Source organism: Psychroflexus tropicus DSM 15496 (genome assembly GCF_000378765.1).
Lineage (GTDB): Bacteria > Bacteroidota > Bacteroidia > Flavobacteriales > Flavobacteriaceae > Psychroflexus > Psychroflexus tropicus.
The window spans coordinates 864656-979998 of the sequence record NZ_KB905342.1 but is presented as its reverse complement, the minus strand read 5'-3'; the positions used below and the strand labels follow the sequence as shown (position 1 = coordinate 979998).

Genomic DNA, 115343 nt, shown 5'->3' with positions numbered 1-115343 from the left:
AAGCTTTTAGACATCTTTATGGAATTGATTACTCATACTTCTGGAGATTTTGATGAAGCCATAGACTGGCTCAAAGAGCTCGATAAAGCTTATGATCTCACAACAGAAGATTATACGATAGATGATTTCATTGAGGATTTAAAGAAGAAAGGTTACATCCGAGAAGAAATCAAACCTGATGGCAACTCAGGCGTAAAAATTACAAATAAAACAGAGCAGGCGATAAGAAAGCATGCTTTAGAACAAATCTTCGGAAAATTAAAGCGTGGAGGTTCCGGAAAACATAAGACCAAACATACAGGTGTAGGAGAGGAAAAAACGGGAGATTTAAGAGAGTTTCAGTTTGGAGATGGGTTTGATCAGGTTTCTATGACCGAAAGTTTTAAAAATGCTCAAATCAATCATGGTATCGATGAATTCATGATGTCAGAAAATGATCTGGTTGTTAATGACACTCATCATCAAACACAGATGAGTACTGTACTGATGATCGATATTAGCCATAGCATGATTTTGTATGGAGAAGACCGAATTACTCCAGCAAAAAAAGTTGCAATGGCATTGGCTGAGATGATTACAACCAAGTATGCTAAAGATACCTTAGATATCATTGTGTTTGGTAATGATTCATGGCCAGTGAAAATTGGTGATTTACCTTATTTACAGGTTGGCCCTTATCATACCAACACTGTAGCAGGCTTACAGTTGGCAATGAAGATTTTGAGCAGAAAACGAAATGCCAATAAACAAATATTTATGATTACTGACGGTAAACCCAGTTGCCTAAAACTATCCGATGGTAGTTATTATAAAAACAGTGCTGGACTGGATGAAATCATTACAAATAAATGCTATAACATGGCCGCTCAGGCAAGGAAATTAAAAATCCCTATCACCACTTTTATGATTGCTTCTGATCCCTATTTACAAAAATTTGTAAGAGAATTTACTAAATCTAATCAGGGTCACGCTTACTTTTCTGGTCTTAAAGGTCTTGGTGAGATGATTTTTGAAGATTACGAAAACAATAAAAGAAAAAATCTTTAATATGCAGTTAACAGCACTCAAGACACTTGGGGAATTAAAACATAATGAATACGAGAGTAAATCCATAAAGGATGAACTAAGAGATAATCTCATTTTTAATCTAAAACAAAATAAAGATTCTTTTGAAGGGATTTATGGCTATGAACATACTGTTATTCCTCAGTTAGAACAGGCTATATTATCCAGGCATAATATTAATCTATTAGGTTTAAGAGGCCAAGCAAAAACCAGAATAGCAAGGCAATTACTTAATCTGTTGGATGAATTTATTCCTGTAATTGAAGGATCTGAAATTAATGACGATCCTTTTCATCCTATATCACTTTACGCAAAAAATCTAATCGAAGAAAAAGGAGATGAAACTCCAATAACCTGGTTACACAGGAGTGATCGATTTGCAGAAAAACTAGCCACGCCTGATGTGACCGTTGCTGATCTTATTGGAGATATAGACCCCATAAAAGCAGCTAATTTAAAACTTAGCTACTCAGATCAGCGAGTGATTCATTACGGAATGATACCACGTGCTAATCGCTGTATTTTTGTAATTAACGAGTTACCAGATTTACAGGCCAGAATACAGGTCGCACTTTTTAATATTTTGCAAGAAGGTGATGTGCAAATAAGAGGCTTTAATTTAAGATTGGCTCTAGATTTGCAATTTGTCTTCACCGCAAATCCTGAAGATTATACCAATAGGGGAAGTATTGTAACCCCCCTGAAAGATAGAATTGGCTCTCAGATCTTAACTCATTATCCTAAAGATATTGAGATTGCAAAACAAATCACAGAGCAAGAAGCTAATTTATCTCAATTCAAAAAAGACCATATTGTAGTACCAGATCTGGCTAAGACTCTACTAGAGCAAATTTCTATCGAAGCAAGAAAAAGCCATTACGTGGATGCCAAAAGTGGGGTAAGTGCTAGGCTAAGTATCACTGCTTTCGAAAATTTGATGAGTACAGCAGAGCGAAGAGCTTTAGTTAACGGAGATGAAACTACCTGTATTAGATTAAGCGACTTCAATGGAATTGTCCCAGCCATCACAGGAAAAGTTGAATTGGTGTATGAAGGTGAAGAAGAAGGTGCTGAATTTGTTGCGCAGCAACTCATTGAGTCTGCAGTACTTAATCTTTATCCTAAATATTTTCCAGAAATTAAAAAACTAGAAAAGCAAGATGAAGTACAATCCTATGATGAAATTTTAAAATGGTTCCTAGATCATAGTGATATTCAATTTTTTGAAGATGATTCTAATGCTGAGTACGAATCCGCTCTGTCAAAAATTAAACCGCTCGAAGCCATGCTTGAAAAGCACGTACCAGACTATGATTCATCTGAAAAATACTTTTGGATGGAATTTATTCTATGGGGACTTTCAGCACATAAAAAACTAGACAGAAGCCAGGTGGATACGCAGTTAAATTTTGGAGACTCACTCGGAAATTTCATCAAAGGCTTATAAATTCAAATAAATAAATTAGAAATGCAAAAAACAGTAACCAGCCCAACGAGTAGTGAAAGCGAATCCTACAGACCATTTGAACTTTCTGAATTTTTTCAGGAAAATTGGCTGTATATCGCTCTGCTAATCATTGCAATTATTTTAGTAGTGAGATTTTCTAAAAGATCGAAGAGAAAAGAAAAAGAAGAATAATGATATTAGAGAATCCGAAGGCTATATAATATGGTGTTGACTATAATCAATAAATTTAATTACTTATTTACAATAGGGTTTCAGCAAAGTGAATTGCCTAAACCAGAAGGCAGTAGCTCTGAAACTTATAAACCTGATGAGTTCACTGAGTTTTTCCAAGATAATTGGGTATATCTAGCTATTCTGCTCGTTATAGTATATATAGTGATAATGTATTCTAAAATCTTAAAGGAAAGGAAAAGAAAAAATAATTAAATTGAATTACAAAAGCCTCTATTGATTAGAGGCTTTTGTTCTTTCATTAAATGATGGATAATTAATTATCGTTTCTCAGCTTAGTGAAACCAAAATAGGTTCCAACTGCCAGGCCTATGGCGATAAGACCATTGATAGGTGCTACCGGCTCATCCCCTACATCATCATCAAAGACAGGTAATTGTGCCGATGCTTCGGTGGATATGAATAGTAGGATGAGTATAATCCCTATACTTATGTAATGCGATTGCTTTAATTTCATAATCTTATTCTTTTATCAGTTTGAAGGTTTTCTCTCCTCGATTGGTAGTAAGTTTAACTAAGTAAAGACCAGCATTAGCATTGAAATCTGTCACCTCAACATTGGCTTTACCCTGCAAGGTTCTTTTATACACCTGCTGACCCAGCATATTATAGATCTCCAGCTCTGCACCCTGCTCCAATATTCTACCGCCTACACTAAACTTACCCTGTGTAGGATTAGGGTATAGACTCAAAGTAGACAGACTCTCTTCTACTGTGGATAAGCTCTCAGGTTCAAAAACCAAACTAAAGCGATCTGTCGCTACAGATTCAGGAATAGAATTGTCTACGCTAAAGGCATAGGTATTTGCTGAACTAGTCATCTCAGTCAACTCATTTAAATAAGCATCTTTAAGGTAGACTTGAGTATTGAGGTTATCTGTTAAATCAAACTTCATCACATATGCCTCTCTTCTGTACTGATTGATGAACAATGCCAACTCTTCTTCAACCTCCGGGAATGGTCGTCTTTCGATAGCCGAATACACATTATCTTCAACTCTGGCCAAGTTCTCATCTAGATTACCAAGTTTTGGCGAATCATCTGTTGTAGAAAGACTATAGGCTTTATCGAACATGATTCGTAAGCCATCTGATGGGGTATTGTCTTCTGCAAAAGACTCTGAAGTAAAGAGCTGAATATTGATGTATTCGAGGGCAATAGACGATTTGCCAGTAGTCTGGACTTCTACTACAGCCTTCATGTTTTCTTCAAAATCAATTAAAGGTGGAGTTCCCATAGAACCTGTGGCAACAAAAATAGCCTGCATAGGTTGTAAATATTGATTTGCTGTCGACCCGTTAGGATTGGTACCAGTAGCCAAATCAACAGTCACATAAGCACCTCTACCTCCTGATGAACCAACTGTTGGGGGTCCTCCTAAAGTAGGGTCCCACACGTAGTATTCTGATGCAGATACATTTGTAGCACTTGCAAGCAAAGTATTTATATCTACCTGGGCTTGATAAGGGTTTCCTATAAAATTAAAGGCTCCTGCTGTAGAGGATAAATTACTAAATGATCGATTACCTACATCAAGGGCGCCTTCACTACTTAATACAGTGTTACTTATAGGTGAACCATTATCTGTAATATCAACACTTCTGTTTCCCCGAATCATCAAGCGGTAAGCAGCTCCTGCAACTAAAGGGTCATTTGTATTACCAATCTCGTTCCAGATTGTATTTATATTATCAAAGGTAAACATTGACACGTTACCTGATGGACTATAGTCAAATCCATTATCACCATCCTGAGCAAGAGTGGCATTGGCAGCACCTGGTTCTACTCCAGTAATATGTGTTCCATAACCTGGACGCGGATCATCTAAGTAATCTACAGGATCCTCCTGCCAGTTTTCTCGAATGGATGTGGTTGTGGTTACCGAAGGACTTATAAATCTAAAGGCTCGTCTAGCCGGGTAGCACTGCTCTACAGTAACATCTCCATTAATATTGGAACCAAGTGGAATTGGTCCAACCTGAGCGGTTTTAGCAGTAGTGAAATCGCAACGTAGTGTTAAATTACCATTAGAGTTAAAATCTCCTTGATCAATATACAATACACCAAATAAATCTGTAGGATCAGTGACGCCAACCGAAGTTGGATTATCTAGTCTTAGATTTTCGAAAGCACCACCGCCTGAAATCGTCTGTGCTGATGTTCCGTCTAATATAACTTCACCATCCCCAATAAAATCACCAAAACTGTTGATATCTCCACTAACCGACAAATTAATACCAGTATCAATATCAACCTGTACTCCTGCAAAAACTTCAATATTGTTTACAGATTGAGGGTTTAATACTTGAGGGTTTGCAGCTATGGTGACATCAGCTCCAGAAGGAGGCAGAGTGTTATTTGACCAGTTTGTATTTACGTTCCAAGGACCATCGTTAACAAAGAAAAAGTCTGTAACGTCCGATAGTCTATATCTAATAAGGATGATACCTGAACCACCACTTGCTCCGGGATGAACAGAGCTTCCTCCACCTCCACCTCCACCGGTGTTAGGCATTCCTGATTCTGGCGCGATTAAATCTCTAGCACTGGAACCATCTCCACCGCCACCTACTCCACCAAGTCCCTGTGCACCAGCAGCATCTCCGCCGCCACCACCTCCGCCGGCAAAAAATCCAGCTTCACCATAAGCACTTCCAAAGAAGCCACTATAATTACGACCATCTCCACCATTACCACCGTCAGGTCCTGTGATATCAGAAGGGGCTGTTCCTGCACCGCCTCCGCCACCACCGCCATCATCATTGCTATTTCTGGCACCATCATTACCAAATCCACCATCAGCACTTCCAGGTTGCAAACCTAGTCCAGCTGGGTTTTGTCTTCCTCCACCTCCAGATCCACCACTAGCCGCTGCAGGGCCAGGTCCATTAGGGGTGATATTTCCGCCACCGCCGCCAAGAGCGGTTAAGCCATCAAAAACAGAGTTTTCCCCATTATCTGCGGGAGTATTTGTTCCGTCTCTTCCATTACCCCCATCACCAACAGTTAAGGAAAATGGGGATCCAGATGTTACAGTATAATTTGTTTCATAAATCAAGCCTCCTGCTCCACCAGCTCCTCCACCAGCACTGTTATATGGAGTATGTCCTGCACCACCACCACCTCCAGCGACAATAAGCACATCTACACTGGTAATACCTGATGGCGGAGTAAAAGTACTAGTACCAGTAGTTGTGAAAGCATGAATGACGTAATCAGTACCACCTAAATTTTCAACAAAAATATTATCACCATTGGATTGAGAAAAAATTGGTCCACTAGCAAAAACAAAAAGTATGAATAATAGAGTAATTTTCTTCATTACAGATAGATTTTACACAAAAATATTCTACAATAGTTAAAAAATTTGTAGAATAAGTTCGAAATTTAACATCTGTCCATTATGAAAAAAAGTTTAAGGCTTAACTACTTTACCATGCTTCATCACAAAGGTGACATTTTCTAAAGTTGAAATCGTTTCCAGAGGATGGGTTTTAACAGCGATTAAGTCTGCCATTTTACCTTCTTCAATAGAACCATAATCCGCATCAACTTTCAAGAGTTTAGCAGGTACTATAGTTGCTGATTGAATGGCTTCCATTGCCGGCATACCCACTTCTACCATATATCCGAATTCTTTAGCGTTTAATCCATGTTTAAACACTCCAGCATCAGTACCGAATAAAATATTGACTCCCTTTTTATATGCCTTTTCAAAGGTTCCTTGGATTTGAGGACCAATCGCCTTTGCTTTGGGCACAACCAATTCCGGGTAATAGCCTTCAATTTCGGCCATTTCAGCAACACTTTTTCCCGCAGTTATCGTTGGGACGAGGTAAGCATCGTGTTCTTTCATCAGTTCCATAGTTTCTTCAGACATCAAGGTGCCATGCTCAATGGTTTTAATTCCTGCCTTAACCGCTCTTTGCATACCCTCATCCCCATGGGCGTGTGCAGCGGTAATCATACCATAATCATTGGCGGTTTCTACAATTGCTCTCAATTCATCTTCAAAAAACTGAGGATTTTGGCTACTTTTAGCAACACTTAACACTCCCCCGGTCGCTGTAATTTTAATCACATCTGCCCCATTTTTGTAACGCTGCCTTACCGCTTCACGAGCTTCTGCCGTCCCATTGATTACGCCTTGGTCTGGTCCTGGATGACCCATCAGATCTGCTTTATAGCCATTGGTAGGATCGGCATGTCCGCCAGTTGTCGCTATAGACTTACCGGCAGAATAAATGGTTGGTCCCATCACCAAACCTTTTTTTATAGCATCTCTTAAACTAGTATTGACCCCGCTTCCTCCAAGATCTCTTACAGATGTAAAGCCAGCCATTAAGGTGGTTTTAGCGTGTTTTTGTGCTTCATAGGCGACATCGGCCTCGTTGTAGGTGAAAGGTTTTATATAATTATCTGGTGAGGTCTCAGACTCCAAATGCACATGCATATCGAAAAATCCTGGAAGAACAAAAGAATTCTTAAGGTCTATGACTCTTGCTTGCTTAGGCGCTTCAACAAATCCATTCTCAATTTTATGAATACGGTCATTTTTCACAATGATAGTTTTCTTTTTCAAAAGCTTACCTGACTCTACATCAATTAAACTTCCACAATAAATGTATTGGTCTTGAGCAGACAAGCTCAAAGACATTACTGAAATTAAAAGAATCGTAATCAAGTACTTCATAATTAAATTTTTTTATAAATCTATGAATTTATTTCTTATCCAACTTGATTAGTTTTTAGAGGATATGAAAACACATTCTCTATAGATTTATTGGATTGATAGAAACCAGTCCTAGATGAATACTGCTATAGCTAGTTAGTCTTGATATCATAATTTGAAAAAAGTTCGAGCAAAGCCTGCTCGCTAGAAGTAAAGTGGGGTTGATCTTTAAATGATTTTGACTTTTTGATTACTGCAGCCATTGAATCCTGGTGATAGGTTTGGAAAAGCAAAGGATGAATATAATATTCTCTACAAACTGCTCTTGTATTTCCCAAAGAATTAGCAGCCTTGTCAATGGCTTTTAAGTTGTATTGCTCTTTTTCTTTATCTGTTTTTGGGGGAGGTAATTCGGATAAGACTTCAAAATAGATTTTACTCGCAGCCCAGGTTCTAAAGTCTTTAGCCGAAAATTCGTTTCCACTTAATATATGAATATAATCATTCACCATACCACTGTCCACGTTGTGTTTTCCATTATCATCGTAGTATTTAAAGAGTTCCCAGCCAGGAATTTCTTCACATTGATTAATCAAGTTGATTAATTTTTCATTTTCAACAGTAATTGAATGTTCCTTTCCGCTTTTCCCGGTAAAATGAAATTCTATTTTATGATCGTAGATGTCTACGTGTTTTGACCTTAAGGTTGATAATCCATAAGTTTGATTTCGTTTGGCATAATTTTCATTTCCAACTCTTATATGAGTTTCCTCCATGAGTCGGATTACAAGAGCCAGTACTTTGGTTTTAGGCATGCCTTGCTGAGATAGGTCAGTCTCAACCTGTGCTCTAATTTTTGGTAAGGATTGTCCAAAAGAGACCATCTTAAGGAACTTGGTTTGATTTCTTAATTTTACCCACAAAGGATGGTATCTATAGACTTTTCTATGCTTATCATCGCGCCCCACTGCTTGTAAATGTCCGTTCTCCGCTTCAGATATTTTCACATTATCCCAGCTAGGAGGAATAACTAAAGACTTAATGCGCTTTAAAATAGCTTCAGAACGAATACGTTCATCGTTTAACAAATAAGTAAAACCTCGACCATAAGGCTTTCTGATGATTTTAAAGTTTTTATCATTTACGTATATCAAATCAGCTATTTCTGCGGTTTTTTCTGGTTGTTTGAGGGCTGTGATGATTTCTCTAGACTCCATTGTGGTCTATGTGTTTAAAAATTAAATTTGACTTGGCTTATGACATAAAAAAACCCACCAACTCAATGGTAGGTTCATCTTTAATAAAGAGTAAAATTTAAATAAGCTCTTCAAAAGTTTTAACTGATTTCAGTGCTGCTTTCACACTATCCCTTTGCTTTTTAAGCATGTTTTCAGTTGAAGGCGCTAAGGTCATTTCTTCTAAAATCTCGTTATATTCAGCAAGAGCTTTTTCTTCACCACGAACAGCTTCTTCTAGCAAGGCTTCATCGCTATTCTCTGAAAATTTAGATTTTAAATCCATCCAAACTCTATGCACATCACCTTTTAAGCTTGTACCCTTGTCTGGTGTTTCTGAAAATAAACGAATTTCTTCTTTAAGCTCATGACCAAAGTCATAGCGATCTTTAGACCTTTCATTAAAAAAGTCTTTTAAATTAGAATTTTTGATATGATTTTTTGCTGCCTTGTAGCCAGCTTCTGCGTCATAATTTTTTTCAAGTAAGTCGTTTAACCTATCGGAAATTTCTTTTGTATACTTCATAATATAAATTTTTAATAATTTACGACTACAAAAACCCGGCATCATAACGCTTAACATTGTTTAACCTCTGGTTTAACAGAACTTAAGAAGTCAAACCAATGTAAAACAAAAAAGCCCGATACTTTCGTATCAGGCTTTCTTTGCTCCTCCTCAAGGACTCGAACCTTGGACCCTCTGATTAACAGTCAGATGCTCTAACCAACTGAGCTAAGGAGGAATTTATATTTGAAATAATTTATTCCGTTTAGCGGTTGCAAATATAAACCAATATTTAGTTTCACAAAATATTTTCTTTAAAAATATATCAGAATTTTAGCCTCCCGTAATCCAGCGGTAGACGTCGTTTCCATTAGCAAATAGCACTAAAGCTATAAGTATAAAGAAGCCAATCATTTGCGCATATTCCATCACCTTTTCATTGGGCTTGCGTCCGGAAATCATTTCATACAATAAAAACATAACATGCCCACCATCTAAGGCTGGAATGGGTAAGATATTCATAAATGCTAGGATAATGGAAATAAAAGCTGTGGTTGTCCAAAAAGCCCTCCAGTCCCAGGCTTCTGGAAACAAACTTCCAATAGCACCAAAGCCACCTACCTGTGTTGCTCCTTTTTTGGTAAAGACATATTTAAATTGAGCTACGTAATCATGAAGCGTCCAGTAAGCAAAATCAAATCCAGTGACTATGCTTTCTCCAAAACTGTACTCTTTGGTTAGAATATCCTCACTGGTAAAGGCAGAAGTAAATACGCCGATATTACCTTTCTCGTTGGTCGTTACCGTAGCTTTGCCAAGACCTTCCGCATTGAGCTCTTTACTTAAGCCTTCGTTGGTTTCAATCCCTTCTGAAGTAAAAGTTAGCTCAACAGGCTGTCCTTTAGTTTCTAAAATTTTTTGTCTAAACTGATGCCAGTAATCAAGCTGCTCACCGTTAACTGATGTAATCATATCTCCCTTTTTCAAGCCTGCTTTATCTGCTGGAGAATCGGGGATGACACTATCAATTAGAGGACGCTTTACTGGTGAAAATGGCTGCATACTCCCCGACTGAAATAACTTCTGGCCAATATCCTCAGGTATAGAGAACGTTTCTCTTGTGCCACCTGCCCGTTCTACTTCAACAGAGCTTACATCTCTTAACAAAAGGTATTTGTTAATATCGATCTGACTTTCTAGCGTCTTCCCGTTGACATTCAATATTTTATCTCCATCTTCAAAACCATAATCTTTCATCACCTCAGCCACTTCCATCCCGTCTTCAAAAACATCTGGGTTTAAATAGTCTTCTCCCCAAACAAAAAGGACCATCATATAGATTACAAATCCGAGTATAATATTCACAGTAACTCCACCAAGCATGATGATGAGACGTTGCCAGGTTGGCTTACTACGGAACTCCCAGGGCTCTGGCGGCTTGGCCATCTGCTCCTTATCCATGCTCTCATCTATCATTCCGGAGATCTTCACGTATCCCCCCAAAGGCAACCAGCCTATTCCGTAAACGGTCTCTCCAATTTTCTTTTTGAAAAGCGAAAACTTCACATCAAAAAAGAGGTAAAACTTTTCGACTCTGGTTTTAAATAATTTGGCCGGTATAAAGTGTCCTAATTCGTGTAAAACAATGAGTATCGATAAACTCAGGATGAGTTGTATAGCTTTTATTAAAAATGGATCCATTAGACTTAAATTTTCAGTCGCAAAAGTAATCTTTTATCGGTGCATAAAAAATTTTTGAAGCTCTACTCCTTCTAGTTAACAAATAATTGTAACCTATGAGACTTTATAGCATTTAGTTTCGAGTTATTTTTGTAATAGATATATTATTTATGCTCAAGTTTTTTGCGAAATATAAATTCTTTGCGGTAGTCATGCTAATCGTTTCAGCGGTTATAATTACTCTGATTTACAATCAATTAAATCCAACTCCCAAGTTGCCAATCTATCAGCCAGATATGGTCACGGCAGACTTGGTAGATACTACTGTACAATACATCCGTAAGTATCATAAAATTGATGATTTTAAGCTGGTGAATCAAAATGGAGACACGATTACTCAGAAGGATTATCAAGATAAAATTTATGTAGCCGATTTCTTTTTCACCACCTGTCAGAGCATCTGTATAGATATGGCCAAAAGCATGCAAACTTTGCAAAAGGAATTTAAAAACGACGACGATATCAAACTGCTCTCTCATACTGTCACACCAGAAATTGATGACGTTGCACAACTTAAGAAATACGCACAAGAAAAAGGTGTTATAGATGGAAAATGGAATCTGGTCACGGGTGATAAAAAACAGATTTACAACCTTGCCAGGAAAGAATATTTAGCCTCCAAAAGCCAAGGAGATGGCGGACCTTATGATCTGGTACATACCGAAAATTTTGTTTTGGTAGACAAAGAAAAACGTATCCGAGGTTTCTACGATGGCACCAATCCTGAAGAAATACAGCAACTTATTGAAGACATCGATATCCTAAGGCTTGAATATCTACCAGAAGATTAATCTTTCTTCGGAACCTGCCTTCCAAGAAACGCAGGCAGGTTTGCTACTACCAGCTTAAATGCTCTACGACATCAAGCTTTCTAGATGCAGTACCAATTAAAACCTTCGCCTCTAGTCGATTTCAAATTCATAGGTATCTTTACTAATCAATAAACCCGTTCCCCTGAAGTCGGGTAATTTTCAGTTTAAGTGAAGTTAATTAAAACCTCACAGGTTTTGGAAACCTGTGAGGTCTTAAGATGTCCCAGTTTCTCATAAAATATTTCTTTTTATATAATGCTAGAGTGAAGTCTGGCCTTTGCTTTCAAGCTAGATATCACTAAGCTTCAACCCTGAAGAAACAAATTAACATTATTCTCACCAAGTTCTTTCAACTCATAAGGTTAACACAAACCTTTCTTAATCCATTTTACATCAGTTCATTAGACCATTAACTTAGTCATTTAAAACTATTAATATCAAAACCTACACCATTATGAGTAAAGAAGAAACGATGAAGGATATTGAAACTATCAACCCTGTTACAGGTAAAATAATAAAATCCTATAATTACCTTTCTGATAAAGCTATGAATGCTGCTATTTCACAATGTGAAAATGCCTTTGAAAATTGGAAAAACGTACCGGCGGAAGATCGTGTTAAGGTTATTAAAACCATAGGAGAGGAGTTGAATAATGCTAAAGAAGAATTAGCTCAACTGATGACTGATGAAATGGGTAAAACGCTAGAACAGAGCAAACAGGAAGTGGACCTATGCGTGGCCATCTGTGAATACACCGCCAAGAATGGACCTGATGCTTTAACAACTGAAAAACGAGAAATGATAAACGGTGAGCGTGGTGAAGTAGCCTACTCACCAATTGGTATTGTTTACGGCATACAGCCTTGGAATTACCCTTGCTATCAAGTGGTGCGTTACTCAATTGCAAGCTTAATGGCAGGAAATGCCGTATTGCTTAAACACGCTACAAATGTGACAGGAACAGGAATGCTTTTAGAAAAGATTTACCATAAAGCAAACATTCCAAAAGGTTTATTCACCAATTTAGTAATCGATCACGATCAATCTGATCAGGTCATCAAACATAAATCTGTAAGAGGTGTTACGCTTACCGGAAGTGCAGCAGCTGGACGATATGTGGGTCAAAAGGCTGCAGCAGAACTAAAGAAAACTGTCTTAGAACTTGGTGCCAATGATGCCTATTTGGTTTTTGACGATGCCGATATAGATCATGCCGTTAAAGAATGCGTGAATGGACGTATCTACAATAATGGAGAAACCTGTATTGCTGCCAAACGGTTTATTGTAGCCGAAAAAGTGTATGATGAGTTTCGTGAAAAATTTGTTCAATCTATGAGTAATGTAAAGATGGGCGACCCTAATGATGAGCAAACTCAGTTAGGCCCTATAGCTCGCCAAGACCTAAGAGAGGATTTACACAATCAAGTCAAAGAAAGTATCGAAAATGGTGCAAAAGTAGCCTGTGGAGGTGAAATTCCAGAAGGTGACGGGTTCTATTACCCAGCTACTGTTCTAGAAAATGTAAAGCCTGGACAACCAGCTTATGAAGATGAACTTTTTGGACCAGTAGCTTCATTGATAAAAGCAAAAGATAATGAAGATGCTATGCGAATTGCAAACGATAGTCGATTTGGACTTGGTGGTGGAATATTTTCTCAAGATGAGGATGTTGCCTTCGAGATTGCGAAAAAACATTTCGATACTGGTATGGTCTTTATCAATTCATTTGGATTAGCAGATCCAGCCATACCATTTGGTGGAGTAAAAGACTCTGGCTATGGCCGTGAACACGGTGGATTTGGTTTAAAAGAGTTTGTTAACATCAAAGGAATTATGAGAAGGTGAATCTAATTGATCTCAACTAAAAATGAAAGCCCAATCCAATCGATTGGGCTTTCGTTTTTAGGAATATTGTAAGCTATAAATTGATTGGGAAACAATTCAAAACAATCTCTTGAGAACCGCTTCAAAATCAATCAAAACAATACTAAACACCCCAAGAACGATGACAAACTTTAATAGATTATGAAGCAATAGGTAATGAATTTTTTGTTCAGATCGCCATAGTTGCAACAGAAATATAATGAGGACTACAACGCAGAGCAAAAAATAATAATCCATATAACCTGAATCAAAGTAAATGACTAAAATCAAGGCTGGAATAATTGTTGAAATGACCAAAACCGATATGAGTCGTTTGGTATAGTTTACACTGTATTTGACAGGGATAGTAGAATAATCCAGTGTAAAATCACCTTTCAAGTTTTCCAAATCTTTCACTAGCTCCCTTATCAAAATAATAAAAAACAGGAATACAGCGTGAACGATAATGACTGCTTCATAATTTTTGTAATACACAAAAATGACAAAAAATGGGAGTATAGCTAATATCCCGGCAGTGAAAGTTCCTAAGAATGGATAACGCTTGAGTTTATGTGAATACAGCCATATTAAAAATATATACCCAGAAAAAAATAGTACGGCTTTAAAACTGATGTAACTGGCAATAATAACACACAGAAAGTTGAGTAAAAAATAGACGCCTAGCTTAGTTTTTTGACTGACGTAATTATCTAGTAAAGTTTTTTTGGGCCGATTTATTAAATCCTTTTCAGAGTCGTAGAAGTTATTGATAAGATAGCCGGAAGCAATAGCTAGAGATGTGGAAATCACTATTAAAAACAAATCAAGATTAAGCAAAACTTGCTTTAAAGGTAAGTGCCTGGCCATAATAAAAATAGAAGCCAGGTATTGCGCAATAACAATTATCAGGATGTTATAACCTCGAACCACCGAGAACAAACTCAAAAACTTGAGCCATAAGTGCCTGTTCTCTCGTGACATTTTTTACGATAGATTTAAAAGGTATAGACCACCTCTAGTTTATGATCTTTGAGGGCCGCTTTAGCCTTTTTAAAATCTTCAGTAAACCCTAAAATGTAACCACCACCACCTGAGCCACAAAGCTTCAAATAGTAATCATTTGTTTCGATACCTCGTTTCCAAAGCTCATGAAATTGCTTTGGTATCATAGGTTTAAAATTATCTAACACCACATTAGATAGATGTTTGATGTTTCCAAAAAGCGATTTAAAATCTCCAGCTAGAAAGTTATCAACACAAGCATCGGTATGCTTTACAAACTTTTCCTTAATGATATTTCTAAAGCCTTCCTGCTTCATGTTGTCCATAAAGATTTGAACCATAGGAGCAGTTTCACCTACAATACCACTATCCAGTAGAAACACTGCACCATTTCCATTTTGAGTCTGAGACGGTATTCCTGCTGGCTCAATGCTATCCTTAGAATTAATTAATATAGGCAGGCTTAAATAACTGTTGAGTGGATCTAGTCCTGAGGACTTCCCGTGAAAGAAAGATTCCATTTTTGAAAAAACAGTTTTTAACTTGAGGAGTTTGTCTTTAGAAAGATTTTCAAGAACCGTAATTTTATCAAAGGCGTATTTATCATATAAAGCGGCAACTAAAGCACCACTACTCCCCACACCATACCCTTGCGGGATACTGCTGTCAAAATACATTCCTTTGTCAAGATCTGCATTTAGAGCTTCCACATCAAACCGAACGGGAGTAGATTTCTCCTGATTCAGCTCTTCTAAAAAAATAGAGAATCTCTTTAATTCAGCGTTGGATTTTATGGCTTTATCATTAGGATTTTCATCCACTTTTAAGGCCCCGTTGTAAAAATTGTAAGGAATGGATAAACCTTTCGAATCTTTGATGATACCATACTCACCAAATAACAAAATTTTTGAGTAAAATAGAGGTCCTTTCATGGTCTTTGCTTTAGGATAAAATCAAACAGTTATGCAAATATTAGTGATTCTTGAACGATAATGTCAATCATTTAAAATTTATTTTCACTAAATCACTAAACACATACAAAATTAAGCTATTTTGTTCAACTTAAATTCAAAATCAGTAAACAAAGTTAAAATTTAATATCATCGTGAATTACTTTTTCACCTTGGCAAAATTGAAGCAAGTCTTCCTCGATTAGGGTTTTAACCTCAGCATCAGATTGTTCTGGATAAAGCAGGTGAACATTGGCTCCTGCGTCTAAGGTAAAGCCTACTGCTACTCCTTTAGATTTTCTAAACTCCCAAACTTTATCGATTACTTCCAGAGTATTGGGTTTCATCAAGATAAAATAAGGCATACTTGTCATCATCATGGCGTGAAGCGATAATGCTTCCGATTCTACCAAAGCAAAAAAATCATCAAACTTGCCTGTAGTTAAGATGGACCTTAATTTAGTTATATTTTCATTAGCCTGATGGAATCGCTGTTCGGCAAAAGGGTGGTTGTGCATTAGATTATGACCTACACTACTACTCACTTGTTTCTCGCCTTCATCTATCAACAAAATAGAATCTCTAAAATTTCTAAAGTTGTTATGCACTTCATAAGGATAATCTATGCCGTAAAATCCAGAACTACCTGTAATATTATCATGGCTTCCCCACACTACAAGTTTGCCTCCTGTGCTTCGACACGCACTTCCTGAGCCAAGTCTTGCCAAAAAAGAGGTCTTTTGATCCTTAAGCGCTTTAGTGAATCCTGAGGATACCGATGACTCCATAGCCACAAAGCATTTAGCCAGGGCTGCCATACCACTAGCAGAAGAAGCAATACCGCTGCTGTGAGGAAATGTATTTCGGGTATGGATCTCAAATTGAAATGATTTCAAAAAAGGTATATAAACTTCTATGCGTTTCAAAAACGTTTCAATTTTAGACTTAAAAGAAGGCTTTTCTTTACCATCCAAATACACATTAAAATGAAAGTGATCGTCCGCCTCTATGCGCTTAACTAAATTCACTTTTGTTTCCGTCTTACATTTATTCAAAGTATAACTGATCGACGTATTTTTAGGCAATTGCTCCCCATATTTACCCCAGTATTTTACCAGTGCAATATTACTTGGTGCTTCTGCTTTATAACTTCCAAGATCTGGAAGAAGTTGAGGAGTTTGATATATAAAATCGTTAATGTTCATCTTAATTCTAAGTTTTAAAACAAATATAAGTAAAGCAAGAAGTTATGGCAGGTATTGTGAATGATGAAAAATATTAATATTTTGCTTATTAGATTATAATTCATGAAAACTTCTACCGTCGTTAAAATTTTTATTGGGGTATTAATTTGCCTGGGCATCGGCTTTATAGGGTCTATTGCTACACAGTCCAGTGTTGATACCTGGTTCGCTACACTCAACAAACCCAGCTTTAATCCTCCAGCCTGGTTGTTTGCGCCAGTATGGACCTTACTTTACATAATGATGGGAGTTGCAGCTGGAATTGTTTGGAGTCGTGGATTTCATCACATTTGGGTAAAAACTGCCTTATATCACTTTGGGTTTCAGTTGGTACTCAATGCCTCCTGGTCTATTGTATTTTTTGGGTACCAATCTCCATTATTTGCCTTATTTATTATTATTGGACTTATTGTATTGGTTTTAATTACCTTCAAATGGTTTAAAGTAGTCAATAACACTTCTGCTTATTTACTAATCCCCTATATTCTGTGGCTTGTTTTTGCAGCGGCTCTAAACTTTGAAATCTGGAGACTTAATTAAATAGTTCCTAAGGCGTAGAGTTGTTCCAAATTGGGAGACTTACTTCCCCCCTCCGGTTCTAATGTAATACCAAAACCTTCAGATGGAGGTATATTTTGTAGTCTAAACAACTTATTACCTTCCGAACTCGCTTCTGCCAACACACCGATACTATTTGGAGTTAAAGGTTCAAAAGTCAATGACCAGGCTTGATAAACCATACCTTCTGGTGCCTCTGGCAGCCTGCTAATGTCAAGTATTAATTCGTTGGTTTCTTCATCATAAAAGGCTGCAACTGCTGTATTTGGTGCATTTTTAGCATTTCCAGGCAATGTAATTTTCTGAGTACCTGGTTGAGACATTTTAACTAGGATTTCTTCAAGAGTTTCTACTTTCTGTGAAGTTTCGGTTACTTGAACTTCTTTAGTTTCCAATGTATCGGAAGCCACTTTCAAATCCTGTTTTAAATCTTGATTTAATTTTAAAAGCCATAATATACCCCCTAGCAATAAGATAGCTGCTGCCCATCCAAAATAGGAATAATTGGAAGTGATGATTTTCACTTTTGGCTTAACTGAGGAATTATTGATTTTTTTAATTAGTTTCTTCTTTACTGATGGTTTGAGACCAACAGAAGTAGCTCTGGAAAGCTCGAGCAAAGTCGTTTCTATAGACTCAACTTCAGCCTGTAGCTCTAGATCTTTTGCAACATCAGCGGCTACCTGAGCCTGCTCCTCCTCTGAAAGCGCTCCATACACGTAAAGCTCGAGTATTCCTGACTCTATATATTCTTTAGTCGTCATATTTATTCTATTGTTTCTCTAAGTGAATTTAAGCAAGATCTGTTCCTAGATTTAACAGTTCCCAGTGGAATCTCTAGACTTTCTGATGCTTCTTTTTGCGTATATCCCTTAAAAAAAAGTAAATCGATTAATTTAATGCACATTGGTTTAAGTTTATCTACAAACTTTCTTATACCATAACCATCACTGATACTATCCAGATCCATATCATCTTTTAGAAAAAAAGAAAAGTTTTCAAAATCTGAGTTTTTTTGTTTGTTTTTGTAAGCTTTAGATCTCACTTTATCGATAGCTGCATTTCTAGAGATATTGAGGAGCCAAGTAAAGAAGCGCCCTTTTTCACTAGAATAAGACTCTGATTTATCCCATACTTTTATAAAAACATCCTGTAAGACTTCCTCTGCTATCTCTGCATCTTTCACTATTGTATTAATGATTCCAAAAATATTTTCAGAATACATATCATAAATTTGAGAAAAAGCTACTTCATTTTTTTGCTTTAACTGTAGTATCAGTTTATCCGGCTGCATCAGTAAATTTTTTTTAAATCTACTTATTTTAATTCACTTGGCAAATCTTACTCATAAAAAGGAAATTGTGGCCATCTGCCACAATTTCCAATCTATCAACAAAAAACAACCAAAACTCAAGTCATCAAAACTCATCTGTAGACATTTACGTAAATAAATTGAGTAAGGTTTGAATCGATTAGAAATGTAATTTAAAACTAATTCCTTAATTCTTTAAAAATGTATTTTTGCAGCCTATGTCATATATAAGAGTAATTATTCCTGCTTACAATGAAGAAGGCTCTATAGCTAAGGTCATTAAAGATATACCAGATCATATCGCAGAAATAATTGTTGTAGACAATTGTTCTACAGACCAAACGACGAAGGAAATTTTAAAAGCTGGTGCGACCGCACTTTATGAGAACAGGATGGGATATGGCTATGCCTGTCTAAAAGGCTTGAATTACATAAAATCATTAAACTCAAAAACAGATATTGTCGTATTTCTGGATGGAGATTATAGTGATTATCCAGAACAGATGAATGATCTCATCAAGCCCATCTTAAAGGAGGATATTGATTTTGTAATTGGTGCGAGAGTTAAATCCAAAAGAGAGGAAGGTGCCATGACGTTTCCACAAATATTTGGAAATTGGCTTGCCACTTCCCTTATGCGACTTTTCTTCAACTCAAAATTTACAGATTTAGGTCCTTTTAGAGCGATTAAATATGAAAAGCTTCTTCAATTAAGAATGGAGGATAAAACTTATGGCTGGACTGTTGAAATGCAGCTTAAAGCTCTTAAACAAAAACTTACCTATACAGAGGTAGAAATAGACTATAGGAACCGAATAGGAGAATCCAAAGTTTCGGGAACAGTAAAAGGAGCCGTTATGGCTGGGGTGAAAATATTAGGTTGGATTTTTAAATATGCATTTAAATGATTTTAAGTTATATCATAATTGGTCTTTACGCAATATCTCTTTTCGTGATATTGATTTACAGTTTGCTTCAATTGCAACTGGTTATCAATTATAAGAAAGACAAAAAAATTAAAAAAGAAGCTCCGAATGATCCAAAGTTCTGGCCAAAGGTTACTATACAGTTACCTCTATTTAATGAACAATATGTGGTGAAACGACTTTTAACTGCCGTGGCTAATCTAGACTACCCAGAAGATCAACTTGAAATTCAAATTCTGGATGATTCTACAGATGTTTCGAAAGAATATACAGAAAATTTAGCTCTAGAGCTAAAAGAAAAGGGCTTAGAGGCTAACTACATCCATAGAACAGATCGTAAAAATTTTAAAGCCGGTGCACTTAAGGAGGGCTTAGTAGATGCTAAAGGCGAGTTTATTGCCATTTTTGATGCTGATTTTCTCCCACCTAGAAATTGGCTTAAGAAAACGATTCCACATTTCAATACACCCAAAATTGGTGTGGTCCAGACCCGTTGGGGACACGTGAACAGGAACTACAGTATATTGACCAAGATCCAGGCGTTTGCTCTAGATTTTCATTTTCTTATAGAACAGGTTGGAAGATCGTTTGGGAACCACTTTATCAATTTTAATGGTACAGCTGGGGTTTGGAGAAAAACCTGTATTGAAGACGCAGGAAACTGGCAGGGAGACACCCTCACAGAAGATTTAGACTTGAGCTATCGAGCTCAGCTAAAGGGCTGGGAGTTTACTTATTTAAAAGATGTAGTTACTCCAGCTGAGTTACCAGTTGTTCTAAGTGCTGCACGCTCTCAACAATTTAGATGGAATAAGGGGGCGGCAGAGAATTTTAGAAAAAACTTTTTATCGGTTGCCAGAAATAAACATCTTAATTTGAATTCAAAACTTCATGGGTTCTTCCACCTTCTGAATTCAAGTATGTTTCTATTAATACTGCTGGTGGCTATATTAAGTATTCCTGTTTTATACATCAAATTCCAACAGCAATCCTGGGATAGTATTTTCTATATCCTCACAGCTATGGGCTTAAGTACAGTCATTTTTATTTATGGCTATTGGACTAGTTATAAAGAAATCAAAGGAAGTGGTCCTTTATCTTTTATAAAGTTTCTGGGTCTTTTTATTACCTTTTTCTCAATTGCCATGGGGCTTTCAGCTCACAATACCCTGGCTATTCTGGAGGGGCACTTTAATAAAAGATCTGCCTTTATTCGTACCCCTAAGTTCAATATTGAATCTGATAAAGATACCTGGAAAGGTAAGGTATATATCAACAAAAGACTTTCAGTCATCAATTGTGTTGAAATCCTTTTGTTTATTTATTTTGTATATGGACTTTATAGCGCTTACTACACACAGGATTTTGGATTAGTATTATTTCACCTGATGCTTACCTTTGGTTTTGGCTTTATTTCCTTTAAAACTTTATTTTCTAAAGCCTGATGAACAGTAAAGCTTTGACCCTATGTTTGAATTCCTTAGGCATATTTTTGCTTGGCTTGATTTATTACTGGATAGGATATGAGGTTGAACGATCACAATTTGAGCTGTTATTCCCCTTATACTTCTTTGCATTTTTACTTTCATTTTATCTTTACAAAAGCGGTATAGCTTTAAACTATCTTATCGGGCTGAGTTTTTTATTTAAGTTCATTTTTTTGTTTTCAGTCCCTGAACTATCTCAGGATTTTTATAGATTCATTTGGGACGGCATGCTCAATACGAAGGGCTTAAATCCTTATTTACACCTACCCAATAATCTTATAGAAACAGAGCTTATACAAAAAGAAACCCTAAGTCCTGTTTTGTTTGAAAAAATGGGAACGCTTAACGCCTCAAATTTTTCCACTTACCCCCCCATTGCTCAGTTGATCTATACCATTAGTTATGCGATAGGAGGATCTAACATGCTTTTTAGTATTATCTTGCTTAGACTTTTCAATATTCTTGCGGAAGCAGGAATAGTTTGGTTTGGCCTTAAAATACTATCTCATCTCAAGCTCCCTAAGACGAATATTTTATTATTTGTTTTAAATCCTTTAGTGATTTTAGAATCTTCATTCAGTCTACACTTTGAGGTTGTCATGATTTTCTTCTTAACTCTGAGTTTTTATTGCTTATTCACTTCAAGGATAAATTTTTCAGCTTTAGGAATGGCTGGAGCTATAGCGTCTAAATTGCTCCCGTTAATGTTTTTACCATTATTCTTAGGCTATTTTAATCAAGGTAAAGCTTATTTTAACCGGAATCAGCTAAGAAGATACGTGAAATTTTTAACGGTATTAGGCCTTGGTATTATAGCTTTCTACCTTTATTTTTTCAATCTTGAACTCTTCAACAAAAGCGCACAAACCTTAGGCCTTTATTTCACTTCTTTTGAATTCAATGCAAGTATATATTACGTGTTAAGACAAGTAGGGTTTTGGATAAGTGGTTATAATCAGATTGAATTTATTGGAAGCGCCCTAAGTATTATGACACTCATCATTATCCTATATTTGAGTTTTAAGCGACGACAGGTAAATAATAGAACCCTAATCAGGTATATGTTATTATCATCGACAACCTACTATTTATTATCCACAACAGTTCATCCCTGGTACCTGATGCTGCCACTATTCTTAAGCATATTTACCAATCATAGATATATGTTGATATGGTCTTTTCTAGTCTTTTTAAGCTACTCGGCTTATAAAGTCACTGGAGTTGAAGAAAATGAAACCTTGTTAAGTATCGAATATATTCTAGTCGCTGGAACTATTCTATATGAAATGATCAATAAAAGAAAAAAGAGTTTAGACCTTAGACCTAAGGCTTTGTAACTTTACAAAAAGCACCCCCAGTACAACAGCCAAAATTACTAGAATCCACAAATGATTATCAATAGGGACATCAGTAACTGTACCTGGACCTCCTCCTCCATCAGGTGGTGGTGGTCCACCTTGAGCAACTGCAGAAAAAGTACTCAGGAGAGAAAATGAGATAAGTAGGATTCGTTTATTCATTGTCATAAATGGACTCCATTTGAGCTCAATTAATTAGCAAATTTAATGCATAGAAAATTACTAAATGTATTTTTTTGAGAAAAGTATTTAATTTTATCAAATGAAACAGCTGTAATCAACACTATTATACCTATTTACGATTAAAAACAAGACTTGGTTGTATGAGTTTTTGGTTATTTTTGCTTCAAATACGTATTATGAAATCAATATTTCTTCTCCTTACAATTTTCTTATGCTCCGCAGCTTTGAAAGCACAAGATAATAATAAGATCGAAACCATAGCTATAATTGAAATTCTGAATGATACACTAACAGTCATTGATCAGGACACTGTACCCTTGAGTTCTGTCTACAAAAAAGTCAATCAAGTCCTTGAAGCTAATGATTTATCTAATAATATTTTTCCTAGTATCACTTTGATCACCAATCCGTCTGTAACAGAAAATAGCATAGAGAATATAAAATATCAAATTCGCTCTACCCCTATACAATTAATTAATTTACAGCGTAAAATCATTACCAATTATGATGGAGTAGAGATAAATCAAAATGTACTAGATCAGTACAATGCTCTCATCAATTATTGGAATAGTCTAACTCCAGACAACCGATTTTATAGAGAAACAGATTTAAAATTTGTACAATCGGTAGCTTTAAATATGAGTTTAAATCAACGCATCAGAAATAAAAAACTGCCTGGTTATCTCCCTTTTGTAAAAGAAGAAGCAATTGTTGGAAAACTATCCATGCTTGAGAAAAAATCTGATTTGGACTACAAATACATCTATGATAAAGACACCCTTCACGCTAATCAGCTAGCGTCTTTTGAAGACTATTCTTATCGCTTGAAAAGACGTATCATAGATGAAGAAAAAATAATTATTATAGAGCTGAGTAAAAATTAATTCCCCTTCAAGCGAATCCATAAATCTTTAAGGAGCTGCTTAGCATCACCTCTATTTTTGGGTTCCTCGGTGATGATTAATTGTTCTTCTTTTTCAGTGAGTCTATAGCTAAAAGCAAACTTTGTAGCTTCAGGATCGAAACTGAGAAGTCCAAAACGGAGATCATTCAGATAAATAGTATCCTGTTTTTCGGTTATAGTATACCATCCGTTTGTAAGTTCTTTTAAACGCTGAAGATTAGAATACTTTTCCAACTGTTTCACTTTATCGTTTTGTTTTGGATAGGTGCGGAATGAAATCGGCTTTGTATCAAAAACAGAATACTCCCCAATTAAAAAAGCCTGATCTGTCTTCACGTTGGCAGTCCATAAAATAATATTAAAGGGAGCTGGCTTGGTCTCAATCTCGCTATAAGCTATCCCCTGCTCTAAAAGGGCATCTTCAAATTCACCGTAGGTGATTCCTTTCATTACCAAGGTAAAAAATAGATAAACTGAGCTTACTATAAGAGCTGTCCTGTTCCATTTTTTTCTTTTGGGGTGACTTCTGTTCAAACGGGAAGCCAAAATCAGGAAAATCAAAAATGGAAGGGTGTACAAAGGATCGATTACAAAAATACTTTTGAAAGCGATACGAAGATCAAATGGCCAAAATAACTGAGTACCCCAAGTGGTAAAACAATCTAATAATGGATGAGTGAAAAGGCACCAAAACATGAGTAATGACCATCCTTTCCAACTTGCTTCTTTATGGATTTGACTGAGTCCTAAACCAAAAAGGGGTGCAGCGATGACAGAAAACACAAGAGAATGAGAGAAACCTCTATGAATTTCTAGAGCCGTTACCGTATCGTAAAAGTTTCCAATAAATACATCCAGATCTGGTATGGTTCCCGCTATAGCCCCATAAATCATAGCCTTGTTCCCAACTTGACGACCAAGGACAACTTCTCCTACGGCGGCTCCGAGAACAATTTGTGTGAGTGAATCCATTAAGACGTTACAAATTGGATGGTTTCCTTATGCAATTGTTTGAGAAGTACAGTTTTGTCTTTTTCAATTCTTTGAATCGCCTCATCATCGTAATGCCTTATCGTAAATAAAGAAACTCCTTTTTGATGGTCTACTTTAAATTTCGCCTTCAGAATATCAATAAGTGTGTCAACATTTTTAAACTTATTGTCTACGCAAACAGAAAAGCTAATAGCGGAATTTTGAATCAAGTCAACCTTTATTTGGTGCTTATGAAATAATGCGAAAACTTCACTAATATTTTCTTCCACAAAAAATGAAAAATCCAAAGTAGATAATGAAAGAAAGACCAGGTCCTTTTTTACTATATAACAAGGAAGTAACGGGTTAAGAAGTTTTCCTTTTCCCACCTTGGTTCCTTGTTCTGTTGGATTGAAGAATGACTTAACATACAACGGAATCTCTTTTTGTTGGAGGGGTTGTAGGGTTTTAGGATGAATCACAGAAGCTCCGTAAAAAGCTAATTCTATAGCTTCTTCGTAAGAAATCTGTTCCAAAAGTTGTGAATTATCAAATACATTTGGATCCCCATTTAAAACACCCGGAACATCTTTCCAAATTGTCACATTTTCGGCATTGAGGCAATAAGCAAAAATCCCTGCCGTATAATCTGAACCCTCTCTGCCTAATGTGGTTGTAAAGTTATTGTTATCAGAACCGATAAAACCCTGAGTAATACTCAGTTCTTCTTCATTGATATGGTTAAGAATTTTTTGCTGTGTATTTTCCCAATTGACATCAGCGTCTCTGTAGGTACTATCAGTATCAATAAGATTTCTGCAGTCGTGCCACACATTATCAATCCCCACTGACTTCAAGAAATAACTCACTATACTGGTGCTAATAAGCTCTCCAAAGCCTACAACTTGATCGTACACGAAGTCATAGTTGGGAGATTTATTTCGATCGAAGAAAATAGATAGCTCATCAAAGAAATAATTGGTTTTTGTAAACGCTGGATGTGAAGTCTCTTCAAACAAGTCATTCAAAATCTCATAATGCTCATGCTTTAGATTCGTTATTGCTTCTGCAAGTTTATCGCTCTTTTCAAAGTATAAAGAAATGATGTTTTCCAGTTTATTGGTCGTTTTCCCCATAGCAGAAATAACCACTACTTTACGTTTAGGGGTTGTTGTTTTTAAAACTTTAGCGACATTCTTTACTCCTTTGGCATCTTTTACAGATGCCCCTCCAAATTTGAATACTTGCATTACTGGTTATGAATTGAAATGATTAATCTGATCTTCGTTAAGCTGAACTGTTCTCCATTCTTTAAAAACAGTAGCTCCATATTTTTCGTAAAAATCGATGGCATTGGTATTCCAGTCCAATACCACCCACTCTACTCTTTTGATGTTTTGCGTTTTGGCATACATAATGACCGATTCGAACAAAGCCTTCCCAATGGATTTTCCCCGCATAGAATCGGTTACAATGAGATCTTCAAGATGGACAGTTTCTCCTTTCCAAGTTGAAAACCTGGAATAGAATAAAGCCATACCAACTACTTTATTTTCTACTTCTGCCACAAAGCACTTATAGAGCGCTTGATCTCCAAAACCATACTTATGCAGGTCTTCTAAAGTGACCTGGACGGCATCGGGTTCTTTCTCATAAACTGCTAGCTCCTGTATGAGTTCCAGCATGTCTTCCAGATCTTCTGGGGTGGCGAATCTAATCTTAAAATCCATATCACAAAAATTTGAAGTAAAAATAGTCAAGTGCGAATTAATTCTAATCAATTTGATAACTACATTATGAATTTTTCTATTTTTGTCCCAACTACAACGTTTTCGAAATGAAAAAACCCAATCAAACTCTAGGTGAGTTTATTATTGAAAATCAACAATCCTTTAAATACACTTCTGGCGAATTATCCAGGTTAATCAATTCCATTCGGCTTGCTGCAAAAGTTGTTAATCACGAGGTCAACAAGGCAGGCCTAGTCGACATCGTTGGCGATTATGGAGAAAAAAATGTCCAGGGTGAAGATCAAAAAAAACTAGACGTTTACGCCAACGAAACGTTTATAAGAACTCTAGTGAATCGTGAAATTGTATGTGGCATAGCTTCAGAAGAGAATGATAATTTTATCACTATCCAGGGGAATAACAAAGATCACAATAATAAGTATGTGGTTTTGATGGATCCACTAGATGGAAGCTCCAATATCGATGTGAATGTTTCTGTAGGAACCATATTTTCGATCTATCGAAGAATCACCCCAGTAGGTAAACCTGTAGAAATGGAAGATTTTCTCCAGCCTGGAAATCAACAAGTTGCTGCCGGGTACATTATTTATGGTACTTCAACTATGCTTGTCTACACCACTGGGCACGGGGTGAATGGTTTTACACTCAATCCGGCAATTGGCACTTATTATTTATCACATCCGGATATTAAATTCCCGGAAGATGGGAAGATTTATTCTATAAATGAAGGGAATTATATTCACTTTCCACAGGGGGTAAAAGATTATATCAAGTATTGCCAGGCTCAAAGAGACAGCAATCCTTACACTTCTAGATATATAGGGTCTTTGGTCTCAGATTTCCATAGAAATATGATTAAAGGTGGAATTTACATGTACCCTAAAAGCTCTAGCGCAGAAAAAGGGAAATTGAGGCTTTTGTATGAGTGTAATCCTATAGCTTTTATTGCAGAACAAGCTGGCGGAAAAGCTTCAGATGGCTTTACAAGAATACTGGATATACAGCCCACAGAACTTCATGAACGGGTTCCGTTCTTTTGCGGCAGTAAAACTATGGTAGAAAAGGCAGAATCCTTTATGAAAGCGGCTCACCCTCATGAATAGTTTAGTCTGACGATTAATACTCGTCGGACTCAATAAAATGGTGATACAATTCGAAAGGGAAATTATTCTCGAAGAGTTTTTTAGACTTTTCAACAAGTTGGTGAGATTGTTCCTCTGAAAAACCTAAACCCACAGCATACTTATGGATTAAAAATTCTTCAGCATCATCAATTTCATTATCGATATAGATGATGCGTAGAAGGTCGAAGAGAAACTCCAACCGCTGAGTTTTTGAATTGATGGCGTAAACCGGAAATGAGGCTGGGTTCTCAAGAATTCGAACATAATTCTCTTCAGAAACATCAAATTTTCTTGAAAAACGCCTCAATAGCTTTTCTTCTATAGGTTTTATTTCACCGTCTATAGCAGCAAGGTTTACTAGGTTTGCGAAGTGATTAAGCTTTGTTGATTTTCTTATGTTTTCGTAAAAATCTTCAGATGACATTTTTTTATGTTTTAAGGATAAATATAATATTAATTTAGTCTATAATTTCTATTGAATTTCATTTTTGTAATTTGCATAGATATGAAGAAAAAAATTATTGGCAGATTAGATAAGGCTCATTTTCCAGAATTAGACCTTTATGATATTTCCATTAAAATTGATACAGGCGCTTACACTTCCTCCATTCACTGTGAAAATATAGTGGAAAAGGAAGATGGATTACATTGTATTTTCTTAGATAAAGAACACCCAGAATACAACCAAAAACCCTTTATTTTCAAAGAGTATAACAAGATAAAAGTAAAGAGTAGTAACGGTATAGCGCAAAGCCGGTACGAAATAAAATCAAAAATTGAATTGTTCGGAAAAGTTTATAAAATTTCACTTTCTTTGAGCAACCGAAAAGAAATGAAATACCCTGTCCTTTTAGGGCGGAAGTTTCTCAACAAAAAATTTATAGTAGACCCTGAACTTAAGGACTTATCGCATAACACCCAGAATCATGAACATTAAAATCTTATCTAGAAACGCTAATTTGTATTCAACAAGACGTCTTGTTGAAGCTGCCAAAAAAAGAAAACATGACGTGCAGGTGATTGATCCGCTTAAGTGTGATTTGGTCATAGAAAAACGAAATCCAAATATTTATTACAAAGGGGAGTATATTCTTGACACCGATGCCATTATTCCTAGAATTGGAGCGTCTGTGACTTTTTATGGTACAGCTGTAGTAAGACAATTTGAAATGATGGGGGCTTTTAGCACCATAGATTCTGAGGCTTTAGTAAGAAGTAGAGATAAGTTGAGAAGCCTACAAGTCCTTTCAAGGGCTAAAATTGGACTTCCTAAAACTGTTTTCACGAACTACTCTAGAGATGTAAATGGTGTCATACAGCAGGTTGGAGGTACTCCGTTGGTTATCAAGCTCCTGGAAGGCACACAAGGCTTAGGAGTCGTTTTGGCTGAAACTAAAAACGCAGCAAAATCTGTAATTGAAGCCTTTAATGGATTACAAGCTAGAGTTATTGTCCAAGAATTTATTAAAGAAGCTAAAGGTGCCGATATACGAGTATTTGTCGTCGATGGACATGTGGTTGGAGCTATGAAAAGACAGGGAAAAGAAGGAGAATTTAGATCTAATTTACATCAAGGTGGCTCTGCAGAGGTCATAGAGCTTACCGACGAGGAAGAAATAGCAGCCATAAAAGCAGCCAAAGCCATGAGACTTGGAGTAGCTGGAGTAGATTTACTTCAAAGCTCTCGGGGCCCATTAATTTTAGAAGTTAATTCTTCTCCTGGACTTGAAGGTATCGAAAAAGCCACAGGTAAAGATATTGCCAGGTCCATCATTCAGTACATAGAAAAGAATGTATAATGCCTCATATTGATTCTAAAAACGTCTTGCACATTCTGGAAAGGAAAGTGTTTCCTGGAGAAAAGGCTAGAATAAATTTCAATACTGCAAAATTATATACCACTACTTCCGTTGAAGTCCCGGTTATCATACAACGCGCAAAAAAGCCAGGCCCTGTTCTCCTGGTGACCGCTGGTATTCACGGTGACGAGATTAACGGTGTGGAGACTGTTAGGCAATTTATTTCCAAAGGCTTTAATAAGCCGACTCGTGGTACTGTGATATGTGTTCCTGTTTTGAATGTGTTTGGTTTCTTAAACATGACTCGCGAATTCCCAGACGGGAGAGATTTAAATCGTATGTTTCCCGGTTCCAAAAAAGGAGCTTTAGCCAGTCGATTTGCTTATCAATTTAGCACTGAAATTTTACCTGCTGCAGATTACTGCATCGATTTTCATACAGGCGGAGCTAGCCGGTTCAATGCAGCACAAATAAGAATAGATAAAAATGACGAAAAAGGAGAAGATCTGGCAAAAATTTTTAATGCCCCTTTTACGGTGTATTCTTCTACGATTAAAAATTCCTATCGAATTACCTGCATGAAACAGGGGAAAACTGTGCTTTTATTTGAAGGGGGAAAATCACAGGACAATAATAAGGAGATCTCTAAACATGGGGTTGATGGTCTAAAGCGTATCATGAAACATTTTGATATGTTGAAATCCAATTTTGAAATTGATGAACCTACAGAAAACACAAAATTCATATCCAGCACCTATTGGATGCGAGCAAAATACAGTGGATTACTTCATATTAAAATACCCATTGGAAAACTGGTAGAAAAAGGGGAGTTTATTGCTACAATTACAGATCCTTATGGCAGCTTTAGACACAAGGTGAAAGCAAGTAATCATGGCTACATCATCAATGCAAATCAATCCCCAATAGTTTATCAGGGAGATGCTATTTTCCATATTTCTAAAGAGGGAACCCATGGATAAGATCGGGTTAAGAAAAAAATATAAGGCTTTAAGACATGAATTATCATTTACTGAGGTAGAAGACCTAAGTCTTGACATCGCAAACCAACTTCTAAAGCTGGACATCTGGAGTCATGAATTTTATCATCTATTCCTTAGTATTACTTCCAAAAAAGAAATCAATACAGAATATATTTTACAAGTTATTCATGGAAAAGATGCCAATGTGGTTGTTCCAAAAATGAAAGGTGATGAGCTCGTTCACTATTTATTAACTGACTCTACTAAACTGAAGTTGAATCAATGGAATATTCCCGAACCTGAAAAAGGCATAGGCATTGAACCAAACCAAATTGATGTAATTTTTGTCCCTCTTTTAGCTTTCGATAAAACTGGAAATCGAATTGGTTACGGCAAAGGCTATTACGATAAGTTTTTAAAAAAATGTAAACCAGACGCTATTAAAATTGGTTTATCTTTTTTTGGCCCTGAACAATCTATTGAAAAAGAACAACACGATATCAAGCTAGATTACTGCGTAACTCCAAAGCAGATTTTCAAATTTTAAACTGTTATTCGTTACAACCACATTGTCCAGAGCCACATCCTGAACTAGATCCATCAGACTTGAGGAAGAATTTCTTAATCAAAAACCCCACAGCGGCTAAAAAAATTAAAAGAACCAACATTTCCTGAATCATGATTTTAGTTTAGAATTTGAAAACAAATGAGCGCAACAACATAAGCAAAACCAGACATCCCAAATAATTGAATCATAGGCCATTTCCAGGTTCCTGTTTCTTTTCTTACAATGGCTAGGGTACTCATGCACTGCATCGCAAAAGCATAAAACAATAACAAGCTAATTCCACTCGCAAGCGTAAATAATGGACCTCCGAGCACTGGGTTGGTTTCCGAAGCCATTCTGCTTTTAATTGTCTGTTCATCTTCATTACCAACGCTGTATATGGTTGCCAGAGTCCCCACAAAAACTTCCCGGGCTGCAAAAGAACTTATAATGGCAATACCAATTTTCCAATCGTAACCTAGTGGAGTAACCACTGGCTCTATAGCCCTTCCTGCATATCCAATAAAAGAATGCTTTAATTTATAGGAAGCAATTTCGGTTTCTAACTCTTCCTCACTCAGCATGCTAGCTTCAGCAGAGGAGGTCACAATTTTTTCAGCCTTAGCAAATTTATCAGTCGGGCCATAGCTGGCAAGTACCCATAAAATGATTGAGATCGCTAATATAATTTTACCAGCTCCAAATACAAATGATTTTGTTTTTTCTACGACAGTGTATGCTACATTTTTAAAGATAGGAAGCTTGTAATTAGGCATTTCTACAACAAAGTAGGACTTAAAGTTGATTTTGAGCAATCGGCTTGCCAACCAGCCAGAAGCTACTGCAGTTCCAAAACCAAGCAAATAGAGAAGCATAAGTGTCATTCCCTGATAATTAAACAATCCAAGCCATCGCTCATCGGGAATCACCAGACTTATGATAATGAGATAAACTGGGAGCCGGGCAGAGCATGTGGTAAACGGAACTACCAATATGGTGACTAATCTTTCTTTCCAGCTTTCGATGTTTCTTGCGGCCATGACTGCAGGTATAGCACAAGCTGTACCAGATACCAGAGGTACTATACTCTTACCACTCATGCCAAATTTTCTCATGATACGATCCATTAAGAAGACAACACGACTCATATAACCGGTTTCTTCAAGAATCGAAATAAATAAAAACAGAAAGGCAATCTGAGGAACAAAAATCACAATGCCCCCTATTCCGGGAATAATTCCTTCAGAAATCAAACCAGTAAGCATTCCATCAGGAAGGTGTTGACCGACGAATTTACTCATGAATAGGAAACCTTCATCGATAAGATCCATGGGATAAGTCGCCCATTCATATATAGCCTGGAAGATTAAAAATAGTATGGCTAGAAAAATTACATAGCCCCACACTTTATGAATTAACAGCCTATCTATTGAAGCTCTAAATCCTGTAGCCAAAGCTAGATCTTTAGTCAAGGTTTCTTTTAAAGTCGCATTGATAAACTGATACCGTTTTATAGTTTCTTTTTGTTGTAGACGTTTTATTTCAGCATCAGATTTAGGCTTTAATTCATCTTGGGCTGGAATTCGAATTCTATTGGTTTTTCCAAAATTGACGTCTTGCGTTATCACCAACCATAATTTGTAAAGATCCTGGCTGGGATATGCTTTTTTTAAGGCTTCAAAATAAGATTTATCAATAGAAGAGGCATTCAAGCAGGGTTCTAATGATATTTTTTGATAATCTATAATGGATTGCTTTAGCTCTTGAAAACCTGTATTTTTTCGAGCACTAATAAGGTTAACTTTGGTATTAAGCTTTTGTTCTAAGGCATCAATATCTAGCTCAATCCCCTTTCTGCTCATCCTATCGGCCATATTTATGGCCAAAACTGTTGGTAAGCCTAAATCTTTAATTTGTGTGAAAAGCAAGAGGTTTCGCTTCAGATTTTCAATATCACTAACGACAACCACCACATCAGGGTAATCCTTATCCTTTTTATTCAAAAGGAGTTCAATGACTACATTTTCATCTAAGGAAGTCGCATTAAGGCTGTATGTTCCTGGTAAATCGAGGACATGTGCCTTTAGGCTCCGGGATAACCTGATGACAGCTTCTTTCTTCTCTACAGTAATTCCGGGATAATTACCAACCTTTTGGTTCAAGCCAGTAAGGGCGTTAAAAACTGAAGTTTTACCAGTATTTGGATTACCTACTAAAGCTACATTAATTTGCTTACTCATTCCCTATCAATTCTACATTTACAAGCATTGCAGTCTCTCTTCTAATGGACAGGTAAGTTTCATTTATATTGAGATATAAAGGATCATTGAAAGGTGCAATTTGAATTAATTCTACTTCATTTCCTGGCAAACAGCCCATTTCAAGTAACTTTAAAGGAATATCGTCAGAATTCATTTCTCCAATGATAGCCTTCTGCCCTTTTTTCAAACTTGCAATAGTCATAATTTATTTAGATCAATTTTAAACAAAAATAAGAAGCTTTCCTTTATTTGAATAGGAATTTAAGCAGAAATAAAATTGAAAGTCTATTTTCGTAAACTTATTGTGAAGCCTTAAGGAATAAATTACCTTTGTGGCTTCCTAAAAATCGATTGATAATGTTGACAAAAAACGTAGTAGAGCTTCTCGAAAGCGATCATATTTTACAGGACTACAAAGTGAATGGCTGGGTGAAAGCCTTTAGAAGTAATCGTTTTATAGCCTTGAATGACGGATCTTGCTTAAATAATATTCAGTGTGTTGTAGATTTTGAAAACACCGATGAAGACCTTTTAAAACGCATCACTACAGGAGCAGCCATCTCAGTCATTGGAATGCTAAAGGAAAGTGAAGGAAAAGGACAGCGTGTAGAATTGGAGGTGAAATCAATTGAAATACTTGGAGATGCTGATCCTGAAGACGTGAAAAAAACAATTTTACAACCCAAAAAACACTCCTTAGAAAAACTGAGAGAGCAAGCTCATTTAAGGGTAAGAACCAACACGTTTGGAGCCGTGATGAGACTCAGGTCGAAACTGGCATTTGCAGTGCACCAATATTTCAACGAAAACGGCTTTTATTATGTCAATACACCGGTGGTTACTGGAAGCGATGCCGAAGGAGCTGGGGAAATGTTTAAGGTTACTAATTTGGACCTTAAAAACATCCCAACAAACGAAGCAGGAGAGATCGATTATACCAAAGATTTTTTTGGCAAGGAGACCAATCTTACAGTAAGTGGACAACTGGAGGCAGAAACTTATGCTTTGGGACTTGGAAAGGTTTATACTTTTGGTCCGACCTTTAGAGCAGAAAATTCAAATACATCCAGACATCTTGCTGAATTTTGGATGATAGAGCCAGAAGTTGCTTTTTGTGATCTAGAAGGTAATATCGATTTGGCTGAAGATTTTATTCAATATGTCTTAGGCTATATAGCTAAGCATTGCCAAGCTGATCTGGAGTTTTTAGAAAACAGATTGATTCAGGAAGAGAAATCTAAACCTGAAAAAGATAGGTCGCCAATGCCGCTTAGAGAAAAAATAGACTTTGTACTCAAGAATAACTTCAAAAGGGTGTCTTATACTGAGGCTATTGAAATTTTGAAAAATTCTAAACCCAATAAAAAGAAAAAATTTGATTATATCATCGAAGAATGGGGTGCTGACTTACAAAGTGAACATGAGCGATATCTAGTAGAAAAGCACTTTGGCTGCCCTGTGGTTTTATATGACTATCCAGCAGACATCAAGGCTTTTTATATGAGACTCAATGATGATGGTAAAACCGTAAGGGCAATGGACGTCCTTTTCCCAGGTATTGGTGAAATAGTTGGTGGGTCTCAAAGGGAAGAACGCCACGACGTTTTACTTTCAAAAATGAAAGAACTCGGGGTTGATGAAAAAGAGCTTTGGTGGTACTTGGAAACAAGAAAACTAGGAACTTGTAAGCACTCTGGTTTTGGACTAGGATTTGAACGCCTGGTTCTATTTGCAACGGGAATGGCAAATATAAGAGATGTAATTCCTTATCCTAGAACCCCTCAAAATGCAGAATTTTAATTCTAAGACGTGTATAGATTCACACAGCGTTAAAGGTGTTGAAAAACCCATAAGGCTTCAAGAGTACGGTGTAGGTATTTTTGGAGCCTTACCTACTAAAAGTGCTCTTAAAAAAACTATCAAAAAAGGATTAATCTCTGTAGATGGGAGGCTTGCCAAAACTTCAGACTGGGTTAAAAACGGACAAATTCTAAAGCTTTACGCTGAAGAAGTCCAACAGGAACCAAGAGCTTTTCACCTAAAGATGGACATCCTCTATGAGGATGAAATACTTGCTGTTGTCGATAAACCTGGTGGTTTTCCTACCAGTGGTAATTATTTCAAAACAATCGAAAAGGCTTTACCAGTCAATCTAAGTCCCTCCAAAGACAAGGACGCCTTAGCTTTTCCTCAACCCGTACATAGGCTAGATAATCCTACTTCAGGAGTGTTATTGATAGCCAAAACACAATTCTCAAGAAGTATGCTTTCTCTTTTATTTGAAAAACAGAAAGTCCGGAAAAACTATGTTGCCATCGTAAAGGGCAATTTAAATCCGTCATCCGGAAAGTTTAGTTCATCTATAGATGGGAAGCAAAGCTTCACTAATTATGAGACCTTAAAGCAATTCTATAGAAAAGATGAAATCTATAGTCTCATAAATTTAATTCCTATCACGGGTCGAACCCACCAACTTAGAATTCAGCTTTCAACTCATGGTCACCCTATTTTAGGAGATCCCATATACGGCGACACCTTGAACGCTAGCAAATTACTTCTTCACGCTAAATCTATCAACTTTAAACATCCTAAAACTGATAAAAGCCTAACGATAGAAAGTGAGTTACCACATAAATTCGTTAAATTTATGGATGCATAGAAGGAAAACTTTAGATTTGAATTCTATACTTTAGGTGTTTATAAAATAAGGCATCAGCATAAAAAGCGAAGATTGTATATGCTAAAACAAAAGCTCAATTTAAAGTTATCTCAGAAGTTATCTCCTCAGCAAATTCAGTTGATGAAGTTAATTCAGCTTCCCACACTTGCTTTTGAGCAGCGGGTCAAACAGGAGTTTGAAGAAAATCCTGCACTCGATGCTGGAAAAGAAAAGGAAGAATATGAAGATGAGTTTAAAAATGAAGCTGAGGAGGATCATGATATCATAGAAACAGAATTTGATGTAGATGATTATCTAAGTGACGATGAAATTCCAAACTACAGATTAAAAGCAAACAATTACAGTGCAGATGATGAAGATAAACAAGTGCCCTATGCCTCTGGCACATCATTTTCTCAATATTTAAAAAATCAACTTCAGACCTATTCTTTTAAAGGTGAGCAGGAAGAAATTGCTTATTTCTTAGTAGGAAGTGTCGATGATAGTGGTTACATCAGAAGACCCATCGTAGACATTGTCGATGATCTCGCATTTACTCAGAATATTTACACCGATGAAGAGACTGTAAAAAAAACCTTAAAAATCGTTCAGTCTCTAGATCCTGCTGGTGTTGGAGCAAGAGATCTTAAGGAATGTTTGCTACTTCAACTTCAACGCAAAGAAAAGACTGAAAGCGTAAGCCTTGCTTACAATATTATTGATGAAGCTTTCGATAAATTCAGCAAAAAACACTACGAGAAACTGATTCAAAAGTTTAATATTTCTGAAGAGAAACTCAAAAGAGCTATAGAAGAAATAGAGCATTTGAATCCTAAGCCTGGAGCTTCCTATTCTGGAAACAGCAAGTCTGTAGAACATGTGATACCAGATTTTAGTATCAAAATCAAAAATGGAGATTTAGAGCTAACGCTAAATGGTCGAAATGCACCAGAAATGCATATTTCTAGAGACTATTCTAATATGCTAAAGGGCTATAAAGAAGCCAAAACTAAAACTAAAGCACAAAAAGAAGCCGTGTTCTTTATCAAACAAAAGTTAGATTCTGCAAAGTGGTTTATAGATGCGATTAAACAAAGACAAGAGACATTATACTCTACTATGTATGCCATTATGATGCATCAACAAGAGTATTTCCTTTCCGGAGATGAAAGGGCATTGAAACCGATGATCCTGAAAGATATTGCTGAAAAGATAGATATGGACATCAGTACGGTATCGAGAGTAGCCAATAGTAAATATGTTGAAACTCCTTACGGCACTTTTCTGATCAAAAGTTTCTTCTCTGAATCGATGAAAAATGAAGAAGGCGAAGAGGTTTCGACTAGAGAAATTAAGAAAATACTGGAAATGACTATCGAGGCTGAAGACAAAAAAAAGCCTCATACAGATGCTAAGCTTGCAAAAATCTTGAAAGAAAAGGGCTATCCTATTGCTAGAAGAACCATTGCTAAATATAGAGAGCAACTCGATATGCCTGTAGCAAGGTTAAGGAAGGAAATATGAGGACATTAGATAAGATATCTAAGCTATTATCGATCTTAGGTCATCCCCTTTGGATGCCTATTCTTGGTTGCTTGTATTATTTTTTCGCTATTCCAAGCTATCTAGATTCACAATTAGTCAATGCAAAACTTCTAGCTATAAGTATTTTGACCATTTTTTTACCAGTGGTCTTCTTATTTATTGCAAAGAATTTAAAATTGGTAGGAGATTACCAACTTTCCAATATCAAAGAAAGGCGTTTATTTTTAATGTTTTTTATAGTCTTGGTGTTGATTCTTTTGAATCAGATTCTCGATATCTATAACTACAGGACGCTGTTTTATTTTTTTTCAGGGATTTTATTTTCAGGAGTAATCGCTGTATTTTTTACTATGTTTAGGGTGAAAATAAGCCTTCATGCTATTGGGATTAGTGGCTTACTGTGCTTCATTATTGGATTGAGTCTCTCATTTCATGAGCCTTTCTTAGTGCACATCATTAGCATGTCGATCTTCTTAGGCTTAGTGAGTTCTTCTCGTTTATACGATAGAGCTCATAACCTCGCTGAGATATTCTTAGGAATAGCTGCAGGATTACTTCCACAGCTTTATTTTTTCAGTTACTGGATTTAAAGAAAGTAAAAAACGAGGCCGGCTTTTATAGGACGAACACTTACGTCTTCCCCAGTAGAGTTGATCTGGGCATCAAACACTGAGTTTAGGCTCAGGTCTACAAAAAAGTTAACCGATCCATAACCAAACGTCAATATAGCACTGCTTGTAACGTTATTGATAGCGTTTATAGATCTGAAATCATAACGTTGATCGGAACCGCGGTAAACCGATTTAGAGGTAAAAACATAACCGATTTTGACCCCTGCGTAGATTCTCCAAAACGATAATTTTCCAATATCAGAAGACCTCCATCGAATTTCTAGTGGAACTTCTATACTGTTTGTTGTAAATCGATTAGACTGGTAATTTCTAGAAGATGGTATGGGTTCAAACAATTGATCACCTCCTTCTGTTTCAGAAATTTGCAAAGTTTGCCCATAGGTATTTAAATTGAGTCCAAGACCTAGCCCTACAGCAAGATTTCGTCTTGTATTAAGTGGCATGTCACGAATAAATCCCAAAATTAGTCCTCCAGAAAACCCCGACTGTTCGACTTCTGAAGGTAAATCTGTTAGAAAATTGAAACTAAACCCAAAATAGAATTGATCTTCTCTATAAAGATAATCTTGTTGATTTTCCTTAAGCCAAGTTAAGTCATCCTGAGCGACAGCTGAGGAAAAGAAACATAAAAAGAGAAAAAAATATGTAAACTTCATCTGAATTTTAAAAGGTGAAAGTTAACTAGGTTTCTACAAATAAAAAAGGCACTCCGTGAAAGGAATGCCTTTTATTTTAAATAGGAAAGCAACTACTATTCAATGTTAAGCATAGCATCACCTTCTTTAGTCGTGTAATTAATTTTTAATGCTTCAGCTTTACGTAATTCTTGTTTGATATCTGATACTAACCCCATATTAGTTTCTTTATCGACCTTAAGGGCAGTTGTCAATTTATCTCGCAATTCTTCACGTTTAGACTGGCGCTCTTCTTCAATGAACTGTTGTACTTCATTAACGCTTGCATATTTATCGTTCAGCTGAACTCTGGCTTCTGTACCAAAGGTCTCTTGATACCTAGGCGATGGTTTCCCAGCGTAGATATACATGATTAGATTTTTCTTATCTAATTTTTCAACCTGATCTGCATAAGGCAATACGTTCTGAACTTTAAGCGACGTATCTCTCATCACAGTTACAACCATAAAAAAGAACAGAAGCATAAAAACAATATCTGGTAAAGAAGCTGTGGAAATCGCTGGAGTTCCACCGTCATCTTTTTTCTTAAATTTTGACATATGAATTTAGGTTTATTTTCGTTTCTTTGGTTCTGCTTCAGAGAGTTTTTGAGGGAACATATCTTTAATCACACCGATTCTTTCTTTAAGCTTTTCTTTATCACCCTGGAATTCAGGGTCATTGTAGGCAGCCTCCATATCTGTAAAATCCATGTTGTAAAGCCTGTTCGCTTCTCTGTTTCTCAGTTCATTATAAGCAGCAACCAGTTCATTCTGGACTGCAATATATTTACCGTACTCCGTCTGTCTGTCATTCTGCAGAGAAATAACAGCTTTGATTGGGTTATCTGAAGAATCTGGATCTCTAGCGCCCTGGCAATAATCACAGGCTTCATCACCTGTACCACCTCCATTGTCTAGAAACTTTACCGCATTTTCTCTCAAATCTTCAATATCCATCTTCTCATCTTCTACAAAAAGATCTCCATTCGCATTTACAAGAACTATAAAAATATTACGTTCTTTCAATGGTGGTGGATCCTGCTGCTCGTCATCTATAGGAGGTAATTTCCTTGTAATACCGCTATCGGTTTCAATGGTAGTGGTTACCAAGAAAAAGATAAGCAGAAGGAAGGCTATATCCGCCATGGATCCAGCGTTTACCTCTGGTGCTGATCGTTTTGCCATAATTATTTAGTTACGATTTTTCTTACACTTGATACAAGCATTGCTAATACGGCTAAAGCAGCAAGAATATAAAATGCTGTTAGACCTGTACTTACCCATCTTGATCCACTAGCAGAAAGAACATCACCATCTCTTAAGGCTGTTTCTGTACCGCTTGATACTGCAAAAGAAATAGCAATAATCAAAATGAAAGATCCTAGAGAAATCAGTGTTTTTTTCACATTACCAGAAAACAGAGCTTTAATAGAAAAGAAAAGAACTGCCACTATAGTCACTCCAAGCACAATATAAGATACGTACATAAACGGAGCCAAAACACTAGTTTGAATGGCCGCATCGGCCTCTATTGCATCGTCTCCAGCATTGAGGATTCTCACAAAGAGAATAGCTCCCAAAACGCCAAAAACGATTTTTATGATATTAAATACTTTGTTCATACTGATTATTTGTTTTTGTGTGCAACTAAGATATCGATGAGAGTAATCGATGCATCTTCCATATCATTTACAATACTATCAATTTTAGCAATGATGTAGTTATAAAATATTTGAAGGATAATAGCTACAATCAAACCAAATACTGTTGTTAAAAGTGCTACTTTAATACCACCTGCTACTAATGACGGTTGCATGTCACCAGCTGCTTCAATTTTATCGAAGGCCTGAATCATACCGATTACTGTACCCATGAAACCAAGCATAGGTGCTAGGGCGATAAATAAAGAAACCCAAGATACATTTTTTTCTAATTGGCCCATTTGAACGCCTCCATAAGCTACGACAGCTTTTTCTGAAGCTTCTACACCTTCGTCCATTCTGTCAAGCCCTTGGTAATAAATCGAGGCTACGGGTCCGCTTGTATTTCTACAAACTTCTTTAGCAGCTTCTACACCACCACTCTTCATAGCATCTTCAACGTTTTGAGCAAGTTTCTTAGAATTAGTAGTAGCTAAATTTAGGTAAATGATTCTTTCAAAGGCAATAGCTAGTCCTAGAATCAAACAAAGTAGTACAATTCCCATAAATCCAGGACCACCTTCAATGAAACGCTTTTTTAATTCCTGGTGAAAGCCTACGCTTTCTTCTGCATCAGCATCAGAAGCACCTGCGTCATCTTGAACGAAGTTTACTGTGGCTTCTGTGAAAACATCAGAAGAATTTGCCGCTGTTAAAGTTGTGTTACCAACTGCCATGATGGCTAAAATGGCTAAAATTGAAAATAATCTTTTCATTGTTGTCTGTCTTAGAATTAATAATTAGTGTTTAATGATTTTTAGTTTGTTAAATAAAAGCAGAGAGGAAGGGATTCGAACCCTCGGTTCCGATACAATCGGAACATACGCTTTCCAGGCGTACACCTTCGACCGCTCGGTCACCTCTCTATAAATAAAAGAACGTTAACTTATTCTTATAGCAAATAAATAAAAAAAAATGCTTTTACAAGAAGGATTGCACGTTAATTTTTAATTCATCTCTCCTCGTAATGAGGTCTCAAATATAGTTTTAAATACTTTTGGTCCTAAATTTTTATCCAAAAGATACATCATTTTTGCCACAGCTGCTTCTGTTGTCATGTCTCCTCCACTTATCACACCTAGTCTTTTGAGTCTCTCGCTTGTGGCATATTTACCCATGTGTACTGCACCGCCAACACACTGCGTCACGTTGACAATATAAACTCCTCGCTCGATGAGTGATTCTAATAAACTCACAAACCAATCATCGGTCTTGGCATTCCCACTGCCAAATGTTTCTAAAATGACTCCTTTAATATGGGGCATTTTAAATAAATAAGATAAGGTTTGCTGACTTAGACCTGGAAAGAGCTTTAATACCATAATGTCATCGTTTAAAGACTTATGTACCAGCATTTTTTTTCTCAGGTTAGGTTTTATGAGTTTTTCGTGATTAATTTTCAAATTTACCCCCGATTCTGCAATTGGCGGGAAATTAGAAGATTCGAAGGCTTCGAAGTGTTCTGCATTGATTTTAGTAGTCCGGTTAGCCCGATAAAGTTTATATTCAAAATAAAGACCTACTTCTCGTATCACCGTTTTTCCTCGTTCTTTTAATCCTGCCAACTGTATACTCGTAATTAAATTTTCTTTGGCATCGGTTCTCAAATCTCCTATAGGCAATTGTGAACCCGTAAAAATAATTGGCTTCTTCAGGTTTTCAAACATAAAAGAAATGGCTGAAGCAGTATAAGACATGGTGTCGCTTCCGTGTAGCACCACAAACCCATCGTAGTCTTCAAAATGTACTTCAATAAGTTCAGCTAATTTTATATAGTCGGAAATATCCATGTCTGAAGAGTCCACAGGTTCCTCAAAACTTACTGTACTGATCTTATGCTCAAGCAACCTCAACTCTGGAATATTGGACAACAGCTCATCAAAATTGAAGGCTGTCAACGCCCCGGTTTCAGGATTTTTGATCATCCCGATGGTTCCGCCTGTATAAACCAATAATATTCTGGACATAATAATATCTGCATTAAATTCCGAAGACGTCTCTGGAGTTTTGTGTGGTTTGTTTGGCGATTTCTTCCAGACTTACTCCGTATAATTCTGAAAGTTTTTCGGCAACCTTAATCACGTATACGCTTTCATTACGCTTTCCTCTGTAGGGCTTTGGTGCAAGATAAGGCGCATCCGTTTCTAAAACAATGTGTTTAAGATCGATTTCGCTAAGAAACTGATCAATTTTTCCATTTTTAAAAGTCGCCACTCCTCCTATTCCTAGTTTCATATTATAGCTAATCGCTTGTTCTGCTTGAGCCTTGGTTCCCGTAAAGCAATGAAAGATACCGTATAAATCGTCTCCTTTTTCTTCTTCCAAAACATCAAACACCTCATCAAAAGCTTCTCGGCAGTGAATCACAATGGGCAAGTTGTACTTTTTTGCAAGTTGAATCTGGTGTTTAAAAGCCTTTCGCTGGGCTTCAAAGAAACTCTGGTCCCAGTATAAATCAATGCCGATTTCACCCACGGCATAAAATCGACGCTTAGCCAGTTCCTCCTCGACGTGTTTTAATTCCTGATCTACCGTTTCTGATACGGATGTTGGATGCAGTCCCATCATTAAAAACATGTGCTCTGGAAACTTATTCTCAAGATCATACATGGCCTGGGTAGTTTCAGAGTCTATCGCTGGAATAAAAAAGCGTTTTACTTTCTGCTCCAAAGCTCTTTCGATCATTGCTGTTCTATCGTCTTCAAAAGCATCTGCGTATAAATGGGTGTGGGTATCTGTAAATATCATAGTGGCAAATTTATTTAAAACGAAACTTTATATTTGCCGAAAATTCAACAAATGTCATCCCTAAAATCCTTTCTGAAAGAGAAAAACTACAAGGCTCTTAAAATGAATAGCATCGAAACCAATCATTATGAGTGCAAAGTCGTCATCAATGGAGTGGAAGGCAGCTTTATCATAGACACTGGCGCTTCGAGTTCCTGTATCGATTTTTCTTATGCCGATCATTTTAATCTGTTTTCTGAAGACAGCAACATCAAAGCGGCTGGTGCGGGGGCTACTAATATGCTGACCAGAGCCTCTACAAATAATAAGGTAAGTATTGGGAAGTGGACTAAAAAGAAAGTGGATCTGATCCTGTTTGATTTATCGCACGTAAATAAAGCCTTAAGTGATCATGATGCTGAATTAGTGCACGGCATCATCGGTGCTGATATTCTAAAAAAGGGAAAAGCGGTGATTGATTATAAAACGGATTACTTGTATTTAAAATAAGCGGTGGTATTTTTTAAAAGGAATATCTATAGCTTTTCTATGGACAATGTTGATGTCAGAATTAATTAACCTATTATAAGATACCCTATTCTTTTTTGCATTGACCAAAAAAGAACCAATCCCCAAAGCTTTGGGGACTAGTCTTACTATAAAAATGTATTAAATCCTACGGAATCCTCCGCCACAGATGAAAAATAACTCATCACGCTAACGCATGATTCAAACAGATTTTCATCTTTTAAGTCATTTTTGCTTCATTGATTTTTACCATTTTTATAGGTAGGACAAGATTATTCAAGACATTAAATAGAACTATAAATTTTATGTTTTCATGAAGCTTTTAAGCGATAATGATGCTGAGTTGGTGCATGGCATCATCGGAGCTGATATTCTAAAAAAGGGAAAAGCGGTGATTGATTATAAAACGGATTACTTGTATATGAAATAGGTCGTAGTATTTCAAGATGTCCATTCTGAAGCCTTATTTTTTTGACTTTACTAAAGCCTTGTAAATAAAATAGATAGGAAATATCAAAGGTAAGATAACAATGTACTTTCCTGAATAGAGGGCTGCAATCAACCCGAACATTACTACACCGATTAAAAAGCCTATTCCCAGAGCACTTATAATCTTAGACTTTTTTAAATCCTTTTCGTTCTTGAGTGGTTGGTCGTTGGACTCATGCGGGTTAACGTGTTCCATGGCTCTGTTTTTTAAAATAAATACTAAATATAATTAATTTGAAGTTGTATTTAAAAAAGGAAGCTGGTGATATGTTCAATCTTTAAGAATTCAATAAAAAGCAACCTTAAGGTTTGAATACTGCTCAGCAAGTTAGAGGGTTCAGACCTCACAGTCCCGAAGCTTTGGGACTGTGAGGTCTTTTTAATTGACTTTTTGATGAGGTCAACGCACGATCCGTAGATAAGAAATATGCCCTTCCAATTACTTCTTAATTCCCCTTAAAATATTGAACCGGCCATAATAAATCAGCATAATCCCTATAGCACTTAAAACTCCTATGAGAAACCCGTAATTGCTTTCATTATAAATCAACCCAGTCGTTGATGTAGCTAAAAAAAGAAAAATTCCAAAGATTCTTACTCTATTTAATTTCATGGTTAAATTTTCAAAATGGTTAATTTATATTAACTCTCCTTTATTTCAACTAGAATTTAGTGTTTAAAATAACTTATACCTTACCCCCGCCTGTAACAAAACACTTAAATCCTCACCTGCAATTTGCCATTTTTCGCTGGATCTAAAAGAACCTACAGGATCAGTCCAAAGTAAGCCGGGTTCCAGTTGGATTGCTAATTGATCATTAATTGTTCTGCTTAAGAGGCCAGAAAATAAAAAACTCATGAACCGACTTTCCAGAGCTGGAGTCAAGTTAGTAAGGTCTGGTCTGAAGCTTTGGTAGGTATAGCCCACTCCAAAATTATAACCGAGATTCCAGGTTTGATTATCTTTTAGGTGCTCTAACATTAACAAGGTTGTTAATGAAGACACATCACCATCAATGGGCTGATTGAAATTTTTCCAATTCTCTCCTTCTATCCCCGCATTAAGGTACTGAAACCTAAGCTTTAGCCCAAAATAAGACTCCGCTGGGGTAAATTTCAAATCTAAGTAAGAACTGAAGGGAAGCGCATAGCTGATATCTACAGCATTATCGTTGGCTTCAACCAGATATGCCGCGCCCGAACCTACTCCAAAACCAACATCAAAATGCTGGGATTTGCATTCTTGGCTTAAAAGAATAAGGAGTAAGGTTGATAGGACTACTTTTTTCATAAGGATAGGTTTAGAGTTATATATTGAACATGGAAATTTTTTCAATTGACGCTTTATCAGTAAATATACACTTTCAATTAAAGCAGTTACTCTTTTTTTAAAAAAACAAATTGTGAGAATTTTTGTGCTTTAAGCTTCAAACCATGACCTCAGCTTCAGAAGTCATCCCGCCCAACTGGAACTCTGAAGTTACCTTCAACTTCTTAAGAAATGTATCGTAAATCGAAAAAGCTAACGAAATCAAGTTCAGAATTAAAACAAAAAACCCTGAAGCATTGAAACTTCAGGGTTATTATAAATTAAATGGACTGTAGGTTAAAGCTCGAGTGCTTTTTCTACATTACCGTCCATCAGTAGCTCTTTTGGATCTTCCAGCGCTTCTTTAATCGCTACTAAGAAACCTACCGATTCTTTACCGTCAATGATTCTGTGGTCATAAGACAAGGCCACATACATGATCGGACGAATTTCCACTTTACCGTCGATGGCCACAGGGCGCTCTACGATATTATGCATACCCAAAATTCCGCTTTGTGGTGGGTTGATGATTGGTGTGGACAGCATCGAGCCAAATACTCCACCATTGGAAATGGTAAAAGTTCCTCCCGTCATTTCGTCCACAGTAATTTTTCCATCTCTAGCTCTCAAAGCCAAGCGCTTCACCTCCTGCTCAACGCCTCTAAAGCCTAGATTTTCGGCATTACGCATCACCGGCACCATTAAACCTTTTGGGCCAGACACGGCAATGCTGATATCTTTATAGTCGTAAGTGATCATTTCCTTACCGTCGATCATAGAATTGACAGCCGGGAACTTGTCCAGCGCACGGACTACTGCCAAAGTAAAGAAAGACATAAAACCTAAGCTTACTCCATGCTTCTCTTTAAACTTCTCTTTATATTCTGATCTAAGATCGAAAATAGGCTGCATGTCTACCTCATTGAAGGTCGTCAACATAGCCGTTTCGTTTTTAGCACTTACCAGACGCTCGGCTACTTTTCTACGCAGCATCGACATCTTGCTTCTGGACTCGCCACGCTTACCTTTTCCTGGGGATCCCATTGAAGGTTTAGCTTCTGCATTCATCGCATCTTCTTTGGTAATCCTACCATCTCTGCCCGTACCTTTCACGTCTTTAGCATCCACTCCTTTTTCATCCAAAGTCTTTTTGGCTGCTGGGGAAGGACTTCCTGTCGCGTAGGTTTTTTTGCTATCTGAAGAAGATTTACTTTCTTCTTTCTCTTTTGAAGACGATTGGTCTTCTTCTTTGGAAGCCTTTTGCTCCTCTTTTTTATCTTTTGAAGACTCCTCTTCTGAGGATTCTTTTGATTCTTTCTCGTCCTTTTTATCGTCAGTGCCAGATGGTTTCTCGGCGTCGGTATCAATCAAGCAAACCACCTCACCTACTTCCACAACGTCTCCTTCTTCGGCTTTTAAGGTAATGATTCCCGAGGCTTCCGCTGGAAGTTCCAGGGTAGCCTTGTCACTATCGACCTCGGCTACAGCCTGATCTTTTTCTACGTAATCGCCGTCTTTAACTAACCATTCTGCGATTTCAACTTCGCTAATTGACTCTCCCGGTGAAGGGACTTTCATTTCTAAAGCCATAATATTTATGTATTTCGTAAGTGGTTTTTATTATTTGTAATCTTGTATACAGTTATCTTTTGAAGGATCAAACACATAGTCGATCACTTCTTCGTGTCTTTTCTTAAATCTAGCCTGGCTACCTGCTGCCGGAGAACCGTAGAATCGTCTACTACACACTCTAAAGTCTTTGGCTTTGTGATACTGTAGCAGTAAGTGCGTGTAAGCTCCCATATTTCTTGGTTCTTCCTGAGCCCAGACTAAGTCGTCAACGTTTTTATATTTCTTAATGATTTTATCCAATTCTTTCTTTGGGACAGGGAACAATTGTTCTAACCTTACCAAAGCCATATCATTTCGTCCTTCTTCTTCTCTACGCTTTTTCAAATCGAAATAGAACTTACCAGAGCAAATCACCAGCGTTTTGATGTCTTTCACTTTCGCTTTAGGATCATCGATCACCGTTTGGAATGTTCCATTGGCCAGATCTTCTTTTGGAGAAATCACCTCCGGATGTCTCAATAAACTTTTAGGCGTGAAGACGATTAAAGGTTTTCTATAATTGGTCTTTAGCTGTCTTCTCAAGAGATGGAAATAATTGGCCGGACTTGTACAGTTGGCCACAAACATATTGTCTTTAGCACAAAGCTGTAAGTAACGTTCCATTCGTGCTGAGGAATGCTCAGACCCTTGACCTTCGTATCCGTGCGGTAAAAGCAGGATTAATCCATTTTGAGTTTTCCACTTATCTTCTGCTGAAGATATGTACTGGTCGATCATGATCTGAGCGCCATTACTAAAGTCTCCAAACTGCGCCTCCCAAATGGTAAGGGTGGATGGACTTGCCATAGCATAACCATAGTCAAACCCTACCACTGCATACTCTGATAAGAGTGAGTTGTAGATATAAAATTTAGCTTGTTCACCACCTAAGTGGTTATGAGGCATGTATTCTTCTTCACTGTTTTCGGTTTTAATGACCGCATGTCGGTGAGAAAATGTTCCTCGCTCCACATCTTGTCCAGAAATTCTAACGTCATGACCCTCCTTAAGTAAAGTGGCATAAGCCAGTAGTTCGCCCATGGCCCAGTCGAGTTCATTCTTTTCAAAATACATCTTGTGCCTAGTCTTCATGAGCTTATTCACTTTTCTCATGAAGTTTTTGTCCTCGGGTAAAGTTGTAATCGCTTCGGCCAGTTTAGTTAATTCTTCAAGATCGAAAGTCGTATCGACTGGCTCCAGCATTTTATGCTTGTCTGCAGGCTCAAAGCCTTCCCATTCTTCCTGAAGGATTTTAGAAACTACTGCTTTATCTTCTTTTTTAGAATCCTCGTATTCCTCGTTGAGTTTAGATTTTACTTTTTCTTCGAGCTTTTCCAGATACTCATCATCTATCAGTCCTTCTTCTTTGAGTTTATCGGCATAGATATCTCTTGGGTTCTTATGTTCTGAAATTGCCTGATACAATTTTGGCTGTGTAAATTTAGGTTCATCTCCCTCATTGTGACCATACTTTCTATAGCCTAACAAATCGATAAACACATCTCTTCCAAATTCCATTCTATACTTGAGCGCAAAATTCATAGCATGCACAACGGCTTCAGCATCATCAGCATTGACATGCAATACTGGAGCCAATGTGACTTTGGCCACATCTGTACAATAAATGGAAGACCGTCCGTCGATATAATTGGTTGTAAATCCTATTTGATTATTCACCACGATGTGAATGGTTCCTCCTGTTTTGTAACCGTCAAGCTGTGCCATTTGCACAATTTCATAAGCGATGCCTTGTCCAGCGATGGCTGCATCTCCATGAACAACGATAGGTAAAACATTTTGCTCATCGCCAAGATGATGATCGTCTTGCTTAGCTCTGGCGATCCCCTGCACTACAGAACCTACAGTTTCCAGGTGAGAAGGATTGGGCGCTATATTGAGGTTGATTTCGTTTCCAGAATCGGTTTTACGGTTAGAAGTCCAGCCTAAGTGATATTTAACATCACCATCAAAACCATCCACCTCGTAATCTTTACCTTCAAATTCATTAAAGATGTCTTTAGCACTTTTACCGAAGATATTCACCAACGTATTTAATCGGCCACGGTGAGCCATTCCCATCACAAATTCTTTTACTCCCATATCGGCAGCACCTTCAATTAATGCATCGAGTGCCGGTATTAAGGATTCGTTGCCTTCCAGAGAGAATCGCTTTTGGCCCACGTAACTTTTATGTAAGAAGCTCTCAAAAGTCACTGCCTCGTTAAGACGTCTTAAAATATTTTTCTTTTGATCTTCAGTATAATTGGTGTGATTTCGGTTATCGTAAATATGGTCTTGTATCCATTTGATCACCTCAGGATTACGAATGTAGGCATATTCTACACCAATAGAATCGCAGAAAACATCCTCGAGAAACTGAACGATTTCTCTAAGTGTTGCTTTTCCTATACCAATAATTTCTCCTGCCTCAAATTCTGTATCTAAATCTGATTCAGTTAACCCAAAATTCTCAATATGCAGTTTGGGAGAATATTTACGTCTTTCTCTTACCGGGTTGGTCTTTGTAAATAAATGACCGCGATGGCGATAACCATCGATGAGGTTGACCACCTGAAATTCTTTCTGAACGTTTTCAGGAACTTCAACTGTTTCTTTCTCTTTGGTTTCGGAGTCTTTTAACGTGACTGTTGTCGAACCCTCATCAAAACCCCCACCTTCGAAGCCAGATTCTAAACCGAAATCAAAGCCTTGAAAAAAGGCTCTCATGCTGGGTTCGGTGGCGTCTGGATTTTGTAAATATTGATTATAAAGATCTGCTAATTGCGATGGATGCATCGCATTTAAAAAGGAATATTTGTCCATATTAAGATTACATCTAGTAATGTGTAATACAAAATTACGATTTCTATCTAAAACAGGACTTTTTTGAAACAATTTTATCATTTCATTGCTAATGTCCATTTAAATCTTAAAAGCTTCACATAACAATTACCTAAAAGTCAAAATAGATTTATGGAATAATTTATTTTAGCACAAAAAAAGTTGATGCTAGATCTCGAAGCTTATAAAAGTGCTTTCCTTTCTTATATGGAAACCAGTATTCCTAAAAAAGAACCCAGAAACCTTTACGAACCTATTGAATACATTCTCAATCTTGGCGGCAAACGACTAAGGCCAGTCCTCGTATTAATGAGTGCGGATATCTTAGGAGGAGGACACCAAAAGGCGATGGACGCAGCGCTAGCGATTGAAGTCTTTCACAATTTTTCTCTGGTTCACGATGATATTATGGACGATGCCCCGTTGCGACGAGGAAAATCCACAGTTCATGAAAAATGGGACATCAATACCGGGATTCTCTCCGGTGATGCTATGCTGATCAATGCTTATCAACTCTTTGAAAATTATCCTGCAGAACATTTCAAGCCCTTAGCAAAACTATTTACAAAAACCGCTATTGAAGTCTGTGAAGGACAGCAATACGATGTGGACTTTGAAGAACGAGATGATGTCACTATCGAGGAATACCTCAAAATGATTGAATACAAAACCGCTGTTCTGGTGGGCGCTGCTCTAAAAATGGGAGCTATCGTGAGTGATGCATCTGAAGAGGTGCAGGATAAGATTTATGAATTTGGAAGATTGTTAGGAATTGCTTTTCAAATTCAGGACGATTATCTGGATACCTTTGGCGATCAGGCGTTATTTGGAAAGCAAATTGGTGGCGACATTATTGAAAATAAGAAAACCTACCTCTACCTTAAAGCGCTAGAACTAGCCGAAAAAGGAAGCTCGGATCAATTGAGACACTTGTATACGATTGCTCCAGAAGATCCAACAAATAAGATTGAAACGGCGAAACAGATTTTTAGTGAATCTGGTGCTGAACAAGCTACGTTAGATAAAATTAAATCTTATACTCAACTCGCTTTTGATCATCTGGATCAGATGGAAATTTCTGAAAAGGGAAAAGCCTATTTGAAAACATTTGGCACCAACCTGATGAATCGCAAAATGTAAATGACTGTTCCAACTCAGCTTAACGAGGTTATTAAGAATACAGAACGTCATCGAGAAGTCTGGAAACAGCTGATACTCCAACTCAATAAAGACCTGGCTCTTGTAGGCTTGACAGAAATCGAGTTGCATACCAACATCACTCCAGATGAACTCTGGGAAGGCTTGCATCCCATTTTTGAGGAGTTGATGCATCAAAAAACAGCGAATTTTATCCACCTCTTGTATAGGATTGATATTCATGAAAAAGAAATCCAGCAGCTTATGGTAGAAGATGATTTTTTGGAACATTTAATCAAACGCGTAGTCGAGAGAAGCTACCAAAAAGTGTATTGGCGGTCGGTTTACAGTTGAGTCATCTTCAGACCTATAAACTAAACTTTGTGTTCTCAGTGCCTCCGTAGTGAGTAAAAGTCACAAAACAAACAACTAGAGAACAACATCCTAAGATTTACAAATAAAATTCAGCCTTAAATACCGTTTTGGCTTTTCCTAAAATATTGACGCTCTCATTTTTCAGCTCTAACTTAAGCTGACCTTTTCGCTCTGAAATCTGCTCCGAACTTAACACCGATTTATTTAATTCCTTCGACCAATAGACCCCAAGTGCACAATGAGCGGAACCTGTTACAGGGTCTTCTAAAATACCAAGATTAGGCACAAAACACCGACAAACAATATCTCTTTTATCTGACTTAGACACCGCTGTAAAAATACTTTGTCCAAGACCAGATGCTTTCAATGTCATAGCGTCTGGCTGAAAATGAGCAAGGTCGTCTTCAGACTCCAGCACCAACATTGTCCAGTCGTTGGTCACTTCAAATGCTGCTTTAACACCTATGTTTAAAGCTTTTGAAAATTCAGCGGTCGAAATGGGGTCCAATTGATATTGAGGAAACTTCATTTGATAGCCTACTGAAGTGTAACGGATTTCCAATCTATCCTTTGGAGCCTGAAAAACGATCGGCACATCTTCAGCAACTATCCCTAACTCATATAAAATATGAGCCGCAGATAAGGTCGCATGACCACAGAGTGGGACTTCTCCACCAGGGGTGAAATACCTAATCTTGTACTGATTAGCATCTTTCAAAACAAACGCCACTTCAGACACATTCATTTCTCTCACGAGATTCAGCATTAAAGATTCTGAAGGAAATTGTTTTTCCAAGAGCATTACTCCTGCTGGATTACCCTTAAAAAGTTGATCGGTAAACGCATCGACCTGATATATAGTAGCCATAGTTTCTTTTTCAACAAACCTAATAATTTCTGCACTTATATCTAGTTCTCGACTCCGCTCGAACATAAACATAAAGCCTTATTTATTAAGATTTAAACTAAAGATCACAATGTCAGTTCGAGTGATTCCGATGAATATCGGAATCGTACCTGCCTGTCGTGCCGCTGGCAAGCAGGTCGAGAACCAATTCAACACTAAAAATTCTATTTCAAGTTCGAGCCTGCCTGTCGGCAAAGGTAGGCGGAGTCGAGAACCCAAACGAAAAGATTTCTCCATTCTTCGACATTGTCATTCTGAACGAAGTGAAGAATCTTTTGCATTTATCATTCTAATAGAATCGATAAACCACTGATGAATCTCTTCAAATTTTAAAAACTCGTACTCTAAGTGATCAACATTTTGTTATTGAATTATTAGCATCAAAAAAAACTTTAACAACTATTTTATTAGTTAAACTATTAATTTAGTTTATATTCGTTCACATAAACACGAAACATATGCGACAACTTACCAAAGCCGAAGAAGAAGTCATGCAACTCTTATGGAAGAAAGGGAAAGCTAAAGTAGCCGAACTTATCGAGGACATGACCGAGCCTAAACCCGCCTACAACACCACTTCTACTATCGTTAGGATACTGGAAGATAAAGGCTTTGTAGGTCACGAAAAAGCAGGACGGGGCTATAAATACTTTGCCCTGATCGACAAAGAAACTTACCAAAAGGCCACCATGAGAAAAATGGTCAATTCTTATTTTGAAGGCTCTTTTAAAAATATGGTTTCCTTTTTTGTCAAGGAAAAAAACATGAGCACCAAAGATTTGGAAAGCATCCTCAACGAACTCGATAAAACCAACAAGTAATGTGGTGGTATCTCTTTGATGTAATTTTATTTCAATCCTGCTTTTTGGGGCTTTACCTGCTTTTTAAAAAAGAGACCTTTTATAACCACAACCGGTTGTATTTAGTGGCTACTGCCCTACTATCGTTTGTGATTCCCCTACTCGACTTTGGTATTCTGGCCTTTAGCTTCGGCACAGAAGAAAGCACAAGTCAAGTCGCCCGGCAGTTTCAGTCTTATTTTATCATGGGTGAAGAAGTGAACTTAACCCCTTCAGCAGGCGACGTGGAACCCCAGACGTTTTCCTGGAGTTTAGGGACTTGGCTTAAGCTTATTTATCTTTTAGGTATAGGTGTTTTCGCTATCAAATTCAGCATAGGCTATTGGAAACTGAAACAGTTGACCCAAAACGCCCGCTTCGATTGTATGATCGACCAGGTGAAATGTTACCGATTAAGCAACTCTGAAAATGCGTTTACCTTTTGGCGATCTGTATTTATTGGCGACCAGATCTCGGAAGAGCAGCGTAAGAAAATCATGACCCATGAGCTAGAACATGCTAAAGCCTTTCACGGACTAGACCTTATGATGGTCGAACTATTTCGACTAATCTTTTGGATAAGTCCAGCGCACCATTGGCTCAAAAAAGAACTGATGTTGGTACACGAACTCCAGGCCGACCAGGTGGCTGCAAAGAACCTCAACAAACGCGATTATGCCCAAAGCTTGCTGAACCAGGCCTTTGGCACTGAGAATTTGAACTTCTCACATTCATTTTTTAACCATTCACAATTAAAACAACGACTTATGATGTTACAAAAGAAAAACTCCCGTCCACACCACTTGTTCAAATATCTGCTGATTTTGCCATTGCTCGGCTTGATGCTGACGTATACAGCTTGCAAAGAAGATACGCAAGAGGATATTCTTGAGCTTAGCGAAAAAGCTGAAATAGAAAAATACAAGGCTGAGTTTCGAGAAGAATTTGACCAAGCCGTAGCTCAATATGGTATGTTTTCAAAAGATATGCCAGACAAATTCAGAATAACGAATTATAATGATATTGATTCGGAAAAAGAATTTTACAGGCAAAATGTAATTATGACCTATTTGGCTGAACAGCTAGTAGAGAAATCGAAAAATGATCCGCAGTTGATGAGTAAAAATCAAGAGTTATTGGAAAAAATAAGAAATAGTACTTACGAGGATTATCTGAAGCGAATTGAAAACAAAATCACTACAATAACAGAAACTAAAGTGACTTATGATGATTCAGGAGATGTACCTTTTGCAGTCATTGAACAAGTTCCTTTGTTTCCTGGATGTGAAGGATTAGCCTCTAATAAGGAGGGTAAGGAGTGTATGAGCAAGAAAATCAGCCAGTTTGTCAATGAGAATTTTGATGTTAATCTGGCAAAAGATTTAGGACTTAAGGGCACTAACAGAGTTTATGTTCAATTCAAAATCGATAAAAATGGAGATGTAGTAAATGTACAGGCCAGAGCACCTCATCCTGACCTAAAGGAGGAAGGTGAGCGTGTGATTAGCCAACTCCCACAGATGCAACCAGGGAAACAAGATGGTGAACAAGTAGGGGTACTTTATTCTTTACCAATTACGTTTCATATCAATGAGTAGCCAAAATAAGATAAATATTATTTTTTTACTTGTGTGCTTCCTCGGGAATGCACAAGTCAATTATAGTCAAGATTTGGACAGCCTCTATGCCGTAGGAAATTACGCTAAGATTTTAGAGCATTTCGAAGCAAAACCAGCAACTGACTTTAAGCATATAATTTTGGAGGCAAAAATACTTCAAGCTAAAGGCTACAGAGAAAAGGCGATCCTAAAATATGGCTTAGCACTTTCAGATCGAACAGATGCGCCACTGCCTCAATTTGCTTACGCCAAATTGCTCAAATCCAATAATTACATTCAGAAGGCCGATAGTGTTTTGACCTTGCTCCACAACAACTATCCGGGAAATCCAGAATTCGCTTTTCAACTGGGCTTAGCTAAAGCCAAACAAAAAAATGCTTCCGAAGAACTTTACTTTGAAAAAGCATTGGAGCAAGATCCTTCTCATCAAAAGGCAGCCTACGAGCTGGCCAAGTTTTATTATAAAATCAAAAGTTATGAAAAAGCTGAAACGACTAGCTTAAAGGCGTTAGTCTATAGTTCTAAAAATAAAAAAATCATTGGACTGCTGGGGCAGATTTACTATGCCCAACGAAAATTTAAGCTTGCTCTTGATCAATTTGAACACCTCGAAGAGCTTTCCAGCCCTCCAAAGTTTGTTTTGGAGAAAATGGCCATTGCTTATAAAGCTAACAAGCAGCTCGATAAATCGGTAACTAAATATCAACAGATACTGAGGATCGAGCCCAAAAGTTATAAGTACCATCTGCAATTAGCACAGGTCTATGCTCACCAAAACAAGTTTGAAGACTCAGAATATCATGCTCGCATGGCCATAGCCTACAAGGATACCAGTTTGGGGAATGAACGCTTTACAAAAGCCATTGCCTTAAAAGAATTGGGCAAGCTGAAGGAAGCCATCACTGAATTTAAATTGGTCATTGATGAAGCCCCTGGCTATGAACGCGCTTATGTGGAGTTGGCTTTGACTGCCGATCGACTCTATAAAGACACCGATAAAAAGTTATCGTTTTACGATCGGTATGAACAGCGATTTAAAGACTCCAAATACGCTGAATATAAAGATTTGATGTACCGAAGAATAACGGATCTCAAACGAGAGCAGCATTTTCAGTCTGGAAACTAATAAATTTTGAAACTATTTTTAATGTCAAATTTATCCTCATTTGACCTAAGGCCAGCTCAACGAGTTGGCTTTTTTAATCTTCAAAGTTAAATAAAAGTAAAACTTTGGAAACTTTCGTTGTATTAATAGTTTCCATATCTACTTTTGCCGACTCAATGAGAGATGATATTTTACATAAAGCAGGCGATTTATTTTTGGAATTTGGTTTCAAAAGCGTCACTATGGACCATTTGGCTCAGGAACTTGGGGTCTCCAAGAAAACTATATACGAGTATTTTAAAAATAAATCAGATTTGGTAGAACAGGTTGCTTATTTTATTCGTGATCGCATTCACGCAGAAATTGATTTGGTTCAACAGAAAACACTAGACCCAATCGAGGAAATGATCGAAATCAAAAAAGTGGTGATGAAACGGCTCAAAAATGAAAAAACCTCGCCTCAATTTCAGTTCCAAAAATACTATCCAAAAATCTACGCCAAAATGCGGGAGTCTCAGGTTTGTAAAATGGAAGATTGTATCGGTAAAAACATTGAACGCGGCGTAAAAGAAAATTATTATAGAAAAGACCTTCACAAGGTATTTACCTGTAGAATTTACATTGCAGGCATGCTTAACCTTAAAGACGAAGAACTTTTTAAAGACAGCCATCTTTCTCCAAAAGAACTTTATGAAGAATTTTTAAAGTATCACTTGCGAAGCATTGTCGATACCAAAGGATATAAACGCTTACTAGAACTAGAAAAACAATTGCAGGAATGAAAAGACTAATTTTAGGCCTAATTTTACTCTGTGCTTTTAGCAGCTTTGCTCAAGAGTCTAAACCCCGGCTAAAGCAATATAAATTTACACTACAAGAAGCTATAGATTTTGCTATCGATAGCAGCTATGCGACCATCAACGCCAGGCGGGATGTGGCAATAGCTCTTAAACAAAAGTGGGAAACCACTGCTGATGGTTTACCACAACTCGATGGAACGGTAAGCTATGATTATAATGCTATTATTCCTCTAACTCCTGTGCCTGGGGGAGAGTTGTTTGGTGGAGAACCAGGAGAGTTTGTTGCAATTCAATTCTCCCCAAGACAAACCATGAATGCGTCTGCGACTGTAAATCAGTTGATATTTGACGGTTCTTACATCGTGGCTTTACAAGCCGCTAAAACCTTTCTGGAATATTCAGACAATGAAGAAACACGGACTAAACTCGAGGTTAGAAAAGATGTGGTGAGTGCCTACGGGAATGTATTACTCACTCAGAATTCAATTGGTATCATAAAGAACAATCTTGAAGCCGCTGAAAAAAACCTCTATGAAACTCGCAAAATTTACGAAAATGGTCTGGCTGAAGAAGAAGATGTAGAGCAATTACAAATCACTTATCAACAGTTGCAAAGTCAGTTAAATAATGCCAGACGCATGAGAGACATCTCGAAGGAAAGTTTAAATATGGTTCTAGGTTTACCTATCCATACCGAAGTGATTTTACTCGAAGACCTGGAAAATCTAGCTAACCGTGATGCCTTGGAAGTAGAATTTATGACGGAGGAATTACAGGTAGAAAATACCATAGACTTTAAAATTGCAGATAATCTGGTGAAACAGCGTGAATTAGAAATGAAGCTGGAAAAAAGTAAAGCTTTGCCAACGCTTTCAGCATTTGCAAATTATGGTCAGAACAGTTTCGGAGAAGATTTTGAATTCTTTTCCTCCAGAGCGGATTGGTTCGAATTTTCAACTATCGGCGTAAGACTTAACGTTCCTATTTTTAGCTCCGGCCAGCGAAGTGCCAGAACGCAAAAGGCTAAAATTGAAATGGAGAAAGCCGAAACTCAAAAAACTCAGGCCATCAACCAGATCAAACTTCAGCTCAATAATGCTAAAAGTGATTTTGAATTTGCTGTTGATAATTATGAATTGTCCAAAAAGAATCTCGAGTTAGCAGAACGCATTGAAAATAAAAATCAGATCAAATTTAAAGAAGGCGTAGGCACCAGCTTCGAGCTGCGTCAAGCTCAGCAACAACTGTATTCTGCACAAAACGAATTGTTACAATCTATGCTGGATATTATTAATTCTAAAGCAGAAATCGAAAAAATCATCAACACACCATTTACAAATTTTGAAAAGTAAGCCCATGAAACACTTAACCTATATCACCGTTTTAGCTGGATTTCTCCTTATTTCTTGTGGAGAACAACAAAAATCTGTAGAAGAGCTTGTAGAGAGTGGTACTCAGGCAGAATTAAAACAAAAGCGTGAAGCACTTAACAAAGAAATGCGTGCTCTTAAAAGCGACCTAAATACTTTGGATAACAAATTGGCTGAATTTGAAAAAGATTACGATTATGTGCTTGTTGAAGCTATGGAATTGCAGCCAAAAAACTTTAAACACTACATCAAAGTGCAAGGGGAAGCGACTACCGATGAAAATATCTTGATCTATCCAGAGTTCTCAGGAAATCTTGAAAGCATCTATGTGAAAGAAGGTGAAAACGTTAGAAAGGGTCAGAAATTAGCTAAGATTGACGATGGGGGCTTATCCAGTCAATTAGCAGAAATGGAAGCTCAAAAAGAGCTGGCTAAAACCCGTTTTGAACGTCAGAAGCGCTTATGGGATCAAAATATCGGGTCAGAAATTCAGTACTTAGAAGCTGAAACAGCATACGAACAAATCAATAATTCTGTTCAACAGATGAAAAGTCAGCTCAGGAAATCTGTGATTTACGCCTCATTTGACGGTAAAATAGATGAAGTGATCACCGACCAGGGGCAGGTAGTGTCTCCAGGACAGACACCGATCTTTAGACTGTTGAATCTTAATCAAATGTATGTGACGGCCAATGTGCCAGAAAATTATGTAGGTTCTATTGAGGTTGGAACAGAAGCGATTGTCAATTTCAGTTCCATCAATAAAGAGTTTAAGAGTGAAGTCACCAGAGTGTCCAGTAATATTACTGCAAGCAACAGAAACTTCAGAGTAAGAGTGGCCATACCGGACAGTATTTCCTTTGTAAAACCAAATCTAATCGCTACAGTTCAGCTTAATGACTATACCTCTGAGGCTGCGGTAGTGATTCCCGAAAACATTTTGAGAGAAGATGCTGATGGTGAATCATTCACTTTTGCCCTCAAAATGGAAAACGATAGTATAGGTTCTGCCGATTTAAGAGAGTTAAAACTTGGAAAGCACTATCAGGGAGAAGTTGAAGTCCTGAACGGCTTAAAGCAAGAAGATATAGTAGTGACCGAAGGCGCAAGAACCGTAAAAAATGGAGAAAACGTCAAGGTTTTGAATTTTATAAACAACTAGTTGAATGGCTAAGAAAAACACATATAAAGAATTCGGAATTTCATCCTGGGCCATCGATAATAAAATGACGGTTTATGTCATTATTGCCATCATTTTGATTGGTGGGATCATGTCTTACTACAACATGCCTCGAGAAGACTTTCCTGAAATCGTAGAAACTAAAATATACGTGAGTTCCATAGAACCTGGAACCTCGGTAGAGGATATTGAGAAGTTTATCACCGAACCTCTGGAAGAAGAATTTAAGGATGTGAAAGGCGTGAGGGAAATCACTTCCTCAACTATGCAGGATTACTCTATGGTGATTGTGGAATTTGAGGAGGATGTAGAAGTTCAAGATGCTAAGCAATTGATCAAAGACAAAGTGGACCAGGTAAAATCTGAAACCACCTGGCCTACGCTAGACAACGGTGCAAAAGTAGAGCCTAATGTATTTGACCTCAATCTGTCTGAAGAAATTCCTATTCTGAATATTAGTTTTACGGGGAACTTCAACAAACAGCAGCTGAAGGATTATGCAGAACATTTACAGGATAAAATAGAATTATTACCTCAAATCAAGGAAGCACAGGTCCGTGGAATTGACGATAAAGAAGTAGAGGTCGCTGTAGATATTTATAAAATGGCCGCCATGGAGGTGAGCTTTACAGATATACTTACAGCTATTCGCAATGAAAACAAAACCATTTCTGGCGGAAACATCATTTCTAATGGTATCGAAAAAAATATTCGTGTTCTTGGTGAAATTGAAAATCCAGAACAGCTCAATGATATTGTGATTAAAGATGATGGTGGAGAGATATACCTCAGAGATGTTGCCGAGGTAAACTTTCACACCAAAGATCCTACCACTTTTGCCAGGGATTATGGCGAACAAGTAGTCATGCTAGACGTAAAAAAACGCTCTGGTAAAAACATGATTGAGGCGATCGAAGAGATCAAAAAAATTGTAAATGCTGAGGTAGAGTCTTATTATCCCGAAGCTCTAAATATAAGTTTATCTAATGATCAGTCTATAAAAACTGAAAATCAGGTGAACGACTTAGTTAACAATATCATTTTCGGGGTCTTGCTGGTGATTATCGTATTGATGTTTTTCCTAGGCTTTAGAAATGCACTTTTTGTAGGGGTGGCCATTCCTATGTCGATGTTACTGTCCTTGATAATTCTTTCTGCCTTTGGATTCACGCTAAACACCATGGTTCTTTTTGGACTAGTCATGGGATTGGGAATGCTGGTAGACAATGGAATAGTTGTAGTAGAAAACGTCTATTCTCTCATGGATCAGGGGATGAGCCGTACAGAAGCCGCAAAGCAAGGTATTGGAGAAATCGCCTGGCCCATTATCGCTTCTACAGCTACAACCCTAGCTGCCTTCTTCCCGCTTGGACTTTGGCCAGGAACCATAGGTAAGTTCATGATCTATTTTCCAATCACGCTTTCTGTCGTTTTAGGTTCGTCTTTATTTGTGGCTTTGGTGATCAATGCTATGCTTACGTCAGACTTCATGAAAGTGGAGGAGAAAAAATTGAAAAATAAGCAGGTGATCCGATGGAGTTTGATTTTATTCATCATCGGCGGTATTTTCTTGGCAATAGGTTTCATCGCAGACCTAGGAGCATTTAGAGGGCTCGGAAATTTAGCTATCCTCTCCTCTATCTTATTGTGGGTGTATAAATTATTTTTAATTAAAGCCATCTATTATTTCCAGTTTATCCTGTTGAAAAAACTGGAAAACTTTTACGAAAAGACCTTGAAGTTTGCCCTGTACAAGAAGAAGGCTTATCTGTTCTTTTTTGGTACGATTGGAATCTTGATTTTATCTTTTGTATTGATTGGAATTGTACAGCCCAAGGTTCTGTTTTTTCCAGAAAACCAGCCCAATCAAATCATGGCTTATATCGAATATCCCGAGGGGACCAGTATTCACAAAACCAATGCGTTGACTAAGGAAGTAGAGCAGCGTATTTTTGATGTCATTAGTAAATATGAAGATGAAGATGGATACAACTTTATGGTAGAGTCGGCTATCTCCCAAGTTGGTAAAGGTTCTGGAAACCCCAATAACAATACAGGGCAGGTCAATGAAATGCCACATCGTGGTAAAGTCACACTATCTATGCGCGAATTCCGATTGAGGAGGGGCGTAAAGAGTAGTACGGTCCTAAATGAAGTGAGGGATGCTGTTCAAGGATTCCCTGGAGTCTCCATCATTGTAGAAAAGGATGCTGCAGGACCACCAGCGGGCTATCCTATTAACATAGAACTCACAGGAGACAACTACGAATTGATGCTTGAAGAAGCCAAGCGTATGAGTGAATTTATTAATGAAACAGGCATCGAGGGTATTGAAGAACTAAAAATTGATATCAACAAGTCCAAACCAGAGCTAGATGTCATTGTAGATAAAGCTAAAGCAGGTAAGCTTGGGATTTCATCAGCACAGGTGGGGCAGGTGATCAGAAGGTCAGTCTTTGGAGAAGAGGCTTCTACTTTTAAAGATGACGAGGATGATTACCAAATCAACGTCAGATTTAATGAAGAATTACGATATGATGAAAATGCGATTTTCAATCAGCCTATTACTTTCAGAAATAATCGAGGAGAAATTATTCAAACGCCGATTTCGAGTTTGATTAAAACCAAGCCTGCCTCAACCTTTTCATCGATTAAACGTAAAGACTTAAAACGAGTGATCACCTTATATTCTAATGTTTTAGGTGGCTATAATGGGAATGAAATTGTAACGCAGCTGGAGAAAGAATTAACCTATTTTGACCTCGAAGAAGGCATAGACTATAAGTTTACGGGTGAACAAGAGGAACAAGAGGATAACTTAAACTTTCTGCTTAAGGCCCTGCTATTGGCTGTAGGAGGAATCTTATTAATTTTAGTAGCTCAATTTAACTCTATCTCCAAACCTATTATCATTTTAACAGCGGTTATATTAAGCTTGGGTGGAGTGTTCTTCGGTCTTGGTATTTTCCAGATGGATTTTATCATCATTATGACAATGATGGGTATTATCTCTTTGGCGGGTATTGTAGTTAATAATGCGATTGTTCTGGTGGATTATACCCAAATCTTAATCGATCGAAGAAAAGAAAAATTAGACATAGATGATGACCTCATGCTGAATAGACAACAATACTTTGAAGAAATTGTGGCTGGAGGAAAATCCAGGTTAAGACCTGTATTACTAACGGCTATCACAACAGTACTGGGACTTATCCCGCTTGCCGTGGGCTTAAACATTGACTTCTTCGGACTGTTCATCGATTATGCTCCAGAAGTCTATGTAGGAGGAGATAATGTGATCTTTTGGGGGCCTTTGGCATGGACCGTGATCTTCGGACTCATCTTTGCTACTTTTCTAACCTTGGTTGTAGTTCCGGTGATGTTCTATCTGGTAGTGAGAGCAAAATTAAGATTTAAAAAACAACCGGAAGCTGCAACTACCTCTAAATAAAAGATTTGCAGGTTTATATATTTTAAATTAATTTTATTTAAAATCAGAACAGATGACCAAGTTTGGTGAACTAATCGATGAACAAAAACCCATTTTACTGAATTTTTTTGCTGAATGGAGTGAAGAATGTCAACAGATTCATGACCAGTTAAGGGATGTAAGCGCAGCCGTAGGAGATAAGGCAAAGCTCATCAAAATCGATGCAGAAAAAAATGCAGAACTGGTAGAAGCATTGAAGGTCAAAAAGCTTCCAACCTACATGATGTATAGTGCTGGTGAGATGATCTGGAGGCAAAGCGGTAAGATGGACGCTAACGATTTGATCGTAAAATTGGAGGAGAACTTTTAAGCTTAAAAAGAAACATAAATTAATTTGATTTAGCTTTGCCAAAATCAAAAATGCACTTATATTTGCAACCGCAAAACGCGCAAGTTCTTAAATACATTGGAGAGGTGGCAGAGTGGTAATGCAGCAGATTGCTAATCTGTCGACGGTCAAACGTCGCCAGGGTTCGAGTCCCTGTCTCTCCGCTGAAATAGTTAGATGTAGCGAGACCCATCTAATCATAAAAAATAATCATACACTAATCGGGGTGTAGCGTAGCCCGGTCATCGCGCCTGCTTTGGGAGCAGGAGGTCGCAGGTTCGAATCCTGCCACCCCGACGAACCGTACTTGATACGGATACAAAAACACTGTTAATCTATTGATTTTCAGTGTTTTTTGTTTTTATAGCATTATTTGATATGCTTTGATATCACCCTGTCTGGTGAATGATTCGGTGAATAGTTTTTACACCTCATTTTACTATCTTAGAAGGATCATTAGATTGATTTTACTTTCGTCTTTAACACTTATTGTTTAACTTAAAGACACTTGCTATGCCTGATTTTACGACATTCTCGGTGCTTTTCTTCACCAGAAAACTCGACAGTAACAAAGAAGAACTTTCTATTTATGCACGAATTACGGTCAATGGTAAACGCGCTGAAATGAGCTTAAAAAGAAAAACTTCAGTGAATGAATGGGATAGTTCTAAAGGCCGACTTAGAGGAAACACTCCCAGGATAAAAACTCTAAATAGCTATTTGGATCAAGTGTATTCCAAATTACTAGACACTCAAAAGAAAATACTGGATAAGGATAATTTAATCACTGCTGATAAAGTTAAGGCCTGTTACCAAGGATTAGATCAAGAGCATAAGACCCTTGCGGATATTGTAGAATACCATAATAAAACTATGAAAAGTGTTCTAAAGTGGGGTACACTTAAGAATTACCACACCACTGCGAAATATTTAAAAGAGTTCCTTAAGGAAAAAAAGAAAACCAGTGATATCTACCTGAAACAAATCAACTATAAATTTATCACCGAATTTGAGATGTTCGTGAGGAGCTACAATGCTAAAAAGGAAAGGAAAACCTGTGGTAATAATGGTACAATGAAGCACCTCGAACGCTTAAAGAAAATGATTAATCTCGCTATCAAATTAGAATGGTTAGAAAAAAATCCGTTTCAGAATTATAAAATGAGGTTTGAAAAGAATGAACGACAGTTTTTGTCGGAACGTGAATTGAAACTGCTGGAGGAAACCTACTTTAAAAGTGAATCTTTGGAACGGGTAAAAGATATATTTTTATTTGCCTGTTATACTGGACTTAGTTACGGAGATCTTAAAGAACTCACTAAGGATCATATCGTAAAAGGAATGGATGGAAAAAACTGGATATCTACTAAACGTGAAAAAACAAATGAATCTGTAAAGGCTCCCCTACTCCACAAAGCTGATCGTATCTTGAAGAAGTACATGGAGAAAATGTATGAGCTTGAAAATAAACGTTTATTCCCAGTGCTTTCTAACCAAAAGATGAATAAGTACATCAAAGAGGTTATGAAGGCCTCAAAGGTCAGGAAACATATTACTTTTCATTCTGCAAGGCATACGTTTGCCACAACAGTTACTTTATCTAACGGAGTACCTATTGAAACGGTTTCTAAACTCTTAGGGCATACTAAATTATCTACAACTCAGATTTATGCAAAGGTTCTGGAAAATAAAATCAGTGATGATATGTCTAGTTTAGAAAACATAATGGCCAAAAAAGATGAAATGGAATTATCAAACAAGAAAACTAAGCATAGCTCCTGAAGAGACCTGATAGTCATATCAAGTTAAGTTAAGCCCATTCCCTTGTATTCCGCTAAGGCTACATGTCAGGAAAAGAGCTTCACTTTGGGTCTTGGACCTATCTGTTGTTTTGTACCCTTCATTTCGCTTCCCCTAACCGTCCCGATAGCTATCGGGACTGGTTAGGGACACTTCATTTCGTCACAAAAAACTGACAAGTCCGCCTTTTAATAGGAACGCCAAGCGCTTTGATGTTCTTAACCAGATGTTCAGTGAGGACTTCTTCTGGCCTCACTTCAACATCACTAAACATCCAAGCACTGGCTGACCCATTTTAAGGGGCTTTTAATGGATCAAGCCTTCTTTGTTTTTCGGGTCGTCAAAAAACAGGTAGCTAATAACCCATTCTATGTTTATCCCCCTTATTCACCTCGCTTAACTTATCTGTAAGCTCTGCTCTTAAGTGGTGTAAAAAGAATGGCTAAGGCGCTTATGGAACTTGTCAAGGCTATACGAGTTTTAGTCCACAAATAAGGTTTCTACTTCCTTGAACCCCGATAGCTATCGGGGTTACTACATCGCAGACACTCCTGATTTGTTCTCTAAAAGCCTTGACAAAACCCACTTGATCCATTGTGCTATGCACGGAAGAAAAAAACAAACACCCCTTAAAATTTAATCTGTTTTAAATGAATAGTTTTCTGAATCTCTAAATAGGTATTGTAAACAATGATCAGATAAACAAATAGAATTTTTTTGAAAAGGTCTAGGTAAGATTTTAATGAACGAATTTAAATCAAAAGGATAAAAATGATAAAAACATGCGTTTGTCTCGTAACTGTTTCAGATAAACATGTACTTTTATACACATATAACGAGTTGGGGCACATGTAAAAAATGAAAAAGACAGAGTATAAATTGACATTGTGGCGAGAAGGCCAAACTAATGCAGAAAGATTCTGTGCTGATATTTTAATAGTTGATGGCTTTAATTCAATCGACTCTCAAAGTCCTTTAGGTGGCCCTGATGGTCTTAAAGATGTTGTATGCGAAAAGAATTCTTGGACATATATAGGTGCTGCCTATTTTGCCACTACGCAAAAAACTTATGCAGCAATTCGAAGAAAGTTTGTTCATGACTTAGATGGAGTTGCAGCGAATAATGCAAATGGAATTGTATTTATAACAAATCAGAGTTTGTCGCCAACTCAAAAAAAAGCACTTAAGAAAAAGGCAAAAGACGAAAATGCCAAAGCCATAATTTACGATAATGAAAGACTACGAACCATTCTTGATTCAGCAATTGGATTTTCAATAAGATTAAAATATCTACGAATCAAAATGAACAAAGAAGAACAGTTGGCCTTCTTTGCTCATCAACAATCAAAGCTTAGTCAATTACTCAATGAGCAGAGTAATGAAATTATATCAGCATTATCTAAAAAAATTGACGCTTGTTGCAAAAAGTCTTTAGAATCAGAGAGTGCAATTAGTGAATTTATAAGTGCTACGCAAAGCACACTGAATTTCTTAGTCGAATCAACACAAAATGTAAAAAGTGATAAGAAAAGATTAGAGTTTCCAACCATTGAAACTTTGACAGTTGGAATAACTATTGAAGAATTATGTAGCATTCACAAGCTTATAATGTATGGTTTCAATGTGCCTGGTTTGGGAAGGCTAAGAACTCACAAAGTTTGGATTGGTTCACCTTCAGGAACCCCTGACAAAGTTGCATATACACCTCCTTCCCCTGAGAAAGTTTCTGAGCTTACCGAAGCACTGCTCAAGGAATGGAGAACAAACTATAAAAAAGTCTTATTGGGTTCTAGAAAAAAGAAAATTAAAGCAATTACTAAATTCCATGGTGATTTTCTGAGCATACACCCATTCATGGACGGAAATGGACGAGTTGCAAGATTTTTGCTAAACCAACAAGTCTCTGAACTATTGGGGCTTCAATTAAAGGTTGTTATTGAAGACAAACCTTCCTATTTCTCGGCTTTGACAGATGCTCAAAATAACAACTACGAAACACTAGAAAGAATTATCACACAAGCGATTTTTGGTGAAGAATAATAATAAAAAAGATGAGTAATCAAGCATACTTCAAAGTAGACACCAAACTAGCCGAATTACTAGGCGAAACGTATCGTTCGACCGAAGATGCTATTAAAGAACTTATCGACAACGCATATGATGCAGACTCTGAAAAGGTTGAAATATTCCTGCCTAAAGAACTGACACCAGACCCGAAAATAATTGTTTCCGACAATGGTTCAGGCATGAAAGAAAATGAAGTCCGTTCTGAATATTTGAACGTTGCTAATAGTCGGACAAGTAGAAAAGGTGACACAACCTTCAAGAAAAAAAGAAAAGTAAAAGGCAGAAAGGGAATTGGTAAATTTTCAGGACTTATGGTTGCTGAAATAATGCAAATTGAGACTTTCTCTAATGGAGTAAAAACAACCCTTAAAATCAACAAGTCTGAACTTGCCAAAGGGAATTATGACCTTGAAAAGGTGCCTCTACCTATCGAGACAGAAGCTTGTGACAAAGAAAAACACGGCACTACTATTACTCTTTTTGGACTAAATCAAAACTTGGACTTTCCAAGTTCAACTAGGCTCGGCCAAATTCTAATGTGGGATTATGGACGAGAACATGACTTTGAACTTTTCATAAACAACGAGAAACTTGGAGTTGAAGACTTGGCAGGAAAAACCTATGAAAAGAAAATTATCCACGAAGGAAAAGAAGCGACATTAATATATACAATAACACCAAAACCAATAAAGCAAGCAGGAATTGTAACTCGAGTTAATAACAAGATTATTGGTCGTCCTCAAAATCTTTTAAAAGATGATGACTTAATTCCTAAGAAGCTAAAGAATAGAATTTATGGCGAAATAATTTGTGACGATTTGGAAGACGATGTTACAGCTGACCATGGAGCCATTATTGAGAATAGTAAACTTTACAAGACCATTCTTGATGATACTACCAAAAAAGTTAAAAAGTCTGTGGACGAAGTTTTTGCCACAGACATGGAAATGGCAAGAGCTAGGTATCAAAGAAAGATAAATAAGGAACTAGCCAAACTACCAGTGTTTAAGCAGCCATTTGCCAAAAAAGCATTTTACAAGACACTTGAAAAGTTCTATGGCGAAACTGAAGACCGCATAAATACAGTTATTTCAGTTATGGTTTCTGCAATGGAGAAAGACCATTATTGGGATATCGTTTCAAATATTCAAGAGACCCAAAACCAAGACATTGAAAAGTTCGCAGACGCTCTTTCTGAATTTGGCCTTTTAGAAATGAGTATTGTAACCAGTCAAGCAATTAACCGACTGAGATATTTGGATGAACTAACCTTACTCATTCATAACCCTAAAACTCTTGAAAAGGACATTCATACTGCCCTAGAAAAAAGTACGTGGGTTCTTGGTGACGATTACTCTGTGCTGTTTTCTGACACCAACTTAAAAACAGCAATTAAAAATATGCTTGACAAGAAATACAAAGGAAAGAACTCTAAGAAGCGACCAGATTTATTCCTTGGTAGAACCATAAGCAGACGATTGTTGCTAATTGAGTTTAAAAGACCAAGTTTCACATTAACAAGAGAGACAGAAAGCCAGGCTCAACGATACAGAGACGAATTAGGGGAATATTTTGGAAATCAACCAATAGACATAATTCTAATGGGCGGTAAAATTGAAAAATCAATAAAGTCTGTTCAATCCGACATTAATTATATGAGCTATTTGGACTGTATTAGTTCAGCAAGGAATCGACTAGAATGGATGATAGTAGAATTGAAAAAAGAATAAAACACGATGCCCCAACAATGGCTATACGTAATGCGGGCGAAAGTGCTGATATGAAAGCAATTACATTAAATAAACTAACTGCTAAACGGAAAGTTAAGTGCCTTGAAATCCCGCACTACGCATAGCCGAGACCGTTGTGCATAATACTGACCCGTCCTGAATAAAGGCTACATAATTCAAACAATTATGTACAAAAATGACAAAGTGATCAGACGGTATTCGGAACCTTTTAAACTTAAAATTTTAGACGAACTTACCACCGGTAAATTAAACAAAAGTCAACTTGGAAAACTTTACGGGATCAATCCCACCACCATTAATGAATGGATCAGAAAGTACAACCGTAAAGACTTAATGAATACCCGAATTAAAGTGGAAACTAAGGATGAAATAACAAGAATTAAGCAGCTTCAAAAAGAGATTGAACAGCTTAAAAAAGTACTGCTAAAAAAGGATATGGATTCATTGATAGACGATTCATATCTTGAAGTAGCAGCGGAAAAGCTTGGCTATAAATCTGTACTTGAACTTAAAAAAAAACTAAGTATCAAGCCTTGATAAAAGCTAAGGAAAAAGCCAAGGGATTTGCTTCTTTAGCTTCTATAACTGAATCTTTTGGATTAAAGCGTGATGCCTACTACAAATACAAACGCAGAGAGAATCAACGCCTGGAAATAAAAGAAAAGGTAATAGCTATAGTCAAACAAAGACGTAAATCCCTCCCTAGAGAAGGCGTCAGAAAACTAAAGAAATCATTGAAAGATGAGTTTATTAAAGCTAATCTCAAAATTGGTAGAGATACCTTATTTAATATCCTTAGAGAACACAATATGCTCACCTTAAGAAAAAAATACACCTCTAGGACTACAAACTCCTTGCATAGGTTTAGAAAGTATAACAATATCATTAAAAATGTAGAAATCACAAGACCTAATCAAGTCTGGGCGAGTGACATCACCTACATCAGAACTGTAAAAGGGTTTTGTTACCTGGCACTAATTACAGATATGTACTCCCGTAAAATTATTGGTTATGACCTAAGTAATAGCCTTGAACTTAAAGGCTGCGTGAGGGCTTTAAAAAAGGCTTTGTATCAGGCAAATCATGTTGACAGACTTGTACATCATTCTGATAGAGGGATACAGTATTGCAGCAATGTATATACCCAAATATTAAAAAGAAACAAAATAGAAATCAGTATGACTGAAGAAAACCATTGCTATGAGAATGCAATGGCGGAGCGTGTAAACGGTATCTTGAAAGGCGAGTTCTATCTAGACCAGACCTTTACGGACGTGACTCACGCCAAAAGGGCAACAAAAAATGCTATTAAATTATATAATGAAGTAAGATTACATTTATCTTTAAACTTTAAAACACCAAATATGGTTTATAAATTCACAGCCTAAATTAATTTTAACCTGTAGCCATATTTCAGGACTAGACATACTGAAGAAACATATGAACTATAAAGAAAAATGGAAATTAATACTTGAAGAAAAACGATTTAGAGAAAAGTCTGCAACGATTGAAAGTGATGGACGAAATACTTTTGAGAATGACTATGGACGATTAATTTCAAGCGCACCTATACGAAGATTACAAGATAAAACACAAGTCTTTCCATTGGAGGAAAGTGATTATATCAGAACACGTTTAACTCACTCTTTAGAAGTCTCATATCTAGCAAGTTCCATTGGACAAAGTATTGAGAATCTGCTATTAAATAAGAAAGAGCTTGACTTAAGCCTAAAAGGTAATTTAAGTTCACTTTTGAGAGTTGCAGGTTTAGTACACGATTTGGGTAATCCACCATTTGGACATTTTGGAGAAGAAGCCATTAAAAAGTTTTTTAAACAATATTTTGAAAAAAATAAAAAAACATCACTTTCAGACCTTGAAAAATCTGATTTTGAAAACTTTGACGGAAATGTTCAAACACTAAGAATTTTATCGAAGTTATATTATTTCGGAGATGAGTTTGGTTATAATTTGAATTATTCAAGTTTAGCATCGATAATCAAATATCCATCGAACTCTTTAGAGGGAAATAAAAAGCCAACTACTGAAATTGCAAAGAAAAAATTTGGCTATTTCGTGACCGAGACAGAGACATATAAAAAAATTAATGACTATTTAAAATTAGGAAACAGAAGGCATCCTGTAGTTTACCTTTTAGAAGCAGCTGATGATATTGCATATAGTGCAGCAGATATTGAAGATGGAATTAAACTTGGTAAAGTTAATCTAGATGATATTGAAAGAATATTTGCCAAAAACTTAGATAAAAATAAAGAAGCAGTTTTAAATAAAATAAAAGACTTAAAAGAAAAATTCTGACGAAAAAAACATAGACACTTCACTTGTCATTCAAAAATTTCGAATTTTCACTCAACAGATTATGCTTGAAAGCATCGTTAAATCTTTTGAGGAAAACTATGAAATTATTATGGAAGGAAAATTAGAAGACGAAATAATAGACATTTCAGATGCTAATGACATTAGAAAAGCATACAAGAATCTTCAATACATCGTTTTTGACGACAAATCTATTTTAAAGAAAGAAATTGCTGGATGGGAAGCTATATATGGGTTATTGGAAATATTTGTAACCGCTTCTCAAAGCGAATCATTCAAGTCGGCTGGAAATAATTTAGAGGCTCGCCTATATAAAATAATTTCCACAAGCCATAGAAAAGTTTATGAAGATGTTGAAAAGTATTCAAATTCAGAATACAAAAAGTTACAATTAATCGTTGACTTTGTTAGTGGAATGACAGACAGATATGCAATTAGATTATTTCAGCAATTAAAGGGAATAAAAATTTAAAGTTTGGATTACAAAGACATTAAATCTCAATTTAAAATTCATTTTAATTCAGAGTTACAAAGCAATCCTGAATTTAAATATTTACTATACAACATATTTGTATATGGAAGTGCATATATAGTTGGCGGTTATTTTAGAGATTTTTTGAAGTCAAAAAAATCTAGAGACTTAGATATTATTATAGATTTAGAAAATAACAAATTACTTGAGATTATTAATGAGTCAAAGTACAAATACACTATCAACAGACATAAAGGAATAAAATTAGAATTCCAGAATTTGGTTGTAGATATGTGGAGTATAGAGAATAATTGGGCTTTTAAAAATGAACTGGTAAAACTCAACGAAAAAGACAAACTTAATAGTATTGCAAAAGGTTGTTTCTACAATTATGATTCATTAGTCATTAATCTACATTCTTTTAACCTCAATATTCAAAATTACCTGTCTTACGTTGAAAATAAAAAATTAGATATTTTACTGAAATCACCAATTTATAAAAATCTAAATCCAACAACAGAAGCCAACATTCTTAGAGCTTTTTTTTTAAAAAAAGTAGACAATATTCAATACACAAGGAATACCAAGAAATACTTAATTGATAAAATTGGTAAGCTTCGAGATAATGGATTTGACCCAATTAAAGCTTTAGAACAAACGAAGTTGAAATATCCAAAATACCAAAAGTTTTTGGACAATAAAGACCTTGAAACAATGATAAAGGATTTATATTCCTCAAATGAATTTGACAATCAATTCTATATTAATTTTTAAAAAGTACTATGCACAACAATGGTAACCGTTGCACAAGCCATTAAAACTCTTAAAAATGAGTTGTTTTAAGCCCTTTTCAGGGCTTTCATATTTTAAATAAGTTGGATTTACCTCAGATTTAGAGGGCTTAAATTGAAGCTAATCAGGTTTAGGTAAGCATCTATTTCAGAAAACAAAGACCGTAGAGCTTTTGCTCCACTTTTTGCCCGTTTTGAGTGAACAACTTCTCTTGATACTCCATTTTTTCCTTGCATTACTAAAGATAATCAATTCCAAACTTCACAATGCCAATCAATTATATATATTTACAAGAAATTGAATTGTGCAACTGGCACAATGGCTATACGTAATGCGGGTTAAAGTGCAAATATTAAAGCTATTACATTAATCAAACTTATCGCTAATAGGAAAGTTAAGTGCCTTAAAATCCCGCACTACGCATAGCCGAACCGTTGTAAGTAATTTAACCAAATCGATAATGAAATACCTAATCCTAATAATTATTTGTGTAATTATACAATCTTGTGGTTCTGATTGCACAAATGTCTATTTTACTGAAAACGATAAAACTTGGTTCAATAATTACGAAGCAGGAAATAAATTGATCTTCAAATCGCAACTCAATGATTTTGATACAATTTTTATTACTAATAAAATTACAAAAGAACCCAAAGGAGAATGCCACCCTTTTGTTTCTAATTTTGACAAAGAATTTGCTCGTATAGATTATAAAATTAAAAAGGACACTTTCAATTTAGTCGAAGACTATTTTATACAAATCAATGCGAATGAGAAATTAGATGACTCAAGTCCCGTAATTCGGCTATTGAATTTAGAGTATAGTAATTACAATCATAATTTACCGAAAATACAAACATCCGAATTGAATTCTGAATGGGAAAACGTATATACTTTTAATAAAGATAATTGTCCTTATTCCAACCTTAATGGAAAATTTGGACTGACTGAATTTCAATGGGATAAATACTATGGACTTGTCTCTTATACAAACGACAAAGGCGAGAAATGGATATTAATAAAAAAAGAATAAAAACTACTTACAACAATGGTAATCGTTGCACAAGCCATTAAACTCTAAAAAATGAATCGTTTTAAGCCCTTTTCAGGGCTTTTATATTTTTGATTGGGTTGGATTTGCACTAAATTAAGGAATACAAGATTGTTATTTTCTTAATAGAAGTCTTTTATCTGAACTTTTTTATTTATTTCCCTCAAGCTCTGAAAGACGCTTTTGAAGTATAGATTTCGTTTCTTTTAAAGAATCATTGGCATCCACTAAAGCGTTGTTCGCTTTTTCAAAAGCATCCAATTGACTTTGCAGATAAACTAATTTTTCTCGTAAAACTTCTGGATCAGTTTCTTTTAAAATTGAGTCTGCGGAATCTTTTTGTAGCATTGAACCTTCACCTGTTAGTATCCACTCGGCGCTATATTGGGGATAATTATCAACCAAAGCAAAGAGCCATTTCGCTTGAATGTCAGTTCCTTTGCTTATTGCTCTGGATAAAACACCTTTGCTAGCACCAATTTTCTTTTCCAAACTGGTAATACTAATCCCTTCTTTTTGGGCAATATCAGTAAAAACTTGTAAAATATTTCTCATAAGGAAGATAATTATCTTCAAAATATTAGTTTAGTTGAAAATTATCAACTATATTTGATCATGTTCCGATAATTGGAACAAACCAATGAACAGGCAAACTTACGTAATTTATGAAGAAAATTTATAACACCGGTGTAGTAAAAGCCCTCGCATGCAAATATGAGGTAACTCCTCGCTACATACGCTATTGTCTCAATGGTGATAGAACTCCTGTTTATGCGGATGAACTAAAAGCAGAATATTATAAAAAAGTGGAGCAAGTAGAGAAGGCTTTGAATTCAGATAAATGAAGAATGGGAAGCTTGAATATCTCCTTCAGCTAAACAATAAATATAGTTTTTCAATTGAATAACGGGTAAGAATTAAAAACACATTATTATGTTACAGCGTATTTACGATTTATTAAAACAAAATGATCCACGGGCTATGAAACTCATCTATGACAGATATGAGCGGAGTATCTTTTGGGTAGGCAAACAAACCATAGATGATGAATTTGTCATCGAAAACATCCTTCAAGATACCTTTCTCACCTTGTGGCAGAAAAGAGATACTATAGAACGCCCAGAACATATTTACTTTCTACTGCGTTATGTAATGAAAAAACAATGCATCTACTACTATTGTCGCCCCAAAAATGACTTTCAGAGAAAGATCAACAGCTTAGAAAAATATGACAACTATCAGGACTATATGCATGGTTACGATCCCGAGCAAGACAACCAGCATCTTAAGGATCATGAAGAAGATCAGAAGGCTTTCAATCGTATTAAGAGTATCTTTCCTTTGCTTAGCCCTGAAAGAAAACACTTGATTGAACTTTGTCTAAGCCATGGTTTTCAGTATAAAGCGATAGCCCAGGCGATGGGAACTAGCATTACCCAAACAAGCAATGACATAAAAAATGCTATTGAGGATATCAAAACCATCATCCATACAGGAGGTAACCACAAACCAAAGCTAGCCATGTCCATTAAAGTCCACGGTAAGATGACCGAAGAACAGCAAAAGGTTTTGAAGCTCCGTAATGAAAAGCAGTATTCATTTGCCAGTATCGCCAAAGAACTCAACCTAACTCAAAAGGAAGTCCACAAGGAATTTATGACAGCCTATAAGCTTATGCAGTTAAAACACGATCAACAACAATCTGCATAGCCATGGGAAAAGATACAATCAAACTTACCCGAAAGATCCAATTACTGATCGACCTGCCTACTTATGAAGAACGTAAAGAAGCCATAGGTAAACTCTACCAGTGGCAGAACCGAAGCTATAGAGTTGCAAATCTTATGGTGTCTCACCTCTATGTTCAGGAGATGATACATGAGTTCTTCTACCTATCGGATCACATCAAGTACAAGCTAGCCGATGAAAAGAAAGATGAAGATGGCATCTTTAAGACCTCCAGAATCAATACGACCTACCAGGTGACCTCCAAACGCTTTAAAGGTGAAATGCCTACCAATATCATTTCCTGTCTAAAGGCAAGCCTGTATAGTAGGTTTAAAAAGAATAGAGAGGCTTATTGGAAAGGGGAGTGCTCACTCCAAAATTTTAGAAGAGACATGGCTTTTCCTTTTACTACTGAAGGCATGAGCAAACTGATCCATGAACCCGAAAAAAAAGCCTTTTGTTTCAGACTCTTTCAAATACCAGTAAAAACCTATTTAGGCAAAGACTTTACCGATAAACGCAAATTACTGGAACGAGTCGCTAAAGGAGAAATCAAACTCTGCACTTCCCACATCAAAATGAAAGCGGATAAAATCTTTTGGCTGGCTGTTTTCGAAATAGAAAAAGAACAACATGAGCTTAAACCCAATGTCATAGCAGAAGCATCACTGTCTCTGGAATACCCCATTGTGGTCAAAACCTCAAATGCAAAGCTTCAAATTGGATCCAGAGAAGAATTTCTCTACCGAAGACTAGCGATACAAGCCGCCCTAAAAAGGGCACAGAAAGGAGCTAGCTATTGCAAATCAGGTAAAGGGAGAAAACGCAAGACAAAAGCAACTAATAAGTTTAGAGAAAAGGAGACCAATTATGTCTACTCAAAACTACATCTGTATAGTAGAAAGCTGATTGACTTTTGTATCAAGCACCAGGCAGGAACGCTTATTCTCATAGACCAAAAAGAAAAAGTAAGCCTGGCCAAAGAAGAAGGTTTTGTCTTTAGAAACTGGAGCTATTGTGATCTGATGACTAAAATAAAATACAAAGCTGAAAAGGCAGGTATCGAGTTAATCATAGATTGATGATCTAAAATGAGGGTGCTTGTACACCCGCAGGGTGAGGTTGAAAAAGACACTCACTAAATGCAAATAGCATATACAACGCGTGGGTTTTTCTTATATCATAAATGATTTCAAGGGGCCTAATTAAAAAAAAAGAAGGCCAATTTCAACTTAAAAAATTTACATTTTTAAAGTTTGGCACTTCAAATTTTGAATTTGAATCAAAAGCCGATAGGTATGGATTTTTGTCCCCGAGGGGGACGAAAAGGAGTAGCAAGAGGGTAACACGCTGCGCGATGTTACGAATCCCTTTTCTGTTTTAAATACCTAATTATCAAACATTTAAATAATAGTCAAAAAATTAAAATTCACAGATTTGCGACAAATGCCCTGTAAAAGCCCATTTTTAGAGGAGGATTTGCGACAAAATCAAAAAATAGAATTGTTTCTTAAATAAAAATAATGACTTCAAGTTTCTTCAAAAGATAATGTTAATTCACATGTTAAAGCAAATAAAAAGAATGATATGTCTGATTTATTCAAATCTACATTTGTTTATGGTTTGAAAAAAGCGAATTTACCTGACTCAAAGTTTTGGAATGGTATCGAAATGAAAGAGTAGACTAAATACGAGAAACTACCATTTAGGTGTGATTTTAATTATGATAGTTTAACCCAGCTAACTTTTCTATATACTCAGCTAAACTTTCATTTCTATAGTATTTTCCATCTGGTGTTCTAACTATTTTTCCAAAATATCTAGTGAAAATTAAAGAAAACAATTCATAACTTTGGTTCTTACAAAATCCATAAATAGCTATATAACCTAAATTATTATTTACAAGATTATCATCTAAAATAGGTTCATTACTTTTTATCAAGACCTCTATTTTATTAATAATATTCTTTTTTTCAATGATTACTTTTTTATGACCCCCAAATTTGGTCGTTGCAACATTTTCTAAAAACATTTTTTCATTTTTACACTTTTCTGGACTATTATCTTTACAACCAAAAAATAAATAAAATATCGACACGAATAAAATTTTAGTCAAAGCCATTCTTGTTTTCATATTTCTGTGAGTCAGGGAGTCTATTGTTTAAATCATATGGTAATAATTTCGATTGGCTACTATAAGCACGACCAGGACCGATTCCAGGAGAAATAGATTTAGAATGTCCTGTATAAATTACATTAAATAATTTATACAGGCCTGTAAATAATCCTCCGCCAACACCTTGGGCTGATATGTCGAATCCTATTTCTCGACCTTCTAAACTAAATCTATCAAAGGTTTTTTCATTATTGGCAAAATATGTTTTTAGTGAAAGGGAAGCAGAAATGTCAGAACCTAAATTTTGAGCTTTATCTCCATAAACGTAGACTTCACCTTGATTAGGGCCTTTCAGAAATGCAGCTATAGTAGTAGATCTACTTTGACCATACCCCATCGTGATAGAACCTGCAAACTCTACTCCTATGGCGCTTGCCCCAGGATGAATGTCTAAATGAGTGGCTAAAATTACCTCTGCGTAATCTGGACCACCTGTTATTCCATTAATTAGAAAATGATTACCCTTAATATCAAAAGTTTCTTTAAATTCAGTAGTCCTGATCACTAATATTGGTTCTAACTTACCTGTAATTCTACTATACATCCTTACAATTATGTCTTCGGGGATACCACCTGTTTCGTCATAAAAACGTAAAGGATTATTATTCATACCCCAATATGGAGAAAAACCAGCTTTTATAGGGTCAGTAGTTAACCAACGACCTATACTACTATCCCACAGTCTTAATTCAAAAGAATTTATACTTCCTCCGAGTTCTTTCTCTTTTTCAGCAAATTCACCTTGGTATCCGTATCTATAATCTCCTTCTACATTTCTATTAGGCATCGCTATCCCGCCTGAAAAGTAATCTAACAAACTTTTTGAGCTTTCGACCTTACTAATATAAAAAAATTACGGTTTTATTGCTACTCCTTTGGCTTTCTGATGCAATGGTTGAATACCTTTAAAAGAAATTAACCATGAGTTCGTTTGGTAAAAAATTAAGTGAGTGCAGGCAAGCTAAAAACCGTTCGCAAAAAGACTTGGCTAATTTATTGAGTACTTCCTATTCTGTAGTTGGCAAGTATGAATGTAACGGGGCCGTGCCATCTGTTGGGACAGCCAAAAATATTGCAGAGGTCTTTGATGTTTCTCTAGATTATATGGAGGGCGATACTCCAAAACCCTCTTTTGACAAAAGGATGATGTAATGATTGCAGGATTTTGAACTGCTTACCTAGGAGGAAAAAAACACTTATTTTGCCCCTCCTCGATTCCTTCTTAAGGGATGTGCTAAGACCAAAAGGGCGTATTTGTAAAAAAAGCTACCTGTAACAGTAGCTACAGTATTTTCTATTTTTTCTAAATGTTATCAATTAAAAGGTTCGTTTACCATAAACTCATTGAACATATAGCCATTTAAAACATTCAAATTCTTATCCAAAAAAGTAACGTAAATTATCCCTGCATCACTTACTGCATATTCAGTTTTTTTATACAGTTGTTTCAATTCCTCATATTCATCTTTGTCCAACAATTCCAATATCAAATCATTTGTTTTTTTAGTGTCTATTGCTAACTCATTGGTAATGTCTTCAATTTTCGATTTTCTATCCGATTTTAAATAATATGCCTTTGTCAACGTATCATTTTGATAAAAAAAGATTTCAGTGTTTAGTGCATCAAAATTACCGTTAGGATATCTAAAATATTCTATAATTACAAAATCACTGTCAATGTTTTTGTTATTTTTATTATAAAAATGCAGCAACTTGTTTCTTGCATTCTCTTCAGATACTGTAAAACTATAAGAATTAATTTTTGGGTATTTAGTTCTATAAAAGCTATTTATTTTGTCTATGTTGACAGATTTACACCCAACTAATATTAGTGTCAATATGAATATTTTTTTTAAATGTTTCATTAATGTTCAATTTCTCCTTGAATTAATGGGCCAACTTGTAAAATAACTACAGGTTTAGGGGCGATAGTTGAAACAGGTTTATGAAAAAACAAACCTCTTGGCCAGAATAATTTTGAAGATTCATACGGCTTTCCATCCGAAATACCATAATGTGTGCGCAAAGGCAAATCCAACGCACTTCTAAACATATTTTCCCAATGGCTTGCAAAATTTTCGTCAAAGGAACTTGATTGACCATTTAAACTAAACCACTCATTCCCATTATAAAACCCGTTGTTTTTTGAGTACAAGTGCCCCAATTCGTGAGCAAGGGTAATCTCATAAGGACTTTTCTTAATCCCAGCAGTCGTAGGCGTACTAACAGTAGCTTTATTATCAATCCATATTCTACCTCCTGTTCTATGAGCCCCTCTCTTATAAACAATACTATAAGCATCATCAGACTTCACCAATTTGTTTATAACTCCTATATTCTCAATTTTACCATCATTGATTACATAGGAACTCGTAGCGTAATCGAGTTTTCCAAGTGCAGATCTTGTAGCATTTAAAAATTTATCATGGCCACTATAAATATTACCACTCTTATCATAAAGGTTTCCATTTTTATATTCATAAACAATGCCCGCTTTGTTAGTAACATATATTCTACCTCCATCTATGTCTATTGTAGTCATAGGGTTATTCCCCATTCCGATATATGGACTTGAGAACTCGCCATAAGGGTCAGGGCTTAACCATCTCCCGATTCTGCCGTCCCATAACCTTAACTCAAAAGCCTCCTTTCCGGTCTCGGCATCTTTCTCTTGCCCTTGATATCCATAACGATAATCCCCTTCCACATTCCTGTTGGGCATCGGCATACCAAAGGGGTAGTAATCTGTTTGATTTATCAAAGACATAATCCCTTTTGAATCTTCCATTACGACTGCTCGTACATTCCCTAAATGATCTGTCAATTGATAAACATAAGTTCCACCTTGTATATTTTCTGCTCCTCTTTTTATTAGTCCAATTCGACTATTACCGTAAACAGGATTCTCTTTTAAAACAGGTTGATTTTTTGACCCTACTAATGGATTACTCAAAGCTTCACTTTCATATATTGATAAAACGGTACCAGACACATCTCTAACATAATAAGTGGTATAAGTAGTACTGTTATTATAAAATTCTTTTCTAACTCTATGGCCTTTATCGTTATAATAGAAAGCAATTTTGGGAGCAGACGCCACTTCTAAATTAATATTATCGATATGAACAATCGTTTTGTTGCTTAAATCATGATCAATATCTACTCGGATTTTAATTTGCTCTGTATTGGGGGTAAACTCTAAAGTTTCATTTTTTTCATAATACAATGTGCAGGGATTACCTATTTCTAAAGAATCACTAATAATTTCAGGGTTAGGGGTGTTATAGTTGTTTGATATTATTACATTTCCAGAGTTGTCTTCTATAGTAACTATATAACCAATTGGATTATCTAAAGCGGGAAATCCCTCAGAAATTTCTGCATCTACTTGTTTAGCAATAATGTCTAAACTTAAACGATGTAATTTCCCAGATATAGTCTTTAATGTTCTTGATACGTTTAAATGTGGATCACCAACTTGTGAAGACGGATCTAAGTCTTTTTCAGTCAGCATTAAATTATTTCCAAAATTTTCTTTTAATAAATGACATGGTGTTATTATAAAATCTCCGCTTTCAGTATAACTCGTTATAAATTGACCGTAATTTATCAATGAATTCGTATTAACTCCAGGAAACCATGAAAATGCATCTTCGTCTGTAGCATTCTCAAAATCTTCCTTAAATAAATAAGTCCATTCACCTGTGTTTTCGTCTGTAAAATTATTAATACTAGTGACTAAGCCTGATGAGTTATATTCATAACCAATTTCATCTTGCAAATTTGTTACTAACTGACCTATATTATTATATAAATAGTTATCCTGTTGAAAGATACTTTGATCTCTCAAGTCATCATATCTTAGGGGGTCTGAATTATCATTACTATCTTCAATGTAACTTAATTGATTGGTCATTGAAGAGTAGTGGTATGTGAATTCGTCCATATCATTACTACCTGCACCATCAGTATACCCATTTCTAAAAAGTGTTTTTATATTTCCATTGGCATCATAAGATCCTATACCTACACTATAATCTTGATTTGCACTAGGTTCAAACGTCACATTACCATTTTCAAAAGTATTTGTACCAAAACGTGCTTTGGCTAGCCAATTATTTTTGTTGTATTTAAAAGAAAAAGCATCAGTAAAATTCGATTTGGCCTCTTGGCCATTATGCCATCTTAAACTGCTTATATTACCATTAAGTTGATATAAAGCACTATTATTGGCAAGCCCTTCCAAATTTGATGCTGACCTTTTAAAATCATCTGGATGATAATCGATAATCATTCCAAAAACATCTGGTTTAAAGCCATTGTTTAGAGGATTGTCATTGCCTGGGTCGGTAAAACCTGTATTTAAAGGAGAATTTATAGCTTTTAATTGACCATTTATATTATAAACATAATCAATTCCCTGCAAATCTTCTCCAAGCTCAGTTCGTCTTAGGCTACTGTCTTCATTATAAAAATATTCCGCATTCTCTGTGTAGTTAGTATCATCAACAGAAGTACTAACTTTTTTTAATTGGCCTCCCTCATTGTATTCATATTTATGAACAAAGCGATGTGAAGGCCTATGCCTGTTTAAATCCACCTTGGTAGTATTTCCTGTGACTGGATCATAAGTATAATCTATCGTATGAAGCCCCAAATTATTTATATATTGAACAACCCACTCTACTCTTCCATAAACATCATAACTATACCAGGTAGTTGTCGTTTCTGGAGAAGAAGTAGAAGTTTTGGCTACATTGCCATATAAAAATCTAGGTTTGTATTGATCTAGAAAAGAATAATTTTCTGAAAGACCAGGCAAAACTATACCCCCATCTAGCTTATCATAAGTAGTAAGTTGTAATTCTTTGTTGCTAATGAACGATGGCGGAATAGGATCCTCAGGATTTAAACCTTCAAACGGTAGCTGACCGATATTAGCAACCCCGCTCACTATTGGTCTACCTTGAGTATCATACTTAGTAAATGAAATTTCATTTTCAACTTCTTGCTTACTGTTTTGAGAAAAACGAATTTGACCATCTTTTCTATATTTAAATTTCGCAGACCCTTCATCTGGTGATGTTGTCTCTAGAAGTTGACCTAATGAATTATATGTGAATGAGCTTTCCAAATCTTTACTTAAGGGTTGTGTACTTTTAAGTAATCTCCCTGCTTTATCATATGTGTTTAAACTATAATCGTAGTAATTAATATCATATGTTAAACGAATGATTTGATTCTGACTATAATTCCAAACATAATCAGACACATTACTGTCTATTTGAACACGATAAACTCCATGGTCAAGATTAATGTTAGAGTCTGAAGACGATATTAAAATTTCTTCAGTTTCAAGATCGTAAATCTTAAGAAAAACTTCATTAGGCAAATTAGATACAGACAAGCCAGAACATCCAACTGGGATATGTATATCAACATATCCTAGTTCAGAAATTTCAGACGTTACTGAGTAATTTGTTGGATTGCTGTTTTCTTCATCACCGCTCCTGGCAGCTGCTAAGACCTTACCTTCACTGTCAGTAAATACTATAGTCTCAAAACCGTTAACATCTCTATTCACCGTCTTGAATATGTCATGCTTATCATATGCGTTATTATTAAACGCATTCGGCTTTGATAACTCTTGCGTTGCAGGCATACTAAATCTGTAACTTTGCAACCATTCTCCATTCACCTTATTCAATCCCAAAACCTTGTGTGCTTTTCCAGGATCTAAATTACTATACAATGTACGAATATATGGGTAATACGTTTGATCTTGATAGGTGTATGTATTATTTAAATAATAATTTCCAAGCTTACCATTAGAGGATATTTGACTTGGGTTATTTAAATTAGTCTCAAAATCTGAATTTGTGAAAAAATTACCACTTGAATTTAGAATAAAATCATTTTCATTATATCCAAAATTATTTCCAATAGGAGCTGATAAAGTTTGTAAAGCTTCTCTACCGTGTGAATCGTAAAAAGTTTGAGAAGCCCAAATTTTATTATTCAAAACATCCCAGGATTGAGACTGGGAAGGTTTACCTAAAAGGTTAAAATAATTTACACGTTGAAATATACTAGCGCCAGTTAAATCATACTGAATAGCACTAGTCCAGTTCTTATCTGAATCTGACAATGGATTAGGTGGAGTATTTTGTGAGACCGCAGTAAATGTTGATAAACATATGATAAAAAAATAATGGAAGAAGTTTTGATTTTTCATAACGGATTAGTTTCGGTTATTGCTTTTTACTGAATTAATTTTACCGTCTACCTTAAAAACCACTAAGCCTTGTTTGGCATATTTAGAGCTATGAGTTTCATCTATTAGATGTGTATTATTTAAGACTTCATCCTCTGAGGCACAATCTAAATAAAATTCATAAGTATAGTTTGACGAGTTTTCATGAAAAGGGCTTAGGCTTACATATTTAACATAACCAGACTGACAGTCAGTAGAAGCTACGTAAGTAACAGTATTACAAAATTCTTCACCTATGTCCTGAGAAAAAGTTTGACCTAGATTATTATCAATATATCCTGTAGAGCCAAAGCTAGATGTATTAGGATCGAGAGGATATAAAGAAAATCTATAATCATTGCTACAAGCATTTACATCTAATCTTGCTTCAACTCCTATTGAAATATTATCATTGATTAAATAATCGCAATTTGAAAATGGCTCTTCATAAGATTTTTGTTTTGTTATTACATCATTTGTAGATAGATCTGTGATTCTAACTTCAGCATCCCATGCCTTTTCAAAATAATCATCGGTACAATAATTAATAGTATAGGGAACTTCTTGTTCACTACTACCCTCAACCCAAGGGGTAAAATTATTTTGATTATCAGAAAGCCATCTCCATTCGTACGTTAAGCTAGAAGAATTGTTACTAGGAATGGCTTTGAACTTTAATTTATATGGGTTCAAAACATGATTAACATCAACATTAAACTCAATTGAATTATTTGTAATAGGACCTAAATAAAGACAATCATTGATATCTTCATTAAAATCAATGTTTATATCATTTTTATTTTGATAATGCATTTTAAATTGTTCTGTGATTTTAAAGCCTCCCCAAAATTGATCTGTGTTTTCGACTTCTGTATAAGTAGTTTTTAAACGGCCGACTTTATCATATCTGAAGGCTGAGCCCATATTATTGTTATCTAAAATATAGGTCAAATCATCAGTTTCAGCATCGTAAACGTAAGACATCATACTTGAACTGACTGGATGCAATCTAAAATCATCAAAATAAAAATTGGAACCGCTAGTGTTTGTTACTTGAAGATTAAAATTAGAGTTAGGCTCAAGGTCAATGTAATAGTTATACATACTCCAGCATCTAGCTTTTACAATTTCTGAATGTTTGATCTCCTGGTTGTTTAATTTTAGAGTTGTTCCATTAATATTACCACTAGTAAATGGAGATAAAGTCCAAAAAGAAACTTTGTAAGTTCCAGGTCTAAAGTCATGAGATAAATCATTTTCATCTGATCCTATGGCACCAGAGATTTCAAATACGGCATCATTGACATTGTTTGGTTTGACTGAGTATTTTCCAGTATGAGCTACTTCATCTGTTCTAAAGTTCGCCCCTTTGACGCCACCTTCGAAAATATTTCCTGAATCCACATATTCTGCTCCTGAATAATACATTTCTGTGTATCTAGAGTTTGAATTAACCAAAATTTTATTTGATTCATCCGTCAACTTTGTTGAAGCAAAATTGCCGTTAATATCTTTTACTTCCAAAGGAATAGATGAGCGTGAATACTGTGTGACTTCTGAAGCTAGTTGCCATTTATCAGAGGTTGGAGTGTTTGTACTCCAATCGAAATAACTATTAACTTCATCAACGTTAGTTTGGTAAGTTCCTGTGTTCAAATCATCTGTTCTCAATTCATCTTTCCAAACGTAGTTCTTTTGCCTTCTATGAATATCATTATCATTTGATGAAGTACCATCATTTTCGATATAATTCCAGCTTTTATTCCATGTAGAGATAGAAGCATTCAATGTGATACCAGTAGAAGAATTTAAATTTTTAAATTTAGTAATACTCATTGCCTGTTGAGTGAGCATATTTTTATTGTTACCATTTAATATTTTAGAACCCATTTCAGAATATTTTTCATAGGCTGGAATTTTGTAAGCAATTATTTCATCATTTTGAGAGGTTTTTGAAACGCTTTTTCTAAAACTCCCTAACCATGGATCAACGTCAAAGTATTCAACTGAACTAATATTCATTCCATTTGAAACAGTGGTTTTTTTAAGCATATTATTATACTCAGTCTTTGATGAAGTACTTAACAAACTATGTCTATCGTAAATAATGTTACCGTTATCATTAGATTTAAAAATTGTTTTCATCGAATTAAAAGACTCTTTTACAATTCCTTTATTAGGTTCCCCATAATTAACACCGTCTCTACCTAGATTTTCACCTGTGAGTATTCTTCCATTAATGTATTCATTAGAAATCTTATTAACGACTTGGCCTTCTTTGTTAAATGTTTCAATAGACTTTATCTGACCTAGAAGAGCATTATTAATGTTAACTTCAATTTTTTTCGCCTTAATTTTATTTGAATTAATTGTACCATCATAAGTATCATAGTCATCTTCTACATTGGCCCAAAATATATTATCCTCCCCAACACTGTTAGCATCCTGTGCTTCCATAAAAATATTTGGATTGAATATATTGAAAACAGGTTTCAAAACATGGTGTCTATACCGAGTCTGCATTTCATAATTATTATTGATATCTTTTTCTGTCATTGTCACATATTCATACATAACACCAGGAGGCGGAACTTCTGATTGATAGGGGACGTATTTAAGTCCATTTACTGGAGAATAAGATGTAATCCCTGAACTTTTACCTGTAAATGGATTGGTATAATCATAATTAACTTTGTAAGTAGTATTATCTATTGGATTTGTCGTTCTAATTTCACTAACCCTGAGCCCCCCTCCTGTTTCATCTTCAGGAACTTTGTTGGCAAGAAGTTTAAAAACTAAATTGTACCTATGCTCATTGTTATTTGTCGGACATTGTTCTCTTTCTAGATGATCATCATTCCTGGGGTGAAAGTCATCGTAATAATATCTATTAAGTGCTATATGTGGTCTTGGATCACCATAAACTCCCTGTGTATTATACTCGTTTAAAGGAAAAGCTCCTGTATCTCTAACATCCAACAGCAGTATTTGTTCGCTAATGCCATTTGAATTTAATTCTGTGTAAATATCTTCTACAGTAACAATATCATCCTCTCTAATATCCACTGCCCCTCTTTCATTATCACTCCCCCAATCATCAAACATTTGGCATAAATATAAATCCAGAAAAACCCTCTGACCAATTTCAAAATAGTCATTAAAATCTTCAACGTGATTTGAAGAGTCTACTTCTAAATTATTTTTAAACCTTACTTTAAAGATGTTTTCACCTTGATTGTTTACACCTTCTCTATTTACCATTAACGATAAATGCTTCTCCCAGTATCTTCTAGAAAATGCTTCAATCCAATAATCGTCTTCTTCATATTCTATATCAATTCTTGCCCCTGTTGGCGTTTGTATACTTTTTAAACTCCATGCTTTCGCTTCATTTTCAGATGTATTTGGTTGATTTTGAATAAATCCCCAATTGTCTACATAATCATTTTTATCCTTTAAATAGTCTTTAATTTCATCATTAGATGGAGGCACACCGTTCGGCGATAATTCTGGTAAAGAAATATTATTAAACCCTTTCATGTGATAATCAAAATATGTTTTTGGCATATATGAAATCCCTGCTCTACCTTTAGTTTCAATCGAATTAAGTGTTAGTTTCCCGTACTTATTATCGTTAGGTGAACCGGCTGGAGCGTCTTTAGAAGAGTCTGAATTTTGAGCTAAATCATAATTGTAGTCAAATTCAATTACTTTTAATGCATGATTAGCCTCAAAATTTGGAGGGATATCACTTTCATCAAGAATATCTTTTTCATTATGGATTTCATAGAAATAATTTACGCTAAATTCGTCTTCAAAATCTTTTGACCTCCATTTTGGAGAATGAGTTTGATTTGTTACATGGTCATAAATTGAGGCTTCAGGCGTTGGGTAATTTACATCTTTAGGCAAATCTCTACCTACTTCACTTTCAAGCAATATGATCTTATTAAGCTTTAAAGAATACTCTTTTTTATATTCTACTTCATCCTCTAAAACATCAACTTTACCATCGGTATAATTTAAAACATCTCCGTCTTCAATAGTTGAACCCAAATTTATTTGTCCATTATTACTGAATTTATATTTGAGATCTTTGCCTAATGCATCATATCTTACATCTTTAACGAATAAAGCCGTTTTATTTTTTGTATTTATCTTGTCTAAATAATACGTCTGTTTCCTACCAAACGAATAACCTCCTTTATCCTTAGCCCCTACGTCGTCAGTAGTATCAGTATTGTAGTTATATGTAAAATCTTTATAGGGGGCACGCCAAACGTATCCATCAGACCATTTTCCATATTCAAGCTCAACCCAATATCCAAAATCATCCTTATCAAATTGATCATTTAAATTCGCATCTACATAATCTGGACCAGTTATAGCTGTCAATAGCCAGTGGGTTGCATATCTTGAATACTGTCTTTTCTCACTTACATTAGTAATATCAAAATCAGTTGTTTCGATTTCATCAATTTGATTTCTGCTCACTCTTTCATAATGATAAACTGGAATTGAAAAATGATAGGTCTTGCCATCAGGAGAAGTGATTTTATAGGCTCCTATTCCATCAGGATCAAATTTTAAAGGATCACCCCTATCTGAATCAGGAATATTTCTAGGGGTTATAAGTCCATTTTTTAAATTATTTGCTATTTCATTATTGGTAAAGACTTCCACATAATTAGGAGATTTCCCCCTATAATCATTTGTGTTTTGTGCAAAACCTTGGTGAGAGCTATTGTTAATAATTTGGTCAATTCTGAAGGCATTGTTATTAATGCTTAAATTTGCTGGATTATCGATTTCATTACTAGTAAATTGACCTTCAAACGAAAAATTAAAATTATTTCCTAATTCTCTATCAAATGATGAATTCATGCTTCCATGATGCCAGAATATATGAATCGGATCTCCCTCTTCATTAGTTGTCTTTTGGCCCTTTCCGAAAATATTGGCATTTTTAAAAAAATAAGGCCTCATGTTCCCCATTATCCCTTGAGCTGCGACATTATAATCGTCAAACCCCATGGATGTGAAGTTTACATTTTCAATGTCTTTTGAGTAATCTGATATAAACTCTTCTTCTGGTTGAGGTAATTTTGTTGAATAAGTATCTAATGATTTGGTTCGCTCAACATAATCATTAAAGTTTGACTGATGACCATTAAAATTGATTCCACTGTTTTCAATTAAAGGGTTGTTATCACTTATAGTCGTGTAAAAATCTTTGGAATATAAAGAACCCCATTCAACATTATTAAAACCTTTTCTGATATTTATTTTGACTCTGGTTTTACTAAAACCAAGAGTCACAGGGATTCCTACAAAATGCAAAGGAAGAGCTACAGCTGTGTTTTGAACATCTACACTTGCATCTCCCATTGAAAAACTTGAGCTTCCCATACCAACACCGTTAGACACACTACCTTTACTACCTTCAAGATTAGCACCTGCACCAACAGAAAAGGATCCTCCACCAGAAAAATTAGCTCCTAAGCCATAAGACACGTCTTCAAAACCTGAAACTCCTGAACTTTCTTCGTCAGCAAAACCAACACCGACTCCTAAACTACCCCTTTGTTCAGTCATCGAATATGAATATGATGCACCTGCACTCATTGAACCATTTTGATAGGCTAAGGATGCACCTACAGAGACATTTCCCGTTGTAGATGCAGAGGCATTCACTCCTGCATTCACGCCTACAGATTTTAATAATTCACTGTTTAATCCTAAACTCGCATTCACAGAGCCTGACAAACCTTGCCCTCCTCCCCAATTCATGCCAACACCAACAGATGTAACACCATCAAAACCAACGCTCGCAGTTACACTATAATAATCTTCAACACTGTTAAAAGAATTAAAATCAATTCCCAAACCAGCTTTCCAGTCATCTGGTGTATTATTTACTGACCTATTGATAGCTCCTGGATTTAAATACCATCCTAGACCCACCCATGATGCATCCATATCTGAAGTAATACCCGCATGATAAGACAAATTTACTGGAAAACCTTCAACATCTAAAAGTGGTAAAACATACGATAAGTTTCCATTTGTTAGATTGACCATATCTGTGGCATCTACCGGCTCAAATCCAGCAGCTTCAGGAGAACCAGGCCCATTACCATTAGCAAACATTTGATTAATTGGAAAAACACTAGGCATAAAAATAAACAGCAGAAATATTGCTATTGTTCTGTGAAGATTATTCTTTTTTTTCATAATTAGGATAAAGTTATAGATTGAATTCGTGAGGGTTTAGGATTTTTTTTGTGTCTATTTTAAACCTTAATTCTCCAACATTTAAGCCTATATCCTTGACTGAAAAAAAAAGATAATCATCATCTAAACGGTTATAATCCTTTTTAAAAACAAATAGAAGTGATGTAGAATGACTTAGACCATACATCTTAGGATATAGGTAGTCTACAAATTGGAGGGTATCGTTGCTACTGTTATATAAATAAACGTACTTATTCATTTCGAAAAGCAACCTTCTATTTAAAGAAGCATACTGGGCTTTAGTATTGGGTATTGAACTTAAAAGCTCTTTATTTTCATGACTTAGATTTAATCCAATATATATATGTTTGTCATATTTCTTTTTAAGTTTTGAAAATTCAGAGTTGTCTAGCCCCCCATAATCAAATTCCTGTAACGCCATTAAATCCCTTGGCTTTAAAAGTACTCTAAATTTAATCCCGTTGATTTCTCTTTCTGATGAATAACCATTTTCTTTATCATTGATAAATCTAGAATAGTCTACTTTATCATTAAAAGTTTTATTTGTTTCGAAAGAACAACTTATAATTAGGTTAATAAGAAATAGGACTATAATAAAAATGAAAGCATGCTTCATTTAACTTTGCTTAAATTGACTATTCAATCCTTCAAGTATTTCTCCAGTAAGGTCGGCATAGTCCTTTGCATACATTACGTTACCGTTGCCATTAGCACCCATTATAATTTGGTAATTATTTTTATCCCCGTACTCTTTGACATATTCATTTATGTCATTCAATACAGTTTGAGAGGCATTTTGATCCTCTTTTTTTACTGTTTCTTGAATCGCTTTCTGGTAATTATTAATCTGTTGTTGTTTATTACTAAGTATCTCTTCTTTAAGTTTTATTTCTTTTTGAGTCATACTTGTTCTTTCTTTCTCATAATTTGCAATTTCTTTCTTCCATTGGGTGACTAAACTATCAACATTAGAGTTTAGAGTTTTGGACTTTTCTAAGAAATCCTTTCTGACAATTGCTGTTCTTTCATATTTGTCCACTAGAACATTAATATCAACATATGCAACCTTCTGGGAATTCTTTAGAAAAATAAATAAAGTTGTGATTGCAATAATTAAGCTTAAGATTGATAAAATTATTGAGATTTTCTTCATAATAAGTAATTGGTTAAATACAAATAAAATTAATTTTTATTAAAAATTACTGCTTAAGAATGTTAAAATTTAACAAGTCTAATGCAAGGATTCAGTAACTCTCGTACTAAAGCCCTTAAATACTTATTAAAAATACTTTATCAATGAAATTCGATTTTTAATAAATTAACATTAAAAAGTTAATTTTAAATCAATAGTGGTTTTTTAGATAAAATCTAAAGTTCTTAACCAATCACCGTGCTCAACTTAAACATTGGCAGATACATTGACACTAAAATTACACCCACTATAAAACCTACGAGTACAATAATCACAGGCTCTAAGACCGTTGTTAATGTTTTAGATTGACGTATTACTTTTTGCTCAAACTGTTCATTAAGCTTCGAAAAAATGAATTCTGTCTTGTTAGTTTCTTCTGCTACAACAAGCATAGCGATAGTACTTTTCTCAAAGAATCCATCAAATTTTTTCATGCTTTCACTTAAAGAATCTCCTTTTTTAATATCGGTTTTTATTTGTTCTAGTATGGCTTTTAACGGATAAAAAGGAATCATATCTGTGATTAACTCTAGGGCATAAAACATAGGTAATTTTGCTGTAGAAAGCATACTTAAAGCTTGAAAGAGTTGGCTGATATAAATCAATTTTATAAACTTATTGATTATAGGTAATTTTAAAATTAGCCTTTGTCGAGCTTTAATAAACCATAGTTTTTTGTTCAAAAAAATCAATAAGACGATAATAGCCATCAATGAAATTAAAATACTGGCAGCGTAACTCCTTAGAAAAAAAGAAATATCAATTATAAACTTTGTGATACCAGGCAATTCAACATTTTGGCGTTTAAAAATATCCTCAAACATGGGAACCACATATCTCAGCATAAACAATACTACCAGACCTGCGGTACTTAGAATAATAATTGGATAAGTCAAAGCACTGGTGATATTTTTTTTAGTCTGATTTTTTCTTTCGTAGTAGTGTGCCAATAACTCGGAAACTTTGCTAAGACTCCCTGTTTCTTCACCTATTTTAATTGAATAACATTCATAAGACGAGAATTCTTTTTGTCCCTCTAAAGCTGAGGCAAAACTTTCACCAGCAATTATACGATCATAAACCAGTTGCAATACTTGCTTTACTCTTTTATCTTTAGTATTCGTTTTAAATATATTTAGAGCATCTATCAAACTAACGCCTGAGTTGATTAAAATACTTATCTCTAAATAAAACTTTTCCTTTTGTTTGCTATTAAATGCTTTACCGAAAGAAATATCTTTTTTTAAGATACTCTCTACCTTATCGGTGGATGCTTTTGCCTTTGTTGGCTTTGATGTATGTTGGTTAACTTTAATACCCATCTTTAAGCTTATTTAAAGCATCATTATTTTTATACACAAAGATTCTATTCTCTAACTTATCGGTTTTCCATAAAACAAGCTCGATTGCATCCACATTCCCATTTGATACTTTTTCTCCTTCGAAATAAAAAGCCTTATCTACGATATCTAAATTTAGCGTATCTTGTTGTATTTTTAAAAAATTCTCTTCAAACTGGTAAGTGATAGAATCTTTGTAATTTTTAAATACCAATCGTTTCTCATCTTTAATTATAGCTCTTGAGTACTTATTAAGGTGTATCCTCATGCGGAGTTCGGTTTGCTTTAAATACATCTCTTTTTCAAAATTAGTGCTGATATCATTCATATGCCGATGCACTAAATTTAACACTGAAAAAGACAGACCAGCTATAATCGATGTGATTATGATCACAATGATGAGCTCAGTAAGCGTATAGGCGTGTATTTTTTTACTCAATGGCATAGAAATGTTCAATTCGGGTAACTTCTCTTTTGGTGTGCTCTGCTTTAATTATAACTTTATTTAAGTCATTCTTGTCAACGGACTCTTTAACAACCTTTATAAGCCAGTCATTCTCATAATGAGAGTAAGGTAATGTTATTTTATTGTTTATATAATTGTACTCGGTTTTCTTTATAAAATAATCTATTGAGGAAGTATCATTTTTAATTTTTGAATTAATGATATTATTCAGAATTAGGCTTGATACCATAAATATAATCACAATTAAGACACTAGCGATAAGGCTTTCTAACAAGGTAGAGCCGCTTATTTTCCTTAATTGACCCATTTCGATACGCCTGAATTAGTTTGATTAAACGGTATACCCACATAATTAGAACTCACATCATCCGATGAAATCCTTACGTTAAGTAAATGGTTGATATAAACTGAGCTTTTGTACCTGGTTATAAATCTATCTGTAACCACACTTCCTCTTACATTTCCATATAACTCTAAATTTTGCTCTGAATAAACCATACCTTTAATTTCACTGTTAGCTGCTACATAGATATTTGTATCATATTGGTTTTCCTGAGATTGATTTCTAAAATATACAAGACTTCCTTCTATTCTTGAATTAGATTCGATAATGATTTTTGGGACTATGTTTTTATTTATGGCATTTTCAGGATTTATAAATAATGTTGAAGGGTAGTTAAGTTGTACATTTCTTTCGACAGTTATTTGATCACTAGAAAAGCATTGGACACTTCCCTTAAATCCATCCTTGATTTGAATTCTAGGAGCTATAAGTATCACATCCTCTAAGTTTGTCGTTTGATCTACTACAATAGCAGATTCAGACTGGATCATCACTTGCCCATAAATAAAACTATTATTAAGATAGATCTCATCTTCACTGTAATATACAATAGCTTGTTTTCCAAAGGAATTAACTATGCTATCCTGTAACTTATCTATAAACATAAATTCATTTGAATCATAATAATATCTAATAGATTTTAGGTAATTAATTTTGTCGTTTTTAATACCCAAATCGGTACTCGCTGTGTTCAAATTTCCCTGAAAAAGGTCTCTGTTCTCATAATACAAACCAGCTATATTTCCTGCTTTGATTCCATAGGGTGAAGTATAAAGCTCACCTCTCAGCGATGTATTTCCTACCAACACCAAAGGGTTTCTTTGATTACGTAGTCTTAGCGCAAAATTCTTAGCTAATGGGCTTATTCCCCCAACCAAAGCTATTTTATTATATCCTTTATTTTGAACTTCACCTATTATACTAACAGCATCTAAAAGTCCCCAGTGCTTTTTCACAACCTTAAAACTCTCTCTTTCTGAGATTTGGGTTCTAAGAGTATCTCTGTAAGTTATTTCGTGGGTTTCCATCCACTTAAAACCAGCATCAGTAACTTTAATTGCCTCTATGGTCAAGGTATTATCTTGCTTATACATGGTGTTTAAATGGACATAGAGGATAAAACTAGATAGAAGCAGAGCAATTATAACTGTCACAAAAACAACCAGCTGTAACGCCCCAGCTTTGACCTTATGTCTAAACTTATTTAGCAATGTCAATCGTTTTTGTAATCGTCTTATAACGCACCTGAATTTCCTCTTTAGACCCCTTTAAAAATTCTATGTCTTCAAATACTTCTTTAGGTCTTAATACGTAACTCCTTTGTCTGTAGCTAATAAGGTATAAATGCGATGAATCTTTTTTGTTTTTTAAAAATCCTTGATATGCAATTGCATTAAAGATAGAATCATAAGTTGGTCGCATTTGCTTAACAGAAACCGCTTTTGGTTCTGGTTTCGGCTTGTAGATAATCCCTAAAAAAGGATCTCTTTCAGGATACTCTACCTGTAACGTCTCTTTTAAAACATCTTTTTTTTGGTTGTATTCCCTTTTGGTGTTTTGAGATATTACAACTTCCTCCTCACCAAAAAATGCTGAATAAATCTTAACTAATAAAAACCCCCAAACTATTACGACAACTATCAATAAGATGTAAGTTTTTTTATTTTTCATGATTTAACTTCTATTAGTCTTCGATAACTTTAAAACTCTGAATGCTATACTCGGTTTGATAACTGTCATTTATCCCTTTTATCCTCCATTCATAATCGCCACTTGGTAAGATTGAAAAAAAAGATATAGTACTTGCGATTGTATCAACTACAATTTGATTTGCTTGTTCAAAATTAGGCTCTGCAACTTGTAACTTATAGCCACTAGCTCCTTCTATACCCTCCCAATTAAAGTTGACATTAGAATTTATTACTTGTGCACCGTCTGCCGGAGCTAATACCGTAATGGTGTCTTCAGAGATGTCTTCTAAAAAAACAACATCTTCACATGACATGATGAGAAGTACACTCAAAACACAAACTATAACTCTTAATGATTTAAAATCTATCATACCTTTCTTTCTTTGTTTTCTTTTTTTTCGACTTACAACCTTCACCTATTGAGATGATTTTTGAATCATAGTAATTTTTTACAACACAAAATTTTTCACTTGAAAAATCAAAAACATCTTTCTGATTAAGTGTAATGTAGTCAACTTCAACACCATTTACAGTCTTAATTCGATAAATACCTTCCTGTGTTTTATTAAGGAATAAAGCATTAGCATTGAGTATTTGATTGGATTGGGCAGAATTCATAAAAACGTAAATATCAGTGATAATCTGTGTTTCTGGATTTTCAATGATATACGCCGATAAGTCAGAAAACTCAGAATTGAGGTGTTCAATGATCTCAACACTATTGATCAAACTCAGTTTTAGGTAAGCCTTTTTTGGTCTTTTTTTAAAAATCTTCTTGACGTCAGTAAGACTGGTCTTTAAAGAGTCCTGAGTCGCATAAATTTCAATATCATACCTGGAATCTAAAAGTCCCTTACTTTCAAATCTTGCAGAATTCAGTCCATTGGATTCATAATTTCCGATAGCAGTTATCATTTTAAAGCCTTCTTTTTTCTCTACTGGACTTTTGAATATTGAACAAGAACAAAGCATTAATAAGAGAAGTAATGATATAATTTTTTTCATAATTAATTTTTAAAGTGATGTTTTCAAAATAGCTTGTGCTTGAAGATATTCATATTTTTTTCTTTTATCCTTTTCCTTTTTAAATTGCAAACTAACAATTTCACCAAAGTTTGACCCTGTTTCGATTTGATGAAGTGTTTTAGCCATAGAAGCATAGTCTCCCTCTAAGGTAAATCTAAAGTAATTAACGACCACCTCGTTGATCTCAAATTTAAAAGGCTCTTCAATAGCGATGATTTTTACCTTGTTAGCCCTGGAGTATTCATCCAATTTAACCAACAGCTTATTCTGTAAGTACACCGATGAGCTTTTAAATCCCCCCAATATTGCTTGTAGGGAATCTTTTCTTGCTTCTAGTTGAACTTTTCGAATAGCGTATTCTTCTGTATTCCTTTTATTATTTAAAAGATTCTCATAGCTTTGAGCTAAATCGATAGTTTTTTGAATCGCCAAAAAATAGGCAATAATAAGCAGTAAAATTACTCCTATTATCATCAAACTATTTTTTGTCTTCAAATTCATTGGATGTCTAATTTTAAATCGATTTCAAATTCGCCTCTACTGCTTTGATTTTTATAATCTGTAATGACAATATCCACAATCCAATCATAACTTTCTAGGGTCAGAAGCCAATCTGATAAGCTGTTATTGGTAGTTGCTTTACCTTTTAGCTTTATCAAATTTTCCGCTAAGCTTAAGTCTTCTCCTTTTTTAATCGACCTAGAGATTGGCTGATAAGTTAATTCAGACAAGATAAGTTGATCTGGCATGTTTTTGACAATTTCATTCACATAAAAAATAGTTTCATCTCCCTCTTGGTTACTTATTTTATCTGTTATAACCTCTAACTTTTTGACTTCCACTATTAATTCATCAAGCTGATTTAATTGATTCGAACCTGTCATGGCGTAAACTTCAAGGGGGCTTACCTTCTCGGAATAATTAAAAAACACCAGCGAATTGATAACTAAAACAATGAATATAAAACCCAGACTTATTCTGGGAAAATAGTAATTAAAATTTAAGTGCTTAAAAAAAGACTCTTGTTCGCTCATTAAATCATTATAATTTGTGAGCGAGCTGTAATTTTTAAAATATAAATTTAAAGCGGCTGAAAACGATAGAAGGTTTTCGTTACTTAGTTCAATACCTTCAAAATTATAGGTGACAGGTTCATCGATAACTTCTTTTTCAATATATGTTTGGACCTTTGAAAGATCAATTTTTGCATTAGAGGATTTAACTAGGTATTTGACACCTATTGTTTTTAAAATTATTGCAATTTGATTTCCAAAGCTTAATGAAGCGACCGCTATTTGTTGACTCTTGAATTCATTAACTATATCTTCAATCTTATTTTTACGACAAATGGAAACAAAGCTTGAATGAGATTCTTCATGGATATCGTAATAAAAAGAATTCAAATCTGTGTTGGGAAAAGCAGCATTAATATACTGTTCGTCAGTTTCTTTTTTAGATTCAGTGCGCTTAGTTAGCACAAAACTTTTATTAATGACCAAAGAGACTTTACTTCTTTTAGGAATCATCTTGAGAAGCTCTTCAAAACTTAGTTCAGGTTGAAGATCTGCTAAGATCAATTCATCTCCTTCCTGTTTTAACTCTACATAATTATAAATAGATGCTTTGTCCTTAGTATCTAAAACCTCAATACCTATAAAAATTGAGTTCTTAGTAAAATTCTTTATTTTATCATCAAAACCACTCATCAGTAGATAATTGTGGGCTTTATAAGTATTGTCAGTTTAGACTTGGAGTCTTCTCTACGTCTTTGGCTGAACAGCCATTTAATCACGGGTATTCTAGAAAGTAGAGGGACACCATCTCCTAAGTCATTTTTTCTTTGTTCTTCTAAACCGCCTAGCACTACAATATCCTCATTACCCACTCGAATTAGGGAACTAAACTCTCTCGAATTAATATTTGGAGGAGCATCATCTTGTATACGCTCGCCAAAGTTAGACTGAATTACAAAAATATCTAAAGTGACCTGGCCATCTCCTGAAACAATAGGTTTAATCGTTAAACCAAGTTCTGCATCAATTGGAAAGAAATTGGTAACTTCTGAAGATATGGGATTATTTGCTCCAATAATATTTTGCTGGGTCACCGCATAATAAGAGGTTTCTCCGTTAGAAAAAGTTGCTCTATGTCCACTTAAAGTTGAAAGCTTAGGGGTTGATCTGATTTTTAAGTTGCCGTTACTTTCCATTGCCTTTATCGTTGCAAAGAAATTAGGCACGACTTTCCCTAAATTAAAAGAACCAAAGCCATCAAATCCGCCGATAACTTTATTTACACTATTTGCACTTAGAGTAAGATCAGCTCGAGGAAATAATTGCCCCTGAGTTTCTGTAGGTCCATCACCAAGCCCCCAGCTAATTCCGGTCTCTACAGTTGCGTTACGACTGACTTCAATAATCATTACCTCTATCAAAACTACGGGTACAGCTTTATCTATTTTAGATATATATTCCTTAAGTCGATTCACCTTTTGACTGGGACCACTAACATAAAGGCTATTGAGTTCATAATCGACTTTAATCGATAAATCCAAGAGCATTTCATCTGGTATCAAATTTACAATGGGCTGCTTTTCAGCATTAGAGGCATTACCCTGTGTCAATGAACTCGACCTTTGATTTGTACGTCCTTGAGAAAAGTTCCCTCCTGAATTGAAACCGCCATTATTAATTCCTCCTGAGTTAAACCCACCTCCATTAAAACCGCTCATGTTACCTGAATTGAAGCCCCCAATTCCGCCACCAAAACTATTACCTCCGAATCCATTAAAATTTCGTCCTGCTCCACGCCTGGTATTAATGTCTCCTCCTGAAGGGTCTTCCAGCATTTCTACTGACCTGTAATTCAACTTAATAAACTCAACTTTTCTAAGACTTAATTGCTGTTCTGTTCCAATATAGTAAGTATCTCCTTCTCTTTTAAAAGTTAACTGAGAGTTTGAAATATCCCGATTTCCAGTTTGATTTGTTTGATTTTGATTAGTCTGATTCTGGGGATTTCCCATTGAAACTGTATTCTTTTCAAACACCTTCTCTAAGAATTCATCAAAATAAATTTCATCAGTCTTAAAATTGATTTTACTGTTCGACTCAATTGGATAGGTTATAAAAATATTTAAATCCAAATCCCTTGAAAGTCCAGTAATGATATCTGATAAATTTTCATCATTTAGATTTAGCCTAATCAGTCTATTGCGTTTGTCTAATATCTGATAATTCAATTCATTTTCTCTGCTTTGACCAAACTGATTAGTAGAATTCTCAACGTTTCGTCCTTTTAAAATATAAAAGCCTTCTTCGCTGATGTCAAATTCTAAATTATTGGAAAGTGCTAGCTGTTTCAGAGCTTTATCTACTGGCACTGATCTAATAAATGCAGTAAGCTGGGTGTTTTCTATCGCAGGATCATACACTATATTTTTACCCGTAGCATCTGCAATTCTTGTGGTGACATCATACAGGCTATTGTTCCTTATATCAATACTTACCTGTTCTAAATTGGGATCATACTCTACTTTAATTCGATCCGAATCTTCTACATTGGGAGGGCTATAGGCTTTAAACGCCAGAATATTTCCTGTAAAATCTATATCTAAATTATATTCTTTAACTAAAAATATAATCAAGTCTTCAACGGTAACTTCATTAAAGTTATTGGTGATTTGGATTTGACTTAAAGCTGGTGACACATTAAAGTTCAAATTATGAATTTCAGCTACTGCCAGCAGAAAATCCGACAAACTGATACGGTTGACATTGATTTCAGTTCTAACCTGCTCCTTAAACCCTTCATTTTCAAAACTTAGATTAGATATTTCATTTTTAATTGTATTAATTCTCGGCTCATCGGTCTGGCTGATTGCACTTGTTAAATAACACAGGAAGGTAAAGAGGATAAAGAAGTTGAATTTCATAAATTAAATTTGCGATTAGCTTATCAACAATGGATAAATTTCTTCAATCGAAGTTACTCCATCTTTGACTAAACGGATGGCATTATTTTGTAATGTTTTAATCTTTTTCTCCTCGATATAACTATCAATATCCATTTCATTTTCCTTTATTTTTCGATGCAAATATTTGTCTATAGGGATAATCTCATAAATGGCTTTTCTGCCTTGGTATCCGGTTTGATAACACGAGGAACATCCTATTGGGATATAATGAGTTTCCAGACTTCTTGGAACTATATAATTATCTGGAAATAACTCTGATTTTACATTATGTTCTTCTTTACATTCATCGCACAGAACCCGAACCAAACGCTGAGCAATGGTGACATTTAAGGTGCTGGCGATCAAAAAGCTAGGAATGCCCATATCAATCAATCTGGATACAGTTGCCCAGGCAGAATTGGTGTGAATGGTCGAAAGTACAAGGTGACCCGTTAAGGCGGCTCTTACTGCCATATTTGCTGTACTCACATCTCGTATTTCTCCTATCATGATAATGTCTGGATCCTGACGTAAAAAAGTCTTTAAAGTGCTAGCAAAATCCAGCCCTATGTTTTCTTTGAGCTGTACCTGATTGATACCTTCCAGAGTATATTCAATAGGATCTTCAATCGTTAAAATATTGGTTTTTTCATCATTCAAAACCTTTAGACTGGCATATAAAGTGGTTGTTTTCCCTGAGCCTGTTGGTCCAGAAATCAGCACAATACCATTAGGCTTTTTAATACTTTGGTTGTATGCTTTTAATTCGTGTTCAGTAAAGCCTAAATCTAAGAGAGTGATATCATCGGTATCCTTACTCAATATCCTGAGCACTATTTTTTCTCCATGTAGAGTAGGTAGACTCGAGACCCGAATATCGAATTCATCTAGCTCTGTTTTCAAGGTAATTCTACCATCCTGGGGGAGCCTTTTTTCTGAAATATCCAGATTAGCTTTTATCTTAATCTTGTTAACAATAACCGGATACTCCTCTTTAGGAATAATGTAATGTTCTTTTAGTTTACCATCAATTCTGAATCTGATACGGCATTTTTCTTCAAAAGGCTCAAAGTGAATATCACTTCCGCCAATATTTCTAGCAGTTTGTAAGAGCTTTTCTATAAAGTCATTGGAGTAATTAAAAGCCGTAACTGCTTCTCCTTTCGTTTTCCTAAAGTTATAGCTTAGGTATTTATCTAATTCTTGGGTAGAGACCGTTTCAAAGCTTATGGATTGGTTTAGAATAACCTCTAACTCATTTTTTAAGGCCTCTGTTGACCGATCTGATAGCAATTTAATGACTTCATCATCTAAACCTACTGGAACAACTCTATAGGCATAGGCTTGCTCTGTTGTGATAAGCTGCACAAATTCTGTTGGGAGTTGATAATTGAGTTGAATGCTCATAAGGTTAGAATGAATACAGGTTGTTGATTAAATTGAGTTCACCGCCAACGTAAACCATAATTAAAAATAGGCTCATATAGCCTGACAATGGTACGGTATTCTTATCTCTTAACGTTAAGTGAATAAGCAATGAAAAGATAAGTGAAAACACGAAAATAATGATAAAATTAAGGCTTGAAAAGCCTAAAGCCATACAGATAAAAAACAATAAATCCCCTAGTCCAAACACCGTAAAAAGCTTTTGATTGAGTTTGAATCTCGAATATAAATAAATACTAAGCATCATAAGACCGATCACCATAAGATTTATACCTACAGCATTTAAAAAAGGATCTGAAAATGAATTTAAAATATGCTTCAAGCCCATCAAACCACCAAGCAATGGAAATAAGACAACATACACCTGTCGTTCTTTAAGATCCTGATAGGTTATGTAGCCAAGAGTAATGATGATAAAAACCGATAAAAGCATACATGGTTTAATCTTTAACGGTTTGCTTAGGCACTCCAGTTTCATCGATTTCCCATTCGTTGAGAATGCCATCCCCATCAAAATCGGTGACAGCTCTTGCTCTTGCTTTAAAGCTAGAATTAGTTGCTTCTAAAAGCTCATATTCATAATTGGCATTTCCATTTTCTTTTACCGTTTGTGGTGCTTCAAAATCCAGTTGATTCATATCTTCTGAATATCTGGAATGCATATAGCGGTAAGTGGTTTGGGAGTTGTAAATGTATTTCAGTTGAGTCTGGGCTTCTATGCTTTTAGCTTTGCTAATAAGTGGCATAAGGTTGGGTAAGGCTATAAGCAACAGAATACCTATAATCGCCAAAACGATTAGGATTTCCTGAAGGTTATAGCCAGAGATTTTTTTATTGAATGGTTTCATAATTTTATTTATAAGGATACTTATATATTTATATAATTAATAAATTTTTATCTGTAATTATAGTAAATAATTTTAAATATTGATAATCTCGACATAACAGAGACGGTTCCATGAATTAGTATAAACGAATCAATATCTAAGACTCAAGAGTATTTAAACTTGAATAACAAATAATGAGCATACTTAATTTTAATATTCATTATTAATAAATTCCCCTATTTTAAAATAATATTCTTTATTATTCTTTGTGATTATTAACGTATCAGAATTAGAATTTTTCTTTATATGATCGCCTATTTCTAAAACCATGTCTAAGTAAACGTCATCATACATGAAATTGGCAGAAGTTTTGAATAATATTTTTTTTGAATCTATAGTTACAAAGCAAACACCCTTATTTACCAATAAATTATCTATTTTACCTTCTATTTTGTATTTTTTATCAACTAATTTATATTCATTATATAAATTTTTTATCTCATTTGAGTCTTTTATAGTAAAGTAAATTATTAAAACAATTATCAATCCCATACAAAATATAATTCCCGATATTTTGATTTTTTTTTTCATTACCAATGTATTTCATTCATTTGTCGTGTATATTGTCCAGATATAATAGTTGGACCAACTCCAACTCCTAATCCTGCCCCAACTCCGATTAGATATTCACCTGGCGCATTAGGGTTTTCAACCCAGCTCATGTTAAGTCCAACAGCAGCCCCAGCATCGGCTGATAAACTAAGGTTATTCCCCCATCCTTCTAATGTTTTCATACTGAAGTTTCTAACATCACCAAAATAATAATATTTATATCCAACGGCCATAGCACTAGCACTAATCCAACCTGCACCTAAACCTAATGAGGTAAAATTCTTGTAGTTCCCAATATCAGGGCCTCTGCTTATAAAAATACCTCCCCAAGGAGACATTGAAGAAGCTCCAATGGCTTCTGCTGCACCAGTGATTTCTAATGAATATGCGACTGGCTTTGTAGATAATATTGCTTTGGAAACATAATTCGGAATTTTATTTCCTAAACTATTTTTAGCATCATCACTTAATCCAACATCCTCACTAAACACAGATGGTGGACCAAAGTTAGTTGGAGAAAGACATGACGGGCAATTTCCTCCGCCATTATCCAGGCTAGTGTCCATATTGGCAAGATCATTGCCAATTTGTTCAAACATAGCTTGCTCATGTGTTGCCTCCTTTCCTTCCTGAGTTCTATAACCACCTTCATCCCAATCGTAATATACATTAGCGGTTTGTGATGCTTCAGGTGCTCTTCCATCAGGATCAACAAAGAAAATAGGATTATCAAAAGCATAGTTATAAGGAGAATGTCTTCTCATCATTTCAGCAAGAGGGTCTAAATTCATCCATCTGCCTAAGCTTGCATCATAATTCCTTGCTCCAAAATCCAGCCACTCTAAACCGAGTTCATTTTGTTCCTCCTTCCCGTTAAAACCATAAGGATGCTCTGCTAAACTTACATTATTGTACCCTTTGTGTTCAAGTCCAAAAGGATAGTAATTCTTTTCTTCAACGATCTGCAGAAAAGAATTGTCTACTCTTTCAATTTTAAGATTATCAAACCAAACACTCCCAGCTCTGTCATTGTCAATCCTAAAATTTAGTTCAACAATGTTTGAAGGTACGCTTATTCTTTTTTCCATCTTTACCCAGCTTCCTCTGTTAAATGTTTCAACATAATCAAATTCTGTATTGTAACCTGTTTCTCCTTCTTCTTTCATCAATAAAAAGAATTGAGCTTTATTGAATGATACATTTTCTAAAAAGACCCATCCAGAAATGATATAATCGGTTGCCTGTTTATTATTAATTTGTATCCACTCATTACTATGGGCTACTTTCTCCCAGTGATCATGTGGATCAATTCTTGCCGAAAAGTTTCCTTCATAGGTAAATGAACTATCAAATTCATTCACAGACCACCCCCAACTTGCTCCACTCCCATCCCATCCACTTGCTGACTCAAAATCATCGTAAAAAACTTCTGTGAGTATTTCTTCTTCAGAATCAACATTTTTATAACTCAACCTGATGTTCCCTAAGTGGTCTTTGTATTGATAGATGTAGTCGAATCCTCCATTATTTGTGTTGGTTAAATTTGAATTCTCATTTAAATCTTGCATTTCTTCGATTGGAGGATCATTAAATCCAAAACTTTTTTGCTCGACATAACCTTCTGAATGATTGAAAAACTGTAATTGTGACCCACTATCAGTATTAAATCCCTGCTGCCGGTTGTAAATAAAATTGCCAGCATATTGTGTAGAATTTATTACATTCCAAGACATTATATCATTAGATTCTTGGTTAACAATATTTTTTTCTATTTTGAATCCATTAGCATCATAAATATACTCTATAAATCTACCATTTCCGTTTATTGATTCAAATACTATTCTTGCAGGTAAATTTAAATGATTATATTCAATTTTGGTAATATCTTTATTTTCGTCTTTAGTCATATTACCATTACCGTCATAAGTATATGCTTCACTCCCCGTAAATTTTTGATTAAAGCCTTCTGGCTGGCCACTGTTATCCACTACAGTTTTTAGTTGGTTTGTGCCAGGCATATAAGTATAAGTAAGATTATCAATAGTACCAAAACTGTTTGTGGTTATTTCACCAGTTCGGCTTAATCCAGTTATATTACCATTCTTATCGTAGCCTACATTTACTAAGTTATAATTTGTATTCCAGCTATTGGCGTTGGTGATTCTATTTAAAGCATCGTACTCATAACTGTACATTCTTTTTATTTGGGATTCACTTTGTGTTCTCCAATGCGTCTCACTAATGTTTCCATTGTACAACTCATTACCAGGTTGAGTAGGGTCATTATAATTGATTCCAAAAGCAAAGAGCTTTTCAGCATCATTTACAGAAGGATCATTTATGCTTTTCAACCAACCACGGATGTTATAATCATAATCAATGGTTTGTAAGGCAGTGACTAAACTATAATTATTTTCACTAGCATCGCTCCCCCCTACTTTCTTCTCTACCAGCTGTCCTAACTCGTCGTACTTATTAAATACGATTAGCTCTTCTGGCTGATCATTGACACGCTGTATTTGTTTGAGCAGTCGTTGAGCGTGGTCATAATTATATTTGTCTACTATCACTATAGTTCCTGAATTGTTTTTAATATGTTTAGAATTAGTCTCTAAAGTTAGTCCTATAAAATCAAGCTTAATGTGTGTTATATCTTCTGATTCTAGATACTCATTTTTAGAATGCATGTAAATCGGTCTAGACCTCTTGTCGTATTTTATAACATTTATAACCCACTTGTCCGTATCCAATACTTTTACAAAACTTCCCGTTTCTAAAGTTTTAGTTCGATCTGAGAAACCTTCAACATTGTATAAAGGAGAAGATTCTGTTGTTAACCCCTCTTTGTTGAAATTATAATCATCAAAATAATTAACAGAAAGCACCTCAATATTTGATGTTGGAAAAGCATTCTTGGTATAGTTTACTAATGTGCCACCTGAAACAAATCCTCCTGTTGAATCTTTTTCTTCGTAATGTATTAGATTAGGATTATTATAAAATTGATATTGTAAAAATTCTATATCTACTGGAATAATTGAAGTCCAAATTCCTGTATAAATTATTCTATCGAATATATCATATTTAGTGAACATCCATTTTTCAGAATTGGTGTTATTATCCCTCAAGTTCCCATCTTGTCTCAAGATAGGGCGGTTGAGTTTATCATAAATAATATACTCTGCCTCTTTCCCTGGTATTTGCTTCTTGACCAAATTATTACGCTGGTCATACCCGTAGTAATAGCCTAGCTTTTTAATGACATTACTAGATACTGTTAATCCTGGCGTAGACGACACAAAACTACTCGCTTCTGGTGATAATACATAAGACAGATTACCATAATCATCGTAGATATAATAGGTATCGTGTGATATGGTCACACCAGCATCATTAGGATTGTATGTCCGTTTTAAAACGATCTGGCCTAATTTATTTTTGTATTCTGCTGTGGTATGGTTCTTATTATCGCCTGGCTGCCAGTTTTCATCCTTAGTAATCAATTTATAAAGTTGTGCAGCTGCATAGTTTCCTACATACTTTAGACTATGATCAACTGTAGAATTGTTGCTATCAAATACTACTTCAAATCGCTTAACTGCATCGACTGATTTATTGACCTGGTAGTCAAACTTAATTGTATGGTCGTAATCACTCTCAAAATCTACTTGCCAGTCTTCGCCAGGAGAACCTTGTTCTAATACTCTATTTAGAACAGAATTTTCATACTTTATTTCTGAATATGGGTTTGTCGTATTTTGAAAGTCTTCGGTAAAATTTGAAGAATAATAAGAAATAGAATTATCTAAAGGATCATCAACAAAATCACCATTTGATTGAATTATAGATGGATAAGGTAAAAAATCTTTATTCAACCTTCCAACTACATCGTAGCTATGATGTTTAATTATATCATTTTGCAGAGGGGTATTTGAAACCCAATTTGTCTGAATTTTCCTATTAAGATCATCAAAATATTTTACAGTTGCATTTACCTTATTCTTAAGTAAAAAACTGTTTTGATTATTACTATCTGTATTGTAAGGACTTGATATGTATTCAGTTAAAGGTTTAATACTTAATATAAAATTTCTATCAAAGTCTGGAGAGACTTGAGTAGGTGGAATATAATCCTGGTCAAAATCGGGTAATGTAATTGTGACATCTATAGAAACGTAATCAATCATGCTAGGAGACATAGCATTGATTTTTAACCAGTTATCTTCAATATATACTTCATAATTCGAATTTTGTCCAGATCGATCCTTAAAATTGCCTATATATGAATCAGGTATATTGAAAGAAGTTCCAAATTGATATACCTTTCCTACGTTCAAAAGTGTAATACCAAAGCCAGCACTACCTGAGATTCTTAATGAATTTTCGCTTATATTCAATCTAAAACTTCCTCCGCCTGAAGTATTTGTTATAGCTGACCTTGGAATTGTTTCTACATATGTAGGCCAATTTTGAGCAACACAAATATTAGATTCTATTATAAAGATTAAAAATAATATTATGTAGGTTAATTTAATCATGATTTTAATTAGATTTTATGTTATAAATAAATTGTTCTACAATGTTGTTATCATTATCCTTAATGTTTATGAGTTTATCCCACCTATAATCGTAAAATTGAGTAATACCATTAGGATCAGTTTTGCTCGAGATCAAACCTCTTTGATTATAAGTATATCCTGTAATTGAATGATTTGGATAAAAATCAATTACACTTCTTACAGCTTCTGCCCTAAGATTAATATTTAAATTTTTATTATTTATAGTAGAGTTTAGTTTTGAAAGTAAAAAATTAAAAGTTTCATGATTTGGTCCTTTGACCTCAAAAGCTAATTTATCACCATCATAAGCATAGTAAAAATGAGCACCACCAGGTTTATGAGCTCTCTCAATAAGTTGCTTGTTATTATATGAATCAATAACAAAAGTTGTCGTTTCTAGATGAGGGATTTTTGTATTGTAGTATTTCCAAGGTAATATTATACCTTCATTAATTTTAAAATCAATACTAGAGCTTTCTAAATTATTGTTATTTTTACGAATATCCGTTTGTATTAGTGCCATTTTATTTTGATCCACTAATTCATTATAAATACTATTGTTTTTATCAAACGTATAAGTGTATTCTTCTAGATAAAATTGCTCTAAAGGACTATTATCAAACCCGTAGATATTTATCTTCTTTGATCTTAAAAATTGGCTACCAATAGTTTGAATTGGATTAGGAAAATCTTCATACTCATATTCGGTATATGAAATCAATTGATTGTCACCATCTTTAGAAAAGTTTTTAGTCTTGATTTTATTATGATTGAAGTAAAAGATTTTCTGAACATCTGCTTTCAAAAATCCAACCCCAGGATTATTATGACACCCTTTAAAACTTACAAATACACTTTTTACAAAATTTGAATTTGATAAATCGTAAGTGTTCTCAATTTTTTTAACTTCATCTGCTTCAGAGTTAAAATAAGTTAATTTTTTCAACTTACCTCTAAGCATACTTCTATCATTAAAATTAGTATATGGAGAAGGTGTTGGGTGAGAGGCAATTGGCATAAATTCATCTCGGTATTCAGATAAGTCATTCGCAGTATATTCATAAATGTTAAAAGCACCATTTTGAAAAATTTCAACTACCTCTGAATAACCTATGTGGTATCCAAGTTGATTTGAAACTGGAAGTATAGGGTTGGTACTAAATATATCTTCATATAAAGTATAATTTGGTTCGTTTGATGCATTGGTAGCAAAATCCAACCAATAATGCTTTGGAAGGTTTTCAGCTATGCCGCTTTGAAAAGAGGAGCTGGAATCTATATCATAATCTTTAACGTATTTAAATTCTCTAATATTATTATACTGACTACCATCATGATCTTTGATTAATTTTATTCTGACACCGCCAGCCAAGGTATTCGGTGTTGACATAAGTGAAGATTTATCATCAGACACATATCTGTTGAAACTATTAGCCTCCCACTCGAATTCTGTATAACCTTGAGTAGGGTATACTATCTTTTTTAACATCCCTTTTTTTACGTTCAAACTATGGGTCCGTCTTGAGTTAAAATGAGAATTCAAATTAGTGTAAGAATATACCCAAGGTGTTCCATCAAAATAACCCCAATGATCTACAGCTGTAGATAATAAATCTGGTAGTTCACTAAAACCCTCATATTCTAACCTAAATTCTTTATCCCAAAAGCTTACCTTCTCAAGGTTTAACCTATCATTATCTGCTGGAATAGCACTAGAATCATTATATTCTAAATTAACTGTTTTACCTAAACCACTTATTTTTGTTAATTTTTGCCAATTATCTAATTTAGGAATTATGTCTTCGTGATTACTATATGGCAACAAATAACCATAGTGATATCTATTATCATTATTCATAAACTGATTATTGACCCCCTTAATAATATGATACATATTTGAGTCACTCAAATAATTTAAACCTTTTGACTTCTCTCTTTCAAAATCTATATCACCATCAAGTGTTTTCAATTTGCTCAAATAAACAGCAGATATAAGATCTCCATTGTAACTAAAATATTGACCACCAGAATAAAAACAACTATAATCAAAAGGATCAGATCCACTATCAACTGCTTTAAAAACATTAAAGTTTTTAAAATGATAAAAAGAGGCTATATAGTCTTCTCTTTCGTACTCAAAAGAATAAATTTGTTTACCAAATCTATCACGAACTTCTGTTAAATACCAACTATTAGCTGTCCATCTAGCAGGAATAGAAACATGAAAAGGAACACTGTACTCAATACTCGAATCAGTGTTCCCGAAAATGTAATTAATTCCGTTATCGTCGATTAAAGTTATCTTGTATATTTGTTTGGAGGCGTCTGATTTTCTATGAGGGATATCGATTTCTAGATTGAAAGGAACTCTCGACTCGTTAAATGGAAATCTATTGTCAGATTGTTCGATTATAACTTTTATATTTGAATTACTTGAAACTTTCCATTCTCCATCTTCACCCATAAAAAATTTTCCAGTATAGCCCATGAAATTGAATGTAAATATGTCAGGGCCGTATTCTCTGTTTTTTTGATTATTAACATTACCGTTAAACCTCATCATAGACCATAAATACTCCATGTATGAGCTATCATTCCAGTTTGAAACATTTAAGAGACTTCGACTTTCAGGATGTAAAAATCCATAAAAATCACCAAGCGCATATCCACTAGAAGGAACATAGTATTCATCAGATACCCTCCCTTTTACCATTCTTGTGACTAAACCACCTGACTGTAGTGACCAATTTTGACCAACCCAACCTGGCATATCGTTCACTCTTACACCTTTACTATTGTAACTCAAATAAATGTCTAATGGAATATCATAATTTTTAATATTATAAAGTGGTATTTTAATATTTGGGGAGCCAGTATAATAACTAACCCCTACATCCCCAAATTCTCCTAAAGAAGTAGCAACGGGAGATTGAATGTTTTTTGGAAGCGCTAATTCTTGAGAATTTATTACATTAAAATAAAAAAACAAACATAAAATATAGATATTTTGATAATTTTTCATAAGTCAATTTTAAAATATTTAACAAATTTAAAGGTAAAAATTAAAACCTGATTACTGTTTAACCGTACATTTGTTACGGGAAAACCGTACTTAACGTTTGTTTAGTGAAAAAAAGAAAATTTAAATTAAAAAGTTCTAGTGTGTCAGATTTCACTCACCACATCCACTTCCGCTCCACTAAAGCTTCACCCGACAACTTCGGAAACAGCAAAAGAGGTTCATTACAAATGGTTTTGGACATAAGCTAAAAAGCTTTGATGTTGTATTAATAATTTTTTTTCAAAGCTTTGTAACTCAAGTCCGCTTAGCATGAACTAAAACATATCGATCAGGATTTCAGGCAATCTATTTCAAACTTCTTCATACATCACCTCCCCTTTTGATGCTAAAAAAACAAGCTTTGAAATGAACTGGAGCGCATAAACTGATACTCTATTTATAGCTCCTTATTAATTTCAAAACTTGAACATGAAAAAGCAACAAAAGGTAATGCGATGGCTCTGGGAAAAGTAAAAAATCTTGATTTTTTGGTAAACTCATATAGATCTACTCAATGTAAAAATGAATAATTAATACACGACAAAATGAGTAAGAGGTTTGTTTAATTATTTTACTATATTTATGGCGTTAAAGATGATCAATTCGTATGAATTTTTACGTTCTTTTTAGTTTAGTGAAGGATTCGGTGAATATATCCAGAATTTAAAGTACAAGGTCTCAATATTATGGGGATCAGTGAGTTACATAAAACTCCTGCCACCCCGACAAAAGCCACTGATAATCAGTGGCTTTTCTTATTTTCGGACATATTGCGGACAGATTTTCGCTTTTCTTCCCCGATTATAATTTATATAATAATTAAGGTTAAGTAAAATAAAGTTGTACTTATCCGATCCCTTCTAAACTCAGAATACTCTTTTTTTAATTCTAGTCTTCTACATCAACCATATTCATGAACTTATATATCGGAAGGTGTTGACTTTTTTTACAACACTTTCTAGTTTATTTGATTTAAGAGCTTTGATGATAAGACTTTCACTTAATCCCCTGTTCTCATATTAATAGTTTGTATTTAAAGTTAATAACTTCGAATTATTGACTGTCCTATTTAAGAGGGAGCCTACAGCATTCAATCCTTCCCTTAAATCCCTGACTCTTTTAATATCATTTTTATTCTTAAACACAAATCTTTCTACGACACGTTTCGTCTTAGTCTAAGTCTAGTTTTGCATAAAATAAAAACAAGCATGAGCATGAATGAATTATCCTACATCGCCTCGTTGACTGAAGCACTTTCTAATTATGTAGATTCAGAGGAAACCCAAAGTAAAAGTAGGTTTATTAAAATTTATTTTGACCTTTTAATCAGTAATGGAAAGTTTTATCGGCCAGATATTTTAGAAAGAACTGAAAAGGATATTTACATGGCGAGCATGAGATTACTTTTCAACAAATACAATGAAGATACTTTAGAAGCTTTTGTAAAGCGTTTTATAAAAGACAAAGATTCTGCGCTTACTCCAGCTTTTGAGGTGGTTTTACTATCAGTCAACCCCAACAATGTAGAAGATCAAGTCATAAATAGAATGATAAGTTCCTTTGAAAGATCAGGTGTTGAAAAAAAATCACTCATCCTTTCTTTCCTATATGGTGGATCATACAAAAAAGGCTTGAATAACTATAAACTTTTATCCCAATTTGGATCCAATGTATTGAGAGGAAATGACAATGAAGTTAAAATAGAGTTATTGAAAGTTCTCAATAATCACAAACCTTTACATCGCATTGAGAAAAGTCAAGATGCTCAACAAATGTTTAGACAATTGAAAGATCTCATTATTGAATCAATAAATAACCAGACAAGAAACCTAAGGCTTAATCGATTGGAACGTGCCTTAAATGAATTGTAGTATTTCCAAAATATTTAATAAAAAACCAAAATTCTAATGTAAAAATGAAGATGAAACATTTTGAAGATAAATTGAGAAAATATAGTTTGATAACAGGGGTAATCAATGCCCTTAAGCTTATTTGTAGTTTATTATTTGATAACTCAGCAACCGATAAGTTTTTATTTATGGAATTCAACATTTGGACAGTCAGGCTCATTTGGGCTATTATTGCTTCAGTCCTGATTTATGATTATCTTCAAAATAGAAGAAAATTTTTATTTGATACTGAAAAAGATTAATAAACTAACTGAGTATGAAATAGCTTACTATATCGAAATTGGTAAATTTGGTAATCAAATGCATTAAGCTTATAAGTATGCAGATTGAGTGTATAGTTAAAGTATATTGTTATAAATAATTTTAAACTTAAATCCATTATAATATGAATTATCCTTTATAACATCATTGACTAAATCGCTAGCCAATTATGTTGATTCCGAAGTCACTAATAGTAAGAATAGATTTACTAAAATCTATTTTGATTTACTTATTAGTAAACGTAAAATGAATATATACCCACGACTACTGCAAAGTAATGTAGATGTTTATAAATCGAGCGTAAAGTTACTTTTTAATAAATACAATGATGAAACATTAGAAACTTTTGTAAAGCGTTTTATTAGGGATGAAGATCCAGCATTAATTCCTGCATTTGAACTCATATTAATATCCGCTGATCCTAATGATTTAGAAAATCGAGAAATGAATCAGATGATGAGATCCTATGATGGTTTAAGCACTGAGAAAAAAATGCTCATCCCTACCTTCTTATATGGAGACAGGTATTCAAATGGTCTAAAAAACTACGAACTTTTATCCCAATTTGGAATTAATTTGTTGCAGGGAAATGAAAATGAGATTAAAAATGAATTATTAAAGGCTCTTAACAACACAGCTTTACAACGAATTGAAAGAAGGCATGATTTCCAACAAATGCTTAGACAATTGAAGGATCTAATTATTGAGTCAATTAATAATCAAGGCAGAGAATATAAGGCATTACAACGTGCTTTAAACGAGCTCTAGCCGAAAAAAAATAGAATTGATGCCTAATCACTATCTATTTTAAAACTTGTTTTTAAGCTAACAAAAGAACAAAATGCTAAAATTTCAACCTATTCCAAAAAGTGAAATTTAGTATCGAAATGTAAACTTATTCTGGATTTTAATTTAAACTAAATTTACTGATGAAGGTATCGCTTAGTTATACATGGACCGCAACGAGGATTAATACTCAAGCATGATGATAGACTAAGGAATCAAATAAAATCGTCTTGACTCACCTCAACCAGATGTTCATAAACTATTACCATCGCCAGAGTGTCCAGCTCACAATACCTAAGAAGTGCATTTTTGATTTCTTTTCTTTCCTCATTTCCCATATCCGTGTACTGTGTCAAACCATAGGCCGTAAGAGCCGCTCCTCCATTATTAATTTCTTCAATTTCACTTTTTCTTTCAAACTCTGGATCCCAATCTTCAAATGGTGGTTTCAAGCTTTTATAAGGATCTTCAATTGTGTTATCATCGTTTTGTTTTAGCCAGATGTAGTCATCTTCAAAATTTTTAGAAGTCATATTGATCTCCTTTATGGGCCTGGTATATTTTTCCTTAATAAGCTTGCTGGACTCAAAAACCGCTGGAAGTATGGCTTTAATGGAATTACTACCTTTTGTATGTGGGTTGTAATAATAAGCCTTAACCACTTCACATAAATCTACCATTCCACGAGTAGGATTCCATAATTCTCCTTCATAACTTTTGCTGGTTGGGGGAGTTGTAAGCGTTTGAATAAAATTGATAAGTTTCTCTTTATCAGCTTCATCAGAATTTTCAAGCTGAGCCTTAATTTGGTTTAGGGTAGAATTTTCGTAAGGGGAAAACTGAAATACTGTTCCCTTATTTTTTTCTAAAGCCTTTTTGAGTTGTCTCACAAATTCAAAATTTGGAAACTCCCCCGGCTGAACGTTGATGTATTCATCAGCATGTTCTATAGTTCCATTTTCTTGATACGTGTGAACAGAAAATTGAAAAACTACTTTCTCATAGGGCGATTGTCCTTTATAGAAAGGCAGAGCCATTGTCGAAGCTTCAAAATCGATAAAGTTTAACGGAAACGTCCAACTGTTAATTTCAGCCTTTAATTCATCTTTCAAAACCACAGGAGTAAAGTCTTTTTCCAAAGCCTTATGTTTTTGAATGAGCTGGCGTTCAGAGGTTGACATTCCATTCATAACAGGTGCGGATTCTTTTTTTGGTAGGAGCTCGACATCCTCTATATCTTCTAATTTTAGAATACCTAGCTCATTGAATTTATTTAGTTTGCTAAAATGTAATCTCGATATTTCAAAAGCAGTTGGTTGCTTAAAATCCTTTTCTTTCCAATTCAGTTGCATTTTAAAACATTCTTCAAACCCTGACTTCTTTTCGTCTTTGTTCTGTTTATCAGTTTTGAATTCGCAATGTTTACAAACATTAAAGTTTAAATCATGACCAAGGTATCGGTCTTCCTGATATGCCTTAGCAAATATTTGTATTCCATCTTCAAAATCGTAGTCTTCAATAATTCTGTGTCGTCCGCTTTCAATACCTCTTACTTCGTTACTTATATCTGCTATTCCTAGAACGGATTCAGCTTCAATATTCTTCAATTGATCGATTTTGCGTTCAACACCTGTTCGGTTATCATTGTTTTTGGTGATGCGAAACAATTGATTGAGTCCATTTATCGTTGTGGTCTGAGATTTATCAGCCAACATTAAAAAAGGTTTGACTGTATATTGAGGAAAAGCTTTATTGATGACATATTTCTGAAAAGACACATCGAATAAATAAAATTTCCAATTCGAATCTAAGCCTCCTCTTTTACCTACAAACTCAAATTCTGCATTAGTAGAATCAAATGATTTGGCTTTGACTTCGATCAAGTTAATCTGATCTCCTTTTTTCTCTAAAATATCAACCCTTATGAATAAGTTTTGATATAAAAATGCCGCTTCAAAAATAACAACATCCTCATTATTTTCAAGCAACTCAATAGTTTGATCAACCTTATCTTGATAATCATAAGTTTCATCTGATTTCTTATCTTCTATCAAAATTCCGTCAGGATAGTGCATACGAGCTAATTCCTCTACCTGAAATCCTCCACTGGCTAAAGCTTGTAGGAAAGGATCATTCATTTTCGCATTAGCATAATCTTTCTTATTAGTGTAGTATAGTTTATTAGGACATTCAAGTCCTAGTTTATATCTGGATTTCGTGAGGTAACGTTTTTTTGGATTGGTCATAGGATTAAAATAATAGGTTAGTGAAGTTTTAGTTAAGCTTTTATGTAATCATCTACTTTAATCTTATCTGGATTTTTTAATCTGTACAACTTCCAATATTCACCTTCATCAGTATCTGCAAA

102 protein-coding genes, 4 tRNA genes and 1 pseudogene (2 of these 107 running past the window's edge) are annotated in these 115343 nt (G+C 35.2%); 49 read left to right on the top strand and 58 right to left on the bottom strand.

Annotation, left to right across the window (positions count from 1 at the left end):
- The 3 genes in view from F598_RS0104520 to F598_RS15280 are tightly spaced (at most 21 nt apart) and all read left to right on the top strand, a layout consistent with a single transcriptional unit that may run on beyond the window.
- Positions 1-1047: the 3' portion of a vWA domain-containing protein gene (locus tag F598_RS0104520; RefSeq protein ID WP_019037836.1), read on the top strand. It extends 63 nt beyond the left edge of the window; only the last 1047 of its 1110 coding nucleotides appear in the window; its start codon lies beyond the left edge, outside the window; the stop codon is at positions 1045-1047.
- Position 1048: 1 nt separating this feature from the next.
- On the top strand, positions 1049-2512 hold the full coding sequence (locus tag F598_RS0104515) for a magnesium chelatase (protein ID WP_026302515.1): 1464 nt from the start codon (positions 1049-1051) through the stop codon (positions 2510-2512).
- 21 nt (positions 2513-2533) lie between these two features.
- Complete coding sequence (locus F598_RS15280) at positions 2534-2704, top strand: hypothetical protein (protein WP_019037834.1); 171 nt, start codon at positions 2534-2536, stop codon at positions 2702-2704.
- Positions 2705-3020: 316 nt separating this feature from the next.
- Here F598_RS15280 and F598_RS0104500 read toward each other — a convergent pair whose 3' ends face one another.
- The 7 genes from F598_RS0104500 to rseP all read right to left on the bottom strand — a co-directional run bounded on the left by F598_RS0104500 (position 3021) and on the right by rseP (position 10878).
- Positions 3021-3221 carry a hypothetical protein gene (locus tag F598_RS0104500; protein WP_019037832.1) on the bottom strand — a complete coding sequence of 67 codons (201 nt, stop codon included), beginning with the start codon at positions 3219-3221 and terminating at the stop codon, positions 3021-3023.
- 4 nt (positions 3222-3225) lie between these two features.
- Positions 3226-6087, bottom strand: coding sequence for a T9SS type A sorting domain-containing protein (locus tag F598_RS14410; RefSeq protein ID WP_019037831.1), 2862 nt, complete (start codon positions 6085-6087; stop codon positions 3226-3228).
- Between the two features lie 93 nt (positions 6088-6180).
- A complete protein-coding gene (locus tag F598_RS0104490) occupies positions 6181-7458 on the bottom strand; it encodes a metal-dependent hydrolase family protein (protein WP_026302514.1) in 1278 nt (425 codons plus the stop codon).
- 131 nt (positions 7459-7589) lie between these two features.
- A complete protein-coding gene (locus F598_RS0104485) occupies positions 7590-8654 on the bottom strand; it encodes a DNA topoisomerase IB (protein WP_019037829.1) in 1065 nt (354 codons plus the stop codon).
- A 97-nt stretch (positions 8655-8751) separates the two neighbouring features.
- Positions 8752-9198, bottom strand: coding sequence for a ferritin-like domain-containing protein (locus tag F598_RS0104480; protein WP_019037828.1), 447 nt, complete (start codon positions 9196-9198; stop codon positions 8752-8754).
- 143 nt (positions 9199-9341) lie between these two features.
- A tRNA-Asn gene (locus F598_RS0104475) sits at positions 9342-9415 on the bottom strand.
- A 95-nt stretch (positions 9416-9510) separates the two neighbouring features.
- Positions 9511-10878: an RIP metalloprotease RseP gene (gene rseP / locus F598_RS0104470; protein ID WP_019037827.1), complete on the bottom strand. Its 1368-nt coding sequence runs from the start codon at positions 10876-10878 to the stop codon at positions 9511-9513.
- 149 nt (positions 10879-11027) lie between these two features.
- Between rseP and F598_RS0104465 the strand changes: the two genes are divergently transcribed.
- Together F598_RS0104465 and F598_RS0104460 are read left to right on the top strand one after the other, a co-directional pair.
- Positions 11028-11708 carry an SCO family protein gene (locus F598_RS0104465; RefSeq protein ID WP_019037826.1) on the top strand — a complete coding sequence of 227 codons (681 nt, stop codon included), beginning with the start codon at positions 11028-11030 and terminating at the stop codon, positions 11706-11708.
- A gap of 475 nt (positions 11709-12183) precedes the next feature.
- A complete protein-coding gene (locus tag F598_RS0104460; protein ID WP_019037825.1) occupies positions 12184-13575 on the top strand; it encodes an NAD-dependent succinate-semialdehyde dehydrogenase in 1392 nt (463 codons plus the stop codon).
- A gap of 96 nt (positions 13576-13671) precedes the next feature.
- Here the strand turns inward: F598_RS0104460 and F598_RS0104450 are convergent, their stop codons facing one another.
- The 3 genes from F598_RS0104450 to mvaD form a co-directional block, all read right to left on the bottom strand.
- Positions 13672-14574, bottom strand: a complete 903-nt coding sequence (locus F598_RS0104450) for a geranylgeranylglycerol-phosphate geranylgeranyltransferase (protein WP_019037823.1) — start codon at positions 14572-14574, stop codon at positions 13672-13674.
- Positions 14575-14588: 14 nt separating this feature from the next.
- Positions 14589-15527, bottom strand: coding sequence for a mevalonate kinase family protein (locus tag F598_RS0104445; RefSeq protein ID WP_019037822.1), 939 nt, complete (start codon positions 15525-15527; stop codon positions 14589-14591).
- 155 nt (positions 15528-15682) lie between these two features.
- Positions 15683-16750 (bottom strand): diphosphomevalonate decarboxylase, encoded by a 1068-nt coding sequence (mvaD, locus tag F598_RS0104440; RefSeq protein WP_019037821.1) that lies wholly within the window; start codon positions 16748-16750, stop codon positions 15683-15685.
- Positions 16751-16852: 102 nt separating this feature from the next.
- Between mvaD and F598_RS0104435 the strand changes: the two genes are divergently transcribed.
- Positions 16853-17329 (top strand): TspO/MBR family protein, encoded by a 477-nt coding sequence (locus F598_RS0104435; RefSeq protein WP_019037820.1) that lies wholly within the window; start codon positions 16853-16855, stop codon positions 17327-17329.
- Here the strand turns inward: F598_RS0104435 and F598_RS0104430 are convergent.
- Both F598_RS0104430 and F598_RS0104425 read right to left on the bottom strand, forming a co-directional pair.
- On the bottom strand, positions 17326-18111 hold the full coding sequence (locus F598_RS0104430; RefSeq protein WP_019037819.1) for an anti-sigma factor: 786 nt from the start codon (positions 18109-18111) through the stop codon (positions 17326-17328). The genes F598_RS0104435 and F598_RS0104430 overlap by 4 nt on opposite strands.
- Positions 18112-18113: 2 nt before the next feature.
- Positions 18114-18641, bottom strand: coding sequence for an RNA polymerase sigma factor (locus F598_RS0104425; protein ID WP_019037818.1), 528 nt, complete (start codon positions 18639-18641; stop codon positions 18114-18116).
- Positions 18642-18877: 236 nt separating this feature from the next.
- Here F598_RS0104425 and F598_RS0104420 point away from each other — a divergent pair, with 236 nt between their 5' ends.
- The 3 genes from F598_RS0104420 (at position 18878) to F598_RS0104410 (ending at position 22409) form a co-directional block, all read left to right on the top strand.
- Positions 18878-19567 (top strand): glycosyltransferase family 2 protein, encoded by a 690-nt coding sequence (locus tag F598_RS0104420; protein ID WP_019037817.1) that lies wholly within the window; start codon positions 18878-18880, stop codon positions 19565-19567.
- Positions 19564-21030 carry a cellulose synthase family protein gene (locus tag F598_RS0104415; protein ID WP_019037816.1) on the top strand — a complete coding sequence of 489 codons (1467 nt, stop codon included), beginning with the start codon at positions 19564-19566 and terminating at the stop codon, positions 21028-21030. Before F598_RS0104420 ends, F598_RS0104415 begins: the two co-directional genes overlap by 4 nt.
- Before the next feature lie 215 nt (positions 21031-21245).
- Positions 21246-22409, top strand: a complete 1164-nt coding sequence (locus F598_RS0104410) for an MptA/MptB family glycosyltransferase (protein ID WP_245539749.1) — start codon at positions 21246-21248, stop codon at positions 22407-22409.
- On the opposite strand, the gene F598_RS0104405 is transcribed toward F598_RS0104410, so the two are convergent.
- The gene (locus F598_RS0104405) at positions 22383-22592 is read right to left on the bottom strand and encodes a hypothetical protein (RefSeq protein ID WP_157594946.1); all 210 of its coding nucleotides are present in this window, start codon (positions 22590-22592) and stop codon (positions 22383-22385) included. The genes F598_RS0104410 and F598_RS0104405 overlap by 27 nt on opposite strands.
- Positions 22593-22789: 197 nt before the next feature.
- Between F598_RS0104405 and F598_RS0104400 the strand changes: the two genes are divergently transcribed.
- On the top strand, positions 22790-23497 hold the full coding sequence (locus F598_RS0104400) for a hypothetical protein (protein WP_019037813.1): 708 nt from the start codon (positions 22790-22792) through the stop codon (positions 23495-23497).
- Here F598_RS0104400 and F598_RS0104395 read toward each other — a convergent pair.
- Genes F598_RS0104395 through F598_RS0104385 form a run of 3 tightly spaced genes read right to left on the bottom strand, consistent with a single transcriptional unit; the run spans position 23494 to position 26219 of the window.
- On the bottom strand, positions 23494-24489 hold the full coding sequence (locus F598_RS0104395; RefSeq protein ID WP_019037812.1) for a metal-dependent hydrolase: 996 nt from the start codon (positions 24487-24489) through the stop codon (positions 23494-23496). The two genes, F598_RS0104400 and F598_RS0104395, sit on opposite strands and share 4 nt — an antisense overlap.
- The gene (locus F598_RS0104390) at positions 24489-25739 is read right to left on the bottom strand and encodes an aspartate kinase (RefSeq protein ID WP_019037811.1); all 1251 of its coding nucleotides are present in this window, start codon (positions 25737-25739) and stop codon (positions 24489-24491) included. Before F598_RS0104390 ends, F598_RS0104395 begins: the two co-directional genes overlap by 1 nt.
- A gap of 6 nt (positions 25740-25745) precedes the next feature.
- Positions 25746-26219, bottom strand: coding sequence for a GNAT family N-acetyltransferase (locus F598_RS0104385; RefSeq protein ID WP_019037810.1), 474 nt, complete (start codon positions 26217-26219; stop codon positions 25746-25748).
- Between the two features lie 107 nt (positions 26220-26326).
- Here F598_RS0104385 and fbp point away from each other — a divergent pair, with 107 nt between their 5' ends.
- The gene (gene fbp / locus F598_RS0104380; protein WP_019037809.1) at positions 26327-27343 is read left to right on the top strand and encodes a class 1 fructose-bisphosphatase; all 1017 of its coding nucleotides are present in this window, start codon (positions 26327-26329) and stop codon (positions 27341-27343) included.
- Between the two features lie 13 nt (positions 27344-27356).
- Here fbp and F598_RS0104375 read toward each other — a convergent pair whose 3' ends face one another.
- Positions 27357-27788 carry a tellurite resistance TerB family protein gene (locus F598_RS0104375; protein WP_019037808.1) on the bottom strand — a complete coding sequence of 144 codons (432 nt, stop codon included), beginning with the start codon at positions 27786-27788 and terminating at the stop codon, positions 27357-27359.
- Between the two features lie 81 nt (positions 27789-27869).
- On the opposite strand from F598_RS0104375, the gene F598_RS0104370 reads away from it, so the two are divergent.
- Genes F598_RS0104370 through F598_RS0104355 form a run of 4 tightly spaced genes read left to right on the top strand, consistent with a single transcriptional unit; the run spans position 27870 to position 30690 of the window.
- Positions 27870-28301 carry an ATP-dependent zinc protease family protein gene (locus F598_RS0104370; protein WP_019037807.1) on the top strand — a complete coding sequence of 144 codons (432 nt, stop codon included), beginning with the start codon at positions 27870-27872 and terminating at the stop codon, positions 28299-28301.
- Positions 28291-29163: a 30S ribosomal protein S6--L-glutamate ligase gene (gene rimK, locus F598_RS0104365; protein ID WP_019037806.1), complete on the top strand. Its 873-nt coding sequence runs from the start codon at positions 28291-28293 to the stop codon at positions 29161-29163. The genes F598_RS0104370 and rimK overlap by 11 nt, the downstream gene beginning before the upstream one ends.
- Positions 29163-30143, top strand: a complete 981-nt coding sequence (locus F598_RS0104360; RefSeq protein WP_019037805.1) for a succinylglutamate desuccinylase/aspartoacylase family protein — start codon at positions 29163-29165, stop codon at positions 30141-30143. Before rimK ends, F598_RS0104360 begins: the two co-directional genes overlap by 1 nt.
- Complete coding sequence (locus F598_RS0104355) at positions 30136-30690, top strand: 5-formyltetrahydrofolate cyclo-ligase (protein ID WP_019037804.1); 555 nt, start codon at positions 30136-30138, stop codon at positions 30688-30690. Before F598_RS0104360 ends, F598_RS0104355 begins: the two co-directional genes overlap by 8 nt.
- Before the next feature lie 4 nt (positions 30691-30694).
- Here F598_RS0104355 and F598_RS15805 read toward each other — a convergent pair whose 3' ends face one another.
- Genes F598_RS15805 through F598_RS0104345 form a run of 3 tightly spaced genes read right to left on the bottom strand, consistent with a single transcriptional unit; the run spans position 30695 to position 33153 of the window.
- Positions 30695-30811, bottom strand: coding sequence for a FeoB-associated Cys-rich membrane protein (locus tag F598_RS15805; protein ID WP_245539752.1), 117 nt, complete (start codon positions 30809-30811; stop codon positions 30695-30697).
- A gap of 16 nt (positions 30812-30827) precedes the next feature.
- Positions 30828-32930: a ferrous iron transport protein B gene (feoB, locus tag F598_RS0104350; protein WP_019037802.1), complete on the bottom strand. Its 2103-nt coding sequence runs from the start codon at positions 32928-32930 to the stop codon at positions 30828-30830.
- The gene (locus F598_RS0104345; RefSeq protein ID WP_019037801.1) at positions 32923-33153 is read right to left on the bottom strand and encodes a FeoA family protein; all 231 of its coding nucleotides are present in this window, start codon (positions 33151-33153) and stop codon (positions 32923-32925) included. The genes feoB and F598_RS0104345 overlap by 8 nt, the downstream gene beginning before the upstream one ends.
- Before the next feature lie 155 nt (positions 33154-33308).
- Between F598_RS0104345 and asnS the strand changes: the two genes are divergently transcribed.
- The 4 genes from asnS (at position 33309) to F598_RS0104325 (ending at position 37745) form a co-directional block, all read left to right on the top strand.
- The gene (gene asnS, locus F598_RS0104340) at positions 33309-34751 is read left to right on the top strand and encodes an asparagine--tRNA ligase (protein ID WP_019037800.1); all 1443 of its coding nucleotides are present in this window, start codon (positions 33309-33311) and stop codon (positions 34749-34751) included.
- Complete coding sequence (locus F598_RS0104335; protein ID WP_019037799.1) at positions 34738-35610, top strand: RluA family pseudouridine synthase; 873 nt, start codon at positions 34738-34740, stop codon at positions 35608-35610. The genes asnS and F598_RS0104335 overlap by 14 nt, the downstream gene beginning before the upstream one ends.
- A 78-nt stretch (positions 35611-35688) precedes the next feature.
- On the top strand, positions 35689-37134 hold the full coding sequence (rpoN, locus tag F598_RS0104330) for an RNA polymerase factor sigma-54 (RefSeq protein ID WP_019037798.1): 1446 nt from the start codon (positions 35689-35691) through the stop codon (positions 37132-37134).
- Positions 37131-37745, top strand: coding sequence for a hypothetical protein (locus F598_RS0104325; protein WP_026302513.1), 615 nt, complete (start codon positions 37131-37133; stop codon positions 37743-37745). The genes rpoN and F598_RS0104325 overlap by 4 nt, the downstream gene beginning before the upstream one ends.
- Here the strand turns inward: F598_RS0104325 and F598_RS0104320 are convergent.
- From F598_RS0104320 to F598_RS0104285, 8 genes are all read right to left on the bottom strand, one after another.
- A complete protein-coding gene (locus tag F598_RS0104320) occupies positions 37742-38443 on the bottom strand; it encodes a porin family protein (protein WP_019037796.1) in 702 nt (233 codons plus the stop codon). The genes F598_RS0104325 and F598_RS0104320 overlap by 4 nt on opposite strands.
- A gap of 95 nt (positions 38444-38538) precedes the next feature.
- A complete protein-coding gene (locus F598_RS0104315) occupies positions 38539-39021 on the bottom strand; it encodes an ExbD/TolR family protein (protein ID WP_019037795.1) in 483 nt (160 codons plus the stop codon).
- A 12-nt stretch (positions 39022-39033) separates the two neighbouring features.
- Positions 39034-39648 (bottom strand): ExbD/TolR family protein, encoded by a 615-nt coding sequence (locus F598_RS0104310; RefSeq protein ID WP_019037794.1) that lies wholly within the window; start codon positions 39646-39648, stop codon positions 39034-39036.
- A gap of 2 nt (positions 39649-39650) precedes the next feature.
- A complete protein-coding gene (locus F598_RS0104305) occupies positions 39651-40085 on the bottom strand; it encodes a hypothetical protein (RefSeq protein ID WP_019037793.1) in 435 nt (144 codons plus the stop codon).
- A 5-nt stretch (positions 40086-40090) separates the two neighbouring features.
- Entirely contained in the window at positions 40091-40879 is a 789-nt protein-coding gene (locus tag F598_RS0104300) for a MotA/TolQ/ExbB proton channel family protein (RefSeq protein ID WP_019037792.1), read from the bottom strand.
- Between the two features lie 60 nt (positions 40880-40939).
- Positions 40940-41029, bottom strand: a tRNA-Ser gene (locus F598_RS0104295).
- A gap of 81 nt (positions 41030-41110) precedes the next feature.
- Entirely contained in the window at positions 41111-42130 is a 1020-nt protein-coding gene (locus F598_RS0104290; protein WP_019037791.1) for an asparaginase, read from the bottom strand.
- 13 nt (positions 42131-42143) lie between these two features.
- Positions 42144-42911 carry a TatD family hydrolase gene (locus tag F598_RS0104285; protein WP_019037790.1) on the bottom strand — a complete coding sequence of 256 codons (768 nt, stop codon included), beginning with the start codon at positions 42909-42911 and terminating at the stop codon, positions 42144-42146.
- 51 nt (positions 42912-42962) lie between these two features.
- Between F598_RS0104285 and F598_RS0104280 the strand changes: the two genes are divergently transcribed.
- Together F598_RS0104280 and F598_RS15580 are read left to right on the top strand one after the other, a co-directional pair.
- Positions 42963-43400 (top strand): retropepsin-like aspartic protease, encoded by a 438-nt coding sequence (locus tag F598_RS0104280; RefSeq protein WP_019037789.1) that lies wholly within the window; start codon positions 42963-42965, stop codon positions 43398-43400.
- 340 nt (positions 43401-43740) lie between these two features.
- Positions 43741-43848: pseudogene (locus tag F598_RS15580) on the top strand (acid protease); the annotation flags it as partial.
- Positions 43849-43881: 33 nt separating this feature from the next.
- Here F598_RS15580 and F598_RS0104265 read toward each other — a convergent pair.
- The 4 genes from F598_RS0104265 to F598_RS0104245 form a co-directional block, all read right to left on the bottom strand.
- On the bottom strand, positions 43882-44103 hold the full coding sequence (locus tag F598_RS0104265; RefSeq protein ID WP_019037787.1) for a hypothetical protein: 222 nt from the start codon (positions 44101-44103) through the stop codon (positions 43882-43884).
- Positions 44104-44583: 480 nt separating this feature from the next.
- Positions 44584-45198, bottom strand: coding sequence for a hypothetical protein (locus tag F598_RS0104255; protein WP_019037785.1), 615 nt, complete (start codon positions 45196-45198; stop codon positions 44584-44586).
- A gap of 315 nt (positions 45199-45513) precedes the next feature.
- The gene (gene odhB, locus F598_RS0104250; RefSeq protein ID WP_019037784.1) at positions 45514-46806 is read right to left on the bottom strand and encodes a 2-oxoglutarate dehydrogenase complex dihydrolipoyllysine-residue succinyltransferase; all 1293 of its coding nucleotides are present in this window, start codon (positions 46804-46806) and stop codon (positions 45514-45516) included.
- A gap of 30 nt (positions 46807-46836) precedes the next feature.
- Complete coding sequence (locus F598_RS0104245; RefSeq protein WP_026302511.1) at positions 46837-49650, bottom strand: 2-oxoglutarate dehydrogenase E1 component; 2814 nt, start codon at positions 49648-49650, stop codon at positions 46837-46839.
- Between the two features lie 183 nt (positions 49651-49833).
- On the opposite strand from F598_RS0104245, the gene F598_RS0104240 reads away from it, so the two are divergent.
- Complete coding sequence (locus tag F598_RS0104240; RefSeq protein ID WP_019037782.1) at positions 49834-50808, top strand: polyprenyl synthetase family protein; 975 nt, start codon at positions 49834-49836, stop codon at positions 50806-50808.
- On the top strand, positions 50809-51159 hold the full coding sequence (locus tag F598_RS0104235) for a hypothetical protein (RefSeq protein ID WP_019037781.1): 351 nt from the start codon (positions 50809-50811) through the stop codon (positions 51157-51159).
- Positions 51160-51256: 97 nt separating this feature from the next.
- Here the strand turns inward: F598_RS0104235 and F598_RS0104230 are convergent, their stop codons facing one another.
- Complete coding sequence (locus tag F598_RS0104230) at positions 51257-52048, bottom strand: PhzF family phenazine biosynthesis protein (protein ID WP_026302510.1); 792 nt, start codon at positions 52046-52048, stop codon at positions 51257-51259.
- 497 nt (positions 52049-52545) lie between these two features.
- Between F598_RS0104230 and F598_RS0104225 the strand changes: the two genes are divergently transcribed.
- From F598_RS0104225 to F598_RS0104125, 19 genes are all read left to right on the top strand, one after another.
- A complete protein-coding gene (locus F598_RS0104225; protein WP_019037779.1) occupies positions 52546-52908 on the top strand; it encodes a BlaI/MecI/CopY family transcriptional regulator in 363 nt (120 codons plus the stop codon).
- The gene (locus F598_RS0104220; protein WP_026302509.1) at positions 52908-54524 is read left to right on the top strand and encodes a M56 family metallopeptidase; all 1617 of its coding nucleotides are present in this window, start codon (positions 52908-52910) and stop codon (positions 54522-54524) included. Before F598_RS0104225 ends, F598_RS0104220 begins: the two co-directional genes overlap by 1 nt.
- Positions 54517-55671 (top strand): tetratricopeptide repeat protein, encoded by a 1155-nt coding sequence (locus tag F598_RS0104215; RefSeq protein ID WP_019037777.1) that lies wholly within the window; start codon positions 54517-54519, stop codon positions 55669-55671. The genes F598_RS0104220 and F598_RS0104215 overlap by 8 nt, the downstream gene beginning before the upstream one ends.
- Before the next feature lie 104 nt (positions 55672-55775).
- Positions 55776-56432: a TetR/AcrR family transcriptional regulator gene (locus F598_RS0104210; RefSeq protein ID WP_245539748.1), complete on the top strand. Its 657-nt coding sequence runs from the start codon at positions 55776-55778 to the stop codon at positions 56430-56432.
- Positions 56429-57802 carry a TolC family protein gene (locus F598_RS0104205; RefSeq protein WP_019037775.1) on the top strand — a complete coding sequence of 458 codons (1374 nt, stop codon included), beginning with the start codon at positions 56429-56431 and terminating at the stop codon, positions 57800-57802. Before F598_RS0104210 ends, F598_RS0104205 begins: the two co-directional genes overlap by 4 nt.
- Before the next feature lie 4 nt (positions 57803-57806).
- A complete protein-coding gene (locus tag F598_RS0104200) occupies positions 57807-58982 on the top strand; it encodes an efflux RND transporter periplasmic adaptor subunit (protein ID WP_019037774.1) in 1176 nt (391 codons plus the stop codon).
- Positions 58983-58986: 4 nt separating this feature from the next.
- Entirely contained in the window at positions 58987-62451 is a 3465-nt protein-coding gene (locus tag F598_RS0104195) for an efflux RND transporter permease subunit (protein ID WP_019037773.1), read from the top strand.
- A gap of 52 nt (positions 62452-62503) precedes the next feature.
- Complete coding sequence (locus F598_RS0104190; protein ID WP_019037772.1) at positions 62504-62800, top strand: thioredoxin family protein; 297 nt, start codon at positions 62504-62506, stop codon at positions 62798-62800.
- 98 nt (positions 62801-62898) lie between these two features.
- A tRNA-Ser gene (locus F598_RS0104185) sits at positions 62899-62982 on the top strand.
- Between the two features lie 58 nt (positions 62983-63040).
- Positions 63041-63115, top strand: a tRNA-Pro gene (locus tag F598_RS0104180).
- A gap of 216 nt (positions 63116-63331) precedes the next feature.
- Entirely contained in the window at positions 63332-64600 is a 1269-nt protein-coding gene (locus tag F598_RS0104175; RefSeq protein WP_019037771.1) for a site-specific integrase, read from the top strand.
- Between the two features lie 876 nt (positions 64601-65476).
- A complete protein-coding gene (locus F598_RS14905; RefSeq protein ID WP_019037769.1) occupies positions 65477-66658 on the top strand; it encodes a Fic family protein in 1182 nt (393 codons plus the stop codon).
- Positions 66659-66669: 11 nt separating this feature from the next.
- Positions 66670-68415: an ATP-binding protein gene (locus tag F598_RS0104160; protein WP_019037768.1), complete on the top strand. Its 1746-nt coding sequence runs from the start codon at positions 66670-66672 to the stop codon at positions 68413-68415.
- 186 nt (positions 68416-68601) lie between these two features.
- On the top strand, positions 68602-68973 hold the full coding sequence (locus F598_RS0104150) for a transposase (protein WP_019037766.1): 372 nt from the start codon (positions 68602-68604) through the stop codon (positions 68971-68973).
- Complete coding sequence (locus tag F598_RS0104145; protein ID WP_019037765.1) at positions 68970-69824, top strand: IS3 family transposase; 855 nt, start codon at positions 68970-68972, stop codon at positions 69822-69824. Before F598_RS0104150 ends, F598_RS0104145 begins: the two co-directional genes overlap by 4 nt.
- 52 nt (positions 69825-69876) lie before the next feature.
- The gene (dgt, locus tag F598_RS14900) at positions 69877-70755 is read left to right on the top strand and encodes a dGTP triphosphohydrolase (RefSeq protein ID WP_051080723.1); all 879 of its coding nucleotides are present in this window, start codon (positions 69877-69879) and stop codon (positions 70753-70755) included.
- Positions 70756-70816: 61 nt separating this feature from the next.
- Positions 70817-71245, top strand: coding sequence for a hypothetical protein (locus F598_RS14895; protein ID WP_051080722.1), 429 nt, complete (start codon positions 70817-70819; stop codon positions 71243-71245).
- Positions 71246-71248: 3 nt separating this feature from the next.
- Positions 71249-72019, top strand: a complete 771-nt coding sequence (locus tag F598_RS0104135) for a nucleotidyltransferase family protein (RefSeq protein WP_019037764.1) — start codon at positions 71249-71251, stop codon at positions 72017-72019.
- A 478-nt stretch (positions 72020-72497) separates the two neighbouring features.
- Positions 72498-73070: a hypothetical protein gene (locus F598_RS0104125; RefSeq protein ID WP_019037762.1), complete on the top strand. Its 573-nt coding sequence runs from the start codon at positions 72498-72500 to the stop codon at positions 73068-73070.
- A 168-nt stretch (positions 73071-73238) separates the two neighbouring features.
- Here the strand turns inward: F598_RS0104125 and F598_RS14890 are convergent, their stop codons facing one another.
- Positions 73239-73643, bottom strand: coding sequence for a hypothetical protein (locus tag F598_RS14890; protein WP_019037761.1), 405 nt, complete (start codon positions 73641-73643; stop codon positions 73239-73241).
- A gap of 110 nt (positions 73644-73753) precedes the next feature.
- On the opposite strand from F598_RS14890, the gene F598_RS0104115 reads away from it, so the two are divergent.
- The 3 genes from F598_RS0104115 to F598_RS0104105 all read left to right on the top strand — a co-directional run bounded on the left by F598_RS0104115 (position 73754) and on the right by F598_RS0104105 (position 75898).
- On the top strand, positions 73754-73933 hold the full coding sequence (locus F598_RS0104115; RefSeq protein WP_019037760.1) for a hypothetical protein: 180 nt from the start codon (positions 73754-73756) through the stop codon (positions 73931-73933).
- Positions 73934-74021: 88 nt separating this feature from the next.
- The gene (locus tag F598_RS0104110) at positions 74022-74798 is read left to right on the top strand and encodes an RNA polymerase sigma factor (RefSeq protein ID WP_019037759.1); all 777 of its coding nucleotides are present in this window, start codon (positions 74022-74024) and stop codon (positions 74796-74798) included.
- 2 nt (positions 74799-74800) lie between these two features.
- On the top strand, positions 74801-75898 hold the full coding sequence (locus F598_RS0104105) for a hypothetical protein (protein ID WP_019037758.1): 1098 nt from the start codon (positions 74801-74803) through the stop codon (positions 75896-75898).
- A gap of 635 nt (positions 75899-76533) precedes the next feature.
- Here F598_RS0104105 and F598_RS0104100 read toward each other — a convergent pair.
- Together F598_RS0104100 and F598_RS0104095 are read right to left on the bottom strand one after the other, a co-directional pair.
- The gene (locus tag F598_RS0104100) at positions 76534-76950 is read right to left on the bottom strand and encodes a hypothetical protein (protein WP_019037757.1); all 417 of its coding nucleotides are present in this window, start codon (positions 76948-76950) and stop codon (positions 76534-76536) included.
- The gene (locus tag F598_RS0104095; protein ID WP_033408272.1) at positions 76925-77809 is read right to left on the bottom strand and encodes an RHS repeat-associated core domain-containing protein; all 885 of its coding nucleotides are present in this window, start codon (positions 77807-77809) and stop codon (positions 76925-76927) included. The genes F598_RS0104100 and F598_RS0104095 overlap by 26 nt, the downstream gene beginning before the upstream one ends.
- A gap of 104 nt (positions 77810-77913) precedes the next feature.
- On the opposite strand from F598_RS0104095, the gene F598_RS14385 reads away from it, so the two are divergent.
- A complete protein-coding gene (locus F598_RS14385; RefSeq protein ID WP_019037755.1) occupies positions 77914-78144 on the top strand; it encodes a helix-turn-helix domain-containing protein in 231 nt (76 codons plus the stop codon).
- A 161-nt stretch (positions 78145-78305) separates the two neighbouring features.
- Here the strand turns inward: F598_RS14385 and F598_RS0104085 are convergent, their stop codons facing one another.
- The 20 genes from F598_RS0104085 to F598_RS0103985 form a co-directional block, all read right to left on the bottom strand.
- The gene (locus F598_RS0104085; protein ID WP_019037754.1) at positions 78306-78857 is read right to left on the bottom strand and encodes a hypothetical protein; all 552 of its coding nucleotides are present in this window, start codon (positions 78855-78857) and stop codon (positions 78306-78308) included.
- Positions 78857-83227, bottom strand: coding sequence for an RHS repeat protein (locus tag F598_RS0104080; protein ID WP_083925438.1), 4371 nt, complete (start codon positions 83225-83227; stop codon positions 78857-78859). Before F598_RS0104080 ends, F598_RS0104085 begins: the two co-directional genes overlap by 1 nt.
- Positions 83228-83233: 6 nt before the next feature.
- Positions 83234-89479 (bottom strand): hypothetical protein, encoded by a 6246-nt coding sequence (locus F598_RS0104075; RefSeq protein ID WP_033408269.1) that lies wholly within the window; start codon positions 89477-89479, stop codon positions 83234-83236.
- Between the two features lie 13 nt (positions 89480-89492).
- Positions 89493-90116, bottom strand: coding sequence for a hypothetical protein (locus F598_RS0104070; RefSeq protein WP_019037751.1), 624 nt, complete (start codon positions 90114-90116; stop codon positions 89493-89495).
- Entirely contained in the window at positions 90117-90653 is a 537-nt protein-coding gene (locus tag F598_RS0104065; protein ID WP_019037750.1) for an OmpH/Skp family outer membrane protein, read from the bottom strand.
- A gap of 224 nt (positions 90654-90877) precedes the next feature.
- Entirely contained in the window at positions 90878-92014 is a 1137-nt protein-coding gene (locus F598_RS0104060) for a type II secretion system F family protein (protein ID WP_019037749.1), read from the bottom strand.
- Positions 92004-92360 carry a hypothetical protein gene (locus F598_RS14380; RefSeq protein WP_019037748.1) on the bottom strand — a complete coding sequence of 119 codons (357 nt, stop codon included), beginning with the start codon at positions 92358-92360 and terminating at the stop codon, positions 92004-92006. Before F598_RS14380 ends, F598_RS0104060 begins: the two co-directional genes overlap by 11 nt.
- 432 nt (positions 92361-92792) lie before the next feature.
- Positions 92793-94052: a hypothetical protein gene (locus tag F598_RS0104045; protein WP_157594944.1), complete on the bottom strand. Its 1260-nt coding sequence runs from the start codon at positions 94050-94052 to the stop codon at positions 92793-92795.
- Positions 94042-94512, bottom strand: coding sequence for a hypothetical protein (locus F598_RS0104040; protein ID WP_019037745.1), 471 nt, complete (start codon positions 94510-94512; stop codon positions 94042-94044). Before F598_RS0104040 ends, F598_RS0104045 begins: the two co-directional genes overlap by 11 nt.
- A gap of 13 nt (positions 94513-94525) precedes the next feature.
- Positions 94526-94864 carry a hypothetical protein gene (locus F598_RS14370; protein ID WP_157594943.1) on the bottom strand — a complete coding sequence of 113 codons (339 nt, stop codon included), beginning with the start codon at positions 94862-94864 and terminating at the stop codon, positions 94526-94528.
- Positions 94865-94889: 25 nt separating this feature from the next.
- Positions 94890-95537, bottom strand: coding sequence for a hypothetical protein (locus F598_RS0104030; RefSeq protein ID WP_019037743.1), 648 nt, complete (start codon positions 95535-95537; stop codon positions 94890-94892).
- 9 nt (positions 95538-95546) lie between these two features.
- The gene (locus F598_RS0104025) at positions 95547-96053 is read right to left on the bottom strand and encodes a hypothetical protein (RefSeq protein ID WP_157594942.1); all 507 of its coding nucleotides are present in this window, start codon (positions 96051-96053) and stop codon (positions 95547-95549) included.
- Between the two features lie 2 nt (positions 96054-96055).
- Positions 96056-97264, bottom strand: a complete 1209-nt coding sequence (locus F598_RS0104020; protein WP_019037741.1) for a PilN domain-containing protein — start codon at positions 97262-97264, stop codon at positions 96056-96058.
- A complete protein-coding gene (locus tag F598_RS0104015) occupies positions 97264-99492 on the bottom strand; it encodes a type II secretion system protein GspD (protein ID WP_019037740.1) in 2229 nt (742 codons plus the stop codon). Before F598_RS0104015 ends, F598_RS0104020 begins: the two co-directional genes overlap by 1 nt.
- A 15-nt stretch (positions 99493-99507) precedes the next feature.
- Positions 99508-100920 (bottom strand): GspE/PulE family protein, encoded by a 1413-nt coding sequence (locus F598_RS0104010; RefSeq protein ID WP_019037739.1) that lies wholly within the window; start codon positions 100918-100920, stop codon positions 99508-99510.
- A 4-nt stretch (positions 100921-100924) separates the two neighbouring features.
- A complete protein-coding gene (locus F598_RS14365; protein WP_019037738.1) occupies positions 100925-101392 on the bottom strand; it encodes a hypothetical protein in 468 nt (155 codons plus the stop codon).
- Between the two features lie 7 nt (positions 101393-101399).
- Entirely contained in the window at positions 101400-101807 is a 408-nt protein-coding gene (locus F598_RS0104000) for a prepilin-type N-terminal cleavage/methylation domain-containing protein (protein ID WP_019037737.1), read from the bottom strand.
- 189 nt (positions 101808-101996) lie between these two features.
- Positions 101997-102377 (bottom strand): hypothetical protein, encoded by a 381-nt coding sequence (locus F598_RS0103995; protein ID WP_019037736.1) that lies wholly within the window; start codon positions 102375-102377, stop codon positions 101997-101999.
- Complete coding sequence (locus tag F598_RS0103990; protein WP_019037735.1) at positions 102377-106936, bottom strand: DUF6443 domain-containing protein; 4560 nt, start codon at positions 106934-106936, stop codon at positions 102377-102379. Before F598_RS0103990 ends, F598_RS0103995 begins: the two co-directional genes overlap by 1 nt.
- Before the next feature lie 4 nt (positions 106937-106940).
- On the bottom strand, positions 106941-109979 hold the full coding sequence (locus F598_RS0103985; RefSeq protein ID WP_019037734.1) for a hypothetical protein: 3039 nt from the start codon (positions 109977-109979) through the stop codon (positions 106941-106943).
- Positions 109980-111232: 1253 nt separating this feature from the next.
- Between F598_RS0103985 and F598_RS0103980 the strand changes: the two genes are divergently transcribed.
- The 3 genes from F598_RS0103980 to F598_RS0103970 all read left to right on the top strand — a co-directional run bounded on the left by F598_RS0103980 (position 111233) and on the right by F598_RS0103970 (position 112957).
- On the top strand, positions 111233-111889 hold the full coding sequence (locus F598_RS0103980) for a hypothetical protein (protein WP_245539747.1): 657 nt from the start codon (positions 111233-111235) through the stop codon (positions 111887-111889).
- Positions 111890-111939: 50 nt separating this feature from the next.
- Complete coding sequence (locus F598_RS0103975) at positions 111940-112170, top strand: hypothetical protein (RefSeq protein WP_157594941.1); 231 nt, start codon at positions 111940-111942, stop codon at positions 112168-112170.
- A 265-nt stretch (positions 112171-112435) separates the two neighbouring features.
- The gene (locus tag F598_RS0103970; protein ID WP_019037731.1) at positions 112436-112957 is read left to right on the top strand and encodes a hypothetical protein; all 522 of its coding nucleotides are present in this window, start codon (positions 112436-112438) and stop codon (positions 112955-112957) included.
- A gap of 233 nt (positions 112958-113190) precedes the next feature.
- Here the strand turns inward: F598_RS0103970 and F598_RS0103965 are convergent, their stop codons facing one another.
- A complete protein-coding gene (locus F598_RS0103965; protein WP_019037730.1) occupies positions 113191-115221 on the bottom strand; it encodes a DUF2779 domain-containing protein in 2031 nt (676 codons plus the stop codon).
- Between the two features lie 32 nt (positions 115222-115253).
- A protein-coding gene (locus tag F598_RS0103960) for a hypothetical protein (protein ID WP_019037729.1) crosses the window boundary here: on the bottom strand, positions 115254-115343 show its 3' portion. The gene runs 705 nt beyond the window's last position; the window shows 90 of its 795 coding nt (coding positions 706-795); the start codon falls outside the window, past its right edge; its stop codon occupies positions 115254-115256.

Coding starts and splice junctions, on each gene's coding strand:
- F598_RS0104305 (WP_019037793.1), bottom strand. CDS start 40,085: ATGAACAAAGTATTTAATATCATAAAAATCGTTTTTGGCGTTTTGGGA.
- fbp (WP_019037809.1), top strand. CDS start 26,327: ATGAAAAAACCCAATCAAACTCTAGGTGAGTTTATTATTGAAAATCAA.
- F598_RS0104490 (WP_026302514.1), bottom strand. CDS start 7,458: ATGAAGTACTTGATTACGATTCTTTTAATTTCAGTAATGTCTTTGAGC.
- F598_RS0104370 (WP_019037807.1), top strand. CDS start 27,870: ATGAAGAAAAAAATTATTGGCAGATTAGATAAGGCTCATTTTCCAGAA.
- F598_RS0104265 (WP_019037787.1), bottom strand. CDS start 44,103: ATGGAACACGTTAACCCGCATGAGTCCAACGACCAACCACTCAAGAAC.
- F598_RS0104150 (WP_019037766.1), top strand. CDS start 68,602: ATGTACAAAAATGACAAAGTGATCAGACGGTATTCGGAACCTTTTAAA.
- rpoN (WP_019037798.1), top strand. CDS start 35,689: ATGCTAAAACAAAAGCTCAATTTAAAGTTATCTCAGAAGTTATCTCCT.
- F598_RS0104000 (WP_019037737.1), bottom strand. CDS start 101,807: ATGAAACCATTCAATAAAAAAATCTCTGGCTATAACCTTCAGGAAATC.
- F598_RS15805 (WP_245539752.1), bottom strand. CDS start 30,811: ATGTTGGTTCTTTTAATTTTTTTAGCCGCTGTGGGGTTTTTGATTAAG.
- F598_RS0104425 (WP_019037818.1), bottom strand. CDS start 18,641: ATGCAGCCGGATAAACTGATACTACAGTTAAAGCAAAAAAATGAAGTA.
- F598_RS0104190 (WP_019037772.1), top strand. CDS start 62,504: ATGACCAAGTTTGGTGAACTAATCGATGAACAAAAACCCATTTTACTG.
- F598_RS0104375 (WP_019037808.1), bottom strand. CDS start 27,788: ATGTCATCTGAAGATTTTTACGAAAACATAAGAAAATCAACAAAGCTT.
- F598_RS14895 (WP_051080722.1), top strand. CDS start 70,817: ATGCTTGAAAGCATCGTTAAATCTTTTGAGGAAAACTATGAAATTATT.
- F598_RS0104390 (WP_019037811.1), bottom strand. CDS start 25,739: ATGCAAGTATTCAAATTTGGAGGGGCATCTGTAAAAGATGCCAAAGGA.
- F598_RS0104085 (WP_019037754.1), bottom strand. CDS start 78,857: ATGAAACATTTAAAAAAAATATTCATATTGACACTAATATTAGTTGGG.
- F598_RS0104125 (WP_019037762.1), top strand. CDS start 72,498: ATGAAATACCTAATCCTAATAATTATTTGTGTAATTATACAATCTTGT.
- F598_RS0104395 (WP_019037812.1), bottom strand. CDS start 24,489: ATGGATTCACTCACACAAATTGTTCTCGGAGCCGCCGTAGGAGAAGTT.
- F598_RS0103990 (WP_019037735.1), bottom strand. CDS start 106,936: ATGATTAAATTAACCTACATAATATTATTTTTAATCTTTATAATAGAA.
- F598_RS0104460 (WP_019037825.1), top strand. CDS start 12,184: ATGAGTAAAGAAGAAACGATGAAGGATATTGAAACTATCAACCCTGTT.
- F598_RS0104320 (WP_019037796.1), bottom strand. CDS start 38,443: ATGAAGTTTACATATTTTTTTCTCTTTTTATGTTTCTTTTCCTCAGCT.
- F598_RS0104325 (WP_026302513.1), top strand. CDS start 37,131: ATGAGGACATTAGATAAGATATCTAAGCTATTATCGATCTTAGGTCAT.
- F598_RS0104115 (WP_019037760.1), top strand. CDS start 73,754: ATGAAGAAAATTTATAACACCGGTGTAGTAAAAGCCCTCGCATGCAAA.
- F598_RS0104480 (WP_019037828.1), bottom strand. CDS start 9,198: ATGAAGTATACAAAAGAAATTTCCGATAGGTTAAACGACTTACTTGAA.
- odhB (WP_019037784.1), bottom strand. CDS start 46,806: ATGGCTTTAGAAATGAAAGTCCCTTCACCGGGAGAGTCAATTAGCGAA.
- F598_RS0104280 (WP_019037789.1), top strand. CDS start 42,963: ATGTCATCCCTAAAATCCTTTCTGAAAGAGAAAAACTACAAGGCTCTT.
- F598_RS0104515 (WP_026302515.1), top strand. CDS start 1,049: ATGCAGTTAACAGCACTCAAGACACTTGGGGAATTAAAACATAATGAA.
- F598_RS0104060 (WP_019037749.1), bottom strand. CDS start 92,014: ATGGGTATTAAAGTTAACCAACATACATCAAAGCCAACAAAGGCAAAA.
- F598_RS0104020 (WP_019037741.1), bottom strand. CDS start 97,264: ATGAGTGGTTTTGATGATAAAATAAAGAATTTTACTAAGAACTCAATT.
- F598_RS14410 (WP_019037831.1), bottom strand. CDS start 6,087: ATGAAGAAAATTACTCTATTATTCATACTTTTTGTTTTTGCTAGTGGA.
- F598_RS0104070 (WP_019037751.1), bottom strand. CDS start 90,116: ATGAAGCATGCTTTCATTTTTATTATAGTCCTATTTCTTATTAACCTA.
- F598_RS0104300 (WP_019037792.1), bottom strand. CDS start 40,879: ATGAAAAGATTATTTTCAATTTTAGCCATTTTAGCCATCATGGCAGTT.
- F598_RS0104450 (WP_019037823.1), bottom strand. CDS start 14,574: ATGTCACGAGAGAACAGGCACTTATGGCTCAAGTTTTTGAGTTTGTTC.
- F598_RS0104485 (WP_019037829.1), bottom strand. CDS start 8,654: ATGGAGTCTAGAGAAATCATCACAGCCCTCAAACAACCAGAAAAAACC.
- F598_RS14365 (WP_019037738.1), bottom strand. CDS start 101,392: ATGCTTTTATCGGTTTTTATCATCATTACTCTTGGCTACATAACCTAT.
- F598_RS0104385 (WP_019037810.1), bottom strand. CDS start 26,219: ATGGATTTTAAGATTAGATTCGCCACCCCAGAAGATCTGGAAGACATG.
- F598_RS0104110 (WP_019037759.1), top strand. CDS start 74,022: ATGTTACAGCGTATTTACGATTTATTAAAACAAAATGATCCACGGGCT.
- F598_RS0104360 (WP_019037805.1), top strand. CDS start 29,163: ATGCCTCATATTGATTCTAAAAACGTCTTGCACATTCTGGAAAGGAAA.
- F598_RS0104465 (WP_019037826.1), top strand. CDS start 11,028: ATGCTCAAGTTTTTTGCGAAATATAAATTCTTTGCGGTAGTCATGCTA.
- F598_RS0104310 (WP_019037794.1), bottom strand. CDS start 39,648: ATGGCAAAACGATCAGCACCAGAGGTAAACGCTGGATCCATGGCGGAT.
- F598_RS0104345 (WP_019037801.1), bottom strand. CDS start 33,153: ATGACTATTGCAAGTTTGAAAAAAGGGCAGAAGGCTATCATTGGAGAA.
- F598_RS0104405 (WP_157594946.1), bottom strand. CDS start 22,592: ATGAATAAACGAATCCTACTTATCTCATTTTCTCTCCTGAGTACTTTT.
- F598_RS0104335 (WP_019037799.1), top strand. CDS start 34,738: ATGCAGAATTTTAATTCTAAGACGTGTATAGATTCACACAGCGTTAAA.
- mvaD (WP_019037821.1), bottom strand. CDS start 16,750: ATGAACATTAACGATTTTATATATCAAACTCCTCAACTTCTTCCAGAT.
- asnS (WP_019037800.1), top strand. CDS start 33,309: ATGTTGACAAAAAACGTAGTAGAGCTTCTCGAAAGCGATCATATTTTA.
- F598_RS15280 (WP_019037834.1), top strand. CDS start 2,534: ATGCAAAAAACAGTAACCAGCCCAACGAGTAGTGAAAGCGAATCCTAC.
- F598_RS14380 (WP_019037748.1), bottom strand. CDS start 92,360: ATGAATGATATCAGCACTAATTTTGAAAAAGAGATGTATTTAAAGCAA.
- F598_RS0104255 (WP_019037785.1), bottom strand. CDS start 45,198: ATGAAAAAAGTAGTCCTATCAACCTTACTCCTTATTCTTTTAAGCCAA.
- F598_RS0104500 (WP_019037832.1), bottom strand. CDS start 3,221: ATGAAATTAAAGCAATCGCATTACATAAGTATAGGGATTATACTCATC.
- F598_RS0103965 (WP_019037730.1), bottom strand. CDS start 115,221: ATGACCAATCCAAAAAAACGTTACCTCACGAAATCCAGATATAAACTA.
- F598_RS14385 (WP_019037755.1), top strand. CDS start 77,914: ATGAGTTCGTTTGGTAAAAAATTAAGTGAGTGCAGGCAAGCTAAAAAC.
- F598_RS0103970 (WP_019037731.1), top strand. CDS start 112,436: ATGAATATATACCCACGACTACTGCAAAGTAATGTAGATGTTTATAAA.
- F598_RS0104075 (WP_033408269.1), bottom strand. CDS start 89,479: ATGAAAAAAAAGAATAATCTTCACAGAACAATAGCAATATTTCTGCTG.
- F598_RS0104100 (WP_019037757.1), bottom strand. CDS start 76,950: ATGAAAACAAGAATGGCTTTGACTAAAATTTTATTCGTGTCGATATTT.
- feoB (WP_019037802.1), bottom strand. CDS start 32,930: ATGAGTAAGCAAATTAATGTAGCTTTAGTAGGTAATCCAAATACTGGT.
- F598_RS14905 (WP_019037769.1), top strand. CDS start 65,477: ATGAAAAAGACAGAGTATAAATTGACATTGTGGCGAGAAGGCCAAACT.
- F598_RS0104065 (WP_019037750.1), bottom strand. CDS start 90,653: ATGAAGAAAATCTCAATAATTTTATCAATCTTAAGCTTAATTATTGCA.
- F598_RS0104040 (WP_019037745.1), bottom strand. CDS start 94,512: ATGAAAAATAAAAAAACTTACATCTTATTGATAGTTGTCGTAATAGTT.
- F598_RS14890 (WP_019037761.1), bottom strand. CDS start 73,643: ATGAGAAATATTTTACAAGTTTTTACTGATATTGCCCAAAAAGAAGGG.
- F598_RS0104230 (WP_026302510.1), bottom strand. CDS start 52,048: ATGGCTACTATATATCAGGTCGATGCGTTTACCGATCAACTTTTTAAG.
- F598_RS0104015 (WP_019037740.1), bottom strand. CDS start 99,492: ATGAAATTCAACTTCTTTATCCTCTTTACCTTCCTGTGTTATTTAACA.
- F598_RS0104420 (WP_019037817.1), top strand. CDS start 18,878: ATGTCATATATAAGAGTAATTATTCCTGCTTACAATGAAGAAGGCTCT.
- F598_RS0104235 (WP_019037781.1), top strand. CDS start 50,809: ATGACTGTTCCAACTCAGCTTAACGAGGTTATTAAGAATACAGAACGT.
- F598_RS0104355 (WP_019037804.1), top strand. CDS start 30,136: ATGGATAAGATCGGGTTAAGAAAAAAATATAAGGCTTTAAGACATGAA.
- F598_RS0103980 (WP_245539747.1), top strand. CDS start 111,233: ATGAATGAATTATCCTACATCGCCTCGTTGACTGAAGCACTTTCTAAT.
- F598_RS0104175 (WP_019037771.1), top strand. CDS start 63,332: ATGCCTGATTTTACGACATTCTCGGTGCTTTTCTTCACCAGAAAACTC.
- F598_RS0104105 (WP_019037758.1), top strand. CDS start 74,801: ATGGGAAAAGATACAATCAAACTTACCCGAAAGATCCAATTACTGATC.
- F598_RS0104240 (WP_019037782.1), top strand. CDS start 49,834: ATGCTAGATCTCGAAGCTTATAAAAGTGCTTTCCTTTCTTATATGGAA.
- F598_RS0104290 (WP_019037791.1), bottom strand. CDS start 42,130: ATGTCCAGAATATTATTGGTTTATACAGGCGGAACCATCGGGATGATC.
- F598_RS0104200 (WP_019037774.1), top strand. CDS start 57,807: ATGAAACACTTAACCTATATCACCGTTTTAGCTGGATTTCTCCTTATT.
- rimK (WP_019037806.1), top strand. CDS start 28,291: ATGAACATTAAAATCTTATCTAGAAACGCTAATTTGTATTCAACAAGA.
- F598_RS0103985 (WP_019037734.1), bottom strand. CDS start 109,979: ATGAAAAATTATCAAAATATCTATATTTTATGTTTGTTTTTTTATTTT.
- F598_RS0103995 (WP_019037736.1), bottom strand. CDS start 102,377: ATGAAAAAAAAAATCAAAATATCGGGAATTATATTTTGTATGGGATTG.
- F598_RS0104430 (WP_019037819.1), bottom strand. CDS start 18,111: ATGACGACTAAAGAATATATAGAGTCAGGAATACTCGAGCTTTACGTG.
- F598_RS0104285 (WP_019037790.1), bottom strand. CDS start 42,911: ATGATATTTACAGATACCCACACCCATTTATACGCAGATGCTTTTGAA.
- F598_RS0104435 (WP_019037820.1), top strand. CDS start 16,853: ATGAAAACTTCTACCGTCGTTAAAATTTTTATTGGGGTATTAATTTGC.
- F598_RS0104205 (WP_019037775.1), top strand. CDS start 56,429: ATGAAAAGACTAATTTTAGGCCTAATTTTACTCTGTGCTTTTAGCAGC.
- rseP (WP_019037827.1), bottom strand. CDS start 10,878: ATGGATCCATTTTTAATAAAAGCTATACAACTCATCCTGAGTTTATCG.
- F598_RS0104010 (WP_019037739.1), bottom strand. CDS start 100,920: ATGAGCATTCAACTCAATTATCAACTCCCAACAGAATTTGTGCAGCTT.
- F598_RS0104160 (WP_019037768.1), top strand. CDS start 66,670: ATGAGTAATCAAGCATACTTCAAAGTAGACACCAAACTAGCCGAATTA.
- F598_RS0104215 (WP_019037777.1), top strand. CDS start 54,517: ATGAGTAGCCAAAATAAGATAAATATTATTTTTTTACTTGTGTGCTTC.
- F598_RS0104225 (WP_019037779.1), top strand. CDS start 52,546: ATGCGACAACTTACCAAAGCCGAAGAAGAAGTCATGCAACTCTTATGG.
- F598_RS0104080 (WP_083925438.1), bottom strand. CDS start 83,227: ATGAAAAATCAAAACTTCTTCCATTATTTTTTTATCATATGTTTATCA.
- F598_RS0104415 (WP_019037816.1), top strand. CDS start 19,564: ATGATTTTAAGTTATATCATAATTGGTCTTTACGCAATATCTCTTTTC.
- F598_RS0104315 (WP_019037795.1), bottom strand. CDS start 39,021: ATGTCAAAATTTAAGAAAAAAGATGACGGTGGAACTCCAGCGATTTCC.
- F598_RS0104445 (WP_019037822.1), bottom strand. CDS start 15,527: ATGAAAGGACCTCTATTTTACTCAAAAATTTTGTTATTTGGTGAGTAT.
- F598_RS0104245 (WP_026302511.1), bottom strand. CDS start 49,650: ATGGACAAATATTCCTTTTTAAATGCGATGCATCCATCGCAATTAGCA.
- F598_RS0103975 (WP_157594941.1), top strand. CDS start 111,940: ATGAAACATTTTGAAGATAAATTGAGAAAATATAGTTTGATAACAGGG.
- F598_RS0104195 (WP_019037773.1), top strand. CDS start 58,987: ATGGCTAAGAAAAACACATATAAAGAATTCGGAATTTCATCCTGGGCC.
- F598_RS0104030 (WP_019037743.1), bottom strand. CDS start 95,537: ATGAAAAAAATTATATCATTACTTCTCTTATTAATGCTTTGTTCTTGT.
- F598_RS0104400 (WP_019037813.1), top strand. CDS start 22,790: ATGAAATCAATATTTCTTCTCCTTACAATTTTCTTATGCTCCGCAGCT.
- dgt (WP_051080723.1), top strand. CDS start 69,877: ATGAACTATAAAGAAAAATGGAAATTAATACTTGAAGAAAAACGATTT.
- F598_RS0104220 (WP_026302509.1), top strand. CDS start 52,908: ATGTGGTGGTATCTCTTTGATGTAATTTTATTTCAATCCTGCTTTTTG.